Below are 115343 nucleotides of genomic sequence, written 5' to 3' on the forward strand. Positions count from 1 at the left end.
CGCCTGCTCGTAACACACCAATAAACCAAGGCCCGGAAACAAAGGGCCTTGGTTACACGGTCAAATATCTGACCCTACCGTCAGGAAGCACGCAAAAGGCGGACGGGTATCCGTTTGTTTTCGCAAGTGTCCGTTCGATTTCATCCACACTCAGGTAACAAAACGCTGTGGACAGTGCATCGGCGGTAGTTGCATTCGAAGCTTCAACGCTGACCGTCGACCACACCGGCGCTCCGTGATTTCTGGGATCAAGAATATGGGTGTGCTCTGCGCTCAACCTCATCGCTTGCGGGCTGGATGTTGCGATCGCTCTGTCCTTCAGTTGGACAGTCTGAACGATGCCATGACGAGGGTCGGAAATACCCAAAGTCCATACCTTACCACCGGCGTGAAACTCTCCGACATTGACCAGAACTTTGGTCCAGCCTGACTGTTTGAGGACACCGGCAACCATATCTGTCGCATAGCCCTGCGCGATGCCGTTCAGTGTCAATTTCTGACCACGGCCAAGAATAATTCTGTCTGGAGAAATCTTCACACGGTCCCAGCCAATTAAGCCTTTTGCCGCGTCAAGATCTCTGCCCTTGGCCAATGCTTCCCACAACGGTTGAACCGTTGGATCAAATTGGCCACCTGTCAAAATGTACGCCTCTTGGCAGGCCAGAAGTAGCTGAAGAAATTGCGGTGATGGGTTGCGCAGGCTGCCTTGGCTGTTCAACTGCGACAAGGCTGAACTGGGGCGATACAGGCTGAATTGGTCCTCACAATCTTGCAGCAACGCGGTCACTTTTTCTATGGCTGCGGCGGCAGTGGTGGGGTCTCCCTCAAAGGTCAGGCTGACTTCGGCACCCAAAGCGTATCCGCGCCAGGTCGTTGTCTGAGCGCCAGCGGGGGCGGCAATTGCAGCGGCAGAGATTGCTAGAAAACGGCGGCGTTTCATCACTTGGCAGCAACCTTTCGTTCCTGACGGCGGGCGGCAATGATCAATGGGACGCAACGCTGACGGTCGTCGTGAATTGCGACGCAGTCCAAACAATGGAAGCATTCATTGTACTGGATTTCCCCAGTCTTTTTGATTGCACCATATTTACACTTTACCCGGCAAAGTTGGCATGGCGAACCACATTCAGCCTTGCGGTCGATCCAATCGCGTCCGCGTATAAGCCCTCCGATTGCCAAAAACGCGCCCAACGGGCAGACATAGCGGCAAAACCCTTTGAACATGACCATGCCCAGGAAAAGCCAGAAGGCGGCATAAACGGCATAGTACCATTCGCGCACGAAGAAAGTGGTGATAGCGGTTTTGAAAGGTTCCACCTCGGCGGCTTTGTCGATCTGATCGGGGATCGTAAAAACGACAACGACAAGACCCGCGAGCACCACGTATTTCAACCATTTCAAACGCTGGTCCCATTTGTCGGACGGTTCTATTTGCGGAATCCGCAAAGCCCTTCCTACATGGTGCGCAAATTCCTGCAGCGCGCCAAATGGGCAGAGCCAGCCGCAAAACAGCCCCCTGCCCCACGCGACAAGACCAACAATCGAAACCGCCCAAATCAGGAGCGAAAAGGGATCATAGAGAAGAAACGCAAAGCTGCCTCCCTCGAGTGCGGCACGAAGGGTGCCGAGAACCGTCACGATTGACAATTGCCCCTGACCCCACCACCCGACAAATCCAACGACAACAGCCAGAATGCCAAGGCGGTACGGAGTGAACATTGGCTGGGCGGCAAGTGAATTCATTCGGAATTCAAGCACGGACACCAGCCCAACCAAAAATACCGACAGGATAATCATGTCGGATTGGCGGCTTCTCAGAGCTTCCAACCACGGCGGTGCAGGTTTGATCTGAACGGGTCGGGAAAAGAAACGATCAGGGGTTGAGTGTGAGATTTCGAGTGTTACCGACCCGGTTTCCGGCTGGAACATGCCATGTTCCCGCACGGCCAATACCTTTAGAATCCAGTCCCGCGAAGGATCAAAACCCAATCGCCGGTCTGTCCGCAGGATCATGGCAGTGCCATCTGGCGCGCCATCTGCCAGTTCAACAAGCAGGTCGGCATCGCGCAGGGCCACTGGCAATCCATCCTGTTCGGCTGAAATCCAATCAGGCGCTGTGTTTCGAACGAATTCATCACTAACAAGGCCGTGTCGGGCGGTTTCGATCAGAAGGATCGGCTCATCATTGTCCGAAATCTCCATAAAACCCTGCAGTTCTTCGAAACTGCCGGTCGAAAGCGCAGCACGGGCAATTGATTTAGGCCCCAAGTCCACGATCCACAGGTCGAGATACGGCTCATCCGGGTAATCCCGTGCCTCGGGGTCGTCATCTTCCCACAAAGTGCCAGCAAAAAGTGCGTCCACTTCGGAATTTGACAGCGTTTTGTGGGTTGCGATCCCGGTGGCGATCAAGTCATCCCAAGTCAGGTTTTCGTCATGATCCGGGTTCGGGAAGGCGGGCAGTGACGTCGCCAAGCCCTGCATCTTTTCCCGCGCCACCGCAAGAGCAGCGCCCATGACCGATTCATGCGCGATGCGGACACTGGCAGTGGCCTTGGTAACGCCGTCGAGGTAAACAAGCTGTGATCCCGATGCGGCGTCGCCGTACTGTGTGCCGACTACGATTGAGTCCGAGATCGAATGTCCCCCATACTGCTCAAAGAACTTGTGAAAGGGCGCTTGTCCCAAACCTGAGACAAAGATCGGTTCATTATGCTCAATCAGTTGGACGTCCATGAACCGCCCTTCCAGGTCCAATACAACCAACATGTTGATCGGCGCTCCGGAAAAACCCGGCAAGGGCGCTAAGGGCTCAGTTTCAAAAACAAATCCGGCCTCGATACCGCCCGAATTCAGGAGCGCGTAGACCCCTTTGTCGTTCAGGGCGTCCCCAAGGGAAAACGGCGCACGAATAAAGTCCTCGAGTTTTTCCCGCGGCAGCGGTTCAGCCGCAGCCATCAGGCTGCCGAATAGCAGGATAATCATTGCAACCAGCGTGCGCATGGGCTGAACACTATATTTCCCATCACACGCAGGACATTCGACGAAAGTCCTAAAACGCAGTTTGCCTATCTCGGGCCATTGACGATGCGCGTAATGGATCAGACAATGAGATTACAGTCTTACGACCAAAGCAGCATTTTCCCGATAAGGTGCCGGTTGTAGGTTTTTTGCTGTAGTCACCCAGCTGTGGAGGAATCAATGACCTGGAGCACGCCTAAACTGAAGGAAGTGAATTGCGGCATGGAGATCAATATGTATTCTCCGTCCGAGGACGAAGGCCGCGAGCACGAGCGCGACCTGTTCTAATCACTTAAGCTCAGCGGAGGCCCGAGGTGCGATTTTTGGTTCTTGGGGCTTCTGCTGGTGGCGGACTGCCGCAATGGAATTGCGGCTGCCGGAATTGCCGGGACGCACGTAGCGGGGTTATCCCTCCATCGGGTCAGTCCTCATTGGCTGTGTCACCTGACGGTGAAAACTGGAGCATTCTGAACGCTTCACCAGACATCCGGCAGCAGATGCTGGACAATCCTCAACTGCATCCCCGATCAATTCGCGACACACCTGTTGCGTCGGTTCTGCTGACGAATGGGGACATCGACCACATTGCGGGCCTTCTCAGCCTGCGCGAGCAGACACCGTTTTCGCTGTTTGCCACCGGAGATATTCTTGATGTTCTGGCAGCAAACAAAATTTTTGACGCCGTGAACCGAGAAAAAGTAACACGTTCCCGCATCGCCTTGGACAAAGACTTTGCCCTACAGGATGGTCTGCAGGCACGGTTGTTCGCTGTTCCGGGAAAGGTTCCCTTGTTCATGGAAGGCGAGGCCGTAGACACCAACCTGATGGGCGAACAAACCGTTGGAGTGCGCCTTTCGACTGGTACCAGAGTGGCTTATTACATTCCCGGCTGCGCACGGGTAACGCCAAAGCTGCTGGATCAGCTTCGTGACGCGGATCAGCTCTTCTTTGACGGAACATTGTATGAAGACGACGAGATGATCCGTACGAGCACCGGGGTGAAAACAGGTCGGCGTATGGGTCATATCTCGGTCAACGGGCCTGAGGGGTCGATCGCGCAACTGGCCGGAGTAACGGCTGCCAAGACGTTCATCCATATCAATAATACAAACCCGATGTTGCAACCAAACAGCCCCGAGCGCGCTGCCGTTGAAAAGGCTGGCTGGTCAATCGCGTTTGATGGGCAGGAGATCGCAATATGAGCCGAGAGACCTTGGAAGCCCGTCTGCGGCAGATCGGACAAGAACGGTATCACGACAAACACCCCTTTCATCACCGTCTTCACAGCGGGCAGTGTTCACCGGATCAAGTGCGCGCCTGGGTGATCAATCGCTGGGCATATCAAGCCGCAATCCCTTTGAAAGACGCAGCTTTCATGTCGCGTTGCGCGGACCCGGACATTCGCCGTGAATGGCGCTCGCGCATCGAAGATCATGACGGCGGCGTTGAAGAAGGTGGCGGCATCCGACGTTGGTTGAAACTGGCCGAAGCCGTGGGGCTGGACCCCGACTACGTTGCAGCGGGCCGTGGAGTGCTGCCCGCAACTCAGTTCGCTGTCGATGCCTATGTCCATTATGTTCGTGAACGCCCGATGCTTCAGGCCGTCGCGTCATCTCTGACCGAGTTGTTTGCGCCCAAAATCCACGAGCAACGGATCGAAGGACTGTTAGCTCATTATGATTTCGCAAACGCGGATAGCCTGTCTTATTTCCGTAAGCGCCTGACTCAGGCACCCAAAGACGTGGCCTTTGGCCTCAACTGGGTGTTGGATCATGCGGATACAGCCGAAAAAGAGGATATGGCCTGCGACGCGCTGATATTCAAAACCAACGTGCTTTGGGCCCAGTTAGACGCGTTGTGGTCAGCTTATGTCACGCCGGGCGCGGTCCCTCCCGGCGCATGGAAGCCCGGAGAAGGCATGGCATGACCCTGGCGCTGCGCAAAACCGACCGTCCTTACCTGCCCCGCGGGGTCCGCGTACAACGCGACGAGAAACGCAACCGAACCGTTTTGATGGCGCCCGAAAAAGTCATCGAGCTGGACGATATCGGAGTTGCGATCCTGTCACGGATCGACGGCATGACCAGACTTGAAGACTTGGTTCAGGATTTGGCCACCACCTACAACGCGCCAGCCGAACAGGTAGAACCTGATGTCCAGCGATTTCTGCAAGCCTTGCGCGGCCGGCTTTACGTAATGGTGAAGGAATGACCCCATCTGCGCCAATAGCCCTGCTTGCAGAGCTGACACATCGCTGTCCGCTTAGTTGTCCCTATTGCAGCAACCCGGTCGAGTTGGAGCGTAAAGAGACCGAACTGGACACGGAAACGTGGAAAGAGGTCCTGGGACAAGCGCGCGACCTTGGTGTTTTGCAAGTGCATCTGTCCGGCGGAGAGCCTGCTTCGCGCCGCGACCTCGAAGAACTTACGGAACACTCGGCTGGGCTTGGACTTTATACTAACCTGATCACATCAGGCATTGGATTGACACCCAAGCGTCTGGACAATCTGGAAGCCGCAGGACTGGATCACATCCAATTGTCGCTTCAGGGCACAAACGCCAACCTTGCAGATTTTATCGGCGGGTATCGCGGTGGGTTCGATCGCAAAATGAGCGTTGCCAAAGACATCCGGGAAAGGGGCATTCCGCTCACGCTGAACGCGGTAATGCACCGGAAGAATCTGGATGATCTGGACCGAACCATTGAAATGGCCGTCGAACTTGGCGCGCGACGGCTCGAAGTTGCCTGTGTCCAGTTTCACGGCTGGGCGCTGCAGAACCGCGCCGCCCTGCTGCCGACTCGGGAACAGACCCAGGCTGTGAAGGAAACAGTGGCCCAGGCCGCCCGTCGGTTACAGGGGGTTCTGGCCTTTGATTTCGTCCCGCCAGATTACTATTCCGATTTTCCCAAGGCGTGCATGGGTGGGTGGGGATCAACCGGTTTGAACATTACGCCCAACGGTACGGTACTGCCCTGCCACGCAGCCCAGACACTGACCCATCTCAGGTTTGAAAACGTCCGCGACACCGGGCTTGAAGATATCTGGTACAAAAGCCAAGCCTTCAACGCCTATCGCGGAACAGATTGGATGCCCGAACCTTGTCAGAGCTGCGACCGAAAAGATCTGGATTTTGGCGGCTGTCGGTGTCAAGCCCTTGCATTGGCTGGCGACGCCGGAGCAACGGATCCCATATGCAGGAAATCGCCACTTCACGCGAAAGTCACTGAGATTTTGCATCAGGAACCAAACGCGCAGGAAAGCGACCTAGTTTACCGAAGACTTTGACCCTTGATAATTGGCGGGCCTTTATTGCGACGCCGCTGTTTCTTGCGACGGTCCAGTCCACCCTAATGCGACCAGCCTATCAATGACCGCCGCTGCATGTGCGTCATTCCTGTAGATACTTTTCAACATCGCATCGACCGGCACTTCCGGCCAGGCAAGCTCCAGCTCTGCCAGTTTCGCGCGCGCCTCTGGCTTGCGTCCCAAAGCCGCTAACGAAGCGGTCACATAAGCCAATGACGGCGCGCTGAGAGGGTCGCCCAGCTCCTTCGCCTCTTCAAACCTTGCAATCGTCGTTTCAAATTCACCTAGATGAAAATGTGCCGCTCCAGAGATGTTGCGATTGGCAAACCGTTGATTGCTGGACTCCAGCAAAGACAGACGATCCGCAATTTCGACAGCTTCTTCGAAGTCACCAGAAAACAGGGCAACAGCACCCAGAAAATCCAGAATGGCGCCGTCTGCCGGGTCAAGCTGGGATGCACGCCGCCCAAGCGTCAAAGCCGTCTCATAATCCCCATTGGCAAAATAAGCCCAGCTTTTTGCCGACTGGCTCCACCCATGCTCGGGCGCCAGTTGCATCGCTTCGTTTGCGAAATCCATAGCAGCCGTCGCGTAGTCAGATTTCTCCTGCAACTCAGGGGTCAGGATGGACAGCGTCGCCAGAGTCTGTGCCGCTCCTGCGTACCCTCCGAAATAGGTTGCATCCATTTCGATGACCCGTTCAAACACCGAAAGGACCAGTATCTGTCTTTGCAAATCAAAAATCGGGAAAGTCATCACGCGCGCCTGTTGCGCAAGGTTGTAGGCCTGCAAAGCAGACGGAGACTTTTCATAAATCGCGGCGTTACGCAGCAAGTCGGGCTTTCCCACCGCAACATTATCAGGCTTTGAACCGGAACCCCGCTCCGACGTTACAGGCAAAAAGCTGACCGCCAAGACCGCGCCCAAAAACACACCTGCGGAGAACGTCGTAAGTGGCAACCAAAATATTTTTTCTGACTTACGGGGTTCGGGCTGAATACTCTTCGTCGCAGGCTCAAATCGTGGGCGATACCCTCCTGTGTCGATGTGCAATCGAACGGGGTCAAACTTACCAACGCCCTCGTAATACAGTTCCAAAAGCTGCCGAAGTCGCCGTGCGTCCACGCGGACGACGTTTTCCGGGTCTATGCCTTCTGACGTGTCGCGGTCATAGACATCCTGCGCGACCGTCTTTCCGCGAATATCGGCCCCCCGACCTGCGATCTCTTCCTCAACCACATAGTTTAGAAAAGAACGCAGCCTATCCGCGCCATCGAAATGCGTATCGTCTAACACATTGGCAAGCGCACGGCGCTTGTCTTGTTCTGAGATTCCATCTGAAGCGGCCATCACATTCAGATACTTGCAATTAATTCGACGTGAGTCACCCGGATTTTCACCGTGAGTCACTTACGCGAAGTGCCATCACGGTGCAGAATTAAAAGGGTACACCCCGCAGGTAAGCCTAACTGGTCTGCAATCCGAATTGCTCCGAATTGCATTGTCATTTGATCACAAAGGGGAAATCCATGTCACGGCGCACACGTCTTTCACATCTCGGCAAACACTTTTCGATCGGGCTGGTCTTTGGCGCGTGGGCTATAGCGCCCCAGACCTTCACCAACACCATAGAGGCTTTGTTCGTACCAAATGCCGCCTATGCACAAGAAACCCAGGAGGTTTCGCCAACAATGGTGCGCGACCGCCCCCGTGACGTTTATTACCCGAACACCGAAGATCTGGCTGAAGACGAGATGCGGGTCATCGCCTGCGGCACCGGGATGCCAACCACGCGTGCAGCACAGGCTGCGGCGTGTTTCCTTGTTGAATTGGGAAACGGCGACAAGTTCCTGTTCGACATCGGATCAGGTTCAGCGGAACGAATTTCATCATTGCAAATCCCCTACAACTATTTGGACAAGGTCTTTATCGGGCACCTCCACACTGACCATTTCGGGGCCTTGCATGACCTCTTTATCGGCGGTGCATTGATGGGGCGAAACGTGCCATTGCGCGTGTGGGGGCCAAGCGGCCCAGTGGAGGAACTCGGCACGGCATATGCGTTGGAGAACATGCGCAGGATGCTGACATGGGACCTTGCAGCAAGGGCGGGAAACACAGATTTCCGGGGCTATAACCTCGAGATAAACGAGTTTGACTACACCGGTGAGAACCAGATTGTTTATGAAAGCAACGGTGTTACCATCCGTTCCTTTCCGGCAATTCACGCCATTGATGGGTCAGTTAGCTATGCATTGGAATGGAACGGTCTGAAATTTGTTTTTAGCTCTGACACGTATCCTAACAAATGGTTCAAGGAACACGCGCAAAATGCCGATCTAGCGATCCATGAGTGTTTTATTGCGGTGCCGGAATTGGTCACTAAAATGAAATTTACACCCGAATCCGCCCTTCTGGTGGGAACACAGGTTCACACGGCCCCAGAAGCCTTTGGAAAAGTCATGAGCGACATAAAACCCCGCATGGCCGTCGCCTATCACTTTTTCAATGACTTCGACACGGCCAACGGTGTCTATGAAAGAATACGCTCCACTTATGACGGACCACTGACCCTTGCAGACGATTTCATGGTCTGGAACGTCACCAAGGATGACATCTCAGTCCGCATGGCGGTCACAGAAGAACACACATGGGCGCCGCCACTGGCCGCACCCGCACAGGCGCCCGATATGCAAGACCGTATCGATTTCTCGGAAAAAGCAGGCGTACCACAAGAGGTCATGACGTTTTCACAGTTCACTCTGGACGGGATCGACGATGTGGATGATGTGCTCCGCCCAATCTACGAAGAAGCGTCAGAAGTGTTGGGGCAAACGTTCCCCTACCCCGGAGATGAGCAGTAATTCGACATCGCCGGAACCGGGTCGGGTAGGACATTCGGCTGAACCGATGGTTGCCATTCGCCGCGTGTCAGACATAAATGAAAGGTGGAACTTCGCGGCCCGAGGTGAACTGATCAGTTTCGGCCTGAACGGGGATGATCAGCGATACCTCGTTCTGGCCGGGTTTGACTGGAAAAGTTGGGAGAACACATCACTGCGCTTTGGGTATCAGTTCTATGTCATCGACTTTTCGACAGATCAGCCTGACGGAGAGTTTGATTATGACGTCAGTAAAAACGGTCTTTATGCGGCTATCACTTTTCGTTTCTAAGACGCTCGCACGGTCGGTGAACTGGTGTTTTTGGGCATTGTTTTTGGCCTGCGTGTTGATCAGGCCCAAGGATAGTGCCGCAGACCTCGTATCCCCTTATGGCGGCGAGACCGCTCCCAATTTTGCAGAGCTGTTGGTCGAAGACGGCCGCGTTCGCGTCGCGCTGGAAATAGACCTTGGCGACTATCCGTTTTTTGTTGCGCCCGATGATGGAACAGGGCGCGCGTTGGCGGCCCGGACGGGGCGAACCTTTGGTGTGGCGGCAGATGGCAAAACTCTGACCCCAGTGGTCCGGTTGATAGATGTTCGCCGCAGAACACCCAGACTGACCGCCGCTAGCAAAGTGATAGCTCCGCGGCCCCGAAGCGAAGACGTTGTATTTGTTGAAATGGAATTCCAATTCCAAGGCCAGCCGACACAGATCACGTTTACGCCGCCACTAAATGAAAACGGCATTCCTTTAGCCTCAATTGGTATGGTCGCCGAACATCTCGGGGTGCCCGTAACCGATTACCGATACCTGTCCCGCCCGGAAACAATGCTGCCCAACTGGGAAGACCCCTGGTTTACCACGTTTGAAAACCCGAATCTGACGCGCCATCACAAGTCCCCTCTCATGTCGTTCCTGTCGATGGAGCCCCGGGAAGTTCGCCATGAAATAATCTTTCGGCTGAAGGACTTTGAAGCATGGGCAGACCTGAATTTGGGTCCGGCGGAACGCCTTTCACCGGATCAGGTGGCGCGGGTGAAGTCGGAAGCTGCATCCTTTTTTGAACAGCACAACCCCCTGTCAATCAACGGTACAAACGTATCGCCCCGCGACGTTCAGGTCTCGCGGATCGCGGTCGGTGCGGACGGGTTGCGCGTATTACCCGACGAGGCCGAGGCGCAACGGACAACCATGTTGATGGGCGCTGTATTGTCCTATCCAAACGCTACGCTGGCCGATCGCGTAGATATGACATGGCAACTTTTCCCCGACGGGACCGATATTATTCCGGTCACCCTAAGCGACCCTGCTGGGGCCGTCCCCTCGCAAATCTACAAATCGGACCCGACCGTGGTTTGGAACAATCATCTGACGTCTTGGGAAAACCCCATAACGCAACCCGTTGTCGTAAAGTCCGCCGGTTTGGTCTCCCTCCCGATGCTTTCGATCGGGTTTGGCTTGGCGGCCCTCATTTGCGCGGGACTCGCACTGCGCACGAACACCAGTCGAAGAACCGTTTTTGCCGTGATGCTTGGAGCCTTCACGACAGCGGCGCTGCTGACCATTCCAATCCGCAATGCCCTGCCAATGATGACCGCCGCTGCACCGGATGAAGTAACCACTCACCAAGTTGTTCAGGGACTGCTTGGCAACCTGAGCGTCGCGATGCTGGAACCCGATATAAAAGGTGTGGAAGCGGCGTTAGAGCCGTTTGTCACACCCGACAATCGCGATCAAATTCGCGATGAGCTGCGTCGAGGCCTATCCGTAAGCCTACCCTCGGGGGCTTTGGCGAAGACCGACAAGATCGTCGATCTGCGGATTGAGGGGCTGTCGTCCGGCGAAGACAGAAACTCGCACCAGATTATCGCGAATTGGACAGCACGGGTCAGCGGCGGCCATTGGGGACATCTGCATCAGCAATCCGTGCTGTTTCGCGGTTTGATGAACGTGTCGCGACATGGCGACCAATGGCATCTGGATGGCTTGACCGTCCTGAACGCGCAGAAGCAAGGATGACATAATGCGATTTGCAATACGTTTTGCGGTACTGGTTTTATCATATCTGTCTGTCGCAGGTGGGGCCTGGGCGCATTTCAACCTGAACCAGAATGTTCGCATATTTCATATCGTCCGTGACGACAGCGGACTAAATGTGATGCTGCGCACGCCGATGGCTTATGTTCTGGCGGATAAAGTTGGGCCTGCCGGGACCGACGGCCTGCCCCGCCCTGCACCTTTCACAACCAATGAATTGCAAGACGGTGTTGTCATGCACTTGGTCGATGTTGAGGCGCTCAGGCGCGCGCCATTTGCCCTTGCGGATATTGTCCTCAACGAGCTTGTAATCGAGCAGGCCGATGGCAGGCTCCAAGGTCATATCGTCAATCTGAAAGTCTATCCCATCGGTCAAGAGCCGGGCTTTGCGACTAAAGCCGAGGCAACAGAAGCCTTGGCAGCGACTGCCATCAACATAGGCAGCGATCAGCAAGTTTACGTGGGTGATACCGTCGTTGATATATGGCTGACGTTCGGTGATGCGTCAGATGCCGCCTATGCGCTGTCGATGTTGTCCAACCCCGGTCTGGCGGGCCAGGACGAAACTGCCAACCTTATTCTGAATTATCACAACGGCGAAACGCAAACCTACCGCGCCAAGGGGTTGCTGGCCGAACCTATCGAAATCACTGGAACTGCATCCTCTGCCGCTGCGACTTTTGTCGTTGAAGGCGTCCGGCACATAATTGAGGGCATTGATCATGTTCTGTTTGTCCTGTGCATGGTGATCGGATCGCTGAACTTAAAGGCCCTGCTTGCGCGGGTGACAGGTTTCACGCTGGGCCACAGCGTGACTTTGATCATGGGGTTTTTCGGTCTGGCACCTTCAGCGCCTTGGTTCATTCCGGCCGTTGAAACGGCAATCGCCATGACCATCATACTCGCGGCCGCCGACGCCGTGTTTCAAAGATCGGGGGGCAAACACTCTTACCTTGTTGCGGCTGGCGTAACGGCTGGTGTCGGGCTTTTGCACGGGTTTGGGTTCTCGTTCATGCTGCGCGAAATTCTGAAGGTTGACGCGGACAATGTCTGGCAAAGCCTTCTGGCCTTTAATGTCGGCGTCGAGATCGGACAGTTGATGATCGTTCTGGTGACATGGCCGTTGGTCCTTATCCTCAGGCGAATGCCGACATCCGTTTGGATCGGGGCGCGGGCTTTCATTGCCGCCTCGATTTCGGTTGTTGCATTGATCTGGGTCGTCGAGCGCTTTTCCCTGCTGATCACATAAAATCAGTCACCTGCTGAGCGTGTTTTTCCACCTTCGCTCAGGGATTTTGCCAACGCGCTCAGATCGCTGTAAATGCGCCCAGCCACAGGATGCCAGTCACCGACATCCCGGCCTTGTGTTTCAACCACAAAATTATCGCCCCTTGCCGCCGGACCTGTCAAAGCGGCCTTGGGTCCTTGCGCGCAAACATTATCGCACGTCCCGCGAAGCAGCGTTTCGTTCAACTGTTGGGCGACGTCATCCGGAACACCGGCTGCATCCCATGCTTCACGTGCAATAGCTTGCAAAACGACCGTGAAGTTGTTCGAAATGACCGCCGCTGCGTGGTACAGGCTTTTGCCTTCTGACTTAATTGGAAAGCACTTGGCACCAAGCGCTTCGAACATAGTTGTGGCCACTTCCGTCGCTTCTGGATCACCTTCAACACCGCAAAGCACCCCATTGAACTGACGCGCGGCGGTCAGAGGATCGGCAAAAGACAGAACCGGGTGAACACTGGCCAGCCGCCAGTTCAAGGATCGCAGTGGTGCCATCTGATCGGCAGGAAAGAATCCGCTACAATGCAAGGCCACCGAAGGCGTCGGGCTGGCTGAATAAGCCTCGGCAATCTGCTCGGCAACGCGATGAATCTGAGTATCCGGTACGGTCAGCATCCAAACATCCGCCGGACGCAACTCAGCAAAATTATCAACGGCCCTGCCCTGACCGATCAGCTCAACAAAATCCTGCGCAGATTGCATACGCGCATTCAAAACATCCTGAAGAATATAGCCGTCTTTGCCCTGCAGAAGCCGAGCAATCGTTTGACCCACCCGCCCGGCACCAATGATATTCACCGTTGAACTGTGCATGCCGGTCACCTCCTGTTCTGGTCGGATACTTTATTGATTAGGCGTGGAAATATCTCAAGCAAACCCGCGGAGAATTTAATGTTACAAAAACATTGTAACTTTAGTATTTCCGTAACATAATAGAGTCAACAAGACCCAATTCTGATCCAAAAACAGGATCAGACGCGGCCTCCGCATATGCGGGTTTTTGCGTTTGAGGAGGACGCAAGCATGTATGCACAGATGGTCAAGTCCACCGGAAAGGGTGTTCAATCACGGGACGACATGAGCCCCGAGGACAAAGCCTTTCAGGATCGTATCGACCGGGGGGAAAAGATTGAGCCAAAGGACTATATGCCCGAGGCCTATCGCAAGACGCTGATCCGGCAGATCGGTCAGCACGCCCATTCCGAAATCGTCGGCCAACTGCCCGAGGGCAATTGGATCACCCGCGCACCCACGCTTGAACGTAAGGCCAATCTGCTGGCCAAAGTACAGGATGAGGCGGGACACGGGCTTTACCTGTATTGTGCGGCTGAAACGCTTGGCGTCAGCCGGGATGAGCTGGTGGAAATGCTTCATTCCGAGCGGATGAAGTATTCGTCCATCTTCAACTACCCCACCCTTACTTGGGCGGATATGGGTGCGGTCGGTTGGCTGGTCGATGGGGCTGCAATCATGAATCAGGTGCCGCTGCAGCGTACGTCCTATGGGCCATATGCGCGCGCAATGGTTCGCATCTGCAAGGAAGAGAGCTTTCACCAGCGTCAAGGCTATCACATCATGATAAAAATGGCGAAAGAAGGCACCGCTGATCAAAAACGCATGGCACAGGATGCGTTGAACCGGTTCTGGTATCCTGCGTTGATGATGTTCGGTCCGTCGGACAAGGACAGCGTGCATTCCGCGCAATCGATGGCTTGGAAAATCAAGATCAACACCAACGACGAGTTACGCCAGAAATTCGTCGATGAAACCGTTCCGCAGGCCGATTTTCTGGGCCTGACGATCCCCGATGAAAACCTGCGCTGGATAGACGAGACCGGCCATTACGAGTTCAGCGAACCAGACTGGTCGGAATTCTTCGAAGTGATATCCGGCAATGGCCCCTGCAACGCCGAGCGTCTGAACACACGTCGCAAGGCGTGGGATGATGGCGCGTGGGTGCGCGAGGCAATGCTTGCCCATGCGCGCAAATCCCAGAAACGCTCTCAAGCTGCGGAGTAACCCGATGACACATGAAAACGAATGGCCCCTGTGGGAGGTCTTTATCCGCGGACAGCACGGCATGAGCCACCGCCATGTCGGATCGTTGCACGCCGCAGATGCCGAGCATGCAATTCGCAACGCGCGCGACGTTTACACGCGCCGCAACGAAGGCGTCAGCATCTGGGTTATCGAAGCCGAAAAGATCACAGCCTCCAACCCCTCGGACAAAGGACCGTTATTCGATCCGGCCCGTGACAAGGTCTATCGGCACCCGACATTCTACGACATCCCGGAAGAAGTTGGGAAAATGTGATGACAGTCTCTGCTGCTGAAAGCCCTCTGTTCGAGTTCCTTCTCAGGCAGGGGGACAATGCCCTGGTGCTGGGTCATCGTACTTCGGAATGGTGCGGGGTCGCTCCGGTATTAGAAGAAGATATCGCGCTGGCGAACATGGCTCTGGATTTGATCGGCCAGACCCAGTTGTGGCTGGGATATGCCGGTGAGGTCGAAGGTGCCGGGCTAACCGCCGATGATCTGGCCTTTCTGCGCGAAGTTTACGATTATCGAAACCTTCTGATGCTGGAGGTGCCGAATGGCGACTTTGGGAGGACGCAAATGCGCCAGTTCCTGTTTGATGCCTTTCAGGTACCGTGGCTGACACGCTTACAGGACTCGAAAAACACGCGCGTGGCCGAGATCGCAGCCAAGTGCTTGAAAGAGGCGCTATATCACCTCGACCGATCCTCTCACACGGTGATTGCTTTGGGGGATGGGACAGAAGAAAGCAACCGCCGCATGACGGACGCGCTGACGTTCCTTTGGCCTTATAGCGGAGAGGTTTTCAAGGACGATGCCACCGATAACGCCATGGCCGAAGCGGGGGTCGCGCCGTTGCCCTCGGATCTACACTCCGTCTGGCTGGAAACGGTTGAACGCGTGTTGACTGAAGCTTGCCTGACATTGCCCGAGGGAGCATTTGCCCAATCAGGTGGGCGCACCGGGTTTCGGCACACCGAGCATCTGGGACACATGCTGGCGGTTATGCAAACCCTCCAACGCTCTTACCCCGGAGCGACTTGGTAGCCGCAATGCCTGTGACCGAAGCACAGATTTGGGACTGGCTCGAAGGCGTCCCCGACCCCGAAATCCCGGTGATCTCGGTGGTCGATCTTGGGGTGATCCGGGATGTTTCCGTGTCCGGCGACGCAGTGACGGTGACCGTTACACCCACTTATTCCGGCTGCCCTGCGATGGCGGTGATATCAATGGACATAGAAACGGCTCTGGCCACAAACGGGATTGAAAACCTGCAGATCCAAACCCGTATTGCGCCACCCTGGACGACCGACTGGCTATCGGAAAAAGCCCGCACCCGGTTAGAGGAGTTCGGCATTGCTCCGCCGCAACCCGCGGGCGGTCCAACGCGGTGCCCGCACTGCAAATCCGACAGGCTTGAAAAGATCAGCCAATTCGGTTCGACCCCCTGCAAAGCGCAATGGCGCTGCCAGGACTGTCTGGAACCCTTCGACTATTTCAAATGTATCTGAGGTCTTGAGTTATGGCGACGTTTCACCCCCTGACCGTGACGGACATCCAAAAAACGATCCGCGACGCAGTTATTGTGACCCTGAAACCCGAAAGCCCGGACAGATTTACCTTTGCACCGGGCCAATACCTGACGTTCAAACGAGACTTTGACGGTGAGGAATTGCGGCGCTCCTACTCTATCTGCGCGGCACCACATGAAGGTGTTTTGCAGGTTGGGATCAAAAGCGTTGATGGCGGCGCGTTTTCCAACTGGGCCAACACAGAACTGCAAGTGGGCGATGTTATGACCGCCATGCCGCCCATGGGTAATTTTCACGCGGCGGTGGATACCGATGCCCCGCACTATCTGGGATTTGCGGGGGGATCGGGCATCACACCGGTATTGTCGATCCTGAAAACCGCCCTGTCCGAAGACCCCTCTGCCCGGTTTACACTTGTCTACGCGAACCGAACCCCAAACACGATCATGTTCCGGGAAGAGCTAGAGGACCTGAAAAACCGGTACCTGCACCGATTGAACATCGTTCACATACTTGAAGATGACAGTCAGGAGATTGACCTGTTCCGGGGGAGGGTCGACGGTGAAAAATGCGCGGCTCTGTTTCGGCATTGGATCGACATAGGCTCTGTCTCGATGGCGTATATCTGCGGGCCGGAGCCTATGATGCTGGCGATTTCGCAATCGCTCAAGGATCACGGTTTGACAAAGGATCAGATCCGGTTCGAGTTGTTCGCCTCTTCCCAACCGGGCCGAGCCAAAACCCGCCCAACCTCAAAAGCCATTGACGATGCAGGCATCAAGGGGCGGGTTACACTGGGCGGCGTGAGCCGCAGCCTGACCATTCCAAAGGATACCAGCCTGTTGGAAGCCGCGCTTGCTGAGAACCTTGACGCGCCTCACGCCTGCAAAGCAGGGGTGTGTTCCACGTGCAAAGCACGGGTTGTAGAAGGCGAAGTCGAAATGGTGGCAAACCACGCACTGGAAGATTACGAAGTGGAAGCTGGTTTTGTTCTGACCTGTCAGTGTTTCCCAGTCTCAGACAAAGTGATGTGGGATTACGATGAGGCAGGCCACTAACTGTCGGCCTGAACCCCGGGCAGACCTGCAACAGTAAATTGCGTGATAGTTCTTGCATAACCTTCGCGATCTGATCGCGTCGCCTTTGGGTGCCACATGTAATACCAATTCAACATGCCAAAAACCGACATCGTCAATTCGCGCAACAACCTGGGCTGCGAACTCAACTTGCCGCCGCTCACCGCATCCAGAATACCACTCATCTGAGTGACCATATCCTTTTGATAGGCTTTCAGCACCGTCTGCATGGCGTCGGGCAGCAGTGAGACCCCTTCGCTCTGAATGTTGTGTTCATAATCCATCCCTTCATAAGCCAGAAGGTATTCTCGCAAGACCAGATGCAACTGTTCTTCGGGCGGTTTGCCTTCCAATTCGACCGAAGAGACCCGGTCGTTCAACTCGGAAAGATAGGAATCCAGTATATCGAACAGCAACGCCTCTTTACTGTCATAGTAGTGATAGATGTTGGCTTTCGATATGCCCGCGCTTTTCGCCACCTGGTTCATCGAGGCACGTGCAATCCCTTCGCGGGCAAAAACACTGGCCGCAACCGAAAGGATGCTCTGCCGTTTTTTATCGTGGTCTTTTGCGATCGTGCGTGCCACGGGCTCACTCCTTTGGTCTGTTGTCGATAACACGTCGGGCCTTGCCCTGACTGCGTTCGACAGTGCCGGGCACACCGACACTTACTGTGGTTCCGATCCCTATCGTATCTTTGATCTTCTTAGACAAGGCCCCGGCCGCGGCATCCCGTGCTGCATCAGCTGCCGCATCAGGCGCGGCTTCGACATGTACGGTCATCGCGTCCATCCGGCCCGAGCGAGTCAGTTCAATCTGGAAATACGGCGCGAGTTCGGGGGTCGCCAGAACTAGTTCTTCGATTTGGGTCGGAAAGACATTCACGCCGCGCATGATGATCATGTCATCAGAACGTCCGGTAATCTTCTCCATCCGCCGCATCGACCGCGCCGTTCCGGGCAACAGACGTGTCAGGTCGCGCGTGCGGTATCGTACCATCGGCAGCCCTTCTTTGGTTAGCGTTGTAAAGACCAACTCTCCGATCTCACCGTCTGGCAAGACCTCGCCGGTCTCGGGGTCGATGACCTCGGGGTAGAAATGATCCTCCCAGATGTGTAGGCCGTCCTTGGTCTCGACGCATTCATTGGCCACACCGGGACCCATGATTTCCGACAGGCCATAGATATCAACCGCATGCATGTCGAACGCGGCCTCGACCTCGGCTCGCATCGCGTTGGTCCAGGGTTCGGCACCAAAAATACCAACTTCCAGCGAACTGTCCCGCGGGTCTATTCCGGCGGCATGAAACTGTTCAAGGATGTTGAGCATATAGGACGGGGTCACCATGATCGTACTGGGTTTAAAGTCCTGTATCAGCATCACCTGCCGTTCTGTCATTCCGCCCGAAACAGGTACGACCGTGCAATTCAATTCCTCAGCCCCGTAATGAGCGCCAAGCCCGCCGGTGAACAGGCCATAGCCATAAGCAATATGGACGATGTCACCGGGCTTGGTTCCGCTGGCCCTCATCGACCGTGCGACCAGCTTTGCCCAGTTGTCGATATCCCCGCGCGTATACCCGACAACTGTCGGTTTGCCCGTTGTCCCTGATGATGCGTGCACACGCACGATCTGTTCACGCGGGACAGCAAAAAGGCCAAAGGGGTAGTTAGCCCGCAGGTCATCCTTGTAGGTGAATGGGAACTTCGACAGGTCCGCCAGCGATTTCAAATCATCCGGGTGCACCCCTGCGGCATCAAACCTTTGCCGATAAAAGGGGACGTTTTCATATGCGTGCTTTAACGACCATTGCAGCCGTTGCAGTTGCAAGGCGCGAATTTCGTCTGTGGATGCTATTTCGATCGGGTCGAGCCTGTCTCGGGCTGGCGTCAGGTCTTTCATGCTCCTCCTCCCCTATTCCTCGAAAAGCTGGCCCGGAATGGCGCGGGAGCAGCCTCGAAATTCTGCGATCACTGTGTTTTTCTGGTTGGTGACGGTGACGTCATAAATGCCGTTTCGCCCGGTCAAGCTGACTTCGCGCGCTTCGGCGAAAAGCCGGTCACCCAATCGGCCCGGCGCAATGTATGAGATAGTGTTGTGTTGCGCGACGGTGGACTGATTTCTGCTGTTGCAAGCAAACGCAAAGGCGCTGTCGGCCAGCATGAAGATCACACCGCCATGGCAGATACCATGTCCGTTGATATGGTGTTTCTCGATCATCATGGACAGTGTCGCCCTGCCCTCATCCACGTCGTCAATGCGCATGCCAACCCAAGGGCTAGCGTTGTCCTCGCGCCACATGGCTTGCGCCGCACGTTCCGCGCGCTCTTTAGGCGTCATGCTTGCGGCCTTTGGAATTTAACAAACAAACGACCAATTTGCCCTTTACCCGGCCCGTGCTTCCCACCGTCATGGACACCACATTCTCCTTGATCTTCCTCCGCCCTGTACTTAAACATTTCATAAACCGACCGGTAGGTCAATTAATGAGTTGAGTCACACCGAACCCAGACGCAAGGACCGCCTCATGACTGTACAAAATGTTGAAAGCTACATCGCCGGACAGTGGATCGGATGCGACAGTTCAGCCCGCGAAATCCACTCGGCCGTAACCGGTGAGTTGATTGGAAGGGCCGGGAACACTGCGCTGGACATTGGGGCCATGTTGGACTTCGCGCGCTCAAAGGGCGGGCCTGCCCTGCGCGGGATGACGTTCCATGATCGTGCGCGCATGCTCAAGGCGTTGGCGGCGCACTTGGGACAGCACAAACAAGCCCTTTATGACATTTCATTCGCGACGGGCGCGACGCAGAAAGATCACCTGATCGACATTGACGGCGGTATCGGCACATTGATGGTCTATGCCAGCAAAGGTCGCCGTGAAATGCCGGACGACACCATCTATTTGGATGGTGAGGTCGAACGGCTGTCCCGGCACGGCACCTTTCTGGGGCAGCATATCTGTACCTCGCTGACCGGAGCGGCCGTTCACATCAATGCCTTCAATTTTCCTGTTTGGGGTATGCTGGAAAAGCTGGCCCCAACGCTTTTGGCTGGGGTTCCCGCAATCATAAAACCGGCGACGGCGACCTGCTATGTTGCCGAACGCTGCGTGAGGATCATGCTGGCTAGCGGCCTGCTGCCAGAAGGCGCCATTCAGTTGATTTCCGGCGGGCTCGGAGACCTGTTGGATCATTTGGGCGGGCAAGACGCCGTCAGCTTCACCGGTTCGGCTGCAACCGCAAAAACGCTTCGCGGCGCATCATGTTTTCAAGGAAATGCAACGCGGTTCATTGCCGAACAAGACAGCCTCAACGCGTCGATCCTCGGCCCGGATGCCGTGGCAGGCACGCCCGAATTTGATCTGTTCATCAAAGAAGCCACCCGCGAAATGACCACCAAGGCAGGCCAGAAATGCACCGCCATTCGCCGCATCATGGCTCCGTCTTCTCAGGTTGTGGCAGTTATTGACGCCCTAAGCAGACGGCTTGGATCGGTCGTCATTGGGGACCCTGCGGCTGAAGAAACACAAATGGGTGCCCTCGTGTCCCAGGCCCAAAGACAGGATGTTCTGGAAAAAGCCGCCCTAATCGGGCAAGAGGCGGACCGCGTTTTCGGAAACCCCGATGGCTTCGTGGTGCATGGAGCGGATCGAGACAAAGGTGCATTTGTCCCGCCGATGCTGTTTCATTGCGCGTCGCCGGACACAGCCAACCTGCTGCATTCGGTCGAGGCGTTCGGCCCCGTTTCAACCGTCATGCCCTATCGCGATCTGGAACACGCGGTCCAGACAGCCAATCGCGGTGGAGGAAGCCTCGTGGCATCGGTTATCACGAACGATCTCGATGTCGCCAGAACTGTCGCCTTGGGTGCTGGGCCGTTCCACGGGCGACTTTATTTCAACAACCGGACCTCGATGAAAGAAAGCACAGGCCATGGGTCACCCCTGCCGCATATGGTGCATGGCGGGCCCGGTCGCGCGGGCGGCGGCGAAGAGATGGGCGGTACTCGCGGCGTGATGCACTACATGCAACGCACCGCCATTCAGGGCAGCCCCGACATCCTGACGGCCATTGGGCGTAAATGGGTGCCGGGTGCAAACGAAATAACCAGTCACGACCATCCGTTCACCCGCACATTCGACGCACTTGAAATCGGGGAAACCCTGCACACCGCGGAACGTGAAATTACGCTGGACGACATCGAGAACTTTGCCCATTTCACCGGCGACACGTTTTATGCCCACATGGATGATGCAGCGGCCAAGCGGAACCCATTCTTTCCGGGCCGTGTTGCGCACGGTTATCTGCTGCTGAGCTTCGCCGCCGGTCTGTTCGTTCAACCGGACGAGGGACCAGTTTTGGCCAATACAGGGCTGGATAACTTGCGGTTCCTCAAGCCAATTCAGGCGGGAGACAGCATTCGCGTTCGTCTGACCGTGATGCAAAAGTCGCCGCGAAATCAGGACTATGGTGAGGTCCGGTGGAAAGTCACCCTTCTTAACCGCGACGGTGATCTTGCGGCCGAATACGAGTTGCTGACCATGAACGCCTATCATCGCGATGAACCTTAGGGTTTTCTCATAGCCACATGGCGCGATGGCGTGATAACTAAGGGGTCAACTTCCATTTAAGCGCTTTGGGAAGACCCGATTTTGACTGCCGCCGACTCCCTGATTGATGACCTGTGCAACCTTGAGCCGATCAAGACATGGTCGTTGATTGTCACGCTGTTTGGCGACCTCAGCGACCACCACATCACGGGCAAGGAGCTAGGCCTGCTGATGGGACATGTCGGCGTAAGAACCGAGGCCATAAGGGTCGCGCTGCACCGGCTCAGGAAAGACGGTTGGATTGTGTCGACAAAATCAGGGCGCGAAGTGACCTATAGCCTTTCGGATGTTGGTCTGGCCGAGACACGCGCCGCCTACGAAGATGTTTACAGGCAGGACGTAAAATACCCGCAAGGATGGCAGTTGCTTTTGACCAAAAGTGATTATGCCGCCCCAGACCCGGCAATTCGCATTGAAAGATCATTGCTGCTGGTGCCTGTCGAAGCTGTTCTAAGCGACGGTGCGGCGCTTGGACTGCAGGCAGATACGGACCATATACCAGACTGGTTTTCAGATCGGATTGTTCCCTCTCAAACTTTGGTTCTGGCGCAAAAGCTTTGTGAAATTGCCGAGCGTCCAGGCATCAGCGATCTGCCACCCCTTTCCTTGGCTGCAGTCCGGCTGCTGCTGCTGCATTACTGGCGCAAAATAGCTTTGCGCAATTCCAGTTGGGCTCATATTTCGATGATCCCGCAAGGACCACTTGCACGGTGCCATCATCGCGTGACCCAGGTGATGGCTGATCTGCCCAGACTGGATCCCGCTGCATTCGCCAATTGACACGACGGCGATTGTTTTTCGGAAAATCCGCGCGCCAGTATAGTTGACCGACCGGTTGGTTTATGAAACTGTAGTCCAAAGCTGCACGCAGCTTTTGTTATGGGAGGATAACATGAAACAGACGCTTGCTGCCTTTGGGCTGGGGATTTCCGCATTGCTGGCAGGAACTGCTGCCTGGGCAGAAAAAACAATGGTGGTTTCCTCGTGGTTGCCACCCAGTCACATCGTGAACGAGATCATCTGGCCAGAGTTCATTTCACGCATCGAAGAAGCAACCGATGGTCGTGTAACCGGTGCCATCGAGTATAATCTGGCCTCACCCCCGGCGCAGGCCGACCTGATCGAAGACGGTGGCGCGGATGCGGCCTGGATTTTCCACGGGTATAACCCCGGCCGCTTTGTCACCACCAAACTGATCGAAATTCCGGGTCTTGAAGGTGACTCTGCCGCTGCGTCCGCGGCCCATTGGCGTGCGCACGAGCAATATCTGGCCGCGGCAAATGAACATGACGGCGTTGTTCCGGTTGCCATGATGGTCCATGCCCCGGGTATGTTGCATCTGTCCAAGGAAGTCAGCTCGCTTGACGATGTCGCGGGCCTCAAGATCCGTTCGGGCGGTGGCGTCATGGGGGATGTCCTCAAAGGTCTGAATATGGCGGGCGTTCAGGTTGCCGCGCCTAAGGTATATGAAACGGTTTCAAACGGTGTTGCAGACGGAACATTCTTTCCGGGTGACACGATTGCCATTCTACGCCTGACCGAAGTTCTACCCTACACCTATCGCGTACCGGGTGGATTCTATCGCGGCTCCTTCTCGATCATCATGAGTGAAGAGTTCCTTGAGTCTGTCGGCGAAGAGGATGCCGCAGCTATCCGCGCGGCATTGGGCGAGGATTTCTCGGCCTTCGCGGGCAAGGCCTGGGACGTCGGCAACCAAAGGGGTCTGGATGCGCAGGCTGCTTCAGGGCAGATCATTGACCTTGAAGGTGATGCAGCCGCCCCATTTGAGACACTAGTGCCGCAGATACAGGCATCAGTGCTTGAGGAAGTCTCAGGCAAAGGCGTCGACTCAGAAGCCGCGATGCAACTGATCCGGGACACCATGTCCGAATACAGCGCGAAATGAGCGCACAATCGAATCTAAAACGGGCAAGCCACTGGTTTGCCCGCTTATGTCTATTGGGCAGCGGCCTTTGCCTTATGCTCGTTATGGGCCTGACAGTTGTCGAGGTTATTGGTCGCTATGTCTTCAACGCACCGATTTTCGGGCGTCAGGATCTGGCGCAAATCCTACTGGCATTGTCTATCTTCTTCGCGTTTCCCGTGGTCACCCTTCGACGTGAACAGATTGACGTCGACCTGCTTGACCACCTCTTCACACGACGCGCTGCATTTTGGCGAAACCGTTGTATCGACGCGCTTACATCGCTTTGCTTGCTGACAATGGCAGTGTGGCTGTTCGCGCGCGCGGACAAGGCGCTTGAGCGCGGCGTAACCAGCGAGTTGCTGTTCATCCCAAAATACCCGCTCATTTATTTCATCGCACTCGTCGTGAGCTTGACCGGTGTGTTGTTGGCGGTCAGTGCCATTCTCAAAATCATACAGCCGACCGATCCTGAAGGACTCTGACCAAGATGGAAGTCTCACTGATTGCTTTTGCGCTGGTCATCTTCCTTGTGTTGCTGCGCGTTCCGATCGGCATCGCAATGGGATTTATCGGGGCTGTCGGGTTCGTTTATCTGAGGGACGGGCGCTGGTCCGCAGGGTTGGGCCCGGCAGCAGATTCGATACTGGACGTAACGCAGAACGACGCGCTGTCGGTGATACCGTTGTTTATCTTCATGGGAATGATCGTCGCACAAAGCGGCATGGCGCTGGATTTATACCGCGCCGCCTACACGTTGGTCGGGCGGTTACCGGGCGGTTTGGCGATGTCGACGATTTTGGCCTGCGGTGGCTTTTCTGCTGTATCAGGCTCGTCGCTGGCCACAGCCGCAACCATGTCCAAGGTGGCCCTGCCACCGATGCGAAAGTTTGGCTATCACGATAGTCTGTCCACCGCGTCCGTCGCCGCGGGCGGTACATTGGGCATACTTATCCCACCCAGCATCATCCTGATCATCTACGGGTTTTTGACCGGTCAATCCATCGGGAAACTGTTTTTGGCAGGCATTTTGCCGGGCCTTCTGGGCATACTGCTGTATCTGGGCGCCGTCGCCTTCGTCGTCTGGCGCAAGCCCGAGTACGGTCCCGCCGGAGAAAAAAGCTCGTGGACCGAAACACGGCAGGCTTTGCTGCGCGTGCTTCCGATCCTTGCGCTTTTCACGCTGATCATTGGCGGACTATACGGCCGCGTCTTCACCGCAGACGAGGCGGCGGGCGTCGGTGCATTTGGCGCGATCGTCATTTCGGTCCTAATCGGCCGGTTCACGTTCAAGGGGTTGATCGAAGCACTGGTTCAGACGGTAAAAACATCTGTTGGATTGTTCGTCCTTCTGATCGGCGCGGATATCTTCAACCGTTTGATTACACGCGCAAGATTACCGGATGACCTGCTGGCGCTGGTTCAGGGGGCCGGGCTGGAGCCATTCACAATTCTGCTGATCATAATTTTGATCTACATCGTTCTGGGCGCCGTGTTTGAAAGCTTGTCCATGATCACACTGACCGTGCCGGTCTTCGCTCCTTTGATCGCATCCTTGGGGTTTTTCGAAGGCGATGTCACCGGAGAAACCGCCCTGATCTGGTTCGGGATCATCGTCGTGGTGGTGACGGAAATCTCGCTTATCACACCACCCATCGGCCTGAACGTGTTTGTCCTGAGGTCCGTGGTACAAGACGTATCAACCGCAACAATCTTCCGAGGTGTGACGCCATTCTGGGCTGCCGATATCGTAAGGTTGGCCCTTCTGGTGGCCCTTCCTGCCTTGTCGCTGTTCCTGCCCTTAGGCGTTTTCGGGTTCGGACCATAGCTTGTTTGCCCGAACCCTCAACCCCGGCACTGCGCTGTTACGTTCCCGACAGTGCTACGTTGTTCAAGCCGCCGCATTCGGCTGCGGGGAACGGGCAAGGTGATCCCAGGCGTCGAATTGCGACAGGAAAACCTGCCCATTCAGACCCTCAAGAAAACGGGATCGCCTCAGCCGGTCCATCACAGGCCCTTTGACCTCTGACAAATGCAGGCCAACATCCATATCGGCAAGGCGGAGGTTGATGGATTCCAGACTTTCCAACGCTGAATAGTCAACCTCGTTTACAGCCGAGCACATCAGTATAACATGTCGTACTGTACACCCGTCGGGTACTCTGCTTTGAATGTAGTCCTCCAGAAACCTCGCGTTCACGAAATACAGGCTTTCATCAACCCGCAGGTTGACGACCCTGGGGTCGGTCAGAACCGCATGACGCTTGATATTTCTAAAATGCTGGGTGCCAGGAACCAGGCCCACTTCGGCCACATGGGGTTGGGAAGTCTTGTAAAGGTGCAACAGAACAGAAAGCACGACCCCCGACGCCACGCCAACCTCGACCCCAAGAAGAAGGGTCAACAAAATAGTGGCCGCCACAGCCACAAAGTCCGCGCACGAATAGGACCACGTCTTTTTCAGGATCGACAGGTCCACCAGCCCGAGGACTGCAACAATGATCGTGGCCGCCAGCGTCGCCGTCGGCAGAAAGTAGACCAACGGTGTCAACGCCAACGCTGCAACCGCCAAACCGATTGCTGTAAACGCACCGGCGGCGGGTGTCTCAGCACCGGCATCAAAATTAACAACCGAACGAGCAAAACCACCCGTCACCGGAAACCCCCCGGTAAATGCAGCACCCAGATTGGCGGCGCCCAGCCCGATCAGCTCCTGATCCGGGTCAATCCTTTGTCTTCTTTTCGCAGCCAGTGTTTGCGCAACAGAAACGCTTTCGACAAAACCGATTATCGAGATCAGGATTGCCGGAAGAAGCAGCGCTTCGATCAGATCGAAGGACAGGCTGGGCACCGTAAAAGGCGGCAAGCTCTGCGGGACCGCACCGACAATAAGCACCCCTTGATCTGCCAGATCAAATGCCCAAACACTGACCGTTGTCGCGACGACCGCAAAAACCGGACCCGCTTTCGTCAGGATATCAGCCAACAGCGGCGGCGTTCGCAATTTGGTCAATGTCGGTCTCAGGAAGCTGCGCACCCAAAAAAGGAACAGGGTTGCGCTCGTCCCAATCGCCACCGTTACCCAGTTTGTCTGGCTCAGGTGCGACAGGATTGAGCCGAGCATCTCGGGCAGTGTATGGCCATGTGCCTCAATGCCAAGAATGTGCTTTAGCTGGCTGGTCGCAATCAAAATGCCCGAGGCCGTGATGAACCCGGCAATCACCGGGTGGCTCAGGAAATTGGCCAGCAACCCCAGCCGCAGCACACCCATGAGCACCAGAAACCCTCCGGACAGCATAGCCAATGTCAGGGCGGCGGCAGCGTATCCGGCGGTGCCCTGCTCCGCGACCTGCCCGATAACTGAGGCCGTCAAAAGGGACACAACAGCCACAGGCCCAACCGCCAGCGAACGGCTGGTTCCGAAAACCGCATAGAGCATAATCGGAGCGATCGAAGCATAAAGTCCCGCCTCGGGCGGCAGACCGGCCAGCATCGCATAGGCTAGCGATTGCGGGATCAGCATGATCGTCACGATCACCGCCGCGAAAAGGTCGTTTGACAGGGCCGAACGCGAATATGTTCGACCCCAGTCCAATACCGGAAAGTAGCGCCCAATGCCGCGGCCCGAGGTAATTTTGCTAGGCATCAGTTTCCGGTTAACTTGATCTTTTCGGGCTTCGCCAGCCATTCTTTCCCCCGCAGCATCGCCTTCCAGTAGATCGGGGGCAGCAGCCTTTCCTTCAGCAACCAAGCCGCGCGTGACGGTTGAGTTCCATCAATCAGGAACGGGGGAAAACTGGGCTTGAGTGCGCCGCCATATCCAAATTCAGCCAGCACAATTTTACCCCGCTCAACCGTCAACGGACACGACCCATAACCATCGTACTGCGCTACTGCCGAACGACCGGCGATATCTGCCACGATATTGTCTGCAACAACCGGAGCCTGCTTGCGCGCTGCAGCCGCTGTTTTGGCATTTGGCGCGTTCATCACATCGCCCAGCGACCAGATGTTGTCGTATGTTTCGTGACGCAGGGTGGCCTGATCCACGTCAACCCAACCAGCCGCGTCGGCCAATGGCGAAACCCGGATGAAATCGGGCGCTGTCTGAGGTGGGCAGACGTGGATCATGTCAAATCCGACCTCAATGGTTTCCACGTCTTCACCGGGCCGAGCTATTTCAAAGCGGGCCATTTTTCCCGGCCCGTCCAAAGCGATCAGATTATGAAAGAAGTTCAACGACGCATCGTATTTCTCAATATATCGTTCAAGCGCGGGCACATAATCCTTCACGCCAAATATTACGCCACCTGCGTTCATGAACTGGATGTCGATATCTTTCAGCACACCCCGGCGGAACCACGCGTCACCCGACAAGTACATCGCCTTTTGCGGCGCACCCGCGCATTTGATTGGCACTGGCGGCTGGGTAAACAACGCCCTGCCCTTCTGCATCTGCTGCACCAGTTTCCACGTATAAGGCGCAAGATCATAACGGTAGTTTGAAGTGACACCATTGCGGCCCAGCGTTTCTTCCAAACCCTCCACTTTGCCCCAGTCAAGCTTGAGGCCCGGGCAAACAACCAACCGGCCGTATTTGACCACGCGGCAACCGTCCAGGATCACGGCATCATTGTCGGGTTCAAAGGCTGCCACGGCTGACTTCAACCAGTGCACACCTTTCGGAATGAGGCTGCCCATGGTTCGCGCCGTGCTCTGAGAGTCAAAAATTCCACCACCGACCATGGTCCAACCGGGTTGATAATAGTGAATATCAGCGGGGTCGATCACGGCAATATCCAGATCGGAATCTCGTGACTTCAAACTTGCCGCGACAGCGATACCACCGGCACCGCCGCCCACTATGACAACATCAAAGAACGCGTCACCCTTGTCCGTTGGCGTTTTGCCGCCGTTGGCGATGCGGCGCGCTACACCGTTCATGTCATAACCCGCCGCCCCAGTTGCCGCGAGGATTTCTGCCATTGGTCGGAGGTTGGATTCATGAAAAGACCACAGCGTAGCCGACCTTGTCCCGGTTCGACAATAGGCCAATACCGGCTTTGGCGCGTCCTGATAGACCCGGCCAAATTCGGCCACGTCCAGATCCCGAACCATACCGCTGGTGATCGGGACATAACGCGCCTCGATCCCCAGTTTCTGTGCCGCGGCTTCGATTTCCTCGAACACTGGCTGGTCAGCGGCTTCTCCATCGGGCCTGTTACACAGGATGCTGCGAAAACCCTTGGCAGCAATCGTCGCGACATCCTCGACCGTGATCTGCGGGCTGACCGAGAGCTGATCCGTGATGTATCTGATATCCATCTGTCTCCTCCCTTTTTCCGTCACAGAGTGTTCACGGGCACTTTGAGCATGGGGTTGCCGTCGGGATCCCGAGGCACTTCGCCCGCTCGCATGTTGACCTGCAACGACGGGATGATGAGCTTGGGCATATCCAGAACCGCGTCACGCTCGGTGCGGAATTTGACGAACTCCTCCTTCGTTTTCCCCCCGCCAACATGGATGTTCAGGGTCTTTTCTTCGCCCACGGTGGTTTCCCACGCAATGTCGCGCCCGTTCGGCCCATAATCGTGGCACATGAAAAGGCGTGTTTCGTCCGGCAGGGACAGCACTTTTTGGATCGAGTCGTACAGAACCCCGGCGTCCCCGCCCGGAAAATCCGCGCGCGCCGACCCCCCATCAGGCATAAACAGCGTATCCCCAACAAAGGCCGCATCCCCCATGACATGAACCATGCAAGCCGGGGTATGGCCCGGTGTATACATCGCGAAGGCCTGCATGTTGCCGATCATGTAAGTATCGCCTTCTTCGAACAGGGCATCGAACTGCGAGCCATCGCGTTGGAACTCTGTGCCTTCGTTGAACACTTTTCCAAACGTGTCCTGTACCACCATGATCTTTGAGCCGATGCCGATCTTTCCACCCAGCTTGCCTTGGATATATGGCGCAGCTGACAGGTGATCCGCGTGAACATGCGTTTCGATGATCCACTCCAATCGCAACCCCTGCGACTGTATCTGGTGGATCAAAGCGTCGGCGTGGTCATAGGTGATCCGGCCTGCGGCATAGTCGATGTCCATAACGCTGTCCACGATGGCGCAGGCCGCTGAAGACGGGTCCTTGACGATGTAGCTGATGGTGTTTGTCGCCACGTCAAAAAAGGCCTGAACATCGGGCTTGGTGTTCAAGTTGATCGGGTAATGAGTCATTGTGTTTACTCCTCCTTTGTCGTGTCAGGCCGTGGTCTGTGCCCGGCGCGCGGTGGTGGATTGAATGGATTTCGCCAACAGGATGCCGACAACCAAGGCAGCGACAAAAGCAAAGACCTGCCATTGCCCCGTCCCCAGCGCGGGCAAGGCGCCGCCCGGGCAAAAACCGGATAAGCCCCATCCAATGCCGAATACTGCCGAACCACCCACAAGCGGCACGTCAATTTCGCGTTTTGTTGGCAGGCTGAACCCGCCCGTGAAGATCGGTGTCTTGCGCCCAAAGACCAGTCGATAGCCAATGAAGGTTGTGACCAGCGCGCCTCCCATCACAAAGATCAACGATGGGTCCCAGCGTCCCGCGACATCAAAAAAGTTGATCACCTTTGCAGGGTTGGCCATGCCCGAAATTGATATTCCAAGACCAAAGACGAGACCGATGAAATATGTGGCGATGAGTTTCATGGATCAGCCTCCAATCACGTGGCGCACGACAAAAACCGTGACGAAGGTGAAAGCCATAAACGTCAACGTCGCCACGATTGATCGCGGGCTAAGTCGCGCCATACCGCAGACACCATGGCCGGATGTGCAACCCGCGCCATAGGTGACTCCAAGCCCGACGATCACCCCAACTACCAGTAGCGCGGGGGTCGATACGGGAACATCAACGGCAGGCATCTGGCCCGAAAACATCCAAAACAGGGCGGGCCCCGTGATCATCCCGGCGACAAGTACCAGTCGCCACGCAAAGTCCTGACGATTGGAAGGCTGGACCAGCCCGGTCAAAATACCTGTCGCCCCCATAACCCGGCCCATGACAAGCATCAGCAGGGTCGACGCGACGCCGATCAGAATGCCTCCGGTCAGAGAGGCAACTGGCGTGAACGCGGTCTCCATCATCCGCAGTCCTTGCAGGTTTTGAGGCCAACAATGCTGTAGATCGGGCAGTTCCCGACAAGGGCGGTTACCCCGAACACCGCAGCGACGATCACTGCCAGCCAAAACAGTAGGCCAGACCCAGCCATGCCGGTGCCAAAGGCCACAAACAAAAGGATAACGGCAACAGCAATGCGCAGGCCGCGATCAAGCTTTCCCATATTGGTGATCATTTCTCACTCCATCGAGACTCAATGGAGCGACACTTGCATAGCCCGGACCCAAGCCTCGGTGACTTGGTCACCAAACTATTCACTTTTTATGTTCGGCGTTATCAGCCTTACATTGCCGAACTGCGCGCCAACTGTTCCAATCCGGCCCTGTTCACCAGATGAACCTCGCCTCGGGACTGTTCGATCCATCCACGGCGGTGAAACTCTGACAACAGTCGCGAGATGACCTCACGCGCCGTTCCCAGTTCAGTCCCCAACACCGCATGGGTGGCGCGAACGACATCGCTATGGTCAGCAAGTTCCAAAAGACGGGCGGCCAGACGGACATCCATCCGTTGAAACACGATGTCATCAATCAGCGTGAACAGGTCTGTTATCCGGCGGGAATAAGCCGCAAAGACGAAATTGCGGAACACATCGGACTTTGCCACCAGCTCGTCAAAAGTTTGTCTCGGTATTGCGACCGCGCTGACATCAGTCTCGGCGATGCCATCTGCAGAATAGTCTTCAAAGGCAAGCATGCATGCGGTTGTCAAAACACAGCTTTCGCCCGCGTGGACGCGATACAAAAAGACCTCGCGCCCTGTTTCGGATTTTTGCTGAACCCGTATCGTACCTTCTAACAACAGCAGAAGATTGTCAGCAGTTTGTCCCGGTGAGAACACCTGCGTACCTGCCGGAACGCTGACAATTTGGCTTCCCTCCTCCAGTCGCGCGCGAATGTCGGCTGGCAATTGGCTCAGCCCTTTGAACCTGTCGATCCACGAAACGTCCATAATCCTGTTCCAGCCTATCTGCTTGACCGCTTTTCGAATGACACGATACATCTTATTTATCGAATATAACAGAGATTCGAAACTGACAGCGCAATACCCAGATCAAATCTTGACTGAAAACAGCGCTAGAATACCTCTAAGTAAATTCACAGGCGCGCGCCTATCTAATGACTGAAGGCAAAACATGTCCAAGCGGCTAGCCATTATATCCAGCGGCTTGAACAGCCCCCTAAGCAGCGCCGTGGAATTTGCACAACAGGCCAGGGACACCGGGTTCAAGATCACTTTTCTTGCTCCGGTATCCTCAGCGTCGATTCTTGCACATGCGGGCTTGGAACATTTCATAATTCCGGGCCCTAAATTTGATGCGTTCACGCCGTTGGTTCCCTCCGAAACCGCGCAGTCAATGACCAGGCAAGAGCGCCTGAAATCGGCCGTAGCTGCGTTTGAAGTTGATGAACTGCAGCGGGACTTGGCCCGTATCTCTGCCGATGCGATATTCGTCGATTGCGAATTACATGCGCATATCGTCGTTGCGATGACGTTGGGTGTTCCGGTCGTCCAATTCAGCAACATGTTTTTGTCACCCCCCAGTCCACAAGCCCCCCCGCTGAACAGGCGCGGCATACCAGGACAAGGGCTTCGCGGTAGCAAGCTTGGCATCTGTTTGCTGTGGGCACAGTTTCTTGCATGGAAAAACCTCAAAATTCTCAGGAACCGGATTTCCAGCAAAAGTACGGACTATCCAACGGCCGTTCAGGAACTGGCCCGACTGCACAATGTGCCGATCTCCAAACTTAGGCGGCGCGTGTGTTGGCAGATGCCGTGGACCTACAAAATCCAGACAGCATTGTTTTTGCCCCAAGCATTGGACCTGCCGACCAAACCCTACGATTACATGACGTACCTTGGCCCGATGATCATGGAAAACCGGCCACAGAAATATTACGATGCAAATACAGTTGCCCGGTTTTGCGATCCCGCTTTGCGACGCAGGCGGATTTTCGTCGGGTTTGGCACCATGATGAAAACAAAAGGCGATTTGGTCTCCAAACTTTTGACCGTAGCCGAGCGTCATCCAAAATGGCACTTCCTGTTCACCGCTGGCAAAGACTGGGACCACGCCTCTGAATTGCCTGCACCGGACAATGTCGACGTTGTTCCATGGGTCCCGCAACACCGTGTTTTGGAACACGCTGACATGGCCATTATGCATGGAGGCACCGGCAGTTTGGTCGAGGCCGTTGAGACCGCGACCCCGCTTTTGTTATATCCTCATGTCAACGACCAGAAAGGCAGCGCCGCGCGGGTCGTATTTCACCGCATTGGGCGCGCAGGAACGCCCAAAGACCCCATCGACAAGATTGAAGCAGACATCCATGCCGTGCTGGAAGACCGAGACATGGCGCGGAGGTGCCGAGATATGCAGGCCGAGTGCCGAGCAGAACAGTCCGGCGACACACTAGAGCGGTATTTGCGAACGCTCGTGGGCTGAGGCAATCACCCGCAATGCTAAAGCACAGCACTTTTTTTGATCCTATCGGGACTTGGGCACGTAAAGGTTTCAGAAGCAGTCGATGAACCCTCAAAGTGCACTACAAATCTCAGATCAACGACTTAGGCTCTGACGCCAAAAGCTTTGCGGTCACGCTTCCGGACGTTACCGCCGAAAACCTGCGCGGGGTCTGGAAGACGATTGCCGAGTTCGGAAGTTTCAACTTTGCGGTCCCGTCCGAGTTCGGCGGCTCCGGTAGAACAGCCCAAGAATTTTGCAGCCATTTTTTGGGGTTCGGCGAAGGATGCCGTGACAACGGACTTGCAATGGCCGTGATCTCGCAGATCTGGACCCTGCAAAAACCGCTGATCCGCTTTGGTAGTTCTCAGGTAAAGGCCGCGTATTTGCCTAAATTGCTGGCAGGTGAAACCCTCGGCGCTTTTGCTTTGACCGAATTGGAGGCAGGGTCCGATGCGCTTGCGCTCAGGACACGGGCCGATCGTGTGGACGGCGGCTATGTCTTGAATGGCAGCAAAGCTTTTGTCGGTATGGGGCCAAACTGTGACATCGCAATCGTCTTCGCTCAGACAGACCCGGAAAAAGGCCGCTGGGGGCTATCCGCCTTTGTCGTCCACGCCGAAGACCAAGGATTTATCCGGCATCCGGCTCAGGGCAAACTGGGCTTGAACAGCGTTCCTCTGGGTGAACTGGAGTTCCGGGATTGCCGAATTTCTGAGGACCGGCGACTGGGACCCGAAGGCGCAGGGGCCGCTATCATTCAAACCACCCTGGACTGGGAGCGTTGTTTCATCCTGACATCGCAGGTGGGCGCGATGCGCAGGCAATTGGCTGAGTGTACCGACTTTGCAGCGGCCCGTAACCTGTTTGGACAATCCATTTCCGAGTTCCAGTCCGTCGCTAACCGCATCGCGGATATGCGGGTGCGTTTAGAAACTTGCGAGTTGATGCTGGAGCGCGCTGCAGACCTTTACGACGCTGAAAAACCCCTCACCCAATTCGCGGCCATGGCGAATCTTCACATTTCCGAAGCCTTCCTCTGTTCCAGCCTGGAAGCGCTCAGAACCCATGGCGGGCGCGGATATCTGGCGGGGGCATCAACTGAACAAGACGCAAGGGACGCGCTGGGTGGCGTGATCTACTCGGGCACCTCGGACATTCAGCGTCAGATCATTGCCAAAATGGAAATTGGACAGCGGTCCAAACCAAACAAACTGGGAGACTCAACCAATGGCTAACGGCCTTGTTTCAAGCCATAACCACTCATCGCCACGCCAACCCGTATCGTGTGGGTTACATCAACAGGTGTTGGCGTTTGCGGGTCTTTTCCTGATGATGCTGACATCTGTGGCCCATGCCCACAGCTTTAACGAAAGTTATGTGTACTTTGACGTCACCGATGACAGTCTGAGCGGGCGCATCGAAGTAACTCTGACGGACCTGACCCGCGTGCAGCAGGGAACCGCAGAAATCGAGACCCCTCTGACAGAGGAGGAAGTCACCGCCGCGCAGCAGGCTTTCTTCGATTACTTCGAAGAGCGCATGAACCTGTCTTACGAAGGCCGCCCATACGAAGTTGAATTTGATGATATTTCGTTCTTTGGCACGTCCGTAGACACGTTTGCCCAGCTTCACTTTGCCGTTCGCGACATCACTGAGACACCTACAACGATCCAGATGTCGTATGACGGGTTGTTTTCAGATGTCGACCCGACGCATCGGGGATACGCCCTGATCGGAAGCAATTCGCGCAACGGGATGGACGAAAACGAGGCGTATATTTCACTGATCTTTGCGCCCGGTGAGGGTCAGAAAGACCTGTATCTGAATGATGAACCCACCAAGGATATTGCCCTTACCTTTTTCGAACATGGCGTTTGGCATATCTGGCTGGGGTTTGACCATGTCCTGTTCCTGATCACGCTGTTGCTGGGTGCGGTCATGCGGATCGAAAACCAGCGCTGGGTTCCCTCCGAGAGCATTCGGGACAGCCTGCGTGAAACCGTCAAAATCGTCACGGTTTTCACGGTCGCACACACAATCACCCTCTGCCTCGCGACCTTCGAGGTCGTCACTCTGCCGGTCACGCTGGTCGAGGCGGTTATCGCATTCTCGATCGCGGCCGTGGCGATTGGTAACCTGATCCCGAGGTTTCACGCTGGATCGTGGAAAGTCGTGTTCCTGTTCGGTATCTTCCACGGCTTTGGCTTTGCAAACGTGCTGGAACCGCTTGGGCTTGATCCCACCCGCAAAGCGCTTGGCTTGGCGACTTTCAACATCGGGGTCGAGGTCGGGCAGCTTGCGATCGTCCTTGTCCTGTTCCCGATCTTCTTTGCCCTACGTCGTCTGACCGCCTATCGTGTGATCGGCCTGCAATTCGGCTCGGTCGCGTTAATCGCAATCGCGGCATTCTGGTTCTACGAACGAACCGTCGGCTGGTTCCCCGTGTTCGGTGAAACAGTGGCACAGGTTGCCTTCTGATGATCAATCCGGCCCTCCTCGACCACGCTGTCAGGTATCACGCTCGACACACTCCGGATGCTCCGGCTCTGAGTGTGTTGGGCACGGTGACAACCTATGAAACCTTGAACAGCGAAATCGACAGGATAGCGGCCTGTTTGCTGGACCGCGGCGTTCAGATCGGGGACAGAATTGTTTTGTGCACAGCCAAGGGTTTAAAGGCGATTGCGGCCTTGCATGCGATTCTTCGTGTTGGCGGCGTATATGCTCCACTTGACCCGACAGCCCCGGCAAAACGTATTGCAGGGCAAGTTTCGGTAGTTTCTCCCAAATTTGTCCTCGCAGATACGCCCCGGCTCACCCTTTTCGCAGGGGTATTTGCCACGCCTCAGCTCATTGATATTTCTCAGGATTTCCCTGAGGCAAATATGAATGACAAGATGGCAGATCGTCAGCCCCGAAGATCGGAATATGACGCAGCCTATATCCTGATGACCTCGGGCACGACCGGCACACCGAAGGGAATTGTTCACACCCATAAAAGCGGCCTCGCCATCACACGAATGGCTGCCGCACGGTGCCGGCTGACATCAAGCGATCGGATAAGTCACCACACTCCGCTGCATTTCGACATGTCGATTTTCGACGTTTTCTGCACGTTCTTGTCCGGGGCCTGCTGTGTGGTGATCCCGGAAGCCTATACCAAGCTGCCCGCTTCGCTGTCCCAGCTCACGGAACACGAACGTATTTCGGTTTGGTATTCCGTGCCTCACGCCATAATTCAAATGGTCGAGCGAGGCGCTTTGGCAGACCGCAATCTACAAGCCCTGCGCATCGTGATGTTTGCAGGAGAGGCCATGCCGCCTTCTTCCCTCAGTTCATTTTCAAAACATGCGCCAAACGCAACTTTTCTTAACGCTTACGGGCCAACCGAGACAAACCACTGCACCACTGCTGAGTTCACACATGCCGACCTGGACGGCACCACCCCTTTGCCAATCGGCTTTCCGGAACAAGGGGTCATCGTCCGCATCGGGGCAGAGGCAGACGAAGCAAGCACAGGCGAGCTTCTAATAGCCTCCGATCAAGTAATGTCAGGATACTTGAATGCGCCAGACCTGAACCGGGCAGCCTTTTGTACCTTGCCGGACGAATCCGGGCAGCCAAGGCAATTTTACCGAACCGGCGATATCGTCCGCCGCGCGCAGGACGGTCAACTAATTCTGGTCGGGCGCAAAGACCGTCAGGTCAAGCTGAGGGGCTATCGCATCGAATTGGACGAGGTAGAGCTTGCCCTGGTCAACTGCGCCCAAATCACCGAAGCCGCCGTGATCCTTTTCGAAGGCAAAATCCAAGCCTTTGCAACGGGGCAGACAGGCGTTGATCTGAACGAAATCCGGTCCAATCTGGAGACTGTGTTGCCGCACTATGCTGTCCCAAGCCGGATAGACCTGCTTAGTTCAATGCCACGCACCTCGACCGGAAAGATTAACCGTCAAAAGCTGATAGGAATTGCGAATGCGCAGCGAGCAGCCTGAAACGCATGATCATGCATTGCGCCACTTCGTTCAAACCACCCTTTTGGGTGGTCGGTCGGTGACAGATGACGAGGAATTGTTGCTAAGCGGCATGATCGATTCATTGGGGGTGATGTCGCTGGTTTCGTTCATTGAGCAAACCTATCAGATCGAAGTGCCGTTTGAGGATGTCACCCTTGAGAATATGGGCACGATCAAAACGATCATGGATTTTGCGGAAACGCGGCTAAAAACGCGTGCGGACTGAAAGAATGTCGTATCCTCTGACCGAAAGCCAAACGCTATTTTGGAAGGGCCACCAGCTTCAGCCGGACGTACCCTTGTACAACATGGCCTGGAGGTTCGATCTGCATTTCGCCGTTCAGCCCGAGGTATTCAAGGCCGCATTCCTTGAAACGCTTGAGCTTAACCAAGCACTCAGAACCGCAATACGTGATACACCCGAAGGTCCTGTCCAATTTGCCGTCGAGATGGACGAAGATCTTCTCGAGATCAAAGACCTCAGCGATAATGAAAATCAGCAGGAAACGCTGACTTCGGAATCGGCGGACTGGGTCCAAACCCCTTTTGAACTGACTGAGGGAACGATGCGCAGTCGGTTGGTGAAGTTGGCGAACTCACACTGGGTTTGGCTTGTGTGTCAGCACCACATTGCCTGCGACGCGCAATCAGGCGCACTTATGTTCGAGCAGGTCTCGCAACGCTACGAACGTCTCCAAGGGGGGCATACCGAAAAAGTCGAGAGCCTGCCCAACTTTTTTGAACGTCAGAATTTGCGATCTTCCTCGATGGTCGCGGCACACGTCGCCGCGCCAACGGCCAAAACACCTCCGTACGGCAGCGATCCACAACGAACATTCTCTTCGAAGCGTCTTCGCATACCAGTTGATCCGGCACTTTTCGGTGCTTTGGAGAATGCAATTGCCAGGCCGGAATTCAGACTTTTCACGCCCGAGCTGTCGCGGTTGGCCATCTACCTCACGGCTTTTTTCGCCCATCTTCACAGGATAACGGGCGACGAAGAAATTACGATTGGTCTGCCATCGCACAATCGACTAACGCCGGATGATCGAAGAACGATCGGACTGTTTGTCGAAGTCTTGCCTCTCTCAATCCAATTCGATGCGTCGGACACCCTGCTTGACCTTCACGGCAAGGTAAAAAAGGGGCTGGGCGTTTTCTTGAAACAGGCCAAGCCAGGTGCGGTTTCAAAGATAGACACATCAGGTGTCAGTGCGGTCTGCAACTATATTCAGGCACGCTTTGATGCGTTTGCCGGACACCGCGCCTCGGTCGAATGGCTGCATAGCGGCGCACATGATGCAATCCATTCTCTCAGGCTTCACGTCATCGACTTTGAAGGAAGTGGTGTTCCAAGTCTAAGTCTGGACGTTCAGAACAAAATTCTTGAATCGGTTTCAGAGACCAGTCTTTGCGCACATTTCGTCAAGTTTCTGACGGCCGTGGTTTCAACCCCGGAAAGCCGCGTAACGGCCGTTGCATTCTCGGCCGGACCCGAAGATCTGTCACTTGTTCAAGGCCCGGCGGAACCTCAATCCACACAAGTTTCCGTACTGGAAAGGTTCAGATCACACGTAAGAAACACGCCTGACCTGATTGCCCTATCCCAAGCAGAACACGAGCTAAGTTACGGGCAGCTAGACGAACTCAGCGACCGCATTGCAACCCATTTGAAAGAACTTGGTGTTTCCCGCGGTTCCTGCGTCGCGGTCCATCTACCTCGGTCCATGGATTTTGTGATTGCGGTCATGGGCGTTCTGAAGGTCGGGTGCGCGTTCGTACCAATTGCGACCAACATACCCCCGGCACGCGTGGACGAAATTCTGCTCGGGAGTCGTGCATCCGCTGTATTTGTTACCCCAGAAGACCAGCGTAAGTACCCTTGTAAAAGCATTACGGTCGAGGCCGCCCGCCACGACGACACTGTTGTCAGAGGGGCAATCGAACCCGACGACACCGCATACATTCTGTTTACATCAGGGTCGACAGGTGTACCCAAGGGCGTCGAAGTAAGCCACGAAAACCTAGCGCGATATATTGACTGGGCGGCTCGGTCTTTTGCTAACGACCGTCCTGCTCATTTTGCGTTCTTTTCGTCCGTGTCGTTTGATTTGACCCTGACGTCGCTGTTTGTCCCTTTGATCACTGGCGGGTCGACCAGGGTTTATCCCGAACGCTCTGACCCGGACATGGCCATCCTTGACGTCTTTGCCGAGGATAAAGTCGACATCGTGAAACTGACCCCGTCGCATCTGGCTTTGGCTTGCACGCAAACGCAATCCGTCCGACGCATCGAAACGCTGATACTTGGCGGTGAAAACCTGACATCCGCGCTTTGCCGTCGTGCGCTCAACACCCTGTCACCGTCATTGAAAATTATCAACGAATACGGCCCGACGGAAGCCGTCGTTGGGGCCATGCACCATAGGTTTGACCCCGACGCGGATACGCAGTCGTCAGTTCAGATTGGCCAACCTGCAGTGGGGGTCACGCTGTCTGTTCGGGACGCGGCACTAAATATCTGCCCTTTAGGAGTGACCGGAGAAATCTTGATCAGCGGTCGGCTGGCTGACGGGTATCTGAACAGCCCGTCCCTGACTGCTGAAAAGTTCGTCGACGATCCTTTGAACCTACAGGATAAGCTATATCGGACCGGCGATCTTGGTCGCATCACGAATGATGGGCGTTTTGAATACCTTGGACGCGCGGATCAACAGATCAAGAAAAACGGCGTTCGCTTCGAGACTGCGGAATACGAACAGATTCTGCGCCATTTGCCTGATGTCGACGCGGTGCATGTCACCTTTTCTTCAACCGATCACACCATCGTATCAACGCAGCAGTGCAAGAATTGCGGCCTGACAGACGCTGTTCCCGGGGTGCATTTTGACACGCAAGATATGTGTACGATCTGTGCCGAATTTTACACCTATAAAGACCGCGCCGGGGCTTATTTTCGCGCCGAACCCGAACTTGATGACAAGATCGCCCAAGCCGTTCGCGCCAGCACTGGCAAATACGATGTCCTCATGATGCTGAGCGGCGGTAAAGACAGTACCTATGCAGCCTATCGACTGGCCGCCTATGGGCCTCGAGTGCTCGCTGTAACTTTGGACAATGGGTATATCTCGGACGAAGCCAAAGAGAACATTCAAAGGGTCGTTGACGACCTGAACTGGGACCACAGGTACCTGTCCACGGACAAAATGAACCAAATCTTCGTAGACAGCCTGAAAACGCATTCCAATGTCTGCCAAGGTTGTTTCAAGGCCCTTTACACACTGGCCTTCCGAACGGCCCTGTCCGAGGGGGCGGCAATGGTCGTCACTGGCCTGTCGCGCGGCCAGTTTTTCGAGACGCGGCTGACGCCTGACCTGTTCCGTAACTCAGCCCCGACTTGCGCGCAACTGGATGAAATGGTTACGCAAGCCCGCAAGACCTATCACGCAGAAGACGACGCAGTATCCCGGCTTTTGCAGACCGACGACCTAAAGGATGGCCGTTTTCTCAGTCAAATCGACGTGCTGGATATCTATCGCTATGTCGATGTGCCTGTTTCGGACATTTATGAGTTCCTCGACACTCAAACCGCATGGAAACGCCCAAGGGACACGGGACGATCGACCAATTGCCTGATCAACGATGCCGGAATCCACGTTCACAAAACGCGGGAAGGGTTTCACAACTATGCTCTGCCCTATTCGTGGGACGTACGAATGGGTCACAAGACACGCGATCAGGCACTGGACGAGCTGAACGATGAAATCGACACGCAAAGAATAGAAGCGATCCTGGAAGAAATCGGATTTGACGAACCTGTTACGCGGGCACCTGCTCTGACGGTTTATGTGGCAGGTCATGATCTGAATGGGTCGCAGGTCTGGGATATCCTTCGCGAACACCTGCAACGCGAGATGTTGCCGGATCAGGTTGTAATCCTGGATGAAATGCCCCTTAATGCCAACGGCAAGGTGGATACTTCTAAGTTGCCCAAGGCCGCGTCAAAAAACCCGCCCCCGGGCAATTACGTCGCACCAGAAACCGAAACGCAACGCCGATTGGCAGCTATCCTTTCCGGTGTTCTAGGCGAAGTAGAGATCAGCGCGACGCGAGATTTCTTTGACTTGGGCGTAGACAGCATCGCCGCAATCGAAGTTGCAATGAAAGCCAATGAGCAAGGCATCAACCTGCCTGCGACTGCGTTATTCGAGTATCGGTCACTCAGGGCATTGGCCTCTTATGCGGACACGTTGCCAGATGACCATGGCAGCGGCGACGATGACGCTCATCTGATCGACTTGGACGACGATGATCTGTCGCGCATAACTGAGGCTTTGGACTGACATGGGGCTTCCCAAAGGCGTTGCAGATATCCTGCCGCTGACCCCGGCCCAGCAGGGAATGCTGTTTCATACTGTGGGTGAGGCAGCCCTGGGGGGACAGTATGTTGCAGTCATCAGTTGCGCCTTGAACGGCCCGCTGGATCCGAACCGCCTTAAACGTGCCTTCAAAGCGATGCTGGCAGGGCGTGATGCGCTTCATGCCGGTTTCGTATGGGAAGGCGTAAAACAACCCGTGCAGGCCGTACGCGAAGAGATCAACCTGCCTTGGACCGAACTTGATTGGAGCGGCGTCAGGAATGTCGATCAGCGGTGGGACGATCTGCTGCGGCTGGAACAAATTCGTCGCTTCGACCTCAAAAAACCACCTTTGATGGCAGTAACCCTGATCAAGTTGTCTGACTCAGCGTGGCGACTGGTCTGGACGGCTCACCATTTGATCAGCGACGGATGGTCAACAAGGGTCGCGCTTCAAGATGTGTGTGCATCCTACAGGAATCCAAACGCTGTGCGCGACCAGGCGCCCAGCTTCAAAAGCTACCTCATTTGGCAACGAAAACAAAAAAACCTGACAAATCGAGCGTTTTGGACCGACCAGTTTTCAGGCCTCACAGAACCCAGCACCTTGCAAACCACGGCAACAAGCTCGGAAGCGGCGCTTCAGGAAAGGCGGGTGGAAGAACTGGGTCATGAGCTGATGACTTCGGTCGAGAATCTGGCACGTCAGCTTAAAGTGACTTCAAACGTTATTCTGTCGGCCGCATGGGGTTTGACGCTGCGGCGACTGCTGCAACAAGACGATGTGGTCTTTGGTACGACAACTGCGGGCCGACCACCCGAGATCCCCGGAATTGCAAAGGCCATAGGCGCATTCGTCAATACTCTGCCCGTGCGGTGCAAATTCGACCCTGCGCAGCCGGTTGAGAACTTCCTGCTTGATCACGCGCGCTCAGACCTTGCGCGTCGCAAGCATGAATATGCGTCGCTTGCCGAGGTACAATCCTGTGCGCCGTTTACAAGTGGCACGCCTTTGTTCGATACGCTGTTCGTCAACGAAGGGCTTGCACAATTGGACATGGATTTAGGCGACGTCGACATGACCCGCCTGAAGACAACACAATTCAGCAACTACCCACTTACCCTGTTGGTGACGCCACAAGACAGACTGACTGTCGAACTATACCACGATCCTTCGAGTCTCAGCTCAGAAGACGTGGAGTCCGTGATCACCGATTACAAAGATATCTTGTCAGCAATCACAAATGACCCAAAAGTCGCGGTCAAGAATTTGTTGCGGCAAGCGCAAGACGCCATGAAACCTTCGCCGGAACCGGACAGCGAAGATGTCATTGAACGATTTCTAAGTTGCGCCCGAAACTCGCCCCAAGCAGTAGCGATATCTGATGGCGAGGCTACGCTTACTTATGCGGAACTTTCGCTCGGCGCGCGGAAGATTGCAAAGGCTTTGGTGGATGCCGGGGTCAAAACAACAGACATTGTGCCGGTGGCGTTGCCGCGTGGACCCGCGGCGATCTCGGCCTTCTTAGGCGTTATGATGTCCGGCGCGGCCTATGTCCCTTTGGACTTGGACTACCCGTCGGAGCGTATCTCGCAAGTCCTGAACGCAATCGAAGCCCGTCACATCGTCACCGACCAGATCGGACGCACCAAGCTGCCTGAAACCGGCGCTCACCACGTTTTGCTAAGCTCTTTAGGCAATCCAATGGACAGTGTGGACGTCAGGCGCGGTGAAAGAGCTTACGTCATGTTCACGTCCGGGTCTCAGAGCTTACCCAAAGGGGTCGAGATTACACGTCGGGGATTGGCACTATCAACCGCCGCAAGAGACACGTACTACAAGGAACGGCCAAGCGTCTTTCTGCTTTTGTCTTCGCTGGCATTCGACAGCTCTGTGGCCGGCATTTATTGGACCTTGTGCTCAGGTGGGCAACTCGTGATCGCGCCAAGGCGTGCCGAACAGGAACCGTTAAAGCTTGGCAAGTTGATTTCCCATCACCGGGTAACGCACACTCTTTGCCTTCCAGGATTGGCGCAGGCGCTTCTTTCGGCGGTTCCAAGTCGCGATCTTGAAAACCTGAGAACCGTGATCACGGCCGGGGAGCCCTTGCACCCAACCATCGTAAGGCAATTTCGAACGGTTCTTCCGGGTCGCCGATTGGTGAACGAATATGGCCCAACCGAAGCAACCGTCTGGTGCACAGCCTATGATGCGACCAGCCATGTTGAAGATGCGGACATCCCGATCGGCTCTGCAATCCCCGGTACTTGGGTCGGAGTTGTCGACGCGGACGATTGCCCTGTCAGCGCCGGTAAGATTGGCGAAATCGTTGTGGCCGGTCGAACAGTTGCGCGCGGCTATCTGAACAATGCCATTCAAACTCAGGAACGCTTTTTCCATACTGGCTTGAAGGACATACAAGCCTACAGGACTGGAGACTTGGGAATAGCAGATGCGTCAGGGCACATCACATTTCTGGGGCGCAAGGACTCACAGGTCAAAATTCGCGGCCACCGCGTTGAGCTTTCCGAAATAGAAACCGCAGCCAGCACCGTTACACCCAATCAACCCGTCGCGGCTGTCGTGCTTGATCAAGCAGCTTCCAAAAGTATCGCGATCGCAATCGAAGGTCCGGCAGACGAGGCGTTATGTCAGACTGTCAGTGGGCACATCCAGGCAACTTTACCAAGTCCTTTTCATCCAAACCTGGTCGTGAACATCGAAAGGTTCCCGCAACTTCCAAACGGCAAAACAGACCTGCAGACACTGGCCCGAATGGTCTCAGACGTCAGGCAGGTACAGGTCGGCGACCCGCCCGAGGGGGAATTGGAAGGGCTGCTTGCAGAGCTTTTTTCCGACGTGTTACGCACAGCTTGCACCACGCGGGACGCAAATTTCTTTGATATAGGAGGTGACAGCCTGACGACCATCGCCGCCTATGCGAAGGGTCAGGAAATGGGATTGGAGTTTGAACCGACCGACCTGTTCAGTTGTCCCACGGTCGCCGAACTGGCAAAGCGCATCACGGACCGGATGACGAACGTCACATTTTCTGAAAACGACAGTACAATTCAGGTGTCAAACCCCGGACCCGGTAAGACGACCGTTGTCATCGCGCATTGTTCGGTCCAATTCAGCCGCTATATGGCGCGCAGCCTTGGCCCGGATTATTCCGTTGTCCTCATCCGAAGCCACCGGACACAGGGGATGGACATTCCAGTTGGCAAAACCTTCGATGATCTGGCGTCAGACGCTAAGTCCTACTTGGATCAATCGGAAAACACGGGGCCGATCGTTTTATGCGGATATTCAGCCGGTTGTCCGTTGGTCATGGAACTGGCCCGACAGTTGGGGCAGGACAGGATTAAAGGCTTGGTGCTGCTTGATCCTCCGATAAAAATGGTGGGCGAAGAACCAAAACTGCAGCCGATATTTTTTCGAACATATAAACGCTGGCGATACCTGTTTCGGAATTTCAAACGAAAAGCCAAGGCAAAACACACCCTGCCTGCGACCATGGCCGCGCTGCATGAGCAACCGGATTCAAAAGATCTCCATATTGAAGCTGTAGAAATCTCTCATGGGTTGGCGATCAGTGACTTCCGCGTGCCTAGACTTGACCAACCGGCCCATGTGTTCCTGACGCCCGGCAATCCATCGCTTGCAACTGGCGATGTTCTGGACACGCATTTGCGCCGCAAAACCTGTCACATGCTTGAAATGAAGCACGAAGAGCTCATGCAGCGGCCAGATGCATTTCTGAACATTGCAACCGCGCTGAAGGATCTTCTGGATCAAGGCCCGCCCGGGTCGGGCTAAGAACGTCTGCGCCCCTTGTGCCGATCAATCCTCAAGACCAAGTTCGCGCAACACCTCATACCTGCGTTCAGGTATCGACTGTTCGATATAGGCCAGATCAAAAGGGTGGATACTGGCGATAGAAATCCCTGGCTTTAGCCTTCTTGCCTCAGAAATAAATGCCTGTGCTCTTTCAGTATCGCCGCTCTTCCACGCGGCGACGGCAGGCCAGGTCAGAAATTCAGCCCGGTAAGTTTCGGGTAATACTTCCAAGAAAGCGTCGGTCAAAGCGTTGGCGCGCTCAAATTCGCCAGCGTCAATCAGCGCACCGTATTCGTCCACGATCAGCCACCACAGGGAAACCGGGGTCATGCGCTTTGCTCTGGTAAAATAGGGAAGAGACTCTTCGGCCGCACCTGCATATTTTAATACCCAAGCAGCACTTCGAATGACCCTGGCGTCACCCATCCCCCCCTCCAACGCGAGATGGGCGTATTCCTGCGCCTCTTCCCCTCGGTTCTGTACGACGCGTAATACAGCCAGGTTGGACAGAGTGGCCGGACGCCCGGGGTCGATGTCGAGCGCCATTGCAAGATGATCTTCGGCAAGGGCAAGCGACTCTTTCGGGTCCCTGGAAAATCCAAGCCTAACATCCATGATATGTGTAAATGCCATACCAACCAGCGCATCAACATATCTTGCGTCACGTTCAAGCGCCGCCTGATAATGCTTACGCGCGGTCTTGTTGTCTTCGGCGGTGAAGCGAACCCGATGCGCGCGCCCCTTTGCGTTTTCCGCAAATGCCACCAGGTCATTTGTTTCGCGCAGCGTCACCCTGCCGCCGTCTACCGTCCCGCGGTAAACCTGCTCTAGCACGGACAGAGTAATTTCGTCCTGAATATCAAAGAAATCACCCGATTTTCGGTTAAATGTCTCAGACCAAAGATATTTTCCCGACGTGGCATCAAGTAGCTTGGCCGATATCCTAAGGTCTTCGCCAGATTTCTGGACGCTGCCCTCAAGCACGTAACGAACCCCATAACGCGCCGCGATGTCACGACTGCTAAGGCCCTCACCGCTGTCTTTCGAACTTGTATCCTGACCGATGACCAGCAAGTCCGGCAACTTGGCAAGGTTCGTCGTGATATTCTCGCTTATTCCGTCAGCCAGATACCCATGTTCAGCCTCTCCGGGGCCGATATAGTCAAACGCCAAGACCGCCAGAGAAGAGTCGTCAGGCATGTTCTGCACATACCCGTCCACATCCTGTTGCGCCAAGTTCCCCCGCTGGAACCACCACCACGCGCTAGCGGTAATGAGCAGAGCGATGCCCGCGACAAGCAAGATTGCCGGGCTGATCTGTTCGGATTTGGGCGGCGATGCTGCTTCGGCTCCATTTTCAATCTGGAATGCCCTAATGGATCGAGACAGGTTCTTGACCCGAACTTCACCCAAATCCTTCAGGTTGACATTCAGCTTGTCCCTCACCTGATCCCGTACCGCACGGCTCAGCAATACGCCGCCCGCCGGTGCCAATTGCTCAAGCCGCGCCGCGACGTTAACCCCGTCGCCAAGCAGGTCATCGCCTTCAGGTACGACATCGCCGATGTTTATTCCGATCCGGTAAGCAATACGCCGGTCCGGTGGGATTCTTTCGTTTCGCCGCGCCATCCCGGTTTGCGTATCAATCGCAAACCGAACCGCCTGCACCGCTGAGGGAAACTCGATCAGCAAGCTGTCGCCGGCGGTATTCGCAACGCGACCCGAGTATTTTTCGATCAGGGGATCAAGCAACGCGTCACGGTGAGAACGCTGTGCCGAAAGCGTTCCCTCTTCGTCTGCGGCGACCAATCGCGAGAAGCCAGCGATGTCCGCAGCAACTATCGTTGTAAGCCGACGTTCCATATGGGTTTCTCACCCCAAAGGCTAAGCGAGAACCCACAATCGGTCTATACCGTGCCCCGGGCGTCGGCTGAAACATGACAAAACGCTACTGCAACCGCTTGCCAGCGCTTTGTTTTAATATTTATTTTCAATTCATTCCCTCACCCACATCTAGGCAAGAGATCAAAAATCTGGCTAACCCCCTCAAGCCAATTCGATAGATAATAGGGTTCCGGGTAATGAAATTGGCCGCAACAGTGAATTGTTTTTCGTCGCATATGGATCCAATTCGACCCGACTTGACGACCTCATTCACCTGCCGGAGGCAGAGCCTTTTGATAAAGATGCCAGGTCGTGTGACCAAGGATGGGCAGGGTGAAGATCAGCCCCAGAAACGCTGGAACCAACGACAACAGCATAGTGACCGAAATGATCGCCGCCCAACTGAGCATGACCAGCGGACTTTCCGTCACCACCCGGATTGACGTCAGCATCGCTGTGACGAAATCGGTTTCCCGGTCAAGCAACATGGGCATGGCCACGACCGTCACCGAAAACAGGACGGTTGACAAAAACGCGCCTGCGCAGGTCCCGATTACAAGAAAGGTCCACCCTTGCGGCGTAAAGAATATGGTGTTCAGGAACCCGTCAAAATTCGAAAAAGAGGCATCTTTCAGAATAATCGCCAGCCATAGCCGTATCTGATAGATCCACACCCAGAAAATGAACAGGGTAACAAAGGCCATCCAACCCATTTCACGTTTCCGCTGATTGGCCATGACAGTAAGGATTTCAGACCAGCCAAAGCTCTGACCCTTCTGCAACCGCCGCGACATTTCATATAATCCTGCCGCCGCGAAAGGTGCGACCAAAGGAAAGCCGACGGCGGCGGGAATAATCATCCAAATCTTGCCCAGCCAGACCAGACACCACACGAACAGTATTCCGAAAACCGCGTAGAACAGACCAAAAAAACCGCTCATCACAGGGCGCGCAAGAAAGTCTGAAAACCCGGCTTTCAATGACGCTGAAACGTCCTGCGCAGTCACCTTCCTGACCGCTTGTATAGACGGTTGGGACTGGGCCGGGCTGTCCGGCGGTGTGGAACCTGCGGTTTTGGGCGCCATATCACACTCCTTCCACGCCATGATACTGCGCTCAAGCTTTTGCTTCCAGCCTGTGCGCTGAAATAGACGTCTGTCTTGGAAGCCGGGTGCCCAAGCCCATACGACTGTTGCCCTAGACAAATCCGCCTGCCCGTAAGAACCTGTGCGCAATCAAAAAATAGGGAGTCGTTTAGATGAAACTGATTGCTTGCACGGCTTTGACCGCAATTGTCTCTGCAACCGCAGCGTTTGCTGCAGGCGACGGGACCTGCGCGGCAGGGAAAACACTGACCGAAGGCACGCTGACGATCGCGACCGGAAACCCGGCCTATTATCCTTGGGTTATGAACGACGCGCCAGAAAGCGGCGAAGGGTTTGAAGCCGCTGTCGCCTACGCCATCGCCGAAAAAATGGGTTTCGGGAAAGACAAAGTAACGTGGGTCCGCACAAGTTTTGACGAGGCGATCCAGCCCGGAGCCAAGAACTTTGACTTCAACATGCAGCAATACTCGATCACGCCTGAACGCGAGGAAATGGTCGATTTCAGCTTGCCTTACTACACATCTGCCATGGCGGTTCTGACCACCCAGAATGTTGTCGATTCAGGTGCCCAAGCAACGTTGGACAGCCTCAAGGGGCTAAAATGGGGTGCGGTGGCCACCACCACAGCGATTCCCATGCTGAACGAAGTTATCCAGCCCACGGATGAGCCGCTGCTTTACAACGACAACGCCGATGTGAACGCCGCTATCATGGCGGGCCAGATTGATGCCGCACTCTATGACTTGCCGACCGCGCTGTACCTGTCGGCCGTTGTCGTGGAAGGTGGCGCCTTGCTGGGACAGTTCCCTCCGGATCAATCGGAAAGCCCCGACCAGTTCGGCCTTTTGATGGAAGACGGCAGCGCGCTGAGGGAATGTGTCGATGCGGCCATCACGGAACTGACCGAAAGCGGTGAGCTTGCGGCCATAGAAGCGCAATGGTTGTCCGAGGCGACGGGTGTGCCGGTCATCAAATAAATGGACGAAACATCGTTGCAAAAAGGCGTAGCCGAGCGTTCGACCACAACGCCAACGCGTCGCGAAATCTATGAGGCCGGGATACGGCGGCGGTCCAATCGGATCGCCTTGATTTCGACGGTCAGCGTTATCCTAGCGCTCGTCGTTCTAGTTCCGCTCGCCCCCGGTTGGGATGCGGTTCAACGCGCCTTTTTCAACGGCAGGGTGTTCACAGCAACCTTTCCCGGCTTACTAGAAGCCTTTCTTGTGAACGTGATGATCTTTGCGTGGTCCGCGCCGCTGATCGCGATCACTGGCCTTGCCATCGCGCTGTGTCGGGACACCCGCGCGCCCGCGTTTTTTCCACTGCGACTATTCGGGATCGCATATACCGACATCTTCCGCGGCCTGCCTGTCGTACTTGTCATCTACATTATCGGCTTTGGCATACCCGGTCTGGGCCTGCCAAGGCCATGGAACAGCCCGTATATCTGGGGCACCTTGGCACTGGTTCTAGTCTACTCCGCTTACGTGGCCGAGGTAATCCGTTCGGGAATCGACTCGATCCACCATTCACAGCGCGCGGCAGCGGCTTCACTGGGCCTCAGCGATCGGGACACCATGCGCTATGTTGTGCTGCCTCAGGCCATTCGAAATGTGGTTCCCGCCAATATGAACCTCTTCATCGCCCTGCAGAAAGACGTTGCGCTGTTGTCTTTTATCGGCCCCGTCGAGATTTTCCGTCAGGCGGGTGTCTATAAATCACTCTACGCCAATTTCACGCCCTATGTCGGCGCTGCGCTGATCTTTCTGGCACTGACCATACCTGCGACGCGATACGCGGATTACCTGATGAACAAACAAAACAAGGCGCGCACATGACGGCGAAGTTATCCTTGCGCGGGGTACGGAAGCGATTCGACGACCACGAAGTCTGCAAAGACATTGATCTTGATATCGCTGAAGGTGAGATGGTGTGCCTGATCGGCGCGTCTGGCTCAGGCAAGTCTACGCTTCTGCGCTGTATGAACCTGTTGGAACCGATTGACGATGGTTCGATCTGGCTGGACGGGACAGATATTTCCGAGCCGGGCCTGGACCCTCAGCCTGTACGCCAGAAGATCGGCATAGTCTTTCAAAGCTATAACCTGTTCCCGCATATGACAGCGGCGGAGAACGTGATGCTTGCCCCGCGTCGCGTGCGTGGACTAAGCAGAGAAGACCTACGCACGCGGGTCACGCAACTTTTTACCCGTTTCGGTCTGGGTGAACGGATGGATCACTATCCGGATCAGCTATCAGGGGGACAACAGCAGCGTGTGGCAATCATCCGGGCGCTTGCGATGGAGCCGCAGATCATGCTGTTTGACGAGATTACAAGTGCGCTGGACCCTGAACTGGTCGGCGAAGTTCTAGACGTGCTTCGCGACCTGCGAAAACAGGGGATGACAATGGTTCTTGCTACGCACGAGATGGGCTTTGCACGTGAACTAGCCGACAAGGTGTGTTTCCTTGATGCGGGCCGAATCCTGGAACAAGGCCCGCCAGAAACGCTTTTCTCCAACCCCAGCGAGCCCAGAACCAAGGCCTTTCTTGCCCGCGTACTTTGACGCGGCAATGTGCGGTCTTTCATACTGAGCATTGAAGTTTACCGGACCACGCGTCCTCGCAAACACAGCTATTGTCGTTTGATTTCAAATTGGTGCGGGTGGAGGGACTTGAACCCCCACGCCTTGCGGCGCCAGAACCTAAATCTGGTGCGTCTACCAATTTCGCCACACCCGCACGATGACCGGGTCAATAGCAAAGCTTGAAACCAAGTGCGAGGGGGAAAGTGCACCCGTTCTCAATATTCTTTGTGACCTGGCGGCACCCGTTCTTGGCTTCGCACAAATTGATGCACCAAGAACCGTCTTTCGGTGCGAAAGCAGTCAATAAAACCAGTGTGAAATCATGCAATGCCTTTCTAAGTGAAAGCGCGGCACAGCCACCGCATCACAATTGCGCCACAATTCAAACGCCAAAAAATCTTATTCGCGTCAAACAAATTCCGCCTTGGGGGTCATTGATGTGCATGTGGACTTACTGAGTCTTTTTGCCTTCGGGCGCTGTACGAGTTCTATCTGCTCAACTCAAAAACAAGGGCTTAACCGTGACCAATATGATGACTTCCGCTGCTGCCGAGCAAGACGCTGTTGGTCTTGCACGCGAGAGCTTTCTCGGTGAACTCAAGACCCTGAGCCGCGACCACCCCGACACGGGTTTTGGTGTCGCGCTCCGAACACATTCGGGTGGCCACTATTTGCTTGCTAACTCGCGTATGCCGCTGCCAGAAACCAAATCCGCCGGGTTCCCGACCGGACGCAGCGTAGCTTGTCTGGAGAACAGCGAGCAATTCAGCTCCATCGAAGTCTTGGCTGATGAGACCGCCTTCGACAAGATTTCCCCCAGCGCCGAGGCCGCAATTTTGGGCAACGCCCTGAATTTGATTGCCCGCATTGATCTGCTGACCAGCACCCAAGCCGATCAGGTACAGCATCACATGGCGGCAACAGGAACCGGAGGCTAATCATGGCGCGCAATGACCATCTTCTGTCCGTCGGAAACGAGGCGCTAACGCCCATGACATCGGCGATGGCAGCCCTGACCACGCAGATCGACCAACTGACAGAGGTGGCGGACGCGCGCTCATCCGCCCGTCTTGCCACGCTCAAGACTCGTATGGAAAGCTTCACCGCCAGCGTGACACTGGTTGGGCAAGTCAAGGCCGGCAAGTCCTCGATCGTGAACATTCTGGCCGGGCGCCCTGCCCTTTTGCCGTCTGACGTGAACCCATGGACGTCGGTTGTCACGACGCTGAACATCAATACTCGTACCGAAGGCGACACCAAATCTAAGTTCACATTCTTTGAGCAGGAAGAATGGGATAACCTGATGGTGGGCGGCGGGCGTCTTGGCGAATTGGCCAACCGGGCCGGCGCAGACGACGAAATGGACGACATTCGCCGCCAAATCGGAGAGATGAAGGAGAAGTCCGAAGAACGCCTTGGCAAACACTTCGACCTGATCCTTGGCCAGAGCCATCAGTATGACTATTTCGACGAAGAACTGATCCAGCGTTACGTGTGCCTGGGCGATCAGGATGATCCTGACATCAACCCCAAAACAGGGCGGTTTGCAGATGTTACAAAATCTGCGGAACTGTACATGGATATCCCGCAATACCCGATATCTCTGAAACTCTGCGACACGCCGGGTGTCAACGATACCTTCATGGTGCGCGAGCAGATAACCCTGCGCAGCCTGCGCGGATCCGAGGTGTGCGTCGTTGTTTTGGCCGCAAGTCAGGCCCTGACGACCATGGACATGGCGCTGATGCGGATCATTGCGCAGTTCGAGAACCGTCAGATCATTCTGTTCGTAAACCGGATCGACGAACTGGCCGATCCGGTTAATCAGGTCCCTGAAATTCGCGACCGGATCCAGGACACGTTGAAACAAAACAATATCGACGCAAACACTAGCGTCGTGTTCGGCAGCGCGCTTTGGGCCGAAGCCGCGCTTACGGGCAATCCTGACATTTTGAACGAAGATTCCCGTCAGGCGTTGAACACCTTCTATCTGGCGGCCGGGTTTGGGGATCAGGCCCCGTCTTTGGACAAGATTTGGGCGCTGTCCGGGTTGCCGGATCTGTTGCTGGCCATGAATGAACGCATAGCCGAAGGCGCGGGGCACCGGCTGCTGGAAAGGGTGCGCCACAAGGCGCGCAATATCGCAAGCCAGATCCGCGCAACGGCGGTTGCCAAAACACTGTCAGGCGGCGAAGGCGTTGTCCGCGATCTGGATGGCGTTTCGACCGAAGAGGCCATCGAAAAGGTCACTGAACAATACGAAAAGAAAGCGGCTGATCTGACCTCGTCCCTGCGCGATAAGGTCTTGGAAAGGCTAAAATCTGCCGAGACAAATTTTGTCAAACGCGCGACGGACTCGCTGATTGCGCATCTTGAACAAAACGGTGAGGAAGGGACGTGGCAATACGATCCTGCTGGTTTGAGAACCCTGCAAAAGGCTGCGTATTTCAGCTTTGCGCGCTCCATGCGCAAGGATGCCGGGGCGCTGTTTGCATCAGCGGCTTCAGACACTGAAGCACTGTATCAAAAGTTGTTGGGCAACCATTTGGGCGAATTCACGATCGAAGCCCCGATCGTGCCCCGGGTGCCACCGCCATTGGGTATCGGGCGCACCATTGCTCTGGACCTTCAAAGCACATGGTGGCGACGGTGGTGGCAACGCCGAAAAGGGTTCGAGGCATATGCCGCAGATTACACCCGTCTGATTGCATCCGAAGCGAACTCGATAACCAAGGATATCGAAGAAAACCAGATTGCAGCGGTTTTGGAAAACGTCCGTGCCAGCCTGTCTGACTTTATGCGCGAGCAAAAAGAGACATTGCTGAGCATTTCGGCAGCCGCCGAGAATGACCCCAACCGGAACGCAGCGATGATGGCTGGAATGGTGCCGCAAAAATCCCGCGACGACATTCTGGGCGACATTCTCAAAGATCTAAGCAACGAGGCAGCATGAGTATCACCATGGCAAAAGATTCACAAACCCGCTTCGTTTCTACCAAGGCCTGGAATCGTATCGAGCACTGGTCACGGCGCAAACCCATTTTTGCGCTTATGGGAGAGTTCAGCGCCGGTAAATCGACCTTGATGAACTTTCTGCTGCGCTCGCACGCTTTGCCGACGCAGGTGACGGCGACGCAGTTGCCCCCGGTTTGGTTTAGCTGGGGTAAGCAGTCGGCCTATGTGCAACGTCATGACGGCACCCGTCAGGCTATCGGACTGGATCAGTTGGAAACGGTTGGCGTCAACGACGTCCAGTTCATCCGTATTTTCCTTGAATCCGATATTCTGGAAGCTGTTGACCTGATCGACACGCCCGGAATTTCCGACCCGAAGATTTCGGACGACGTCTGGCGCCGCGCCGTCGGGCAAGCAAATGGGGTTCTTTGGTGCACCCATGCGACGCAAGCCTGGCGTGAAACCGAACGTGCGACTTGGGTTTCCCTGCCCGAGCGGCTGCAAAACAACTCGTTGCTATTGGTAACGCGGGCCGATGTGCTGGCTTCGAAGGACCGCCAGAAAGTTCTGCGTCGGGTCAATCGTGAAGCAGGTCACCTGTTCAACCGCTCAATCCTGTTTTCAGCACGCGACGCCATTACCGCACGCGACAAAAGCGGTGACGCCGATCTTTGGGCGCGCAGCGGCGGCGGGAAAATGGTCGACAGCTTCCTGGAGATCACCGAACAGATCATGGACAACCGCGCCGAATTGCTGGCGCGTTACCAGGTCGACAGCAGCCTCGCGATCGCGGAGCCTGTGCAACCGCTGCGGCCAAGAAAGGCAGCAGAAAATGCCGAACAATCAAGGCCGTTGAAACTGGTCGATCCGGTTATCGCCGACAGCGAAGCTGACAACGAAGTCGTCACCAACTTCCCTGTGCGCCCGGCCCGTGTAGAAACCAGAACAGAAGAGACCGCCCGAGCGTCCAGAATTAACTCGGATGAAGCGGATCGCCTGAGGGCTGAAATGGAAACCTCGTCCGAGGTGGCCCCCATCGCTGAAACGCAAGAGCAAGAGGATGACTTGCGCGCCTTTTTCAGGGAAACGCCAAGCCAGAATCTGAACCTGTCTGAAATCCCTTCCGAGTCTTTCGAAGAGGACAGCCTTGAGCTGACTTCAGAGCCTGAACTGGATCAACCGGAAGAAAGTGCGATTGAACCCGACGGGTTCATGGTGTCTCTGGAAGACAGATTGGCGGATACCCCCGAGCAGGCGGAAGACACTGAGGACGCAAGCGGCGAACTGAGTACAGATGCCTCGGTGTCGTCCATTACAGCCCTCATGGCAGAGCAGACGACCGACGGGGAAGATGAATTCGAGCCAGAGCCTGAAAGCAACGGCTTGATAGACATGCAGGTTGTTCCGCTGACCAGTGGTAGTGCAACTGATGCACCCGCTCAGAACGAAAGGCTGGAAGATCCACTAAGTGTCCCGGCGGGATCACCCCTAAGTGCTGCTGCCATGTGGCGCGAGGTTACGGAAGATGAAGACCTGCCAGACGATGCGGAAGGCCTGAAATCAATGTTCCGGTCCTTCCTGCAGGAGTTCGACCAGATTGCGGCAGAACACAGCGCCCGCAAGTCCAAAGATTCGGTGTCCTCCATCCCGAAGCCAAATGACAATAACGGTGCAGAGTGGCATGTGTTGTAGAAAAAATAGGGCAGAAAAACAGGGCACAAGATGTCTATCGAAGCAGCTTTAAATACCGCAATTCATACCATACCCGACTGTATTGCAGCCGGGTATGTCGATATGGAGACCGGGATGTTGCTGGGAACAAGTTTCGCCAGCCCGGAAGACGCAACCGCGCTGGACAGCTTGGCCATAGCGGTGGCCAACCTGTTTCAGGGCCGCGGTGTGCGCGGCTTTGAAGAGCTGCTGCGCGCAAACGGAACCGAGGAAGCCGGGCAGTCGGGATTTGGCGAGATCGCCGTGTTTTCAAAAGATCGTCTGAATATCTTCCTGCGGACCCAAGCCTACCCGGACCACGTGGTCTGTTACACCTGCCGCAACAGCGCCAATGTTGGGTTGGCGCTGACCAAATCGCATCTCAGCCTTGGGCCGGTTGCGGCTGCAGTTTAAGCGCGGATAAAGAGGTCTCGATACTATGGATACAGCGATACTCGATCTGCTCGAAGATATTGGACGCACTTCGGTCGCGCGCCTGAATCCTGCCGTAACGCTTACGGCAGAGACTGCGACCGCCCGTCGTGAGCAGGTCCTTCGCACAATTCGTGGCACGGTTCTGCCCCGCCGCTTGGAATTCACCGCCGCAAATGGCGATTGCCTTGCTATCGAAGTCAACAGCTCTCGGGTCACGGACGTGTTTCGTGTGCGTTCGGGCCTTGTTCCTGACTTTGAAACGGAAGCACGCGAAAATCTTGCGGAAAAGCTTGCCCAACTTGTATCCGATATCGCCGCCGCACCGGGGCCAATGGAGCTGATCTCTCTGCAACCCGATATCGCGTTGGAGGCTGATGATGTCGGGATCACCTTCCGCGAAATCTCGGACGCATGCCATTCGACCGAGCTTCCTGCAGAGCCCGTCGTCTCGATCGTGCCGGATCATGAAGAAGACGATTTAACCGACACCTCGGACGGGTTGGCCAGCCAATTCTATGCCGGTACCGAGCGTTTCGCGCAGGGACGTGTTCAGATAAACAAGTCTGATGGAGAAGCCATACAAGCGGACGGAACCTGTACCCCCGAACAGCCCATGTATGCCGACAGTGACCTGCTTAAACAATTCGCTGCTGATCTGGCCGGTTGGGACAAGGATACGTCGGCGGAACTGGAACTTCCCCAACTGATCGTCCTGAGACCCTCGGGCGGGAAGGGAACCGCACTGGCGGTCCTGCATGATGGCAGCCAGATCTCGGCAGCCGTGCACGAGGCGCGAAAATTGGGCGCAGTTGTCAGTCTTTGGAAAACTCTCACCGAGGCCGACGCATGAACCGGCCCCTAACATTCAAATTTTCAACGAATTCAATCCTTGATTAGGATTAGCCAGGGTAAGTGTTATGAGTGAAAATCAACGACGTGAGTTGATACGCATCGCCGAAGAGATGAACGAGGTCAGCAATGAAGAGACCCAGCAGTTCATCTCGCGGATCGTCAGCGATCTTTCGAACCTGAAGCCGTCTATCGCGTTTGTCGGGCAAATCAAGGCGGGTAAATCCCGGCTGATCAATGGATTTACCGCGCAGGCCGGGTATTTGCCCTCGGACGTAAACCCGTGGACGACTGTAATCACCGACATGCATTTCGGTCACCCGTCCGGGCGAACCGACGGAGCAGAATTCCATTTCTTTGACAATCGCCAGTGGCAGGCCCTTATCGCGGAAGGCGAAGAGCTGCGCAACATGTTCCCCGATGATGAGGACAGCTATAAGCGCGAGATGATCGAAGAGCAGGTCGACGCGATGAAAACCCGCGCCAAGCTGCGCTTGGGTGAAAGTTACAAACATCTGCTGGGCCAGCATCACGATCTGGAAAAACTCACATCCGAAGACTTGGCGCGTTATGTCTGCGCGGGCGATGATCCGTCCGAGGATGGCGTGTATGATCCCGGTTCGGATCGTGGGCTGTACAGTGACATCACGCGCAAGGCCGAGGTGTTTTTCGACATCGGTCATTTCCCGTTTCCGGTGACGGTCACGGACACGCCGGGCGTTAACGATCCCCTTCTGATCCGCGAAGAAATTTCGCGTCAGTATCTTAGGGAATCCGATTTCTTTGTTGTGGTTCTGTCAGCGCATCAGGCACTGTCACGAGCAGACCTGAAACTGTTCCGCCTGATGCAGGCGCTTGAATTGGGTCAGATTGTTGTCTTCATCAACCGCGTCGATGAACTTGGTGGGGGCGCAGATGACGCCACCAAAGTACGTTCCGATGTGATGGACGGGTTGGACAAAGCACTGGGCAACTCTGACATTGATGTTCTGATGGGCAGCGCGCAATGGGCGCATTATGCACTGACCGGCGATGAAACCGGTATTAACCACGACGATGTCCTCGCCTGGTTGCGGGCCCATCCCGAACAGATGAAACAATATCTGGACGGTGTGGAAGAGATCAAACAAGGCCCCGGTCCAATCAGTCGCGAGGGCGTGCTGCGCTTTGCGGCGATGATTGCTTCTGGCCTTCCTGACTTGCGTCGGCATGTGACCAGTGCCCTGAATGACGGGCCCCGGAACGAACATCTTCGCATGGCATGGCAGCACCTTAACAGCTTTGCCCAAGGTGAAGTTGAGCGATCCAAGGCACATCTGCGTGCCATTGACGATGAAACCGCAAACAGCCCAAACACAGGGTCTGAAAACGATAAGACTTTGGCAAACCTTCGGGAATTGGTCAGCAATAAGACCGCTGGAATCGTCAATGATATGGACGAAGTGCTGGCAAATCTGCGTGGCGTCATGGACGACACCGTGGCCGAGGCTGTCTCGGGCGTTGTCAGAGGGCCCGGTGGGGCGTCTCCGTTGCTGGCCAAGGGCGGTGAAACGGAGCTGAACTTTGGACCGCTGCGCGATCGCATGCGCGAACTGGTGCAAGGGGCAACTCAGGTTGTGCGGCAAAGAATGCTTAGCGAATTGTACGCTGTCGACATGCAAAGCAATGCGGCCCTGCGCTCGCTTCCTGGCTGGCAGGACACGACGGACAATCGAATGAATACCAGCGCGGTCAGGTGGTTCCGTCCGGACACCACGGCCCTAACACGGGGCATCACGGTGGAATTACGCGTCACTTGGTTATCGCGTCTGATTTCCAGAAAAAGTGTCGTTTCGCGGGCTGAACAGATGATCGTTCAGGAATTCGAGATGATTGGCGACGATCTGGTGGACACCGCGCGCGCAGACCTGATGGAACGGCTGAATACCGTGCTGGATCACTATCTGGCGTTGTTGGCGGGTCACCTTGAACACCGCTCTGGTACTGGCGACACAAACGCCAGAACCGAGGCTCAGCACGCGTTTGACAGCGCCCAGCGTGTTGCGGATGAACTGGAAGCCGTCTTTGGCCCCGACTCCTCTAACAAGATACTACCCGAGGCTGCGGAATGATCGAATTTCCCCGAACCGAGCAGGAAGTGCGCAAACTCGAGCACTTTCTGACCGTCACAGAAAAACTGCCGTCGGACCCGGTGCTGAACGACCTGCGCGAACGGGCGCTGGCCCACGCCGAGCGGATTTCAAACGCGGTGAATATCGGTTTTGCGGGCGAATTCGGGGCTGGTAAGTCCAGCCTGGCCAATATGCTGGCCGGGGCGGATATTTTGCCGACCGGGCCGCAGCATCTGAAACTGCCGCTGGTGATCGTGGCCTATGCCGAGGCACCAGAAACCACCGTCGGGTGGTGGGGCAAAGAGCCCAAAGTTTACTCGGGCATCGCGTTGGAAAAGGCAGCGGCGGACAATCCTGATTTTATTTCCGTCGGCTTGAACACCCCCGCCCTGCAAGAGATTTCTCTGTTTGACCTTCCCGGCGCAGGCGCATTGGACGAGTCCTACAAACCAACGCTTGATCTGTTGAAATTCGTCGACTGTGCAATCTGGTGCACCAACGGCACCAGCGCGTGGCGGGAAACCGAGCGTCATCTTTGGTCACAGGTCCCGCAGGAACTACGGGCCAATAGCCTCTTGGCAGTTACTCATGCCGATCTTCCACCCGTCAAAGACGCAATGGATCGGATACTGGCGCGCCTGAACAAGGAAAAGGGCGACATGTTCCGGTCTGTGGTTCCGATTGGAACCCCTGTTGCTGTTCGTGCCATGTCGCAGGAACCTGAACCTGATTTTGCCCTGTGGGAGACCTGCGGGGGCCAAAACCTGGCGGAGCATATACTGGAAATTGCCTCGAACCGGCGCCTGTCGGACATCGAAGCCGCGCGCAGTGATCTTGAGCAGGATCTGATGCCCTATCTAGACTCGCTTGAACCGCCCGAGGCAGAAACGAGCCTACCCGAAATTTCGCCAATTCAAATGACGCTGGAAGCCGCAATGCCGGCGCTGGAAAACCCGATCCTCGAAGACTGGTTAGCCGCGATTGCAAGCATCTACGAAGATCTGAGGGAAAGCTCGGACATCGAACCATCTGCCTTCCTGCATAGTTGTCAGGAAATCGTCGAAGACTTTGCCGAGCGTCTTGAGCAAGGTGGGGAAATCAGCTCTGAGGCCGATTGGATTCCGGGCGAGTTTGAAAAGGCCACTGATCTGTTGCTGTTGCTACAGTTTGAATCCGGTGACGCCCCGCTCAGGGATGCGATCAGCATTCTGGCTCAGCTCAGCGACAACCTTGCATGGGCCGGCAGCCGAGCAGACTCTGTGCAGTCCAAGACCGGCACCTGACTGTTTCGCGCTATAATTGAGCAGTAAGTCAGCGATTCGAAGACCACAGAATCGGGGCGCTATTGTTTCGAAATCAGCCACCAATCATTGCAAAATCGCGATTCAGTCCGCATTTATTGCGCTCCAGATATCAATATTTAGATTTTATGCACAAGTATCCTACTATATTTAGTTTTTCCACAATTTCCGTTCTCAGTGAAGCCATGAGGCGGCCCCAATAAAGTCAAATTTGAAACGTCTAACAGTCTCAAGTGTCCTGCGGTTGTGTTTGGTTGTGAGTTGTTGGGCTGTTTGCCCCGTTAAATGAACCGCAAAATGATTAGAACGGGCGGGAAGAAATGAGCCACAACCAGGCTGTCGATGCGACGCACGACGAACCGAAAATTGAGGGACTTCAACCGGGCGCCAAGCTTTTGCGTGGGCAGTATGAGATCCTGCGCTTTCTCAGCAATGGCGGCTTCGGTATCACCTATCTGGCACGCAACAGCCTTGAGCGGGAAGTCGTCATCAAGGAATGCTATCCGGGGGCGTTGTGCCGCCGAAACGGCGATCTTGTAGAGCCTGTCGAACCTGGATTTGAAAGCGATCTACGCTCGATCATTGATCTGTTCATTCAGGAAGCCCGAAATCACGCGCGCCTTGTCCACCCCAACATCGTCGACGTTCATCAGGTGTTCGAGGACAACAATACCGCCTACATCGCCATGGATTTCATCCAGGGATCCGATCTTCTGGATTATGTCGAAAACCCAGACAACGACGCAGGCCCTGATTTTATCGTTCAGGTGACCGAGAAAATGCTGTCTGCGGTGTCCTTCATTCACCAAAGCGGCATGTTGCACCGGGATATCTCACCCGACAACATTCTGATCGACGAGAATGGTGAGCCCGAGTTGATCGACTTTGGCGCGGCACGGGAACAGGCCGCCAACCAATCCGCCGCCCTTCTGACGCTGCGTGTGATCAAGGATGGCTATTCGCCACACGAATTCTACGTCCGCGGGGCCGAGCAAGGGCCCAGCAGTGATCTGTATGTTCTGGCAGCGACGCTGTATCACGCAATCAGCGGTGAACGCCCGATTGACGGCCAAACGCGTCTGAACGCCTTCAACAACAGTCAGGATGACCCTTACGAGCCTTTGAGCGGTCGATTTAACGGGTATCCGGAGGGTTTCCTGGAAGCGATCGACAAGGCGATGGAAGTCCACGCAACGGATCGTATGCAAAGCGCGCTGGATTGGCTGCGTATGTTCCGTGGTCCGGGCGTGATGTTTGACTCGTTCGATTACCGGCCCGTTTCGGTGATCGTCGCAATGGACCGCAAGGATGAGGCCGAAGAAAAAGCCCGCATCAAGGCCGAAAGCGAAAACGCTGAGGCCGTTGTAACGGCATTGTTGGCCGGAAATTCGGACATTGTTCTGGGCAACGAGGACAAGAAAGAAGATGAACTAGCCCAGTTCACGCCAAAAGAAGAACCACCGGTGGCAGTGGACACTGTCGTTAAAAGCGGATCGGGCGGCAGCGGCAAACTGATTGCAGGCGTCGCGGTCGTCTCTGCAGCGTTGGCCGCCGGTGGGTTTTTCCTGATGTCCGACACGGACAATGCGCCCGCACAAGACGCAACCCAAGACGCAGAAGTATCGCTGGCCCCCAGCATAGAAAATCCCGAGCCCATAGTTGAAGTGTTGTCAGAAGACACTCAGGACGCACCTGAGGTCGCGACAGAACAAGCACCCAAGCAGGTAGAACCCGAGCCAGAACCTATTGAGCAGACCCTGGTTCAACCGGCTGCCACACAAGAGGCAGACGCCCCGGCAGCCGGAACCCCAACCGAAGAAGCCCCCGCCCCGGTGGAAACCGGCACACCTGCGGAAACTCAGGTTGCGTTTTCCCACTGGGACGTTGAAATTCCGTTTCAGACCTCCAAGCGCCGGGCTTCAACGGGCAACGTGATCGCAGTCACGGGCGTAGATGCAACCCGCGACATGTCGATAATCGGTGAATGGGTTCAGCGTGGCGCGGCCATTTACACTTTGAACGGCAAACCGGTTCAGGCTGACGCCACCTTTGCTGCGCAAGTTCTGAACGACCTGAACGTCGATCCTGACGGCTTTATCCGTATCACCGCACGTTATCGGGCGCTAGGGAAGACACGCGCCCAGAACGGACTACTGGCTTTGCCTGCAATTCGCATGGTTGGCCTTGAAAACGGATACGGGTTCGAAATCCGCAATTCGGACGGCGCTTCGTGGACGACAGTCACCGAAACCGTTCCGGCCGATGCGGCAGGCGGTTTGCGGGAAGGCGACGTTTTGGTCTCTGAGGCGCAAACCGGAACTGCAATCGATGGACCGGAAAGCTTGGATACCATCCTGAGCAGCCTTGTTTCTGAAGACAAATCTCAGGCCCGTTTGACGGTGTTAAGAAACGGCGCCGAGGCAGAAGTTGTCATGCAATTGGTGCAGGAGTGATCAGACCGGTTCAATTGTAGTCCGCCAGTGTGTGTTTGCTGAGGGTCGCGCAAAAGTCAGCGCTACCCCGACGGGGACCGGCCCGCCGCGGAAAGTATGAGTGACAAGAGTTTTCAATCATCAGTACCGCTGCGCGATCCTGCGCAGAGGTGAGTAGCAGCCCCACAGGTCAGAAAGCCTGTGCCCAGTAACAAAAGGTGTCGTCACCATGTTCAAATACAAAAGCCCTCTCAGCCGGCTTCTCGAAGGTGCCGGCAAACCTAAAGAAGCAGAAACCGAGGAAGCCACCGCCCCCGAGGCGGAAAAGCCCGAGCCGATTGCAGATTTCAACGCTCTGCGCGAGGCGCTGGCCGGGGGCAATATGTCGTCGTCTGAAACCTACGAAGACAGTGACGAGTTGCTGCCCGAAGACGAGATGCCAGAGTTTACGGAAGAGGCAGACGCCAACGCCGCCGACGATACGGTCGAGGACATGGATGAAATCGTGATGACCGAGGTCATCGCCGAGATTCAGGAAACGCCTGAAAACGAGATGGTATCGGAAGAACCCGAACCAGAGCAGGTTGTGACACTGCATGTCGCGACCGAGGAAACCGTGGTCGCGGAAGAAATCGTCGTCGTCGATGCAACTCCGGAAGACACGGTTGTCGAAGTCGTTGTGGAAGAGCCCGAGGCAGCAATTGAAGAACCTAAGGTGGACGAAATCAAAACCGTCGCTCCAACGCCTGCGCCCGAGCCTGCCTCGGATCGTCGCGGCCGCGTCAAGACAACTTTCCTTGGGTTCGAACGTGCCGATACGCATGTTCAGGACCTGATTGAAACCGCAGAACCGGTCGCCAAAACCGAAGCTGCTGAGCAGACATTTCCCGTTGGATGGCTTGTGGTGACAAGCGGTCCGGGCCGCGGAACAAGCGTCACATTGTCCGAAGGTCTGATGCAGATCGGTCGAAACGATGATCAGGCCATCCAGCTTGATTTTGGTGACACCGGCATCTCTCGCAGCAATCACGCTGTGATCGCCTACGACCCGGAAGATCGCAAATGCTATCTGGGACATGGCGGCAAGGCCAACCTTGTCCGCCTGAACGGTAAACCGGTTCTCAGCACCGTCGCCCTGAACAGCGGAGATCTTATTCGCATCAGCGAAACCACGGTCCGTTTTGCCGCCTTCTGCGACGACGGCTTTGATTGGCGGGATGCCTGATTTATGCTGGCGAACCCGGCATATGACGTTGCGCTGATCCTGGATCAGGGTCAGCGCGAGAATCAGGAAGACGCTGTCGCATCGCGTATGTTCGACGCGTCGGATGCTGCCTATGTTGTCGTTGCAGACGGTATGGGCGGGCACGATGCCGGGGAAGTCGCGGCAGAGTTCGTAATCAATGCCTGGCGCGAAGCACTGGACCCCGAACTTGAAACAAAATCCCCGTCAGAATCCAATCTTATAGACGCTTTGCCGCTTGCGGCAATGCTCGCCAACGCCGCGGTCTCCAATCACTGCGAGGAACAAGGCCAGGGTCTCCAGATGGGCTCGACGCTTTTGGGCGTTTTGATCCTGGGTCGACGGGTATTCTGGATCTCAATCGGTGACAGCCCTCTTTACCTGTACCGGGATGGGACCCTGAGCCAGATCAACGAAGATCATTCCATGGCGCCACTCATTGATGCTCAGGTCACTGAGGGCACACTGACCGAGGATGAGGCCCGAACCCATCCCGATCGCAATCAACTGACATCGGTGATCATAGGCCGGGCCATCCCAAAGGTAGACTGCCCTGAAGACCCCGTGGCCTTAGAAGGCACTGACGTTCTGATCGCAGGCAGCGACGGTCTTCAATACATCACTGATGCGGAAATTCTGGCAGTTCTTCAGGCCAACTCTAATGCGCTGGCGCAGGACATTGCCGACGCCTTGTTACAGGCGGTTAAGGCCAAGAACGACCCTGATCAGGACAATGTATCGATCGGCGTCGTGAAACTCACAAAAAACGAATGAAGGCAAAGCGACAGGAAAAATGAGACCTAATCTTATCATATCCAGCCTGGCACTTGCTGCCGCCGCTGGTGCTGCCTCGGCGCAAGAGGCGTGCTCCACCTATGAAATTCAACGCGGCGACAGTCTTCGCAAGCTGACCATCGAGGTCTATTCCACCGAGGACTTTCGCATAATTTTTGACGCCAACCGCGATGTGATCGGAAACAATCCGAACATCATTCGTGTGGGCGATGTCCTGACCCTGCCTTGTCTCGAAGACATTGGCCGCGCACCAGCCAAACCTCAGACTGAGGCCGAGGCGATGGCTGCGGAAATGGCATCTGAATTGGTCAAGGCCGCCGAAGACCGTGCAGCCAAAGCCATCGCCGAAGCGAAAAAGGCCAGCGATGACGCCGTCATTGCAGCCCGCGCCGAAGCGAAAAAGGAAATCGAAGCCGCGCGCAGCGAAGCAGCTGCTTTGATCCGTAACGCGGATGCTGCCGAACAGCCGGAAATTCGTGACCGTCAATTGTTGCTAATCACCGGTGGCAACTATGCCCCTTTCACGGACGAGGCCCTGCCTCATCGCGGCCTTTATACAAACCTGGTCGAAACGGCGATGCTGCGCGCAGCGCCCGAGCAGGCCTATAAAATTCAGTTCGTGAATGACTGGTCTTCGCATCTGGATCTGCTGATGCCGACACTGGCCTTTGACGCAACCTTCCCTTGGTCGCGCCCCGTTTGCGAAGAACCCGCTGCCTTGTCGGAAAAAGACCGCAACCGCTGCGAAACCTACAATTTCTCGAACCCTTTCTACGAGGTCGTCGATACATTCTTCGCACGTGAGGGGTCGGGTTATGAGCAAACTCTGACTTATGCCGACTTCGCTGGAACCACGATTTGCCGCCCTGAAGGCTGGTCACTGTCGCACATGGACTCAGTCGGTCTTTATGAGCCAGCGATTTCCCTGATGCGCCCGGTATCCCCGGACGACTGCTTTCACGCCTTGATGGACGGCACTACCGACATCGTGGCGATCGAAGCTCATCTGGCCGTCGAAGCGATTGGCCGTCTAGGGTACGAACACCGCATTATCGAAAACCCCAACCTGGCGGCGATCAAGTCGCTTAACGTTATGACCCACAAAGATAATCCAGATGGGGAAGCGATCCTTGAGACGCTCAACCAGGGTCTGGCGATCATGCAGCAATCAGGAGAGTGGCGTGACATTGTCTCAACCGCTCTGCGTCATCAAATGGAAAATGGCTAAGGCCCCAATCGGCCTGACAACACATTAGTCTGGAGGAAGTGGACATGTTTAGTTTCAACCTGAAGAAAGTCGCGCTGTCGGCAACGGCCGTCACCGCCCTGAGCGCCGGGGCCGCCGCCGCGCAGGAAGCCTGTACAAATTACACCGTCGAGGATGGCGACACGATGGCAACAATCGCCATCGCTGCCTACGGCACGTCGAACTATCAGCCGATCTTTAACGCGAACCGTAACGCGATCACGAATCCGAACGCGCTTGAGCCGGGTTTGGTTCTGGCGCTGCCTTGTGAAGACGGCAGCCTGCCCAACGGTCAGAGCGCGCAGGAAATTATCGCAGCCGAAGAACAACGTGCGGCAAGCATCAAGCGTTCGAATGTTTACGCACCGCCGATCAAACTGGTCGCGGGCAATGGCTGGGAACCCTTCACCAGCGAAGGCCTGAGCGGGGGTGGAATTATGACACGCCTGGCGACAACCAGCCTGCAACGCGCTGGCAACAGCCGTGACTATTCGGTGAGCTTTGTGGACGACTGGGGTTCGCATCTGGACACCCTCCTGCCGCTTGGTGCTTTTGACATTTCAATCGCCTGGACCATCCCTGACTGCACCAACCGCACGTATGAGTGGTCCGCTGAAACTGAGGCGCGATGCACACAGTTTGTCGCCTCAGTTCCGGTGTATGATGTTGTTGGCGGTTTCTACACTCTGCCGGAAAACGAATACACAAACGCAACGACCTTCAGCGATCTGGAAGGTGCCACAGTTTGCCGTATGGCCGGATGGAGCATGGTCGTACTTGAAGAAATCGGCCTGAACCGGACCAATACGACTGTCGTTCAGCCTAACACTGCACGTGAATGTCTGGATGCGGTCCTGACCGGGACTGCCGATGTTGCCGCGTTCGAAGTTGAATTGTTCGCAGCAACCATGAAGGACATGGGCCTGACGTCGGCAGATATTGTCGAGAACCCTTACGTGTCCACGCTGTCGTCGATGAGCTTCCTTGCGCATCGCACCAATCCCTTTGCTCGTGAATACATCGCGATGATGAACAAGGGTTTGAACGAAATGCGCGAAAGCGGCGAGTGGTACGCGATCATCTCGGATACGCTGCGAGAACAGAATGAAAAACTGAACGCAGCATCGAATTAAGAAACTGTAACGGGGCTGGCTTATCGTCAGCCCCGTTTCACAAACCCATTCGCTTGCCGGAGAGGCTATGCGCGCCCCGGCCACAAAAAAAGGGACCGACTTTCAAGGCCGGTCCCTTTTTTGTTATTTTCCCCTCACGCACTTGAATGAGGGATTTCAGATATCAGTCGATCAAAGCGTTCAGTGTCGCGCTTGGGCGCATGACCTTGGCCGCTTTGGCGGGATCGGTGTGATAGTAACCGCCCAGATCCGCGGCCCCGCCCTGAGCAGACGCCAGTTCGGACAGGATCTTCTCTTCTCCATCCGCCAGAGCTTTGGCCAAAGGCGCGAACTCGGCCGCGAGCTCTGCATCATCAGATTGCGCCGCCAAGGCTTCGGCCCAATAGCGGGCAAACCAATAGTGGCTGTCGCGGTTGTCCGGCTGACCAACCTTGCGGCTGGGTGAACGGTTGTTGTCCAGAATACCCTGCGTGGCGGCTTCGGCTGCGGCGCCCAGAACGCCTGCTTTGGCGTTGCCTTTGCTGTCGGCCAGGAAGTTCAGCGATTCACCCAATGCGCAGAATTCACCCATCGAGTCCCAGCGCAGGTGGCTTTCCTCGACCAGTTGCTGCACATGCTTCGGGGCCGAGCCGCCCGCACCTGTTTCAAACAGACCGCCACCATTCATGAGCTTGACGATGGACAGCATCTTGGCCGAGGTGCCCAGCTCAAGGATAGGGAACAGGTCAGTCAGATAGTCCCGCAGCACATTGCCGGTGATCGCAATCGAGTCATTGCCCGCCGTGATCGTTTCTAGCGACTGGCGGGTGGCTTCGCGCGGTGCCATGATCAGGAACTTGTCGGCTACACCTGCGGCTTCAAGCGCCGGTTTGACGTATTTGATCAGTTCGGCATCATGGGCACGGTTTGCGTCCAGCCAGAAGATTGCCTCGGACCCGGTCAGGCGCTGACGGTCCATGGCCAGTTGAATCCAGTTCTCGATCGGCGCTTTCTTGACGGTGCACGAGCGCCAGATGTCACCCTTTTCGACATCGTGCGAATGCAGCACGTCACCATTGGCCAGTACGATGCGAATGGTGCCATCAGCAGGTGCCTGGAACGTCGTCGGGTGCGAACCGTATTCTTCGGCCTTCTGCGCCATCAGACCGACGTTTGCGACCGCACCGGCAGTCGCTGGGTTCAATGCACCGTTGGCTTTGAAGAAGTTGATCGTCTCGTCATAGACCGGCGCATAGCAGCGATCGGGGATCACGCAGTTTGTGTCGCCCTTGGCCCCGGCCTCATCCCAGCCCTTGCCGCCTGCGCGGATCACGGCGGGCATTGAGGCGTCGATGATCACGTCCGACGGAACGTGCAGGTTGGTGATGCCCTTGTCGCTGTCGACCATGTACATGGACGGACGGTCCGCCTTGATGGCGTCGATTGCAGCCATGATTTCGGCGTTGCCCTTCACGCGGTCCAGCAGGTCGCCCAGACCAGAGTTCGGGTTCACACCCAGCGCGTCCAGTTCAGCGCCGAATTTCTCGAACACGGGGGCCAGCCACGCCTTGACGGCATAGCCAAAGATGATCGGGTCGCTGACCTTCATCATTGTGGCTTTCATGTGCAGAGAGAACATGGTGCCGTCGTTCTTGGTGTCTTCAATGGCATCCGCCAGGAAGGAAGACAGTGCCTTGACCGACATGAACGTCGCATCGGCCACGGTTCCTTCGGCCAGCGGCCATCCGTCTTTGAGAACGGTAACGCTGCCGTCTTTGCCGACGAATTCGATCTTGGCATCCCCGGCCTGAGCCGCGGTGATGGTGGCCGACTTCTCGTTAGCATAGAAGTCATTGCCCGACATGGACGAGACTTTTGTTTTGCTGTCCGAGGCCCACTCACCCATCGAATGCGGGTTCTTCTGAGCATAGTTCTTCACAGCACGTGCGGCGCGGCGGTCGCTGTTGCCTTCGCGCAGAACCGGGTTCACGGCCGAGCCTTTGATCGCATCATAACGGGCGCGGATCGCTTTTTCTTCGTCGGTCGAGGGTTCCTCAGGGTAGTTCGGAATATCATAACCCTGCGCCTGCAGTTCTTCGACGGCCGCAACCAACTGCGGGACCGAGGCTGAGATATTCGGCAGTTTGATCACGTTGGCTTCCGGCGTCTTCACCAATTCACCCAGAGCGGCCAGATCATCGGTAATACGCTGTTCGTCGGTCAGGTTTTCCGGGAAGGTCGCAAGGATGCGGCCAGCCAATGAAATATCCTTGGTGCCAACGCTGACGCCCGCGGCCGAGGCGAACTTGCGGATGATGGGCAGGAACGAGGCGCTGGCCAGCTCGGGCGCTTCGTCTACAATGGTATACAATATGTCGAAGTTCGATTTATCTGCCATATTCTTTTACCTTTTTTAAGCCTTTCGGGGCGTGCGATCCAAGAGTTTGCCACGTTCGCGTGGCGTGGGTGGGGCGCGTTTATCCTACCGCCCCAACGGAGACTCTGATTTGACAGGGCCTCCCTTAAATCACGAATGGCTTGGGATCAATCGCAACAAGCTGCGCATTTTGACACGTTTCGCTGAAAATCGTGAAGCAGACGCATGTCAGACACCCCAGGTATCGCTAAGCCTGTACCCGCCGGGCCATGGATCGTCAGGGTCCAGCATGTGTTGATGAACACCGGTTATCCAACCGCGACCGCCGATTTCAGGAATGATTGCAGCCCGGTCACCAACCCGTGTTTCATCGACAATCTTGCCCGAAAACCGGGACCCGATAATTGAGATCGCCTCGAATGTCTGTCCTACGACCATTTGCCCTTTTGCCATCATCAATGCCATCCGCGCCGACACCGCGGTTCCGGTTGGAGAGCGGTCTACCTTTCCCGGTTGAATGGCCACAGCAGATTTACTGCGCAACCCGGTTTCGGTGGTTTCAAGCGAGCCGCAGAATGCGCAAAATGAGATGTGGTTCCAGTCTTTGTTCGTGGGATGGCTGAAACCAATCTGATCGTTCGCCGCATTCGTTATTGCCACACCCAAACACGCAATGTCGCGGGCGGCATCTTCCTGGATATCTATCCCAAGCGCAGCCGCATCAACCACAACGAAACTGTCTCCCCCAAATGCGGTATCCACCGTCAAAGTACCGACTCCTGCCACCTCAAGAGGCGCTGCAATCTTGTCGGCATAGCTGGGAAGGTTGCGCACGAAAATCCGCTCGGCTTTGCCGTTCCTGCAATCGGCGCGAACCTGCACCAATCCTCCGGGGGCTTCGAGAACAAGCTGAGTAACCGGTTCCTGCATCGGAATAATCCCGCTATCCAGCAGCACCGTAGCCACACAGATTGAGTTCGACCCTGACATCGGCGGCGTATCTTCGGGCTCCATAATGATAAAGGCGGCGTCGGCATCCGGGTGCTTGGGCGGCACAAGCAGGTTCACATGGCGAAAGACACCGCCGCGCGGTTCGTTGAGAACAAAGTTCCGCAATGTCTGATCTTGCGCGATGAACGACCGCTGATCCCACAGCGTATCGCCAGGAGGCGGCTGAACCCCACCGACGATAACGTCGCCGACCTCACCTTCTGCATGGGCGGATATGACGTGGATCGTTTTTACACTTCGCATGTCTCTTCCTCAGAACCGTGCCGGAGAGTACGGAGCCAACGAAATCGGCACGTCCCGGTCATCAATGAGTGCCGCGACAAGTTCAGCGGTGCCCGCCGATTGCGTCAGTCCTAGATGCCCGTGGCCAAAGGCATAAATTACGTCAGCCGCGTTTGGAGACCGCCCAATCACGGGCATGCTGTCGGGCAAAGACGGACGAAACCCCATCCACTGAGTGCCACCTTCGGTGTTCAAACCGGGAAGAAACTGCGTCGCCTTCTTCAGCAATGTGTCCGCCCGTTTGAAATTTGGTGGCAAGCTCAGTCCCGCCAACTCGACCGCCCCGCCCACGCGGACGCCGCCGTTGATCCGGCTGGCCACAAAACCGTGACGAGAAAAGGTCAAGTGCATCCGAAGATCAAAGGCCCCATCTGGCAAGGTGGTGTTGTAACCCCGCTCGGTCTCAAGCGGTATGTGATCCCCAAGCGTCCGTGCAAGGTGATGCGACCATGCACCTGCTGCCAGCACGAGTTTTGCGGTGTCAATCGTACCCCCTTGCGTAGTGATACGCACACCGTTTTCCAACGGTGTCAGCGCCCGAATGTCCTGCTGTTCGATCCTGCCTTGTCGGCCACGAAAGGCTTGCGCCAGATGCTCGACCCACTTCTTTGGGTCAATTGTGTTCAGCCAATCCGGCGTAAACCCGGCATGCGTGAAACGTGAACTGAGACCGGGCTGCTTTTCCGCGATCGCTGCCGGACTTTCCAAAAGCTCGAACTTGATGCTATGGGCGCGGCGAACTTCCCATGCTTGCAGGCTGGCGCGGAATTCGGCTTCGGATTCATAAAGCTGCATCTGCCCGTCGCGCTGCATCAGCGGTTCGCCATTGACGGCAGGAAGCAGCCGCTCCAACGCCGCCGCCGACAATCGCATCAGGTTGGCCTGCGCCTCTACCAATCTGGCGTATTGTCCCGGTTGGCTCGCGCGCCAGAACCGGTACATCCAAGGTGCGATTTTGAGCGCATAGGCCGGGGGAATGGACAACGGGCCAAGAGGGTCCAGTAGCCATTTCGGGGCTTTTCGCATGATGCCGGGTGTCGCCAGCGGCTCGACCTCGGGGAACGCAAAAGCACCTGCATTTCCGGCCGAGGTTTCAGCCGCAACACCACCCTTGTCCAACACCAGCACCGAATGCCCGCGGCGCTGCAATTCCAGCGCGGTTGTGATACCGATGACACCAGCTCCAATGACAACGACCTGTTCGGTCACAACGCGATCCCAGTCTTGAATGGATCAGCCTTGTCAAAGATCAACGTCGCTTCGGCCATGATGAAAGCCTGCCCAGTAATCGAAGGGATCACACCACCATTCAGGCCGGGTTGGTAAGACAGCCGATACTTACTTCCAATCACACTCTGCTGAACGATTTCCTCTCCCGGAGCCAGAACGCCATCTGCGGCAAGACACGCCAGCCGCGCTGAGCTGCCAGTTCCGCAGGGCGAACGATCATAATTATTGTCAGGGCAAAGAACAAAATTGCGACTGTGAACACTATTATCGGGTGAGGCGTCTTGAAAGATCACGTGATCTATGGGCTCGCCCTGCTCCCCTCCGATACTTTGTGAAACTGAGGCGTCACGGATCGCGATCGTAAGATCTGTCAGCCTGCGGATGTTGCCGGGCTCGACCGGAATCGGGCTTGGGTCAACGATGAAAAACCAGTTGCCACCGTAAGCGACATCGCCGGTTACGGTTCCGTATTCGGGTACTTCGATGGAGATATCGCCGTGGACCCTCCGACTTTCGATATTCGTCACGGTGACCGTATGCGCATCGTGCAGTTCGACCGTGACGATACCGGCAGGCGTTTCGATCCGATGAGATCCAATACCTATGCGCCCCAGATGCCCAAGGGTCACGGTAAGGCCAATTGTTCCATGTCCGCACATGCCAAGAACAGCATCAACATCAAAGAAAATCACACCGGCAACACAGGTCTGATCCACTGGCTCGACCAATAGCGCCCCGACCATGGCCGATTGGCCGCGTGGTTCAAGCATAACCGACCGATAAAACCCCTCGTGATCTTCTGCCAACCTTCGGGCGCGCTCTGACAAGGCGCCCGTGCCCAGATCAGGCGCACCTTCTAGGATAACCCGTGTTGGCTCTCCTCCGGTGTGGCTGTCGATCACGTGCATTCAGCGATCACTCCGCCCTGCTTTGACCAGTTGGCAAACCACGCCTGAAAAAGAGCATATTGCTGCTCGCAGTAATTACGCTGCGCATCCGTCAACTCATCCGTTTCGTTAAAATGCAAACGGTACTCCTGTTCGCCGTTCAGCACCAGTAAGTGCTTGTAATAAAGCACCAGATCAGGCCCTTCGTCAAAGCTGGACAGGACGTGAATCGCCTCGGTCAATTCCTGTGCGCGCACCCGCGCCTCGGCATCCCCTTGCGCCGCTTTCTTGGACAGCGCCGCCAAAAGCAAGGCTTCGCGTGGCAGGGCCGTTCCGATGCCGGTGATCGACCCGGTAGCACCACAATTTACAAATCCGTGGTACACTTCGGTGTCGACTCCGACCATTAACGTCACGTGATCCTCCTGGCTGGTGATGTTTTCAGCGGCATAGCGCAGGTCGTCCTTACCCCCGAATTCCTTGAAGCCGATCAAGTTTGGATGCTCTGCGCGCAGAGCAAAAAACAGGTCAGCCCGGGTCGCGAACCCATAATATGGGCTGTTGTAAATGATCGCCGGGACGTCCGGCGCTGCGTTTAGGATCGCCTTGAAGTGGTTCTTCTGCGCAGTTGGAGAGCTGCCGCGCGATAGAACGCGCGGTATGACCATAAGGCCAACGGCCCCAACTTTCTGCGCATGGGCCGCATGGGCAACGGCTGACTTCGTGTTTATGGCCCCCGTGCCGACAACCACGGGCAAGCCTGCCGCGATGAGGCGCTCAACACCTTCCATCCGCTGCTCGTCCGTCAACAAGGGCCAATCACCCATCGACCCACAATAGACGACTGCCGACATACCAGCGCTGATCATCTGCTGCCCTTTGTGAACCAACGCGTCGAAATCAGGTGTGCGGTCAGCGTTACAGGGGGTCATCAGTGCAGGCATTGTTCCCGTGAACACATTGGTCGACATCCGTGTCATCCTTCCAATCAAACAGTATTCGGGCGCTGGTTTCAGGCCCATTCAACTCGCTCTATCGGATATTGGATACAAAATCCAGCTCTATTACATATGAAAAAACGCGCCATTCTGGTGCCCCGGCGCGTTTCTTCGTTGGACCCGACAATATGTATATTACCGGAGTCTTCCCCCCGCTTCGGGTTCAAACAACATGGCACGTTCCGGGCGAACTTTTATGCCGATCCGTTCGCCCTGTTTGCTGCGCTGATCTTCGCGTTCTTCGACGATCAGTTTGTCGCCATTCGGGGTCAACAGATATGAATAGCTCACACCGCCCAATGCTTCTGTCAGGTCGACCGTGCAGGTATCACCCGACCGATCAACTTCGATATGCTCGGGCCGAATGCCCAGAGTGACCTTGGTCATACCTTGAGGCACAGCCACACTCATCTCTAGTGGCTCAGCCAACGCGGGATGCAGAATCTTGCCGTCCTTGAAATCACATTCCAGAAAGTTCATGGCCGGGGAGCCGATGAATCCGGCGACAAAGCGGTTATCCGGATCGCGGTACAAGTCCATTGGCGCGCCGACCTGCTCGATCCGTCCGTCGCGCAGGACCACAATCTTGTCAGCCATGGTCATGGCCTCGACCTGGTCATGGGTCACGTAGATCATCGTCGCGCCAATCTCGTTGTGAAGGCGCGCAATTTCAACACGCATCTCAACGCGCAGTTCTGCGTCCAGATTGGACAAAGGTTCATCAAACAAAAAGACCTCGGGCCCACGGACAATCGCTCGGCCAATGGCGACCCGCTGACGCTGACCGCCCGAAAGGGCCTTGGGCTTACGCTTGAGATACTGATCCAGTTTCAGGATGCCCGAGGCCTCTTTCACTTTCTGATCGATCTCGGATTTCGCGACGCCATTCATGCGCAGCCCGAACCCCATATTCTCGGCAACTGTCATGTGGGGGTACAAGGCATAGGTCTGAAAGACCATTGCAACGCCCCGCTTGGCCGGGTCCATATGCGTCACGTCCCGCGAACCAATGTGAATTTGCCCTTCGGACGTTTCCTCAAGCCCCGCAATCATCCGAAGCAGCGTGGACTTGCCGCATCCCGAAGGCCCGACAAATACACAAAACTCACCATCTTCGATTTGCAGATCAATACCGTGAATAACCTGCGTTTCGCCGTAGCGTTTAATCGCCTGGTTCAGAGTTACACCCGTCATGTCGCTTGCTTCCTGTCGCTATCGGTGTTTGGGCCGGCTTCTGGGAACCGCCACGCTTGTACTTCGGCACCTATTTGTTCGGCCACGCGGCGAACTCGGGGTACCCATGTTTCCAGTTGGTTGAAATTCATGCGCTCGGTGCTTCCCGTCACCGAGATTGCCCCCAACATCCGTCCGCTTGCCGTCAGAATTGGGCAAGCGACGCAAATGATTCCGGGCTCGTGTTCTTCGTCGTCAATCGCATACCCGCGCTCGCGTATTAGATCGAGGTCGGCCCGCAATGCATCTTCGGATGCCAAGGTTTTTTCCGTGAACCTATGATAGCTTTGCTGTGAGACCGCATCATCCAATGCATCGCTTGCAAGATACGCCATCATCGCCTTGCCGACACCTGTGCAATAAGCGGGGCCGACCTTTCCAGCTTGTGAATACATCTCGATCGGCTGCGTTGCATTTCGTTTATCAACATACAGCACCTGACCGGCATCCATCTGGGCCAGATGCACGGTTTCACCCGTCTCGCGGCTTAGAGCATCCAAAAAGGGTCGCGCGATTGGCGCAAGCGAGCTTTGTGTCCATGCCGAATGGGCCAACCGGACCAGACGCAATCCCGGCATATAGGTTTGCCGGTCCGGGTCGTATGACAACATACCCTGATTGGTCAGGGATTGCAGGAACCGATATAAGGTTGCCTTGGGAAATTCACTGCTATCCAGCAGCTCTGCAAATCTAACAGGGCGCTGAAACGCAGCGACCTGATCCAGCACGTCACATGCTTTGCCTATTGTTCCGTCACCTGCCACGAGCGTTCTTTCTCCTCCCATTGATCCATCGGCATCCGCACGAGGGTCTTGACAAGGCTAACCGATTCGATGTGTAGTTTTCAATATATAAAACTCGGTTTCAATATTTGGAACCAAATGGAAGCTAAGGGAGGAAACTATGCATTCCATTTACAAGCGCACGACGGCTGCGCTGGCCATGAGCGTTGCACTCGCTGTTCCAGCCTATGCCGAACTGACTGGTGAGCTGCGAATCTTTCTTGATACGTCCAACCCTGCGCCGCGCGCGACGATGGAAGCGATGATCGACCGTTTCGCGGAACAACATCCCGGTTTGGAAATCGAGACCACGGTTATCGACCGCGAGGCATACAAGACCCAAATTCGGAACTTTCTAACCGCCGACACGCCAGATGTCGCGACGTGGTACGCTGCCAACCGTATGAAACCCTATGTCGAAGCCGGCCTGTTCGAAGATGTGTCCGACCTGTGGGCCGAGCCTGAGATCGCTGAAAACCTCGCATCGACCAAGGGTGCAATGACCATCGACGGCAAGCAGTGGGGCGTGCCCTATACCTACTATCAGTGGGGTGTTTACTACCGCAAAGACATCTTTGATGAGCTGGGCCTGTCCGAGCCGACCACTTGGGAAGAAGAACTGGCAAACTGCCAGAAAATCGTCGATTCAGGCCGCGCCTGCTATACGATCGGCACCAAGTTCCTTTGGACCGCTGGCGGCTGGTTCGACTATCTGAACATGCGCACCAACGGCTTCGACTTCCACCAGCAACTGGCCAATGGCGAGGTGAGCTGGGAAGACGACCGCGTCAAACAGACCTTCGCGAACTGGAAGCAACTGATTGATATGGGCGCCTTCATCGACAACCACCAGACCTATAGCTGGCAGGAAGCCCTGCCCTTCATGGTCAATGGTGAAGCGGCCGCCTACTTGATGGGTAACTTTGCCGTCGCGCCGCTGCGCGAGGCGGGCCTCAGCGACGATCAACTCGACTTCTACCAGTTCGTTGCCATCAACCCCGATGTTGAACTGGCAGAAGACGCACCAACCGATACGTTCCACATCCCGTCGAACGCATCGAACAAAGAAGCCGCGCGCGAGTTCCTGCGGTTCGTTGTTTCGGCTGATGAGCAGACGGAAATCAACAACGGCTCGAACCTTGGTCAACTTCCGGTCAATGCCAAGTCTTCGGTCGATAACGACAAATTCCTGAACCAAGGCTTCGAGATGCTTTCGTCGAACAGCCCCGGCGGTGTCGCCCAGTTCTGGGACCGCGACGCTCCGGCGGAAATGGCCAAGGTGTCGATGGAAGGTTTCCAGGAATTTATGGTCAAACCTGACAACGCGGACAAGATACTCGCCAAGCTCGAGCGCGCACGTGAGCGTATCTACGACAACTGATCCGGCATAGGCCGGGCGAAAGCCCGGCCTGCGTCACCCTCAATTGTAGGGCGGGCTTCAGCCCGCCTTCACCCCACCAGACCCGAGATACCTCATGTCCGCTGTCGACACCCCGGAACAAGAAAGCTGGTTCCACCGAAATCAACAACGCATTGCGCCCTGGCTGTTTCTGGCCCCCGGCCTGTTGTTTTTCATGGTCTACGTGATCATACCGGTCTTTCAGTCCTTCAATTTGTCACTTTATGAATGGGACGGGCTTGGCTCGGCCGAATATGTCGGGTTTCGCAACTACGAAGACTTGTATTGGGAATGGGTCGACCGGGATGCCTTCTTTGTATCACTAAAGAACAACCTGATCTGGCTGATCCTTTATCTGGCAGCTATCCCGGCGGGTTTGTTCATCGCTCTTTTCCTGAACCAGACGGTTTGGGGCATCCGACTGTACAAGTCTCTGTTTTTCTTTCCCTTCGTGATTTCTCAGGTCGTTGTCGGGCTGGTTTTCACATGGTTCTATGACCCGACATTCGGTCTGCTGAATGAATTTCTAGGCGTCTTCGGTATCGAACCCCTGAATGTTCTGGGCGATGAGCGCTTCGTCACCTACGGTATCATCTTCGCGGGCCTCTGGCCGCAGACGGCGTATTGCATGATCCTTTATCTGACGGGCCTGAACGCAGTGGACCCCGAACAGATCGAGGCCGGACGTCTGGACGGCGCCAAAGGTGTGCGCATGTTATGGCACATCATCCTGCCGCAACTGCGCCCTGCCACATTCATTGCCTTTGTCGTGACAATCATCGGCGCGCTGCGGTCCTTCGACCTGATCTCGATCATGACCCAAGGGGGGCCGTTCGGATCATCCCGCGTGTTGGCCTATTACATGTTCGAGGTTGCGTTGTCCGAATATGGTTTCCGCATGGGATACGGCGCGGCCATCGCGGTGATCCTGTTCCTGATCATGCTCTGCTTCATCGCCTATTTCCTATGGTCGATGTACCGCGAAGAGAGAGGGCACTAAGATGTTTCCCAAACCTATCGAAAAGCAATCTCGCGCGGCGCAGATTTCGTATCAGGCCATGTTGCCGCTTGCCCTTCTGTTGTGGCTGGGGCCGTTGTTGGCTGTTGCTCTGTTCTCGGTCAAACCGGCTGCGGACTTTACCAATGCGAACTACTGGGGCCTGCCGTCCAGCTTCGAGGGCGCCTTCAACTATGGGCAAGTCTTCTTCAACTCGGACATGCCGCGGTATCTGCTGAACTCGTTCCTGATCACAATCCCAACGGTGATCGGGGCTGTCGCTCTTAGTTGCATGACCGGGTTTGCGCTGGGGATCTACAAGTTCAGATCGAACCTATGGATTTTCTTCATGTTCGTGGCGGGTAATTTCGTACCGTTCCAAATTCTGATGGTTCCGGTGCGCGACCTGACACTGCAACTGGGTCTGTACAACACCAAAACCGGACTTGTCCTGTTTCACATCGCGTTCCAAACGGGCTTTTGCACACTGTTCATGCGTAACTTTATCCGCGCTCTTCCGTTCGAGTTGATCGAAGCGGCCCGGGTCGAAGGTATCAGCGAATGGCGCATCTTCTGGTACGTCGTCCTGCCGCTGATGAAACCGGCGATTGCCGCACTCAGCGTGCTTATCTTTACCTTCATCTGGAACGATTACTTCTGGGCCGTCGTCCTGACCCAAGGCGCTGAAAGCCAGCCGGTCACTGCAGGTATCACCAGTTTCAACGCGCAATTCCGGGCCGCCTATCAGCTCATGAGTGCGGGCTCGATCGTGGCAGCGCTGCCGCCGGTCGCCATGTTCTTTCTCATGCAGAAGCATTTCATCGCGGGGCTGACCCTCGGTGCCGTAAAATAACGCCAAACCAAAGGTTTGCAAAATGACCAAGATTGCTTTCGTTGGAGCAGGCTCCACGATTTTCATGCAGAACATCGTGGGTGATGCGCTGCTTACCCCGTCCCTGTCGGGCAGCCACTTTGCGCTGATGGACATAGACCCAGAAAGGTTGGCTGAAAGCGAAGCCGTAGCCAAAGCCATGATCCGGTCGGTCGGGACAGGCGCAACGGTCACCACGCACACAGACCGACGGGCGGCGCTTGACGGCGCCGATTTTGTGATCACCGCGTTTCAGGTGGGCGGTTACAACCCCTGTACGGTTACTGATTTCGAAATCCCAAAACAATACGGCCTGCGCCAAACCATCGCCGACACACTGGGCGTTGGCGGCATAATGCGTGGTCTGCGGACCGTTCCTGTTCTCTGGGGCGTCGCGCAAGACATGATGCAGCTTTGCCCCAACGCAACGTTGCTGCAATACGTCAACCCCATGGCCATCAACACCTGGGCGCTGGCCGAGCAATTCCCAGCATTAAAGCACGTGGGTCTGTGCCATTCGGTCCAGAACACAATCGAGGAACTGGCGCATGATCTGGACCTGCCCAAACAGGAAATCCGGTACAAGGTCGCGGGTGTAAATCACGTCGCGTTCTTCCTGCGGCTTGAACACGAAGGGCGCGACCTCTACCCGGCGCTTCGTCAGGGCTATGCCGGCGGGCAGATTCCCAAAGCTCCGTTGTTGATGCCTCGGTGTCCGAACAAGGTGCGATACGAAGTGATGGATCACTTGGGCTATTTCTGCACCGAAAGCTCGGAGCATCTGGCCGAGTATGTCCCTTGGTTCATTAAAGAGGGGCGGCATGACCTGATTGACCAGTTCGGGATTCCATTGGACGAGTATCCGACACGTTGCGAGGAACAAGTCGCCAATTGGAAGGAACAGGCCAAAACGCTTACCGATGGCCGCAACATCGAAGTAAAGCGTAGCCATGAGTTTGCCGCCGATCTGATGAACGCGATTGTCACGGACGCACCCTATGTGGCTTATGGCAACCTGCCCAACACTGGACAGATTCCGCAATTGCCGTTTGGCGCGGCCGTTGAAACACCCTGTCTTGTAGACAGCAATGGTGTTCAGCCTTCCGTTGTGACGGATATACCGCCGCAACTGATTGCCCTGATGCGCACTCAGATAAACGTACAGGAACTGACCGTACGGGCTTTGGTCGAACAAAATCCAGAGTTCATTTACCACGCTGCAATGATGGATCCGCACACAGCTGCCGAATTGGATTTGCGCCAGATCCGCAATCTGGTCAGCGATCTTCTGACAGCACATGCCGATTGGCTGCCCGATTGGTGCCAACCCGCCAAAGCCGCTTGAAAGGGCAAAGTTCATGACCAAGAAACGCCGCTCGGAACATTGGTACGGAAAGCTGGACAAGGACGGCTTCATTCACCGCTCGTGGATGAAGAACCAAGGTTTCCCTGATCACGCATTTGATGGCCGCCCGGTCATTGGCATTTGTAACACATGGTCCGAATTGACCCCATGCAACTCGGGCCTGCGTGATCTGGCCGAGGGCGTCAAACGTGGCGTGTGGGAGGCCGGAGGCTTTCCCGTCGAATTCCCGGTCATGTCGCTGGGCGAGACACAGATGAAGCCGACCGCGATGCTGTTTCGCAACCTTCTAGCCATGGATGTCGAGGAATCCATTCGGGCCTATGGTATCGACGGTGTCGTCCTGCTGGGCGGCTGCGACAAGACAACGCCGGGGCAGTTGATGGGTGCGGCCTCGGTCGATCTGCCGTCCATCGTGGTCAGCTCTGGCCCGATGCTGAACGGCAAGTATCGGGGGCAGGATATCGGTTCGGGCACGGATGTCTGGAAGTTCTCAGAAGCCGTGCGCGCCGGAGAGATGACCCTGCAGGATTTCATGAACGCTGAATCCGGCATGTCGCGCAGCGCGGGTGTCTGCATGACGATGGGCACGGCCTCAACCATGGCTTCATTGGTCGAGGCGATGGGTATGAGCCTGCCTACCAACGCCGCCCTTCCCGCCGTTGACGCTCGGCGCATGGCGCTGGCGCATCTGACCGGCAAACGGATTGTCGAGATGGTGGACGAAGACCTGAAACCATCTGACATCCTGACAAAGGAAGCATTTGAAAATGCCATCCTGACCAACGCGGCGGTCGGCGGATCGACCAATGCGGTCGTGCACCTACTGGCCCTGGCCGGTCGGGTCGGAGTGGACCTGACGCTGAAGGATTTTGAGATCGGGTCAGACATTCCCCTGTTGGTGAACTGCATGCCCTCGGGCCAATACTTGATGGAAGACTTCTGCTATGCAGGCGGTGTTCCGGTAGTTTTGAACGAATTGAAACCCTTCCTACGACCCGCGAAAACCGTGCTGAACAAGGATATCTCGGCCCATTACGAAGGGGCTGAATGTTTTAACCGCGATGTGATCCGCGGCTTTGATGATCCCGTGAAACCTGCAGCGGGTCTGCGCGTACTGCGTGGCAATCTGGCGCCCAACGGGGCGATCGTGAAACCCTCGGCCGCAACAGATGAATTGCTTGAGACCGAGGCTGAAGCCTATGTATTTGAAAGCATCGAAGATCTGAAAGCCAATATTGACCGCGAAGACCTGCCCGTCACACCCGACACCATTCTGGTCCTCAAGGGGTGCGGACCCAAGGGGTATCCGGGGATGCCCGAGGTGGGCAACATGCCGATCCCGGCCAAACTGGTGAAAGACGGCGTGCGCGACGTGATCCGTATCTCGGACGCGCGCATGTCCGGAACGGCTTTCGGCACCGTCATTCTGCATGTAAGCCCCGAAGCACAGGCGGGTGGCACGCTGGCGCTGGTCAAAACTGGCGACCGCATCCGTGTATCCGCCAGCAAGGGCGAGCTGGAACTTTTGGTTGACCAAACCGAGCTGGACGCACGCCGCGCAGCATGGCAACCGGACGAACCGCACTACTCCCGTGGATACGCGAAACTTTACATTGATCACGTCTTGCAGGCCGATCAGGGCGCGGACCTTGATTTCCTAGTCGGCAAAGACACCCGCCTAGTTACCAGAGAGAGCCATTGATGGATCAACCAGCCACATTTCACGACCTGAACGAGGCCACAGTCTACATCACCGGTGGCGGATCGGGTGTTGGCGCGTCGCTGACCGACGGGTTTATGGCGCAGGGCGCAAACGTTGCCTTTATCGGCCGGTCTGACGCCAGCGAATTTGTCGAACAGATGCGCAACAAACATGGCCGAGCCCCCTTGTTCATGCAGGGCGACATGACGGATACCGAGTTGCTGCACGCGACGATGAACAAGGCGGCCGAGGAATACGGCCCAATCAACGTGTTGGTGAACAACGCCGCGAACGACAAGCGCCACTCTCTCGAAGAAACCACACCCGAATTCTGGGACTGGATGATCGAGGTGAACCTGAAAGCATATTACTTTGCCTGTCAGGAAGCCGCTCGGCAGATGCAGGGCACCGGCGGGTCGATCATCAATTTCAGTTCGATCAGCTACATGATGGGCAACGCCGGTTATCCAATTTACACAACCTCAAACGCCGGGATTACCGGGATGACCCGGTCGCTGGCGCGTGAGCTTGGGCCGCAGAATATCCGGGTAAACGCCCTGGCGCCCGGCTGGGTGCTGACGCAAAAGCAGTTGGATATGTGGGCAACGCCCGAGGATCTGGCCGCGCATTTAGACCGGCAATGCCTCAAGGAGCACCTGACGCCAGAAGACATGATCGAACCAACCTTGTTTCTGGCCTCGCGAGCCAGCCGGGCGATGACGGGACAATGCATGGTTGTCGACGGTGGCGTGGTGGTGACGGGGTAATGCAATGAGCGCTGAATGGATCGCGGCAGACTGGGGAACCTCTCATCTACGAGTTTGGGCAATGCAGGGTGAAAAGATTCTGGATCAAGCCAAATCCGACAAAGGTATGGGTCGTCTGAGTAAAACCGAATTTCAGCCGGCACTGTTGGACCTGATCGAAGACTGGCTGGGCGGCACGACAACCGACGTTGTCGCGTGCGGTATGGTCGGGGCAAGGCAAGGCTGGGTCGAGGCCCCCTATTCCACTGTTCCTGTTGCCCCTCTTCCGTCGGCCCCAATCCGCGTGCCCAACACGGATCCACGCATTCGGACGTTTGTTGTGCCGGGGTTGAAACAAAACGCTCCGCCAGATGTCATGCGCGGCGAAGAAACCCAGATCGCCGGATTTTTAGCTGGCCGCCAAAACTGGGACGGCGTCCTATGCCTGCCGGGGACGCATACCAAGTGGGTGCAGATCAGTGCCGATGAGGTCGTCAGTTTCCGGACGTTCATGACCGGTGAATTGTTTGAGCTTTTGCGCGGACAATCGGTTCTAAGACATTCGGTCAGCGAAGGCTGGGACGACGTCGCCTTTGCCGAAGCGGTCGCGGACACCTTGTCGAAACCGGAACAGCTTGCAGCACGGTTGTTTGGTTTGCGGGCCGCTGATTTATTGCGCGGTGAAGATCCTGGTGTCGCGCGGGCACATCTTTCCGGGTTTCTGATTGGCGCGGAACTTGCGGCGACACGCCCTTACTGGTTGGGTCAGCAAATCGCAATCATTGGCGCCGAAGGTATCGCAAATGTCTATGCAAGCGCCCTCAAGCAACAAGGCGCTCTTGTTGAGACTGTTAACGCAACCCAATCCACATTGGCGGGTCTGTTTCAAGCTCGCATGCTGACGAGGCAAACTGTATGAGCCGCCCTATCATTGCCATCCTTCGTGGACTGCAACCCACCGAAGCAGCCGAAATCGGACATGCCCTGATCGAAGCAGGCATTGACCGGATCGAAGTTCCGCTGAATTCACCCGACCCGTTAGACAGTATCTCAATTCTGGTTGAGAAGTTTGGCGATCAGGCATTGATCGGAGCGGGAACCGTTCTGACACCCCAGCAAGTAAACGATGCGGCCCGCGTTGGCGGAAAGCTTGTCGTATCGCCAAACTGCGACCCCGAAGTCATCCATCGCACGGTTGAACTGGGCATGCAGAGCTGGCCCGGAGTTTATTCTCCAACCGAAGCCTTCACCGCGCTCAAGGCGGGGGCGACGGGGTTGAAACTGTTTCCCGGTGTAATGGCGGGGCCCTCTGGCCTGGCGGCATTGCGTCCGGTCCTGCCTGCGGGATCGCTGATCTTTGCTGTGGGCGGTGCCGGCCCTGAGAACTTTGCCGAATGGATAAAGGCCGGTTCTGACGGTTTCGGCATAGGCTCTGCGCTGTTCAAGCCGGGTCTGTCGGTGCAAGAGGTCGCCGACCGAGCGCAGCGGATCGTATCAGCTTATGACACGGCCGCCGGATGAGCCCGGTCTTTGACAATCGCCCCTGCGAATTGGGCGAAGGACCGTTATGGCACCCCGAAAGGCATCAGCTTTTCTGGTTCGACATCATCAACAAACGCATGATGTCGCAAGTAGACGGCGAACAACTTAGCTGGGAATTTCCGGAACATGTTTCGGCCGCGGGATGGGTGGATGAGAACACCTTACTGATTGCGTCCGAAACCGGGCTGTGGCGTTTCGATCTGTCAAGTAACACGAAAGACCTTGTCATGCCGTTGGAGGCTGACAACCCTGTCACGCGATCAAACGATGGCCGCGCCGACCCTTGGGGCGGGTTCTGGATTGGCACGATGGGTAAAAGCGCCGAGCACGGTGCAGGCGCGATCTATCGCTATTGGCAAGGTGAATTGCGACAGCTTGTTCCCAATATCACGATCTCGAATGCCATTTGTTTCGCACCGGACCGGTCCTGCGCGTACTACACCGACACAGTGACCAAACAAGTTATGCGTTGGGCACTAAACACCGAAACCGGATGGCCCGAGGGCAAAAGCAAGGTTTTCCTCGATCTGCGGGTGGACGGTTTGAACCCCGATGGCGCAGTTGTGGATACGGAAGGGAATATCTGGATCGCGCAATGGGGCGCACACCGGGTGGCGGCGTATGACGCTGATGGGCAGTTCCTCAAAGCGGTGACCTTTCCCGCTGCACATGTCTCATGCCCGGCATTTGGCGGCGCAGAGCTGACTACACTCTATTGCACAACCGCGCGGGAGGGTTTGGATCAAACCACCCTCTCACAACACCCCTCGAACGGAATGACCTTTGCCGCTTTTGATGCCGGCAAAGGGCAACCAGAACACAGAGTCATCCTATGAAGCCAGAACTTGGCGTTTGTTACTATCCCGAGCATTGGCCCGAGGAAATGTGGGCAGACGACGCCCGACAGATGATCGAAACCGGACTGAGCTGGGTTCGGATCGGTGAGTTTGCCTGGAGCCGACTGGAACCGACCGCAGGTGACCTGCAATTTGACTGGTTGGACCGGGCTGTTGAAACACTCGGGTCGGCCGGGCTTAAGATCGTGATGGGAACACCAACTGCGACGCCACCAAGATGGATGCAGGAAAAACACCCCAACATGCTGGCGATTGACGCGCAAGGGCAGCCGAGAAAATTCGGATCGCGCCGACATTATTGTTTCAGTCACAAAGGCTATGTCGCGGAATGCGCACGTATTGCCCAGATCATGGGCGAGCGTTACGGGGCTAATCCCCATGTCGCCGCTTGGCAGATCGACAATGAATACGGCTGCCACGACACGACACTCAGCTACAGCGACCCTGCCCTGCGCGCCTTTCAAAGCTGGCTTGAGGACCAATACGGCACCATTGATGCGTTGAACTCTGCCTGGGGTAATGTGTTCTGGTCGATGGAATACGATGGGTTCGATCAGATCGACCTGCCAAATCAGACCGTGACAGAACCAAACCCAGCGCATGTTCTGGCCTTTCGTCGGTTCAGTTCTGATCAGGTGGTAGAATTTAACAAGGCGCAAGTCGACGCTCTGCGCCCTCTGACAAACGCGCCCCTATTGCACAACTACATGGGGCGCACACTGGAGTTTGATCACTTCAAAGTCGGGGCAGATCTAGATATCGCCACATGGGACAGCTATCCCATCGGGTTCCTGTCAGACAGGCTTGAGGCTGATGAGGCGCACAAAACCGCCTTTCTGCAGCAGGGTGATCCCGACATGCAGGCGTTTCATCACGACCTTTATCGCGCGGTCGGGCGCGAGCGCTGGTGGGTCATGGAACAGCAACCGGGGCCGGTGAACTGGGCTCCGTACAATCCGGCACCCCTGCCGGGGATGGTGCGGCTTTGGTCGCTTGAAGCGGTGGCTCATGGCGCCGAAGTGGTCGGTTATTTTCGGTGGCGGCAGGCTCCGTTTGCCCAAGAACAGATGCACGCAGGGTTGTTGACGTCGAACAACAAACCTGCACCGGGCTTGTCCGAAGCGCGGCAAACTTGGGGTGTGTTGTCCCAACTAGGCGACGTCCAACACAGCAAGGCCGATGTTGCTATCCTTTTCGACTATGCGTCTGACTGGGCGTGGGCAACCCAACCACAAGGCGCTGGATTCGATTACTTCCGCCTGGTGTTTTCGGCCTACCGCGCCCTGCGGCGGGCCGGGCTTTCCGTCGATTTCCTATCCGCGGACAACGTCCCCGAGAACACTTACAAAGTGATCCTTGCGCCGGGTCTGGCCAGTGTGGACAACGACCTTGAGATGCGCCTGAGCAAGGGATGTGCTCTGGCTGTCCTCGGCCCGCGCACGGGGGCAATCACGCCGGATTTCCAAATCCCCAGTACGGGGCGCCCTGGCTTGTCGGGTTTGGCCTGTGAGGTTGATCTGGTTGAGACCCTGCCCCCATCAGTAACACGCAAAGTCGAGGGTGTTGGTGCCGCCCAGCACTGGGTTGACCGCTTGTCTGGATCAGCGCCCGATCTGCTGACCTTTGAGGACGGCACTTCTGCCCTGAAAGGCGAAAACGGGTTTTGGTATCTGGCGGGCTTCCCCGATGAGGCGCTGTGGGATCGCGTGATCAAAATGGCCTCGCAACAGGTGGGATTGGCGCTGCACCCAATGCCCGGCGGCCTTCGTCGGCGAGACACCAAGGGCCATACATTCCTGATCAACTACAACGCAGTACCGGTGGAATGGAACGGTACAAAGATCAACGCGTGCGACGTGGCCATATTGGCAAAACATACGCCCGAAGAGGGGTAATCTCTTCGGGCGCAGGCGGCCTTTGTCAGGCTTTTCAGTTATTCAGATTTCAGGCTGTTTGGGTCGAATACGCCCCCGAAACCACCGTTGTTTGCCGGTGGCGTTTGGGTATCCTGGCTTTCTTCTTCGCCGCTGCCCAACGTGTTCGGTGCGAACACATTGCCAAAGCCGCTGTTGTTTGAAGGTTTCGGCGCAGATTGCCCCGCATCGCCTTGTTCGGCCTCTTCAGCTTCGCGCTTCTTGCGCTGTTCCTCGCGCTGCTTGCGCAGCTCTTGGATACGCTGTTCGGCTTCCAAACGTTTTTCCTCTTTGACATTGGCAATGCACTGGGCCGGGTTGTACGCGGTTGCGGTGCCGACCACGGTAATCGTGGCGACGGCAAACACGACCAGAAGCACGGCGGCCATGTTGCCTGCAAAGAAGCTGGGCAGTTTGATTTTCCCCGCCAGTTCCTCGACCGTGGCATTCTTGCGCGCGGCTGCAACCAGTTCCTGACGCTTCAACTTGGCCTCGTTCAAAAGGGCAAAGAACACGGTCAGCGCCACGATGATAAAGGCCAGGGCCGAGATCGACGGCGTGATGCCATAGCGTACCTTCTGCGCCAGTTCGATCGTCAGTGTCGGGTATTCGCCAAAGGTAAAGGTGGTCGTATTGTAGTTCTCGAACGATGCAAGGAATGCCAGCACAGCCGCCGATGCGATCGCGGGCCGCATGAACGGCAGCAGGATCTTGCGAAACGCCTGTGCATGGGTCGCACCAAGGTCCAGAGCGGCCTCAGTTAACGCCATGTCATAGCGTTGTAATCGCGCCACCAGAACCAGCATGCAGTAGCTTGCGATAAAGGTGGACTGACCGATCACTGTCAGGAAAACCCCGTTTGACAAAACGCTATCTGCGCCCAGCCCCAGCATCCGATTGATCCGGTCCCAGAATACAAGCGTCGAGATACCCAGAACCACGCCCGGTATCAGGATCGGGGCAATGATGATCGTGTAGTAGGTCGCACGCAGCTTGGGCCATATCTGAGTCAGCATCAGCGCACCCGCCAGCCCCATCGCCACCGACAGAACGACCGTTCCTGCACCGATGATCAGCGAGTTCTTGATCCCGTTCAGGATACGCTGGTCCTGAAACAGATCCCCGAACCACTGAAAGGTCAGACACTCCCACGGAGTCATCCGCGGGAAAGCCGAGGAATTGAACGCGGTAACCGACATGATCACAAGCGGACCAAGCAGGTAGAGGAAGAAAAGGGCCAGGTAGACCCAGATGCTTACACGAAGGAAAGAGAGGTTCATTTCCCGATATCCCCCATGTTCACCTTGAACAGACGCATGACCGCCAGAACGAACAAGATACAGGTCACAAGCAGAACGATCGCGTAGGCGGCACCTTGCGGCCAGTCATTGTTGTCATTGAACTGCTGATAGATCAGTTGCGTGAACCACAGGCTGGACGGGCCGCCCAGAATCTGCGGCGCTGCAAGGGCACCGGCGGATAGCATGAAGACCATCGTGCAGCCCGAACTGATACCCGGCTTGGCGTAGGGAATAACCACGCGCCAGTGAATCCTCCACCAAGGCGCGCCCAGATCGCGCGCCGCCTCGATCTGGTTGTGATCAAGGCTTTCGATCACGTTGTAGATCGGGAAGATCATCAACAGGATGTAGGCATATCCGAGACCCGCATAGAGCGCGATGTCATTGCGGATAAAATCAAAGGGAGTATCCCAGATCCCCAGCCCCATGAACAAGGTGTTCAGAACTCCGGTCTCACCAAAGATGATCCGCAATGCGAAGGCGCGCAGGATTTCGTTGATCCAGTAAGGGATGATCAGCATAATCGCGAAAATACGGATGTGGCTGCCTTTGGATTGCCCCAGATAGTATGCGATCGGATAGCAGATAATCAGGTTGAATATAGTCACGCAAACCGCCGCGAGCAGCGTTCTGAAGAACACCCTGAGATCGACCGAGTTGTAGTCCTGAGAACCCCCTTCGGGGCCGTAAATCAGGTATTTATAGTTTTCGAGCGTATAGACGTCCTTTGGTCCGCCAATTTCCGGCGGTGGCAGGTTCGGGCGGAACGAAAAGTCGAGCATCGACAATTGAGGCAGGATAATCAGGCCGATGGTCCAGAACAGGACCAGCCCCAATATCGCCAGCCCCATCCCGGTGCCGTTGCGATTGAAAAACTCCTTGAGGAACTTGGGCATGTGTCCGACCCTCTATTCCGCAGCCAGTTCACCCGCCGGGACAAGAACCGCGTTGTGGGTCTCGTATTCCAGCGTGATGTTCTGTCCGGTGTGGTCTTGGAAGGACTGTCCGTGGTTCGGGATCGACACTTTGATCTCTTTGCCGCCTTCACCTTCAGTGAAGATGTTGAACACGTTGCCCTCGAACTCTTCGTGATTGACCCGCGCCGTCACGAAATGGTTGCCAGATGCACCTTCGGCCGCAATGGCAAAAGCCTCGGGGCGAATGAACATCATCGCCTCATCGCCTTCTTTCATCTTGCCTTGATTGGCGGAGGATATCCGCGCCACCAGATCTCCAGAACGGTTAGTGGCGATCAGGGCCTCGGCCCCCATGATCTGTTTGATCTTTCCTCGGAACACATTGTTTTCACCGACAAACGAAGCTGCAAATGCCGTGTTAGGATCGTTGTAAATCGTCTTACCGTCAGCGATCTGGTCAATCACTCCAGCCCGCATGACAGCAATGTTGTCCGACATGGTCAGAGCTTCGCCCTGATCGTGAGTAATATAGATAAACGTGATACCGACCCGTTGCTGAATCTCTCGCAGTTCCGTCCGCATGTGTTGACGCAGTTTGAGATCAAGCGCCGAAAGGGGTTCGTCCAACAACAAAACATCAGGTTCGGCGCACAACGCGCGCGCAATCGCCACACGCTGACGTTGTCCACCTGACAATTCGCTGGGTAGCTTGTCGCCCTGACCGGGCAGAGCGATCATGTCTAGCAACTCGTCCGCACGCTTGCGGCGTTGAGCAGCGCTAGCGCCTTTTATCTCCATCGAAAATGTTATGTTCTCCCAGACCTTCATCAAGGGAAACAGCGCAAGGTTCTGAAAGATCAGTGCGGTTGGGCGTTTGTTCGGCCCGATGCCCTGCATGTCGTTGCCACCGATCAGGACCTTGCCTTCGCTTGGGTCCAGAAAGCCCGACACGGCGCGCAAAATCGTCGTTTTGCCACAACCAGACGGCCCGAGGAACGAAAAGAAATCGCCACCGTTGATATTCACATTGGCATCCCTAACGGCGACGAAGTCACCGAAGCGGATCCAAAGGTTCTCAAGATCTACACCGACCCCAGCACTCATTTTTGGTATCTCCGTCTGGTGCGTTTGCTATGCGCACCCAATTAGCGTCCGCTGCACCTTGACTGTGCGCGGTTTGATTACCCTTCGCCAGGTGGCGAAGGGTATGGGTTCATCGCGATCAGGCGCTTTTGAACTTGTTGACGAACTCGGTCCGGGTTTCCGCGTACCATGGGGCCTCGGCCGGCCATGGGTTCAGATTGGCCAAGGAGTCGCCCGGATATGCTTCCGCAAAGTTCTTCTTGTAGGTGTCGCCGGAATACTGATCGGCACCCAGAACAGGCGAGTTATAGCCATGGCTGTCAATCGCGACACCGGCCGGTTTTGCCTGGTACGCAAAGTCGATAAAGGCGTAAACCTGTTCGATATTGGTCGCACCGGTCGGCATTGCCATCCCGTCAACCCAAGCCATCGCACCTTCGACCGGAGCCTGATAGTGCACCGGCTCACCCGCCGATTTCAGCGCCAGCGGTGGACCATCCCAAGTTTGACCAACCACAACGCCTTCGTTCAGCAGACCATTTTTCTGGGTATCCGCGTCATTCCAGATCAATTTGATCCGGTTCTTACGCTCAACACACCAGTCGGTGATCTGACCCCAGACTTTACGCATGGTGTCTTCGTCACCATAGGCCGCCCAGACAGAGCCCGGCTCCATCTCGCCAGCGCGCTCCATATACAGACCCGCACCCAACATCATGGAGTGTGCGCGGCCCATGGTCTTGCCGGCGTTTTCTTCGGACCAGACGTCGCCATAGGACGGCGCGTCCCCTTCGGGCAGCCACAGATCGGTGCGATATGCGATCCCTTCGGTGCCCCAGATATGCGGCAACCAATGAACGCCGCTGTCCGCAAAGTTCCAGGCATCCGTGCCTATCGCAGCCATCGCCGGGTTTACCAGATCAATCGGCACCTTGTTCATGTCAAAGGGCTGCAACAGCTCCAGTGGCTCCCACTGCAGGGACCGGTTGTTGGTGGGCGAGACAATGTCAAAGCCCTGACCTTTGGTCGCCTTCATCTTGTTGATGATTTCTTCGTTCGACCCGATACCGGTATAGTTCACCTTGATCCCGGTCAGAGTTTCAAACTCTTCCAGGAAACTGGGCGGCAGGTAGTCAGACCACATCAGAATGTTGATCTCACCCGATGAGGCAAGCGCGCTTTTGCTGTAAAGAGGTGCCGCCAGCGCCGCCGCGCCCGCACCTTTCAGTACCGTCCGACGGGACAGGTTTTGGTGTTTAGTCATCGTCATATCTCCCGTTGTAGATCCGTTTTTTTTGTTTTTGTGGATACAGGCTAGACCTTTGCGATCCGGCTGTCAGTCCAAAAGTGACAGTTCCCAGTTTTCATAAGTCCAGTTTGAAAACGATGTGCCTCTCACATGTGGTGTATCGCAATGAAACAAAGGGGCTGATGCAGATTAACTAAAATAGCGTGATGCGCCCCCAAAATGGGCGCACCGCGTGTTTGCCACTTATTTTGGCGACGACGGTTCTGGTGACTGCTTGAACGGGATTGAACCGCGCTCCGTTCGCAGGTGCGATTCTATAACAGGTAAAGATATCAGGGCTTTTTCCGCATGGTTGTACCATTGTGGAAAAGATGCACCTTGTCAGGATCGGCTGAAAGGGCGACGATCTGCCCCCGCATGTTGCGCTGAATGCCTTGCAATTTTGCAATTACGGACTCGGCCCCTGTACGGTTTTCGAAATACAGCAAAGTGACCTCTCCCAAGGCTTCGGTGAAATCCACCACCCCCTGAAAGGCGGCATCCGTGTCGCTTGGAACAAAATCCTCGGGCCGGATACCAACATTCACATGTTTGCCCTGATCCCCGGCTTCGGTCGCAATACTGCTGGTGATGGTTCCCCCAGCCTCCAACTCGACAACAGTTGTTTCGCCCGTTTGTGCAATAACCCCCGGCAGCAGGTTCATCGAGGGCGAACCAATAAACTGTGCGACAAATTCGTTGTCCGGGGTCTCATACAGTTCCAACGGAGTGCCGACCTGAGCAATACCCTTGTTGGCCAAAACCACGATCCGGCTGGCAAGCGTCATCGCTTCGACCTGATCATGCGTCACATAGATCATCGTACTGTCGGGCATCGCCTCTTTCAGACGCGCAATTTCGATCCGCGTCGCCACGCGTAAGGCCGCATCAAGGTTGGAAAGCGGTTCGTCAAACAAATAAACCTTGGGGTCACGCACAATGGCCCGGCCGATGGCGACCCGCTGACGCTGCCCACCCGACAGCGCCTTGGGCAAACGATCCAAAAACGGTTCAAGCTGAAGAATTCGCGCGGCGCGCTCGACGGCGGCATTGACTTCGTCGGCTGGCAGTTTCGCGATCTTGAGGGCAAAGGCCATATTCTCGCGCACGGTCATATGGGGATAGAGGGCATAGCTTTGGAACACCATCGCAATACCACGTTGTGCCGGCGGCACATCGTTCATGACCTGACCTTCGATCTCGAGCGTTCCGCCCGAGATTTTCTCCAGCCCCGCAATCATGCGCAACAAGGTGGACTTGCCGCATCCAGACGGTCCTACGAAAACAATCAACTCGCCGCGCTCGATGTCGAGATTAATATCCTTCAGGACATCAACAGTGCCATAGGTCTTTGCGACATCCGTGAGATTGAGTTCTGACATGACCTACCCCTTTTCCCGAGCCATCAGACAGAATTGAGCAGCGCCGAGAGTCAGATTTCCCGACCCGCCGACGCCGCCCAACTCCTCACCGATAACGCGCCATTGGCCTTCGGGCGTGACGACCTTTGCGGAGTCTGCGCCCAGATTGAAGGCACAGAACACCTGTTCCGCTTGGTCTTCACGCACGAAAGTAAGAACCGAGCCGGACTGGACCATCTGAACTTGCGCCCCCGACATCAAAGCCGAATGCGCGTGGCGCAGCGCAATCGCCATACGGTAGTGGTGCAACATTGACTTGGGGTCCTGCTCCAACCGGTCCACGGCGCGCTCGGCTTGCGACGAGCTGACCGGAAGCCAGGGGCGCCCTTTGCTGAACCCAGAGTGTTCGTCCTGCGCAGCCCAGACCATCGGCGTACGGCACCCGTCGCGGCCTTTGAATTCGGGCCAGAATTCGATGCCATAGGGATCTTGCAGATCATCAAATGCCACATCCGCCTCGGGCAGGCCCAGTTCCTCACCCTGATACAGGCAGGCCGAGCCCCGCAGGCACATCATGAGAACCGCGTGTTGCCGGATGGCCGCGTCGCTTAGCCCCCAGCGCGAGGCGTGCCGCTGCACGTCGTGATTCGAAAAGGCCCAACAGGGCCATGCATCGCCGGCCTTGTCCTGTAACTGGTCAAAGACCTGTTTGGCGTATGACGCGGTCAGGGCGCGCTTTTCCAGAAACTCGAAGGCATAGCACATGTGCATCCGCTTATCGCCGGTGGTGTATTCGCCCATGATCTCAAGCCCGCGCTGCGCGTCACCAACCTCGCCCAGACAGGCGCGGCCTTCATATTCATCAGTCAGCGCGCGTAGCCGTTCGAGGAAGGTGATATTCTCGGGCTGGCTCTTGGAGAAAAGGTGATCCTGATGGTTATACGGATTAACCATCGGCGCGATCGAGGCGTTGCGCTGATCCATCGGCAGACCGGGATTGTCGCGCAACTGCTGGTCGTGAAAGTAGAAATTGATCGTGTCCAGCCGGAACCCATCGACCCCCAAATCCAGCCAGAACCGGGCCACGTCCAGCAAGGCGTCCTGTACGTCCGGGCAATGGAAGTTCAAATCCGGCTGTGAGGTCAGGAAGTTATGCAGGTAGTACTGCAACCGTCGCGAATCCCATTGCCAAGCCGAGCCACCAAAGATCGACAGCCAGTTATTTGGGGGCGTTCCGTCCGGCTTCGGGTCAGCCCAAACATACCAGTCGGACTTAGCGTTCTCGCGGCTTGCGCGGCTTTCGCTAAACCATGGATGCTGATCCGAGGTATGTGACAACACAAGGTCGATCATCACTTTCAAACCTTGACCATGCGCGTGATCCAACAGGTCTTTGAAATCCTCCATCGTGCCGAACATTGGATCGACATCGCGGTAATCACTGACATCGTACCCGAAGTCCTTCATCGGAGATTTGAAGAACGGTGAAATCCAGATTGCGTCGACGCCAAGCGAGGCGATGTACCCCAGCCGTTGCGTGATCCCCTTGAGGTCGCCAATACCGTCGCCATTGCTGTCCTGAAAGCTGCGGGGATAGATTTGGTAAATCACGCCGCCGCGCCACCAGTCGGCCGGTGTTTGGGTTGCTTTTGTTGTATCTACAGTGTTCTGCACGTTCATCAGTCGCCTCTATTTGACGGATCCGGCCAGCAGGCCCCGGACCAGATATTTTTGCATTGCAAAGAAAACGATCAGCGGCACGGCAATCGACACAAACGCCGCCGTGGCCAGAATTTCCCAGTTGCCACCCCGCGTGCCCAACAACTCGACGATCTGGTTGGTCATGACGGTGGTCTGACCCGACGCGTCGATCAAAAAGACCTTGGCGACCAGCAGGTCGTTCCATGTCCACAGGAATTGGAAGATCGCGAAAGAGGCCAGCGCCGGGAAACTGAGCGGCAGGATCAGTTTGGTGAAGATCTGGAACTCGGTCGCGCCATCGACCCGCGCGTTCTCGATCAGATCACGTGGAAGACCAGCCATGTAGTTCCGTAGCAGATAAATCGCCAAGGGCATCCCGAACCCGGTATGGGCCATCCAGACGCCCAGATATCCTTTGCCGATGCCAATATTCAGATGGAACTTAAGCAGCGGGATCAGTGCCAGTTGCAGCGGAACAACCAACAAACCAACGACCGCTGCGATCAGCAGGGCGCGGCCCGGGAAGTCCATCCACGCCAGCGCATAGGCCGCAAAGGCCGCCACCAAAATGGGAATGATCGTCGCCGGGATGGTCACAGTCAATGTGTTGAAAAAGGCCCGCCCCATGCTGTCAGAGGAATCTTCAGCCAACAAAACCTTGTGATAATTGGCCAGCGTGAACTCGGGCGGCAATTCTGCGGTCACGAATACACGGGCGCCCCGGGTGCCGGTAAATTCTTCCGAATTCTCCATCCTGTAGTTACCTTGCGCATCCACAGTGATCGTACCGCCCCGACGTAGTTCCGCCGTATCGCCCGGAACAAACGCATCCACGGCCCGGGAGCTGACCCCCCATTGAGAGATCGTAGCCGACGTCCCCGCGTCGAACAGGTTGCCTTCGATCACGTAAATCCCGTTTTCCAGAACTTGTGTGTCCGGCGCGGCGGACCGCAGAGTCAGGTTCTGTTCGGACGGGAAAAGGGATTTCCACCAGCCGCTGGTCGCAATCTGGTCTGCCGTTCGAAAGGATGAAATCAACAGTCCCAGTGTCGGGACCACCCATAGCACCACCAGAAACAGGACCGAGGCATGCACGACCCAGCGTAGCGCCGGTTTGGTTCCTGCAATATCGCTCATCGCCTCACTCCATCTCTTTGCGCGCGTTGCGCACGTTCCAGATCAGGATCGGTGTTACCAGCAGCATAATCACCATCGCCGAGGCTGACCCTACGCCCCAGTCGTTGGCGCGGAACAGTTTGTCATACATGTAGTTGGCCAGAACCTGTGTCTCCCACTGGCCGTTGGTCATGGCAAAGACGATGTCAAAGACCTTTAGCACCGTGATAGTGATCGTGGTCCAGACCACCAGAATGGTGGTTTTAATCTGCGGCACCTTGATCTTGAAAAAAATCTGGAACGGGTTGGCTCCGTCCAGAATGGCGGCCTCGATCGTTTCTTCAGGAATGCCTCGAAGGGCAGCGGACAGGATCACCATGGCAAAGCCGGTCTGAATCCAGATCAGCACCACCATCAGAAAGAAACTGTTCCAGAGCGGAATAGTCAGCCAGGTCTGCGGCTCGGTCCCACCAAAGAAGATGTAAAGCGCATTCAGCATCCCGATCTGGTCCTGCTCGGCCGGACGGGTGTCGTAGACCAATTTCCAGATCACCGAGGCCCCGACGAAAGAGATCGCCATCGGCATGAAAATCAGAGATTTGGCGACGTTACCCCAACGGATGCGGTCCGTCAGTTGCGCCACCAGCAGTCCAAACGCGGTCGACATGGCGGGCACGATGATCAGCCAGAACATGTTGTTGCGCATGGCTTCCCAGAATTTGGGTTCGTTGGCCATCTGGATGTAGTTTTCCAACCCAACCCATTCATACCCGCCGCCGGGGACACGATCGGTCAGCGAAAGACGCAGGGTTTCCACCACCGGATAGGCCAGATACAGGCCCAACGCCGCCAACGCCGGAAACAAGAACAGCCAAGGCCGGATCATGTTCGCGCGATTGATATTGCGCCCTGCATTCGGACCGCGTGCCGGGAACAGCACTTTGTCCAGAAACTGGTTCGAAAGGTAGAAATAGCCCACACACCCTGACACGCCGATGGCGATGGTCAGCAGGCCCTGTAATGCCGGATGCATGCCGCGTCTCCCTTGCGACGGTGGCAGGCAACCCGAACTGGCGGGTTGCCCGATCAGGAACGCTTAGTCCAGCGCGTCCCAGGAGGACTGGATTTCGTTGGCAACCTCTTCCGCCGAGGCCCCACCAGCATAGTCGACCATGCCGGTCCAGAACGTCCCTGCGCCAACACCGCCCGGCATCAGGTCAGAGCCGTCAAACCGGAAGGTAGTCGCACCAAGAAGAATGTCGTTCATCTTCTTCAGCGTCGGGTCCGAGAACAGCGAGGTATCAACGCCCTTATGCGGTGTCAGGAACCCGGTCAGTTGCATCCAGGTCTCATGAGCCTCGGGGGTTTGCAGATACTCGATCAACGCATGCGCGCCGGGGCTGTCATTGGTGATCGCCCACAGGGTACCCGCGCCCAGAACCGGGCTGCCGAGGTCCTTGCCTTCATAAGCCGGGAAATAGAAGAAATCTGCGTCTTCACCTACAACAGTTCCTTCCGGAAAAAACGCTGGAATGAACGAGGCCTGACGGTGCATGTAGCATTGCGGAGGTGAGCTGAACATTCCCTTGGGACTATCGCGGAAGTCCGTCGTAGCCACAGCCCCTGAGCCGCCGGCAACATAGTCGTCATTGCGGGCAAACGCGCCGAACTCCTCGATCGCAGCGATGACCTTGGGATCGTTGAACTTCATCTCATTGGCGACCCAGGCGTCATAATCAGCCGGCGATTGTGTGCGCAGCATCATATCCTCAACCCAGTCGGTTGCGGGCCACCCGGTTGCACCACCAGAACCCAGACCGATACACCAAGGTGTCTCACCATCAGCCACGATCTGATCCGTCAGCGCCTTGAGTTCTTCCATCGTGGTCGGTACTTCGTAACCCGCATCTTCGAAATTCTCAGGCACGTACCAAACCAGGGACTTTACATCGACCTTGTAGAAAAAGCCGTACAGATTGTCCGCGCCGTCCGGTCCGCCATATGTGCCCAAGTCAACCCAAGACTGCCCCGCGGCATAGTTGTCGCGAATCCAATCTCCCGTTCCATCGGCAAGCGGCGTCAGAAAGCCGGACTTAGCCATATCTGCCGCCAGGCCCGGCTGCGGGAATACGGCGACATTCGGTGCTGAACCCGCCTCGGCATCAATTCGGATTTGTTGTTCAAAACTGTCTGACCCGACATAGGCGTATTCATGCCCGGTTGCTGCAGCAAAGCCGTCCAGAACCTTTTCGACATTTTCCTGATCCGGCCCCAACCACGGACCGAACACGGTAACCTTGTCCGCCTGTGCAGCGCCTGACATCAGGGCGAACGTGGCCGCACCTGCGTAAAGCGAGTGTTTCATGAAATCTCCTCCCGTATCATCTCTCGCCTTGGAATCGTATTTTCAAAGCGCTTTGGATGACGAACCTTATCCGCTAACACTCAAGCTCTGTCAATGTTTGGTTTGCCGTTTACCCAAGTTATTAATATTTGTAGGCATATGTTTGAATCTTATTGACGCAAAGGTTAATTCCCCACAATACAGATAGCAGTCCCAATTTGAAGGCGCTTTGAATCGAATATGAACCTAAAGCAGCTCTCAGAAATTCTTGGCTTGTCCCAAACAACTGTCAGCCGTGCGCTGAACGGCTATCCCGAGGTGAACGAGGATACGCGCCTACGTGTGCAGGCCGCTGCCACGAAACATGGTTACCGGCCAAACAGCCGCGCAAAAGGGTTGGCCACAGGTCGGTCCATGGTCATTGGGCACGTGATTCCCAGTTCCTCGCAGCATGAAATGGTCAACCCTATTTTCGGCGATTTCGTTGCAGGTGCTGCGCGAAAATATGCGGAGCATGGCTATGACATGATGTTCACGAATGCAGACGATACGTCGATCGAACGGGCGTATCGCGACCTGTTTCAACGCGGCGCCGTTGATGGAGTTGTCCTGCAGGGTCCGAAGGTTAACGAACCTCGGATCGGCGTACTTTCCCGCATGGGGGTTCCTTTCATCGTTCATGGTCGTGCGACCGGAGTTGATGGGCCCTACGATTGGATCGACGTGAACAACAAAAGTTCATTCCAAAGGGCCACCAAATTTCTGATCGACCTAGGGCACCGGCGCATCGCACTGATCAACGGGTTGGAAGATATGGACTTTGCCCAGCGTCGCCGCGCCGGATATCTGGAGGCTTTGCATGAGGCTGGGATAACTCCTGACCCGTCCTTGATGCGCAGCGCCGAGATGACCGAGGTCTACGGCCACCACGAAGCGCGCGCCATGATACAGATGGATAATCCGCCCACAGCCATTCTGATCTCATCCATGATTTCGGCGATTGGCGTAAGGCGCGCGCTGAACGCGGCTGGGCTGAAGATGGGACGCGATGTATCCGTCATCGCCCATGACGACGATCTATCTTACCTGAAAAACGGGCAGGACGTGCCGATCTTTACCGCAACTCGCTCATCTGTCCGGCAAGCTGGCGAAATAGCAGCCGAAATGTTGATCGAGCGGATAAAGTCGCCAGAGGGCCCGGTTCAAACTAGATTGCTGGAGGCCGAACTGGTAGTTGGCGGCTCGACCGGCCCCGCTCCTGACAGGTTCTGAACATGAAATATGCCCGCACTGATTTCCCCAAAGATTTCCTCTTTGGCGTTGCAACCTCTGCCTATCAGATCGAAGGTCACGGACAAGGCGGCGCTGGCCAAACACATTGGGACACGTTCGCCGCGACACCCGGTAACGTGGTGCGCAATGAAAACGGTGACCGCGCCTGTGATCATTTGAACCGCTTTGACGAAGACTTTGAGCTTGTGCGCGACGCAGGATTTGACTGCTATCGGTTCTCAACAAGCTGGGCGCGCGTTCTGCCCGAAGGGCGCGGACCTATTAACCAGGAAGGGCTGGACTACTACGACCGCCTTGCCGATGCGTTATTGGAGCGTGGAATACGCCCCTGCGCGACGCTTTATCACTGGGAGCTTCCCTCGCCGTTGGCCGATCTGGGTGGCTGGCGCAATCGGGACATAGCCAACTGGTTTGCCGATTTTACCGAGATTATCATGGGCCGCATCGGTGACCGCATGTTCAGTGTCGCGCCGATCAACGAACCTTGGTGCGTAAGCTGGCTCAGCCACTTTGACGGCCACCACGCCCCCGGTCTGCGCGACATCCGTGCCACGGCGCGCGCGATGCATCACGTCCTACTTGCACATGGACGGGCTATCGAGGCGATGCGCGGTCTGGGCATGTCCAACTTGGGTGCAGTGTTCAATCTGGAGTGGGCAGAACCTGCGGATGACAGCCCCGAGGCACGCCGCGCCGCTGACCTGTACGACGGTATCTACAACCGCTTCTTCCTGAGTGGCGTATTCAACAAAACATACCCCCAGGTCGTTCTGGACGGACTGGAACCTCATCTGCCAAGCGATTGGCAAAACGACTTCGACACGATTGGCACCCCGGTCGACTGGTGTGGCTTAAATTACTACACCCGCAAGCTGATCGCGCCCGCAGATATTGCTTGGCCCAGCCTAAAAGAAGTCCCCGGCCCCTTACCAAAAACCCAGATGGGTTGGGAAATCGAACCCAGCGCCTTGACACGTTTCCTGACCCGTACAATGCGCGACCATACCGGTGATCTTCCTATCTATGTAACGGAAAACGGCATGGCCAGCCCGGAACGACAGCAGGATGATGACCGGATCGACTATTTGAACCAACACCTTGCGGCCGTGCATGACGCGGTGGACCAAGGCGTGCCGGTCAAAGGGTATTTTATCTGGTCCTTGCTGGATAATTACGAATGGGCCTTGGGGTATGAAAAACGCTTTGGTCTTGTGGACGTCGATTTCGAGACGATGGAGCGTCGGCCCAAAGCGTCTTACAATGCAGTGAAAACTGCACTGTCCAGCAGAACAGTTTCGCTGCCTTTGGCGCAACCTGCGGGATGTATGCACGACCACTGGAACTTGGTTGCCGATATCGGCGGCACCAATACGCGATTGGGTGTGGTCTCAAACGGTAAACTCACCGACCTGCGTAAATACCCCACGGGGTCACTTCCGCAATTGCTCGAAGCGTTTCACAGTTTGCGGGATGAAATCGGAACCGATCCGCGCGCCGTCGTCGCGGCCGGTGCGGGACCAGTGCAGAACGGTATGATCCGGCTTACAAACGCGCAGCTAGATCTGTCCGAGGCTGACATCGCGCGCGCGACGGGCGCGCAGCACACATTTGTCATCAACGACTTCACCGCCGCCGCATGGTCGGTTGCCGAAATCACCGGCGATAACGTCGAAGTTCTGCAAGGCGCCGAAACGCCACCGATGGGAACACGGTTGGTTGTCGGACCGGGAACCGGGCTGGGCGTCGGCTCTCTGCTCTATTCCGACGGTCGGTTTCACACCGCGTCTGGTGAAGGCGGCCACGTTGGATTGTCGCCCCGTCACGAGGACGAGGTCGAAATTTTCCGCGCCGCGCGCCAAGTTGCTCCGGACTGTTTTTTTGACGACACCCTGACGCTTGAAGCCGAAATGTTCCTAAGCGGCACGGGACTGCCGATCCTGTATCAGGCAATTCAATTGGCGACAGGACAGGCGACTGCCGAAACGCGCAGCGCCAAGGACATTCTGGATGACGCCCGCGGTGCCTCGGACCCGCTCGCGGTCAGGGCAGCGCAGATGTTCACCTCGCATCTAGGTGCCGTAATGGGCGACTTGGCCGTGGTCATGATGCCTACGGGCGGTGTTTTCCTCGTCGGCGGGGTGGCAGAAAAGAACCGCTGGCTTTTCGCCGACGCTTTCAAGGATGCCTTCAACGCTGGTGGGCGTTTCAGCGAATTGCGGCGGTCAATGAACCTGTACGTTTCAGAACAGGACGAATTTGGCATTGTTGGCGCTAACAACTTCTGTAAAAGTGCGCTTGCGCGATAAACTGACCGCCTGACCCAATGATACAGAAAGGACCCGGCATGATCCTGTGCTGCGGTGAAGCCCTGATCGACATGATCGCCTCGCCCACCGTTACGGGCGAACAGGGATTTGTGCCCCATTCCGGAGGCGCGATTTTCAACACGGCGATTGCGCTTGGTCGACTTGGCGTTCCATCCGGAATGCTGACGGGCCTTTCCTCAGACATGTTTGGGCAGCAACTCGGCAGGTCTTTAAAGGCCAGCCATGTGGACACCAGCCATGTCATTGAAACCGACCGCCCGACAACTTTGGCGTTTGTGCAGCTAAAGGACGGGCACGCTACCTACAGTTTTCTGGACGAAAACTCGGCAGGTCGCATGTTGACGCCCGAGGACATGCCCAACCAGTTGCCAGCGGTATCGGCTTTGTATTTCGGCGGTATCAGCCTTGCCTGCGAACCCTGTGCCGACGCCTATGCATCCTTGTTGGATCAACACGGCTCGGAAAAGGCCGTTATGCTGGATCCAAACATCCGTCCCGGTTTTATCAATGATCAAACCCGTTATCGCACCCGGCTCAACGCGATGATCGCTCAGGCCGATATCGTAAAGGTTTCCGATGAAGATCTGGATTGGATCATTCCCGGGCCAGAAAGCCTGACTGACAAAGTTTCGCTGTTGCTGAAAGAAGGCCCCGCCATTGTCATCGTCACCAAAGGCAGCGAGGGGGCATCCGGATATCTGCCGGATGGCAAGTCAACCTCGGTGCCTGTCAAAAGGGTCGTAGTTGTGGACACCGTCGGCGCCGGAGACACGTTCAACGCTGGCGTATTGGCCGAGTTGGAACGTGCAGGCCACCTGAACAAACAAGGGCTTCGTTCCCTCAACCCAGACCAACTGAAAGATGCTCTTGCCAAGGGTGCACAAGTCGCTGCCGTGACGGTTTCTCGCGCAGGGGCAAACCCACCTTGGGCAAACGAACTCTGACCCCGAAAGGGACACCGATGAAACGATCAGATATCAACGCAATCAAAACCGAAGCCGAAGCTTTCATTCGGTCTTTCGGAGCGGTTTTGCCCCCTTTTGCCAACTGGACGCCAGATCAGATGAGAAGCGATCAGGCAACAGTTATTCGCGAACGTGGATTGGGGTGGGATATCACCGACTACGGACAGGGACGGTTCGATGAACTAGGGCTGTTCCTGTTCACGTTGCGCAATGGCGATGTCGCCGATCTGAACCAAGGGCGCGGCATGCTGTACGCAGAGAAAGTGCTTGTCTCGCGGGACAAACAGCTTTCGCCAATGCATCGTCATATCATAAAGGCCGAAGACATTATCAACCGAGGCGGTGGCGATCTGGTGATGGAAATCTACGCTTCGGATTCCGTGGGCGGGATCGACCGGGAAAACGCTGTGACAGTGCCCAGCGACGGGTGCCCGGTGTCGATCCAACCCGGCGAGCTTTTGCGGCTCGGACCGGGTCAAAGCGTAACCTTAATGCCGGGCATCTGGCACGCTTTCTGGGCCGAAAAGGGCGATTGCCTGATTGGTGAAGTGTCAACTGTAAACGATGATCGTACCGACAACGTATTCGAGGACCCAATTCCGCGTTTCGCCACAATCGAAGAAGACGCGGCACAGGAATTCCTTTTGGTTGCGGATTATTGAACCAATAATCCGCTCGCAATCTGGACGCATCAAGCAAATGAAATAGTGCCGTGCGTTCCCAACGATCTGCTGGATTGCCATGCAGACAAGTCGCGTTCGCTTATTGATTGGCGCCGACGTCCCGACCTTCGTTGAAACAACGGCTTAGCGTTGGTTTTCGGCCGCGATGCGCGTGCAACTGACACTTTGAAGTCGGCATTCCCTTTGGGGAAATATGTCAAAATTGCTTTAAAAAACATTCACCTGACTGTCATACGACCCACGTACCTAACGCTGACTACGCATACCGTGTACAGCGTTCGGGGCCTTCCCTGATAGCGCTGCCATTCTATTACCCCAAGGGGCAAATGCCTCTGAATTTGGCGAGCCTTTTTGTCAAAGGCCGCTGCTGAACCGGAGTTAATACATGACCAATCTGAAGCTCTGCGCAACCGCTGCTGCCATAGCCTTTAGCGCGACTGCGACTTTTGCAGAAACCGAGATCACCTGGTGGCACGCCATGGGTGGTCAGCTTGGTGAAACAGTCAACAAGATCGCCGAAGATTTCAATGCCTCGCAAAACAGCTACAAGATCACTCCGGTCTATAAAGGCAGCTACGAAGAAACCCTGACCGCAGGTATTGCCGCCTTCCGCGCGGGCGAACAGCCCAACGTCATGCAGGTGTTCGACGCAGGCGCCGCCACCGTGATCGGGGCCAAGGGCGCGACCATTCCGGTTCAGGATCTGCTGGCAGACAATGGCGTTGAATTCGACATTAACGATTACATCGCCGGTGTGCGGTACTTCTATGCCGACAGCGACGGCAAAATGATCGGGATGCCCTTCAACTCGTCCACGCCGATCCTGTATTACAACATGGACGCGTTGGAGGCCGCAGGCGTCACCCCGCCGAAAACCTGGGAAGAGTTCCAGTCGACCACCGCACCCGCACTGAAAGACGCAGGCTATATCGCGCTCAGTCAGTCGCACCTGCCCTGGATCTTCACCGAAAACTTCATGTCGCGCCACAACCTGCCTTTTGCCACCAACAACAACGGCTATGACGGCACTGACACGCAGATTCTGGTGAACAACGACGCGATCAAAGCGCATTTCACCGCCGTGACCGCATGGAAAGACGACGGACTGTTCGAATGGTACGGTACCGGCTGGGGCGACAATGCCAAACCGTTCGAAGAAGGCAAAGTTGCCATGTGGCTGGGTTCGTCCGGCTCGTTCGGCGGCCTGCTGCAAAAAGACCTGCCGTTCGAATTCAGCGCGACCGAGCTGCCCTATTGGGAAGCCGTCACCACTGAGCCCACCCAAACCTTTATCGGTGGTGCCGCCCTGTTCGCCATGTCGGGTAAATCCGACGCGGAAAACAAGGCCACGGCTGAATTCTTCCGCTTTCTGACCGCGCCCGAGACCCAGTATTTCTGGCATCAGGAAACCGGCTATGTGCCAATCACCGAAGCCGCTTATGACGTCGCCAAGAAAGACGGCCACTATGACCGTTTTCCGGCTGCCGAAGTTGGTGTGAACCAGTTGCAGGCCAAAGCGGGCGACAACACCAAGGGCTACCGCATGGGCTTTTACGTCCAGATCCGCGACATCATGAACCGCGAATATGGCCGTGTCCTGACCGGTGAAACCGACGTCGAAACCGCGTTCAAGACTATCGAAGCCGAAGCCAACGCGCTGCTGGCCCGCTTCGCCAAGACCCAAGGTTAACGCCCTGGATCACCCCCAAGGATGGCCGCGCTGTCATGGCGCGGCCATCCCCTGTTCAAGACGGAATCCTTCTATGAAACGCGCGGGCTTTGACACGATCTGGCTTCCTGTGGCGCTGCTGTTGCCGCAGTTGATGATCATCGCCATCTTTTTCTACTGGCCTGCGGGCTGGGCGCTGCAATCCTCATTCTTTTTGCAAGACCCGTTTGGGTTCGGTTCGACCTTCGTGGGGGCTGAGAACTATACGTCGCTGCTGGGCAATGATCAGTACAAACGCGTTGCCGGGTTCACGATCCTTTACTCGGTGCTGGTGACTATTTTCTCGCTGGCTATCGCGCTGCTGCTGGCGGTCAAGGCCGACAAGGTGATCAAGGGGGCCAAGACCTATCGCACGCTGCTGATGTGGGTCTATGCCATTGCGCCGCCCGTGGCCGGGTTTCTGGGCATTCTGTTCTTTGACCAAAGCACCGGACCGCTGACCAAGTTCTTCCAGGTGTTCGGCTGGGATTTCAAACTGGGTGTGGATTACAACGCGACCGCAACAGCCATGGTTATCGTGGCCGTGTGGAAGCAGGTCCCCGTCAATTTCATCTTTTTCCTGTCCGGCCTGCAATCCATCCCAAGGTCCGTGCGCGAGGCAGCGATGATCGACAACCGATCTGCCACCGGACGGTTCTGGCAGGTCACCTTCCCGCTGCTGGCCCCAACCGCGTTTTTCCTGCTGATCATCAACGTCACCTATGCGCTGTTCGACACGTTCGGCATCATTGACGCACTGATGAAGGGCGAGCCGGGCAACAATCCGATGACGTTGGTCTACAAGGTCTACCTGGACGGCTTTCGAGGCAACGACTTAGGCGGATCATCGGCGCAATCAGTCATCCTTATGGCGCTGGTCCTGTTGCTGACCGTGTTTCAGTTCCGGCTGGTGGAACGCCGGATTCACTAAACTTGAGGGCTTTGGACATGGCTGAGACAACACTCGACACCCCCGCTGAGACCCATCGCCCCCGTCGCATCAAATGGGAAGCGATTGGAGACCACATCATTCTGATCCTGGGCGCGCTGCTGATGATGCTGCCGCCGCTGCTGGCGTTGACTACGGCCAGCCATGACGCAGTGACAATCCACCGCGAAGGGCTGCAACTGACACTGGGCGACGATCTGGGTAAGAACTTTCGCGCCGCCATGTTCGAAAGGGGCGGCTTTACCCAAACGGTCGACGGGATGCTGATGCTGATGAACTCGTTCACCCTTGGCATCGGCTTTGCCGTGGGTAAGATCGTGATTTCGATGATGGCGGCCTACGCCATCGTCTATTTCCGCCTGCGCTTTGCCACGCTGGCCTTCTGGGTAATCTTCACCACCCTGCTGCTGCCGCTTGAGGTGCGCATCCTGCCCTCTTACGAAGCAATCCAGAAACTGGGCCTGACCAACACCTATACCGGTCTGATCGTGCCGCTGATCGCCTCGGCCACAGGCACGTTCTTTTTCCGGCAGTTCTTCATGTCCGTGCCCGAGGAATTGGCCGAAGCCGCCCGGATCGACGGCGCAGGTCCGTGGAAATTCTTCGTCGATATCCTCATCCCACTGAGCAAAACGATGATCGCGGCGATCTTCATTATCATGTTTGTCTTTGGCTGGAACCAGTACCTGTGGCCCACTCTGATCACCACGGATGAAGGCTTTTTCACGCTGGTCCGCGGCATCAAGCAGATCGTGTTGTCGTACACCGACAGTCAAATCCCCGAACACGGGCAGGCATTGGCGCTGGCCATCGTGGCGATGATCCCTCCGGTGTTGGTGGTGGTCTTTTTCCAGAACTGGTTCGTCAAGGGCCTCACAGAATCCGATAAATAAGGAATACGCGCATGGCTCAGGTTACATTAGAGGGCATCCGCAAAGTCTATCCCAATGGCTTCCAGGCCGTTCAGACCACCAGTTTCACCATTCAGGACGGCGAATTTGTTGTGCTGGTCGGCCCGTCGGGTTGCGGCAAGTCCACACTGCTGCGGATGATCGCGGGGTTGGAAGACATCACCGAAGGGGTGCTGAAAATCGGCGACCGCGTGGTCAATGACGTGGACCCAGCGGATCGGGACATCGCGATGGTGTTCCAGAACTATGCCCTATATCCGCATATGACGGTGCGCAAGAATATCGGCTATGGCCTCAAGAACAGAGGCACCCCCGCCGCCGATATCGCAACCAAAGTGGAAGACGCGGCAAAGATGCTGAACCTGTCCGAGTATCTGGACCGCAAGCCAGCGCAGCTTTCGGGTGGTCAGCGCCAGCGCGTTGCCATGGGCCGCGCTGTGGTGCGCGATCCGGCGCTGTTTCTGTTTGATGAGCCGCTGTCGAACTTGGATGCCAAGCTGCGCAACCAGATGCGGATCGAAATCAAAGCTTTGCAACGCCGCCTTAGAACCACCGCCGTCTACGTGACCCATGATCAGGTCGAGGCGATGACGATGGCCGATCGTATCATCGTCCTGAACGAAGGTCGGATCGAGCAGATTGGCACCCCGTCAGAAATTTATCACAACCCGGCCTCGACCTTTGTGGCCTCGTTCATGGGGGCACCGCCAATGAACCTGATCGAAGCTGAAGTTGATCAGCAAAGTGTTCGGATCAATGGCTTCGGCAACCAGATACAAGCACCCCAGTCCTTTGACGGACCTGTGACACTGGGCATTCGCCCTGAAGACGTTGAAATGGATGAACAGGGTCAGGTCGTATTCCATGTCGATATCCTTGAAGAACTGGGCGCGCATCGGCTGCTACATGGGCGGCTCGCAAATCAGCCCTTCTCGGTCATGCTAGGCAAGGATGACGCGGCGCAGGTTGGTGAAACCAAGATCAACCTAAAGCCCGAGGCCCTGCGCCTGTTCGACAGGGAAACGGGGCTGAGGCTGTGATCACTCAAACGCTAGTGACCCTTCCGGCTGTATCCGAAACCCAGCGGAGCGCAATCCTGTCGGCCCCACGCACTGCCGACGCGCATCGCAGGATATTGGCCAATATAGAAGCGATGAATGCCGTTCAGGTCGGAGGAAAGGCTCAATCCGCTCACCTGCCCAGTGAATTCACCGTGGCCGCCTGGAATGTAGAACGATGTCTTTTCCCTGAAGAGACGGCTGCGCATCTCGGGAAAGTCGCCCCGGATATTGTTCTGCTGTCCGAAGTTGATCACGGAATGGCCCGTACTGCACAGCGACACACAACCGAAGCGATGGCCGACGCCCTTGGAATGGCTTACGCTTTTGGCGTTGAGTTTCATGAACTTGATTTGGGCGGCCCGACCGAGCGCAAGTTCTGCACGGATGACTTCAACTCTTTGGGCTGGCACGGGAATGCGATCCTGTCGTCGGTTCCGTTTGAACGCACCGTCCTGGTTCGGCTGGACGATCACGGCCATTGGTTTGCGGCAGATGCCGGGGCGAGCGATCCTGACCAGCCACGCATCGGGGGCCGCAACGCCATAGCCGCTATTGTACCGGGGGCCAGCGGACCGGTCTGCGTCGTCTCCACTCATCTGGAAAGCAACGCAAACGCCATTCACCGACATCAACAATTCGAACGGCTGCTACAGGTGATTGACGATTTCGCGCCGAATCTACCGGTCATAGTTGGCGGGGACCTGAACACCGGCAATCACCTACCCCCGGACTTTGACTGGCGGCGAGAAACCTTATTCGAACTGGCCGAGGCCCACGGTTATTCTTGGTCTTTCACGGCGCAAGGCAATACGACCCGCCCCAGCCTGATCACGCCCCACCCCGACCGGGTTATGAAGCTGGACTGGTTGGCGGGCCGGGGTCTCGAATGCTATGGCACTGGTATTCTGCCTTCGATTGCTGACGACGGAACGCCCCTGTCCGACCACGACTGCGTTTGGTGCCGGGCTGGCTGATCCCGCTTTTCCTGCAGCGATCTGTCTTACCGTCCGATAAGCCCCTTTTGCCAAAACGGAAAAACCGACTAACATGCGGTACAACGCGGTAGAGGGACCTGAACGATGGTAACAAAAGCAGAGCTGGAAGCCGAAGTTGCCGAACTTCGCCGCCAACTTGCCCAACAAACCAAGGCCGAGAAGGCCGATCCAAAGGAAGACCATTCCGACAATCTGATCGACACGATCGAAAACTGGTCAGACCAGATGGACGACGTTCTGACCGAACTTGGGGAGTTGCCGCACAAAAAGCCGATCCTGTTTGCGCTAGGCGTTTTCGCGCTTGGCTATCTGGTCGGCCGTTCCCGGTAGGAGCCCGCACATGAGCCGCATATCCCGCAATCTTTCAATCATCCTGCGTGCCGAAAGGCTGATTGCTCAAAGACAAGTCGCAGTAGCGGCCAAACGCACCGGTTTTTATGGCGCTGCGGGGCTGGCTATTGGCCTAGCGGTCGTAATGCTGAACGTCGCAGGCTTTTTCTGGCTGTCTGAGTCTGTGTCAAACGCGGTCGCGGCACTGATCATGGCCGGCGTCGATCTGGTGGTGGCTCTGTTATTGGCACTGTTCGCCAACTCCATGTCATCACAAACCGACATCTCTGCTGTGGTTGAGCTTCGGGACCTGGCGCTGCAAGACATTGAGACCGAGATCAAGGACAACTTGGCCGAGGCACGCGACGCCGTTACAGGTTTTCGGCGCGACCCACTTGGGGCCGTGACCCCCGAGATTGTCAGCGCCCTGTTGGGCGCTTTGATCAAACTCTCCAAATCTCGAAAAAAGTCTGGCGATTAACCTTATTGCATCAGTTTGACCGCGGCGCGCGCAATTACCATTTCTTCGTTGGTTGGTATCGACAGGATGCGGACGCGGCTAAAATCCGTCGACAAGACTGTGCCGCCATCCGCGTTTCGCGCGTGGTCCAATTCGATTCCGATCCAGCGCATTCCGTCGCACACCATCTGCCGAATCGGGGCCGAATTCTCGCCAACGCCACCCGTAAAGATCAGCGCGTCAATACCTTCCAACGCGGCGGACAGCGCTCCCAGTTCCCGGCGGATGCGGAACACGTAATAGTCGATGGCCTTGCGGGCATCCGGCGTATCAGCAGCCAAAAGCGTACGCATATCAGACGAAACACCAGACAGGCCGAGAAGACCGGACTTGCGATAAAGAACTTCGGCGATTTCATCTGCCGACATTCCATCCTGCTGCATCATGTACAACACCACACCAGGATCGAGTTGGCCGCTGCGCGTCCCCATCGGCAGACCGTCCAACGCCGAGAATCCCATCGTCGAGGCAACCGCGCGCCCACCCGAGACCGCACACATGGATGCACCATTCCCCAGATGCGCAATCACCACGCGGCCATCGTACAGACCCGGTGCGATCTCTTTCAGTTTCCCAGAGATATAGTCGTAGCTCAGCCCGTGGAATCCGTACCGACGGACCCCTTTTTCATAGTAACTTTGCGGTAAGGCAAAAGTATCGTTGACCCAAGGGTGCGTTCGGTGAAAGGCCGTATCAAAACACGCCACCTGAATGGTATCCGGGAATGCAGCGCTGGCGGCCCGGATCCCAGCCAGAGAATAAGGTTGATGCAAAGGGGCGAAAGGAACAAACCCCGTCAATGTATCTATAACCGTTTCATCAATAAGAACCGGTTCAGAATAGACGGTGCCACCGTGGACAACACGATGGCCGATTGCTTTCACATGGATATCCGGAAGATATTCCCGCGCCATTTCCAGAAAAGCGTGGATAGCTTCATCGTGGCTCTGGGTATTCGACAGCGGGCGGTTGATCGACCGACCTCCGGCAGACTGAGCCAGCAATCTAGGGGCATCCCCCAAACGCTCGATCTGACCTCGCCATCGCATGCTGGGGCGGTTTTCCTCGATGACTTCGTACAACGCGAATTTCAGTGACGAAGACCCGGCGTTCAGCGCCAATACATGATCAGCCATAGAGCTTACCTTTGCTTGCATAAGCACGCAGCGCCGCAACCGCACAGGACGCCAAGCGCGAGGCATCATCATCAGACCGCGAAGTCAAGATGATCGGGGCGCCCGCCCCCACCACGATGCCCGCAGCCTCGGCATGAGAAATAAAGGTTAGCTGTTTCGCAACCATATTGCCCGCCTCGATATTCGGGGCGACCAGAATATCTGCTGATCCGGCAACCTCGGACGTGATGCCCTTGGTGCGGGCAGCCTTCAGATCAACCGCGTTGTCCATCGCAAGTGGGCCATCGACCAACCCGCCGGTAATCTGTCCGCGTTCAGCCATTTTAGACAGCAGCGCCGCATCCACAGATGAGGGCATATGCGGGTTTACGGTTTCAACGGCTGACAAAACACCGACCTTCGGCGTTTCGATCCCAATGGATTGTGCCAGATGAATTGCGTTCTGAACGATGTCGGCTTTGGTTTCGAGGTCCGGCGCGATATTCACCGCCGCGTCCGTCACCATGATAGGTCTTGGCATCCCCGGGACGTCCATCACAAAGACATGAGACAAACGCCGACCAGTTCGCAATCCGTTTTCCCGGCGCAAGACGGCATGCAACAGCTCATCCGTATGCAGATACCCCTTCATCAGGGTCTGTGCTTTCCCTTCAACCACCAAATCTACCGCGCGATGTGCGGCAAGCCCGTGACCCCGAGCCTCGACGATCTCGAAACCGGAGATATCCGCACCTATCTCTGCTGCTGCGGCCTTGATCTTGTCAGGATCCCCAACAAGGATCGGCGTGATGATGCTGTTGGCATGACCCAGCAGCGCACCACTCAGCGAATTGCCATCCTCGGGCGCAACCACTGCCGTTGGCATAGGGTCTAAAGGTCTTGCCTTTTCAAGCAACGCGTCGAAATGACGATGGCGCTGGACGACAAGGCCCGGAACTTCGATCGAGTCGAACTCCATGTGCTGGGCCGGGGGCGTGACCTGAACTGTACCGCTCAGGACCAAGGCGTTATCTCCGACGCGGCGCACTTCGGCGCTGCAGATCAGATCGCCATCATCGCGCTTTTCGGCAACCGAAACAAACGCCGTTAATTCGTCACCGGCAAGAACGGGAATGTGGAAGGACAGGTCCGCCCGACGGGTTTGAGTCCCCGCCCCCGGCAATACGTTACCCAGCACAGCGGCAACCAGACCAGCGGGCCACAAAGCCGGTGCCACCGCCTCGGGCTGCCCATCGCCGTCACCGTCATAGGCCGCCAAGTGCAGGGGATTGTGGTCCCCCGATGCGGAGGCAAACGCATAGAGGTCATCAACCGTGCAAAGACGCGTCAGTTTGGCTTCGTCACCTACATTCAATTGGGCAAATGTTCGGTTCTCATAGATTTTCATTTTGAGCGGGCTTTTCTATCAGCAGGGGATCACGCAGGCAGCGTCTCAGAGTTGTTCGCAGGCGCCGGTGCCGCTTCATCCTGAGGCTTTGGCAGGTCAAGAATGTCACACAATTCATCAACCATCTCGAACAGTTCAGGAGTGGGCTTTTGCACTTTTCCGGCGATCCGCCGGAGAAGGTTAACCGCCTGCATACGGTCTTTCTTTAGGGGAAGCAAATCAGGCAACGTGTTTATCGCTTCTTGCTTATCAAAGGTCACTATAAGCGACTGTTCATGCAGCAGGCGATGACGTTGATCAACCGTAAGCCCTTTGAATGGTTCATCATGTTTGAAGACTTGGGCCCACCGGTCTAGAATTTCAGCCCGAAAGCTTTGATTGCTGTCGACCAGAAGGATCAGCATCCGAACAACAGCTTCAGCCAGTGACCCCTGTTTTATGTGCGCAAGTGCCGCTTCGACCTCGGGCAATGACTTCAGACTTTCAGGATTCACCAATGTTCTGTGCGCGGCGTTCTTCCGACCGAACCACGCTGCCAAAGGCCCGCTCCAAAGAGAAAAGAATGTCAGCTCGTACCACGCATCGCGAAAGTCGCGGCCATAATCCATCACCTGCTCTATCCAGTCCGCCGTAATCTTCTCGAGTTCCAAAAATGGATTTTCCGGCGCGGCGGGTTTGCGGTGTTCCCGCGCCATGTCCGCCCAGAGTTTTATTCCCAATGTGGCAGGTTGGGCCGAAGACAATGCAGCGCGTTGCACGCGCAGGGGGTGTAAGTCACGAAGGGCGTTTGCCGAAGCGGGCGTCGACAAGGATCGTACGATCGGACGGCCAAATGTCTCGTATAAATTGGCCTGAGTTTCTGACATATGGGCAACGGCGGCAAAGCTCATTTCATCCTGCTGGCCATCATCCAGAACGGCGAGATCTGCCAATGTACGCTCGTGAAAACGAACTTCGAATTCCTTGTCGGTGCCTTCACCCTCGATGTTTTCGATCTGCATTTCGTACAGGCCGGGTGCCATTGACTCGACGGTTTCCAGCGTAGAGGTAAGCTCTCGATGTTCTTTCCGTGCCACTTTTGACGAAACAAAGATGCCCAGATGACCCACCTCGTCGTGCAGCATATAGACGATGCGCTGCCCACGGACGCGGATTTCCTCTTCGTCGGAATAAGTCTCAGAAATCCAGTTCAGGGCTTGCTGCGGTGGTGTGATGTTGTCACCCTGACTAGCAAACACAAAGATCGGCCCTTTGATGACCTTGATATCGACCGGGACACCGGGTTCGAGCTGAGCCGTGTTCTTGACCAAACGGTTACCGACGAAAAGCTGTTCGACGATCCAATGGATTTCGGCCTCATTCAGGATGAAATATCCGCCCCACCAGCGTTCGAAATCTATAAAGCGCTGTCGACCCCCGTCAGGATCCCTGTAGAGATCGAAGTATTTGCCAAAGTAGTTTCGGCTGGGATTTAGCTGCTCAAAGTTCATAACCAGATTGGCGCCGTCAAATTGACCTGCCCCCAAGTCCGACCAGAACATCGGCTGCCACGTCCCACCCAGAACCCCGGCATTATAGCGCATCGGGTTTTCCCCAACCGCCCCAGCCCAAGGCGCAACAGGCGCGCCGTTCAGAACCAACGGACCGTTTAAATCGGGATTGCACGCAGCCATTAGCAACGTCGCCCACCCGCCCTGACAATTTCCGGTGACAACAGGGTGCGGGCTGTTTGGATTGCGTGCACGCACGGTTCGGACAAACCCTGCCTCGGCATGCATGACATCCGCCAGAGTCTGACCGGGAACAGGATCGCGCCCAAAGCTGACGAAATAGACCGGGTGGCCCTTGGCCAGAGCAACACCAACCTGACTGTCATGCTTGAAGCCGCCGATGCCGCCGCCATGACCCGCGCGTGGGTCGATGATGATATATGGGCGCTTGTTATCTTCAACGGTCACACCCTCGGGCGGAAGGATGCGCAACAACTGATAGTTGCAGGGCCGTTTCAGGTGCCTACCGTCGGTGATTACCTCGTAATCATAGATAAGAACGGGCGGGCAGCCTGCAGCTTCGTGCTCGAGGAAGACATCTCCGCGTTCGCGCAAGGCATCCATGGTCAGGGCAACCCGTTGGCCTGCGTCTTTCAGGTATTCCCCCCAGTCTTTGACAATTGATCGGGATGCCACAAGCCGTTCGGAACATTCTGCCATGTTCTGAACCAACTGACGGGTCCGGTCCGTGTGGTCCTGCACGATCCTGCCGGACTGCAGCGCCATTGATTTTGACAGCAAGTTCCACTGAACTCCGGACTGTTCCAACGCGTTAGCTACGGCCCCGACAGTCCGTTCATTCACGGCAACCGCGTCCCTGGCCATATCAGAGCCAAACTGCAGGGATTTCGAATGAGCATTCGTAATCATGTGAATATCCTCTTTCAGACGGTG

98 protein-coding genes, 1 tRNA gene and 1 pseudogene (1 of these 100 running past the window's edge) are annotated in these 115343 nt (G+C 56.0%); 63 read left to right on the plus strand and 37 right to left on the minus strand.

Annotation, left to right across the window (positions count from 1 at the left end; translation table 11 throughout):
• Positions 1–52: 52 nt before the first annotated feature.
• Both GOX75_RS16720 and GOX75_RS16725 read right to left on the minus strand, forming a co-directional pair.
• Positions 53–940: an FAD:protein FMN transferase gene (locus tag GOX75_RS16720; protein WP_171124977.1), complete on the minus strand. Its 888-nt coding sequence runs from the start codon at positions 938–940 to the stop codon at positions 53–55.
• Positions 940–3003 (minus strand): 4Fe-4S binding protein, encoded by a 2064-nt coding sequence (locus GOX75_RS16725; RefSeq protein ID WP_171124979.1) that lies wholly within the window; start codon positions 3001–3003, stop codon positions 940–942. Before GOX75_RS16725 ends, GOX75_RS16720 begins: the two co-directional genes overlap by 1 nt.
• A 198-nt stretch (positions 3004–3201) precedes the next feature.
• On the opposite strand from GOX75_RS16725, the gene pqqA reads away from it, so the two are divergent.
• From pqqA to pqqE, 5 genes are read left to right on the plus strand one after another with little or no spacing between them, the layout of a single operon-like run.
• Positions 3202–3309: a pyrroloquinoline quinone precursor peptide PqqA gene (gene pqqA, locus GOX75_RS16730; protein WP_170537497.1), complete on the plus strand. Its 108-nt coding sequence runs from the start codon at positions 3202–3204 to the stop codon at positions 3307–3309.
• Between the two features lie 26 nt (positions 3310–3335).
• Positions 3336–4223 carry a pyrroloquinoline quinone biosynthesis protein PqqB gene (gene pqqB / locus GOX75_RS16735; RefSeq protein WP_171124980.1) on the plus strand — a complete coding sequence of 296 codons (888 nt, stop codon included), beginning with the start codon at positions 3336–3338 and terminating at the stop codon, positions 4221–4223.
• The gene (pqqC, locus tag GOX75_RS16740; RefSeq protein WP_171124982.1) at positions 4220–4948 is read left to right on the plus strand and encodes a pyrroloquinoline-quinone synthase PqqC; all 729 of its coding nucleotides are present in this window, start codon (positions 4220–4222) and stop codon (positions 4946–4948) included. Before pqqB ends, pqqC begins: the two co-directional genes overlap by 4 nt.
• On the plus strand, positions 4945–5232 hold the full coding sequence (gene pqqD, locus GOX75_RS16745; RefSeq protein ID WP_171123177.1) for a pyrroloquinoline quinone biosynthesis peptide chaperone PqqD: 288 nt from the start codon (positions 4945–4947) through the stop codon (positions 5230–5232). Before pqqC ends, pqqD begins: the two co-directional genes overlap by 4 nt.
• Positions 5229–6308 carry a pyrroloquinoline quinone biosynthesis protein PqqE gene (pqqE, locus tag GOX75_RS16750; protein ID WP_171123179.1) on the plus strand — a complete coding sequence of 360 codons (1080 nt, stop codon included), beginning with the start codon at positions 5229–5231 and terminating at the stop codon, positions 6306–6308. Before pqqD ends, pqqE begins: the two co-directional genes overlap by 4 nt.
• A 21-nt stretch (positions 6309–6329) precedes the next feature.
• On the opposite strand, the gene GOX75_RS16755 is transcribed toward pqqE, so the two are convergent.
• Complete coding sequence (locus GOX75_RS16755; RefSeq protein ID WP_171124984.1) at positions 6330–7679, minus strand: tetratricopeptide repeat protein; 1350 nt, start codon at positions 7677–7679, stop codon at positions 6330–6332.
• A gap of 179 nt (positions 7680–7858) precedes the next feature.
• On the opposite strand from GOX75_RS16755, the gene gntH reads away from it, so the two are divergent.
• The 4 genes from gntH to GOX75_RS16775 are packed head-to-tail and all read left to right on the plus strand — an operon-like array spanning position 7859 to position 12499.
• The gene (gene gntH / locus GOX75_RS16760) at positions 7859–9193 is read left to right on the plus strand and encodes a guanitoxin biosynthesis MBL fold metallo-hydrolase GntH (RefSeq protein WP_171124986.1); all 1335 of its coding nucleotides are present in this window, start codon (positions 7859–7861) and stop codon (positions 9191–9193) included.
• 46 nt (positions 9194–9239) lie between these two features.
• The gene (locus GOX75_RS16765; RefSeq protein WP_171124988.1) at positions 9240–9503 is read left to right on the plus strand and encodes a hypothetical protein; all 264 of its coding nucleotides are present in this window, start codon (positions 9240–9242) and stop codon (positions 9501–9503) included.
• Positions 9454–11232, plus strand: a complete 1779-nt coding sequence (locus GOX75_RS16770; protein WP_171124990.1) for a hypothetical protein — start codon at positions 9454–9456, stop codon at positions 11230–11232. Before GOX75_RS16765 ends, GOX75_RS16770 begins: the two co-directional genes overlap by 50 nt.
• Before the next feature lie 4 nt (positions 11233–11236).
• Positions 11237–12499 carry a HupE/UreJ family protein gene (locus GOX75_RS16775; RefSeq protein ID WP_171124992.1) on the plus strand — a complete coding sequence of 421 codons (1263 nt, stop codon included), beginning with the start codon at positions 11237–11239 and terminating at the stop codon, positions 12497–12499.
• 2 nt (positions 12500–12501) lie between these two features.
• On the opposite strand, the gene GOX75_RS16780 is transcribed toward GOX75_RS16775, so the two are convergent.
• Entirely contained in the window at positions 12502–13350 is an 849-nt protein-coding gene (locus tag GOX75_RS16780) for a Rossmann-like and DUF2520 domain-containing protein (protein ID WP_171124994.1), read from the minus strand.
• Positions 13351–13560: 210 nt separating this feature from the next.
• Here GOX75_RS16780 and paaA point away from each other — a divergent pair, with 210 nt between their 5' ends.
• The 5 genes from paaA to GOX75_RS16805 are packed head-to-tail and all read left to right on the plus strand — an operon-like array spanning position 13561 to position 17164.
• Positions 13561–14556: a 1,2-phenylacetyl-CoA epoxidase subunit PaaA gene (gene paaA, locus GOX75_RS16785; protein WP_171124996.1), complete on the plus strand. Its 996-nt coding sequence runs from the start codon at positions 13561–13563 to the stop codon at positions 14554–14556.
• A gap of 4 nt (positions 14557–14560) precedes the next feature.
• Positions 14561–14851 carry a 1,2-phenylacetyl-CoA epoxidase subunit PaaB gene (gene paaB, locus GOX75_RS16790; protein ID WP_171124998.1) on the plus strand — a complete coding sequence of 97 codons (291 nt, stop codon included), beginning with the start codon at positions 14561–14563 and terminating at the stop codon, positions 14849–14851.
• A complete protein-coding gene (gene paaC / locus GOX75_RS16795) occupies positions 14851–15621 on the plus strand; it encodes a 1,2-phenylacetyl-CoA epoxidase subunit PaaC (protein WP_171125000.1) in 771 nt (256 codons plus the stop codon). Before paaB ends, paaC begins: the two co-directional genes overlap by 1 nt.
• A gap of 5 nt (positions 15622–15626) precedes the next feature.
• Positions 15627–16085: a 1,2-phenylacetyl-CoA epoxidase subunit PaaD gene (paaD, locus tag GOX75_RS16800; protein WP_171125002.1), complete on the plus strand. Its 459-nt coding sequence runs from the start codon at positions 15627–15629 to the stop codon at positions 16083–16085.
• An 11-nt stretch (positions 16086–16096) separates the two neighbouring features.
• Complete coding sequence (locus tag GOX75_RS16805; protein WP_171125004.1) at positions 16097–17164, plus strand: ferredoxin--NADP reductase; 1068 nt, start codon at positions 16097–16099, stop codon at positions 17162–17164.
• Here GOX75_RS16805 and GOX75_RS16810 read toward each other — a convergent pair.
• The 3 genes from GOX75_RS16810 to paaI are packed head-to-tail and all read right to left on the minus strand — an operon-like array spanning position 17161 to position 19522.
• On the minus strand, positions 17161–17769 hold the full coding sequence (locus GOX75_RS16810; RefSeq protein WP_171125006.1) for a TetR/AcrR family transcriptional regulator: 609 nt from the start codon (positions 17767–17769) through the stop codon (positions 17161–17163). The two genes, GOX75_RS16805 and GOX75_RS16810, sit on opposite strands and share 4 nt — an antisense overlap.
• A 4-nt stretch (positions 17770–17773) precedes the next feature.
• Positions 17774–19084, minus strand: coding sequence for a phenylacetate--CoA ligase PaaK (gene paaK / locus GOX75_RS16815; protein WP_171125008.1), 1311 nt, complete (start codon positions 19082–19084; stop codon positions 17774–17776).
• A gap of 12 nt (positions 19085–19096) precedes the next feature.
• The gene (gene paaI / locus GOX75_RS16820) at positions 19097–19522 is read right to left on the minus strand and encodes a hydroxyphenylacetyl-CoA thioesterase PaaI (RefSeq protein ID WP_171125010.1); all 426 of its coding nucleotides are present in this window, start codon (positions 19520–19522) and stop codon (positions 19097–19099) included.
• A 187-nt stretch (positions 19523–19709) separates the two neighbouring features.
• Here paaI and paaZ point away from each other — a divergent pair, with 187 nt between their 5' ends.
• The 5 genes from paaZ (at position 19710) to GOX75_RS16845 (ending at position 25546) form a co-directional block, all read left to right on the plus strand.
• Positions 19710–21755, plus strand: a complete 2046-nt coding sequence (gene paaZ / locus GOX75_RS16825) for a phenylacetic acid degradation bifunctional protein PaaZ (RefSeq protein ID WP_171125012.1) — start codon at positions 19710–19712, stop codon at positions 21753–21755.
• Between the two features lie 81 nt (positions 21756–21836).
• Positions 21837–22574, plus strand: coding sequence for a hypothetical protein (locus GOX75_RS16830; protein ID WP_171125014.1), 738 nt, complete (start codon positions 21837–21839; stop codon positions 22572–22574).
• Between the two features lie 112 nt (positions 22575–22686).
• A complete protein-coding gene (locus GOX75_RS16835) occupies positions 22687–23700 on the plus strand; it encodes a TRAP transporter substrate-binding protein (protein ID WP_171125016.1) in 1014 nt (337 codons plus the stop codon).
• Positions 23697–24203 (plus strand): TRAP transporter small permease, encoded by a 507-nt coding sequence (locus tag GOX75_RS16840; protein ID WP_171125018.1) that lies wholly within the window; start codon positions 23697–23699, stop codon positions 24201–24203. The genes GOX75_RS16835 and GOX75_RS16840 overlap by 4 nt, the downstream gene beginning before the upstream one ends.
• A 5-nt stretch (positions 24204–24208) precedes the next feature.
• Entirely contained in the window at positions 24209–25546 is a 1338-nt protein-coding gene (locus GOX75_RS16845; protein ID WP_171125020.1) for a TRAP transporter large permease, read from the plus strand.
• A 63-nt stretch (positions 25547–25609) separates the two neighbouring features.
• Here GOX75_RS16845 and GOX75_RS16850 read toward each other — a convergent pair whose 3' ends face one another.
• The 7 genes from GOX75_RS16850 to GOX75_RS16880 all read right to left on the minus strand — a co-directional run bounded on the left by GOX75_RS16850 (position 25610) and on the right by GOX75_RS16880 (position 31833).
• Positions 25610–27364, minus strand: a complete 1755-nt coding sequence (locus GOX75_RS16850) for a SulP family inorganic anion transporter (RefSeq protein WP_217354447.1) — start codon at positions 27362–27364, stop codon at positions 25610–25612.
• Positions 27364–29043 carry a bifunctional protein tyrosine phosphatase family protein/NAD(P)/FAD-dependent oxidoreductase gene (locus GOX75_RS16855; protein ID WP_171125024.1) on the minus strand — a complete coding sequence of 560 codons (1680 nt, stop codon included), beginning with the start codon at positions 29041–29043 and terminating at the stop codon, positions 27364–27366. The genes GOX75_RS16850 and GOX75_RS16855 overlap by 1 nt, the downstream gene beginning before the upstream one ends.
• Positions 29044–29063: 20 nt before the next feature.
• A complete protein-coding gene (locus GOX75_RS16860; RefSeq protein WP_171125026.1) occupies positions 29064–29948 on the minus strand; it encodes an MBL fold metallo-hydrolase in 885 nt (294 codons plus the stop codon).
• Between the two features lie 24 nt (positions 29949–29972).
• Positions 29973–30410, minus strand: a complete 438-nt coding sequence (locus tag GOX75_RS16865; RefSeq protein ID WP_171125028.1) for a DUF6691 family protein — start codon at positions 30408–30410, stop codon at positions 29973–29975.
• 3 nt (positions 30411–30413) lie between these two features.
• Entirely contained in the window at positions 30414–30848 is a 435-nt protein-coding gene (locus tag GOX75_RS16870; RefSeq protein ID WP_254428834.1) for a YeeE/YedE family protein, read from the minus strand.
• Entirely contained in the window at positions 30845–31057 is a 213-nt protein-coding gene (locus tag GOX75_RS16875; protein WP_171125030.1) for a DUF2892 domain-containing protein, read from the minus strand. The genes GOX75_RS16870 and GOX75_RS16875 overlap by 4 nt, the downstream gene beginning before the upstream one ends.
• A 107-nt stretch (positions 31058–31164) precedes the next feature.
• Positions 31165–31833 (minus strand): Crp/Fnr family transcriptional regulator, encoded by a 669-nt coding sequence (locus GOX75_RS16880; protein WP_171125032.1) that lies wholly within the window; start codon positions 31831–31833, stop codon positions 31165–31167.
• Positions 31834–32017: 184 nt separating this feature from the next.
• Between GOX75_RS16880 and GOX75_RS16885 the strand changes: the two genes are divergently transcribed.
• From GOX75_RS16885 to GOX75_RS16915, 7 genes are all read left to right on the plus strand, one after another.
• Complete coding sequence (locus GOX75_RS16885; RefSeq protein ID WP_171125034.1) at positions 32018–33328, plus strand: glycosyltransferase; 1311 nt, start codon at positions 32018–32020, stop codon at positions 33326–33328.
• A gap of 95 nt (positions 33329–33423) precedes the next feature.
• Positions 33424–34584: an acyl-CoA dehydrogenase family protein gene (locus GOX75_RS16890; RefSeq protein ID WP_171125036.1), complete on the plus strand. Its 1161-nt coding sequence runs from the start codon at positions 33424–33426 to the stop codon at positions 34582–34584.
• 94 nt (positions 34585–34678) lie between these two features.
• Positions 34679–35827 carry a HupE/UreJ family protein gene (locus GOX75_RS16895; protein WP_171125038.1) on the plus strand — a complete coding sequence of 383 codons (1149 nt, stop codon included), beginning with the start codon at positions 34679–34681 and terminating at the stop codon, positions 35825–35827.
• Positions 35827–37344 carry an amino acid adenylation domain-containing protein gene (locus GOX75_RS16900; protein WP_171125040.1) on the plus strand — a complete coding sequence of 506 codons (1518 nt, stop codon included), beginning with the start codon at positions 35827–35829 and terminating at the stop codon, positions 37342–37344. The genes GOX75_RS16895 and GOX75_RS16900 overlap by 1 nt, the downstream gene beginning before the upstream one ends.
• Complete coding sequence (locus GOX75_RS16905; protein WP_171125042.1) at positions 37325–37591, plus strand: acyl carrier protein; 267 nt, start codon at positions 37325–37327, stop codon at positions 37589–37591. The genes GOX75_RS16900 and GOX75_RS16905 overlap by 20 nt, the downstream gene beginning before the upstream one ends.
• Positions 37592–37595: 4 nt before the next feature.
• Positions 37596–41708, plus strand: a complete 4113-nt coding sequence (locus tag GOX75_RS16910; RefSeq protein WP_171125044.1) for a non-ribosomal peptide synthetase — start codon at positions 37596–37598, stop codon at positions 41706–41708.
• Position 41709: 1 nt separating this feature from the next.
• Entirely contained in the window at positions 41710–45543 is a 3834-nt protein-coding gene (locus GOX75_RS16915; protein WP_171125046.1) for a non-ribosomal peptide synthetase, read from the plus strand.
• Between the two features lie 24 nt (positions 45544–45567).
• Here GOX75_RS16915 and GOX75_RS16920 read toward each other — a convergent pair whose 3' ends face one another.
• Both GOX75_RS16920 and GOX75_RS16925 read right to left on the minus strand, forming a co-directional pair.
• Positions 45568–47427: an adenylate/guanylate cyclase domain-containing protein gene (locus GOX75_RS16920; protein WP_171125048.1), complete on the minus strand. Its 1860-nt coding sequence runs from the start codon at positions 47425–47427 to the stop codon at positions 45568–45570.
• Positions 47428–47714: 287 nt separating this feature from the next.
• Positions 47715–48533, minus strand: coding sequence for a DUF2189 domain-containing protein (locus GOX75_RS16925; RefSeq protein ID WP_171125050.1), 819 nt, complete (start codon positions 48531–48533; stop codon positions 47715–47717).
• Between the two features lie 173 nt (positions 48534–48706).
• On the opposite strand from GOX75_RS16925, the gene GOX75_RS16930 reads away from it, so the two are divergent.
• The 3 genes from GOX75_RS16930 to GOX75_RS16940 are packed head-to-tail and all read left to right on the plus strand — an operon-like array spanning position 48707 to position 51120.
• Entirely contained in the window at positions 48707–49531 is an 825-nt protein-coding gene (locus GOX75_RS16930; RefSeq protein ID WP_171125052.1) for an ABC transporter substrate-binding protein, read from the plus strand.
• Positions 49532–50392 carry an amino acid ABC transporter permease gene (locus tag GOX75_RS16935; protein WP_171125054.1) on the plus strand — a complete coding sequence of 287 codons (861 nt, stop codon included), beginning with the start codon at positions 49532–49534 and terminating at the stop codon, positions 50390–50392.
• On the plus strand, positions 50389–51120 hold the full coding sequence (locus GOX75_RS16940) for an amino acid ABC transporter ATP-binding protein (RefSeq protein WP_171125056.1): 732 nt from the start codon (positions 50389–50391) through the stop codon (positions 51118–51120). The genes GOX75_RS16935 and GOX75_RS16940 overlap by 4 nt, the downstream gene beginning before the upstream one ends.
• Positions 51121–51210: 90 nt before the next feature.
• Here the strand turns inward: GOX75_RS16940 and GOX75_RS16945 are convergent.
• Positions 51211–51295 (minus strand) — tRNA-Leu (locus GOX75_RS16945).
• 376 nt (positions 51296–51671) lie between these two features.
• Here GOX75_RS16945 and GOX75_RS16950 point away from each other — a divergent pair.
• From GOX75_RS16950 to GOX75_RS17005, 12 genes are all read left to right on the plus strand, one after another.
• Positions 51672–52079 (plus strand): hypothetical protein, encoded by a 408-nt coding sequence (locus tag GOX75_RS16950; protein WP_174825885.1) that lies wholly within the window; start codon positions 51672–51674, stop codon positions 52077–52079.
• 2 nt (positions 52080–52081) lie between these two features.
• A complete protein-coding gene (locus tag GOX75_RS16955) occupies positions 52082–54094 on the plus strand; it encodes a dynamin family protein (protein WP_171125060.1) in 2013 nt (670 codons plus the stop codon).
• A gap of 8 nt (positions 54095–54102) precedes the next feature.
• Positions 54103–55788 carry a dynamin family protein gene (locus GOX75_RS16960; protein WP_171125062.1) on the plus strand — a complete coding sequence of 562 codons (1686 nt, stop codon included), beginning with the start codon at positions 54103–54105 and terminating at the stop codon, positions 55786–55788.
• A 30-nt stretch (positions 55789–55818) separates the two neighbouring features.
• Complete coding sequence (locus GOX75_RS16965) at positions 55819–56220, plus strand: hypothetical protein (protein WP_171123262.1); 402 nt, start codon at positions 55819–55821, stop codon at positions 56218–56220.
• A gap of 25 nt (positions 56221–56245) precedes the next feature.
• Positions 56246–57091: a hypothetical protein gene (locus tag GOX75_RS16970; RefSeq protein WP_171125064.1), complete on the plus strand. Its 846-nt coding sequence runs from the start codon at positions 56246–56248 to the stop codon at positions 57089–57091.
• Positions 57092–57158: 67 nt separating this feature from the next.
• Entirely contained in the window at positions 57159–59201 is a 2043-nt protein-coding gene (locus GOX75_RS16975; RefSeq protein ID WP_171125066.1) for a dynamin family protein, read from the plus strand.
• Positions 59198–60484 carry a dynamin family protein gene (locus tag GOX75_RS16980; RefSeq protein ID WP_171125068.1) on the plus strand — a complete coding sequence of 429 codons (1287 nt, stop codon included), beginning with the start codon at positions 59198–59200 and terminating at the stop codon, positions 60482–60484. Before GOX75_RS16975 ends, GOX75_RS16980 begins: the two co-directional genes overlap by 4 nt.
• 338 nt (positions 60485–60822) lie before the next feature.
• Entirely contained in the window at positions 60823–62955 is a 2133-nt protein-coding gene (locus GOX75_RS16985) for a protein kinase (protein WP_171125070.1), read from the plus strand.
• Between the two features lie 208 nt (positions 62956–63163).
• Positions 63164–64159 carry an FHA domain-containing protein gene (locus GOX75_RS16990; protein ID WP_171125072.1) on the plus strand — a complete coding sequence of 332 codons (996 nt, stop codon included), beginning with the start codon at positions 63164–63166 and terminating at the stop codon, positions 64157–64159.
• A 3-nt stretch (positions 64160–64162) separates the two neighbouring features.
• On the plus strand, positions 64163–64951 hold the full coding sequence (locus GOX75_RS16995) for a PP2C family serine/threonine-protein phosphatase (protein ID WP_171125074.1): 789 nt from the start codon (positions 64163–64165) through the stop codon (positions 64949–64951).
• Positions 64952–64970: 19 nt separating this feature from the next.
• Entirely contained in the window at positions 64971–66200 is a 1230-nt protein-coding gene (locus tag GOX75_RS17000) for a transporter substrate-binding domain-containing protein (RefSeq protein ID WP_171125075.1), read from the plus strand.
• Between the two features lie 44 nt (positions 66201–66244).
• Entirely contained in the window at positions 66245–67351 is a 1107-nt protein-coding gene (locus GOX75_RS17005; protein ID WP_171125077.1) for a transporter substrate-binding domain-containing protein, read from the plus strand.
• Positions 67352–67514: 163 nt separating this feature from the next.
• Here GOX75_RS17005 and GOX75_RS17010 read toward each other — a convergent pair whose 3' ends face one another.
• From GOX75_RS17010 to GOX75_RS17040, 7 genes are all read right to left on the minus strand, one after another.
• Complete coding sequence (locus GOX75_RS17010; RefSeq protein WP_171125080.1) at positions 67515–69728, minus strand: NADP-dependent isocitrate dehydrogenase; 2214 nt, start codon at positions 69726–69728, stop codon at positions 67515–67517.
• 207 nt (positions 69729–69935) lie between these two features.
• Positions 69936–70961: a proline racemase family protein gene (locus tag GOX75_RS17015; RefSeq protein WP_171125082.1), complete on the minus strand. Its 1026-nt coding sequence runs from the start codon at positions 70959–70961 to the stop codon at positions 69936–69938.
• Positions 70962–70970: 9 nt separating this feature from the next.
• Positions 70971–72209 carry an FAD-dependent oxidoreductase gene (locus GOX75_RS17020; RefSeq protein WP_171125083.1) on the minus strand — a complete coding sequence of 413 codons (1239 nt, stop codon included), beginning with the start codon at positions 72207–72209 and terminating at the stop codon, positions 70971–70973.
• On the minus strand, positions 72206–73138 hold the full coding sequence (locus GOX75_RS17025) for a proline racemase family protein (protein ID WP_171125085.1): 933 nt from the start codon (positions 73136–73138) through the stop codon (positions 72206–72208). The genes GOX75_RS17020 and GOX75_RS17025 overlap by 4 nt, the downstream gene beginning before the upstream one ends.
• Positions 73129–74088 carry a dihydrodipicolinate synthase family protein gene (locus GOX75_RS17030; protein ID WP_171125087.1) on the minus strand — a complete coding sequence of 320 codons (960 nt, stop codon included), beginning with the start codon at positions 74086–74088 and terminating at the stop codon, positions 73129–73131. Before GOX75_RS17030 ends, GOX75_RS17025 begins: the two co-directional genes overlap by 10 nt.
• A 162-nt stretch (positions 74089–74250) precedes the next feature.
• Positions 74251–75309, minus strand: a complete 1059-nt coding sequence (locus tag GOX75_RS17035; protein ID WP_171125089.1) for an ABC transporter ATP-binding protein — start codon at positions 75307–75309, stop codon at positions 74251–74253.
• The gene (locus tag GOX75_RS17040; RefSeq protein WP_171125208.1) at positions 75306–76112 is read right to left on the minus strand and encodes an IclR family transcriptional regulator; all 807 of its coding nucleotides are present in this window, start codon (positions 76110–76112) and stop codon (positions 75306–75308) included. The genes GOX75_RS17035 and GOX75_RS17040 overlap by 4 nt, the downstream gene beginning before the upstream one ends.
• Positions 76113–76251: 139 nt before the next feature.
• On the opposite strand from GOX75_RS17040, the gene GOX75_RS17045 reads away from it, so the two are divergent.
• The 10 genes from GOX75_RS17045 to GOX75_RS17090 all read left to right on the plus strand — a co-directional run bounded on the left by GOX75_RS17045 (position 76252) and on the right by GOX75_RS17090 (position 87505).
• Positions 76252–77511, plus strand: a complete 1260-nt coding sequence (locus GOX75_RS17045) for an ABC transporter substrate-binding protein (protein ID WP_171125091.1) — start codon at positions 76252–76254, stop codon at positions 77509–77511.
• 94 nt (positions 77512–77605) lie between these two features.
• A complete protein-coding gene (locus tag GOX75_RS17050; RefSeq protein WP_171125093.1) occupies positions 77606–78529 on the plus strand; it encodes a carbohydrate ABC transporter permease in 924 nt (307 codons plus the stop codon).
• Position 78530: 1 nt separating this feature from the next.
• Positions 78531–79379 (plus strand): carbohydrate ABC transporter permease, encoded by an 849-nt coding sequence (locus GOX75_RS17055; protein WP_171123295.1) that lies wholly within the window; start codon positions 78531–78533, stop codon positions 79377–79379.
• A gap of 22 nt (positions 79380–79401) precedes the next feature.
• Positions 79402–80742, plus strand: coding sequence for an alpha-glucosidase/alpha-galactosidase (locus tag GOX75_RS17060; protein WP_171125095.1), 1341 nt, complete (start codon positions 79402–79404; stop codon positions 80740–80742).
• A 13-nt stretch (positions 80743–80755) separates the two neighbouring features.
• Positions 80756–82465, plus strand: a complete 1710-nt coding sequence (locus GOX75_RS17065; RefSeq protein WP_171125097.1) for an IlvD/Edd family dehydratase — start codon at positions 80756–80758, stop codon at positions 82463–82465.
• Positions 82465–83232 carry an SDR family NAD(P)-dependent oxidoreductase gene (locus tag GOX75_RS17070; RefSeq protein WP_171125099.1) on the plus strand — a complete coding sequence of 256 codons (768 nt, stop codon included), beginning with the start codon at positions 82465–82467 and terminating at the stop codon, positions 83230–83232. The genes GOX75_RS17065 and GOX75_RS17070 overlap by 1 nt, the downstream gene beginning before the upstream one ends.
• A 4-nt stretch (positions 83233–83236) precedes the next feature.
• Entirely contained in the window at positions 83237–84130 is an 894-nt protein-coding gene (locus GOX75_RS17075; protein WP_171125101.1) for a 2-dehydro-3-deoxygalactonokinase, read from the plus strand.
• A complete protein-coding gene (locus GOX75_RS17080; protein WP_171125103.1) occupies positions 84127–84732 on the plus strand; it encodes a 2-dehydro-3-deoxy-6-phosphogalactonate aldolase in 606 nt (201 codons plus the stop codon). The genes GOX75_RS17075 and GOX75_RS17080 overlap by 4 nt, the downstream gene beginning before the upstream one ends.
• Entirely contained in the window at positions 84729–85589 is an 861-nt protein-coding gene (locus GOX75_RS17085; RefSeq protein ID WP_171125105.1) for an SMP-30/gluconolactonase/LRE family protein, read from the plus strand. Before GOX75_RS17080 ends, GOX75_RS17085 begins: the two co-directional genes overlap by 4 nt.
• Entirely contained in the window at positions 85586–87505 is a 1920-nt protein-coding gene (locus GOX75_RS17090) for a beta-galactosidase (protein ID WP_171125107.1), read from the plus strand. Before GOX75_RS17085 ends, GOX75_RS17090 begins: the two co-directional genes overlap by 4 nt.
• Positions 87506–87543: 38 nt before the next feature.
• On the opposite strand, the gene GOX75_RS17095 is transcribed toward GOX75_RS17090, so the two are convergent.
• The 9 genes from GOX75_RS17095 to GOX75_RS17135 form a co-directional block, all read right to left on the minus strand.
• Entirely contained in the window at positions 87544–88803 is a 1260-nt protein-coding gene (locus GOX75_RS17095) for an ABC transporter permease (protein WP_171125109.1), read from the minus strand.
• On the minus strand, positions 88800–89720 hold the full coding sequence (locus GOX75_RS17100) for an ABC transporter permease (protein ID WP_171125111.1): 921 nt from the start codon (positions 89718–89720) through the stop codon (positions 88800–88802). The genes GOX75_RS17095 and GOX75_RS17100 overlap by 4 nt, the downstream gene beginning before the upstream one ends.
• Positions 89721–89732: 12 nt before the next feature.
• Complete coding sequence (locus GOX75_RS17105) at positions 89733–90845, minus strand: ABC transporter ATP-binding protein (protein ID WP_171125113.1); 1113 nt, start codon at positions 90843–90845, stop codon at positions 89733–89735.
• Between the two features lie 118 nt (positions 90846–90963).
• A complete protein-coding gene (locus tag GOX75_RS17110) occupies positions 90964–92088 on the minus strand; it encodes an extracellular solute-binding protein (protein ID WP_171123318.1) in 1125 nt (374 codons plus the stop codon).
• Between the two features lie 317 nt (positions 92089–92405).
• Positions 92406–93494 (minus strand): ABC transporter ATP-binding protein, encoded by a 1089-nt coding sequence (locus GOX75_RS17115; protein ID WP_171125115.1) that lies wholly within the window; start codon positions 93492–93494, stop codon positions 92406–92408.
• Between the two features lie 3 nt (positions 93495–93497).
• Positions 93498–95153 carry an alpha-amylase family glycosyl hydrolase gene (locus tag GOX75_RS17120; protein WP_171125117.1) on the minus strand — a complete coding sequence of 552 codons (1656 nt, stop codon included), beginning with the start codon at positions 95151–95153 and terminating at the stop codon, positions 93498–93500.
• A gap of 9 nt (positions 95154–95162) precedes the next feature.
• Positions 95163–96311 (minus strand): carbohydrate ABC transporter permease, encoded by a 1149-nt coding sequence (locus GOX75_RS17125; protein ID WP_171125119.1) that lies wholly within the window; start codon positions 96309–96311, stop codon positions 95163–95165.
• A gap of 4 nt (positions 96312–96315) precedes the next feature.
• Complete coding sequence (locus GOX75_RS17130; protein ID WP_171123326.1) at positions 96316–97323, minus strand: carbohydrate ABC transporter permease; 1008 nt, start codon at positions 97321–97323, stop codon at positions 96316–96318.
• Positions 97324–97386: 63 nt separating this feature from the next.
• Positions 97387–98655, minus strand: a complete 1269-nt coding sequence (locus tag GOX75_RS17135) for an ABC transporter substrate-binding protein (protein WP_171125121.1) — start codon at positions 98653–98655, stop codon at positions 97387–97389.
• A 219-nt stretch (positions 98656–98874) separates the two neighbouring features.
• On the opposite strand from GOX75_RS17135, the gene GOX75_RS17140 reads away from it, so the two are divergent.
• From GOX75_RS17140 to GOX75_RS17190, 12 genes and pseudogenes are all read left to right on the plus strand, one after another.
• Positions 98875–99906 (plus strand): LacI family DNA-binding transcriptional regulator, encoded by a 1032-nt coding sequence (locus GOX75_RS17140; RefSeq protein WP_171125123.1) that lies wholly within the window; start codon positions 98875–98877, stop codon positions 99904–99906.
• A 2-nt stretch (positions 99907–99908) separates the two neighbouring features.
• Positions 99909–101210, plus strand: a pseudogene (locus GOX75_RS20395) (GH1 family beta-glucosidase); the annotation flags it as partial.
• Positions 101211–101252: 42 nt separating this feature from the next.
• On the plus strand, positions 101253–102233 hold the full coding sequence (locus GOX75_RS20400) for an ROK family protein (protein WP_254428840.1): 981 nt from the start codon (positions 101253–101255) through the stop codon (positions 102231–102233).
• 38 nt (positions 102234–102271) lie between these two features.
• A complete protein-coding gene (locus GOX75_RS17150; protein WP_171125210.1) occupies positions 102272–103198 on the plus strand; it encodes a carbohydrate kinase in 927 nt (308 codons plus the stop codon).
• 17 nt (positions 103199–103215) lie between these two features.
• Positions 103216–103881 carry a D-lyxose/D-mannose family sugar isomerase gene (locus GOX75_RS17155; protein ID WP_171125127.1) on the plus strand — a complete coding sequence of 222 codons (666 nt, stop codon included), beginning with the start codon at positions 103216–103218 and terminating at the stop codon, positions 103879–103881.
• 406 nt (positions 103882–104287) lie between these two features.
• On the plus strand, positions 104288–105592 hold the full coding sequence (locus tag GOX75_RS17160) for an extracellular solute-binding protein (RefSeq protein WP_171125129.1): 1305 nt from the start codon (positions 104288–104290) through the stop codon (positions 105590–105592).
• 73 nt (positions 105593–105665) lie between these two features.
• Positions 105666–106541 carry an ABC transporter permease subunit gene (locus GOX75_RS17165; RefSeq protein ID WP_171125131.1) on the plus strand — a complete coding sequence of 292 codons (876 nt, stop codon included), beginning with the start codon at positions 105666–105668 and terminating at the stop codon, positions 106539–106541.
• Between the two features lie 17 nt (positions 106542–106558).
• Positions 106559–107452 carry an ABC transporter permease subunit gene (locus tag GOX75_RS17170; protein ID WP_171125133.1) on the plus strand — a complete coding sequence of 298 codons (894 nt, stop codon included), beginning with the start codon at positions 106559–106561 and terminating at the stop codon, positions 107450–107452.
• 11 nt (positions 107453–107463) lie between these two features.
• The gene (ugpC, locus tag GOX75_RS17175) at positions 107464–108510 is read left to right on the plus strand and encodes a sn-glycerol-3-phosphate ABC transporter ATP-binding protein UgpC (RefSeq protein WP_171125135.1); all 1047 of its coding nucleotides are present in this window, start codon (positions 107464–107466) and stop codon (positions 108508–108510) included.
• Positions 108507–109505, plus strand: coding sequence for an endonuclease/exonuclease/phosphatase family protein (locus GOX75_RS17180; RefSeq protein WP_371808188.1), 999 nt, complete (start codon positions 108507–108509; stop codon positions 109503–109505). Before ugpC ends, GOX75_RS17180 begins: the two co-directional genes overlap by 4 nt.
• Before the next feature lie 105 nt (positions 109506–109610).
• Positions 109611–109856, plus strand: coding sequence for a hypothetical protein (locus tag GOX75_RS17185; RefSeq protein ID WP_171123346.1), 246 nt, complete (start codon positions 109611–109613; stop codon positions 109854–109856).
• 10 nt (positions 109857–109866) lie between these two features.
• Positions 109867–110337 carry a hypothetical protein gene (locus GOX75_RS17190; RefSeq protein WP_171123348.1) on the plus strand — a complete coding sequence of 157 codons (471 nt, stop codon included), beginning with the start codon at positions 109867–109869 and terminating at the stop codon, positions 110335–110337.
• A gap of 2 nt (positions 110338–110339) precedes the next feature.
• Here GOX75_RS17190 and GOX75_RS17195 read toward each other — a convergent pair whose 3' ends face one another.
• The 4 genes in view from GOX75_RS17195 to GOX75_RS17210 are tightly spaced (at most 29 nt apart) and all read right to left on the minus strand, a layout consistent with a single transcriptional unit that may run on beyond the window.
• Positions 110340–111512: an acetate/propionate family kinase gene (locus GOX75_RS17195; protein ID WP_171125137.1), complete on the minus strand. Its 1173-nt coding sequence runs from the start codon at positions 111510–111512 to the stop codon at positions 110340–110342.
• Positions 111505–112899, minus strand: a complete 1395-nt coding sequence (locus tag GOX75_RS17200; RefSeq protein WP_171125139.1) for a bifunctional enoyl-CoA hydratase/phosphate acetyltransferase — start codon at positions 112897–112899, stop codon at positions 111505–111507. The genes GOX75_RS17195 and GOX75_RS17200 overlap by 8 nt, the downstream gene beginning before the upstream one ends.
• Before the next feature lie 29 nt (positions 112900–112928).
• Positions 112929–115319, minus strand: a complete 2391-nt coding sequence (locus tag GOX75_RS17205; protein ID WP_171125141.1) for a DUF3141 domain-containing protein — start codon at positions 115317–115319, stop codon at positions 112929–112931.
• Positions 115276–115343: the 3' portion of a hypothetical protein gene (locus GOX75_RS17210; protein WP_171125143.1), read on the minus strand. It continues 259 nt past the right edge of the window; the window shows 68 of its 327 coding nt (coding positions 260–327); its start codon lies off the right edge, out of view; it ends in the stop codon at positions 115276–115278. Before GOX75_RS17210 ends, GOX75_RS17205 begins: the two co-directional genes overlap by 44 nt.

Origin of the sequence: Ruegeria sp. HKCCD7251 (genome assembly GCF_013031165.1) — a bacterium.
Taxonomy (GTDB): Bacteria; Pseudomonadota; Alphaproteobacteria; order Rhodobacterales; family Rhodobacteraceae; genus Ruegeria.

What these genes read in the sequence shown, in the direction of transcription:
- GOX75_RS16720 (WP_171124977.1), bottom strand. Translation starts at nt 940, where the DNA reads ATGAAACGCCGCCGTTTTCTAGCAATCTCTGCCGCTGCAATTGCCGCC.
- GOX75_RS16725 (WP_171124979.1), bottom strand. Translation starts at nt 3,003, where the DNA reads ATGCGCACGCTGGTTGCAATGATTATCCTGCTATTCGGCAGCCTGATG.
- pqqA (WP_170537497.1), top strand. Translation starts at nt 3,202, where the DNA reads ATGACCTGGAGCACGCCTAAACTGAAGGAAGTGAATTGCGGCATGGAG.
- pqqC (WP_171124982.1), top strand. Translation starts at nt 4,220, where the DNA reads ATGAGCCGAGAGACCTTGGAAGCCCGTCTGCGGCAGATCGGACAAGAA.
- pqqD (WP_171123177.1), top strand. Translation starts at nt 4,945, where the DNA reads ATGACCCTGGCGCTGCGCAAAACCGACCGTCCTTACCTGCCCCGCGGG.
- pqqE (WP_171123179.1), top strand. Translation starts at nt 5,229, where the DNA reads ATGACCCCATCTGCGCCAATAGCCCTGCTTGCAGAGCTGACACATCGC.
- GOX75_RS16755 (WP_171124984.1), bottom strand. Translation starts at nt 7,679, where the DNA reads ATGGCCGCTTCAGATGGAATCTCAGAACAAGACAAGCGCCGTGCGCTT.
- gntH (WP_171124986.1), top strand. Translation starts at nt 7,859, where the DNA reads ATGTCACGGCGCACACGTCTTTCACATCTCGGCAAACACTTTTCGATC.
- GOX75_RS16765 (WP_171124988.1), top strand. Translation starts at nt 9,240, where the DNA reads ATGGTTGCCATTCGCCGCGTGTCAGACATAAATGAAAGGTGGAACTTC.
- GOX75_RS16770 (WP_171124990.1), top strand. Translation starts at nt 9,454, where the DNA reads ATGACGTCAGTAAAAACGGTCTTTATGCGGCTATCACTTTTCGTTTCT.
- GOX75_RS16775 (WP_171124992.1), top strand. Translation starts at nt 11,237, where the DNA reads ATGCGATTTGCAATACGTTTTGCGGTACTGGTTTTATCATATCTGTCT.
- GOX75_RS16780 (WP_171124994.1), bottom strand. Translation starts at nt 13,350, where the DNA reads ATGCACAGTTCAACGGTGAATATCATTGGTGCCGGGCGGGTGGGTCAA.
- paaA (WP_171124996.1), top strand. Translation starts at nt 13,561, where the DNA reads ATGTATGCACAGATGGTCAAGTCCACCGGAAAGGGTGTTCAATCACGG.
- paaB (WP_171124998.1), top strand. Translation starts at nt 14,561, where the DNA reads ATGACACATGAAAACGAATGGCCCCTGTGGGAGGTCTTTATCCGCGGA.
- paaC (WP_171125000.1), top strand. Translation starts at nt 14,851, where the DNA reads ATGACAGTCTCTGCTGCTGAAAGCCCTCTGTTCGAGTTCCTTCTCAGG.
- paaD (WP_171125002.1), top strand. Translation starts at nt 15,627, where the DNA reads ATGCCTGTGACCGAAGCACAGATTTGGGACTGGCTCGAAGGCGTCCCC.
- GOX75_RS16805 (WP_171125004.1), top strand. Translation starts at nt 16,097, where the DNA reads ATGGCGACGTTTCACCCCCTGACCGTGACGGACATCCAAAAAACGATC.
- paaK (WP_171125008.1), bottom strand. Translation starts at nt 19,084, where the DNA reads ATGAAAGACCTGACGCCAGCCCGAGACAGGCTCGACCCGATCGAAATA.
- paaI (WP_171125010.1), bottom strand. Translation starts at nt 19,522, where the DNA reads ATGACGCCTAAAGAGCGCGCGGAACGTGCGGCGCAAGCCATGTGGCGC.
- paaZ (WP_171125012.1), top strand. Translation starts at nt 19,710, where the DNA reads ATGACTGTACAAAATGTTGAAAGCTACATCGCCGGACAGTGGATCGGA.
- GOX75_RS16835 (WP_171125016.1), top strand. Translation starts at nt 22,687, where the DNA reads ATGAAACAGACGCTTGCTGCCTTTGGGCTGGGGATTTCCGCATTGCTG.
- GOX75_RS16840 (WP_171125018.1), top strand. Translation starts at nt 23,697, where the DNA reads ATGAGCGCACAATCGAATCTAAAACGGGCAAGCCACTGGTTTGCCCGC.
- GOX75_RS16845 (WP_171125020.1), top strand. Translation starts at nt 24,209, where the DNA reads ATGGAAGTCTCACTGATTGCTTTTGCGCTGGTCATCTTCCTTGTGTTG.
- GOX75_RS16850 (WP_217354447.1), bottom strand. Translation starts at nt 27,364, where the DNA reads ATGCCTAGCAAAATTACCTCGGGCCGCGGCATTGGGCGCTACTTTCCG.
- GOX75_RS16855 (WP_171125024.1), bottom strand. Translation starts at nt 29,043, where the DNA reads ATGGATATCAGATACATCACGGATCAGCTCTCGGTCAGCCCGCAGATC.
- GOX75_RS16860 (WP_171125026.1), bottom strand. Translation starts at nt 29,948, where the DNA reads ATGACTCATTACCCGATCAACTTGAACACCAAGCCCGATGTTCAGGCC.
- GOX75_RS16865 (WP_171125028.1), bottom strand. Translation starts at nt 30,410, where the DNA reads ATGAAACTCATCGCCACATATTTCATCGGTCTCGTCTTTGGTCTTGGA.
- GOX75_RS16870 (WP_254428834.1), bottom strand. Translation starts at nt 30,848, where the DNA reads ATGATGGAGACCGCGTTCACGCCAGTTGCCTCTCTGACCGGAGGCATT.
- GOX75_RS16875 (WP_171125030.1), bottom strand. Translation starts at nt 31,057, where the DNA reads ATGATCACCAATATGGGAAAGCTTGATCGCGGCCTGCGCATTGCTGTT.
- GOX75_RS16880 (WP_171125032.1), bottom strand. Translation starts at nt 31,833, where the DNA reads ATGGACGTTTCGTGGATCGACAGGTTCAAAGGGCTGAGCCAATTGCCA.
- GOX75_RS16885 (WP_171125034.1), top strand. Translation starts at nt 32,018, where the DNA reads ATGTCCAAGCGGCTAGCCATTATATCCAGCGGCTTGAACAGCCCCCTA.
- GOX75_RS16895 (WP_171125038.1), top strand. Translation starts at nt 34,679, where the DNA reads ATGATGCTGACATCTGTGGCCCATGCCCACAGCTTTAACGAAAGTTAT.
- GOX75_RS16900 (WP_171125040.1), top strand. Translation starts at nt 35,827, where the DNA reads ATGATCAATCCGGCCCTCCTCGACCACGCTGTCAGGTATCACGCTCGA.
- GOX75_RS16905 (WP_171125042.1), top strand. Translation starts at nt 37,325, where the DNA reads ATGCGCAGCGAGCAGCCTGAAACGCATGATCATGCATTGCGCCACTTC.
- GOX75_RS16910 (WP_171125044.1), top strand. Translation starts at nt 37,596, where the DNA reads ATGTCGTATCCTCTGACCGAAAGCCAAACGCTATTTTGGAAGGGCCAC.
- GOX75_RS16915 (WP_171125046.1), top strand. Translation starts at nt 41,710, where the DNA reads ATGGGGCTTCCCAAAGGCGTTGCAGATATCCTGCCGCTGACCCCGGCC.
- GOX75_RS16920 (WP_171125048.1), bottom strand. Translation starts at nt 47,427, where the DNA reads ATGGAACGTCGGCTTACAACGATAGTTGCTGCGGACATCGCTGGCTTC.
- GOX75_RS16925 (WP_171125050.1), bottom strand. Translation starts at nt 48,533, where the DNA reads ATGGCGCCCAAAACCGCAGGTTCCACACCGCCGGACAGCCCGGCCCAG.
- GOX75_RS16930 (WP_171125052.1), top strand. Translation starts at nt 48,707, where the DNA reads ATGAAACTGATTGCTTGCACGGCTTTGACCGCAATTGTCTCTGCAACC.
- GOX75_RS16935 (WP_171125054.1), top strand. Translation starts at nt 49,532, where the DNA reads ATGGACGAAACATCGTTGCAAAAAGGCGTAGCCGAGCGTTCGACCACA.
- GOX75_RS16940 (WP_171125056.1), top strand. Translation starts at nt 50,389, where the DNA reads ATGACGGCGAAGTTATCCTTGCGCGGGGTACGGAAGCGATTCGACGAC.
- GOX75_RS16950 (WP_174825885.1), top strand. Translation starts at nt 51,672, where the DNA reads ATGATGACTTCCGCTGCTGCCGAGCAAGACGCTGTTGGTCTTGCACGC.
- GOX75_RS16955 (WP_171125060.1), top strand. Translation starts at nt 52,082, where the DNA reads ATGGCGCGCAATGACCATCTTCTGTCCGTCGGAAACGAGGCGCTAACG.
- GOX75_RS16960 (WP_171125062.1), top strand. Translation starts at nt 54,103, where the DNA reads ATGGCAAAAGATTCACAAACCCGCTTCGTTTCTACCAAGGCCTGGAAT.
- GOX75_RS16965 (WP_171123262.1), top strand. Translation starts at nt 55,819, where the DNA reads ATGTCTATCGAAGCAGCTTTAAATACCGCAATTCATACCATACCCGAC.
- GOX75_RS16970 (WP_171125064.1), top strand. Translation starts at nt 56,246, where the DNA reads ATGGATACAGCGATACTCGATCTGCTCGAAGATATTGGACGCACTTCG.
- GOX75_RS16975 (WP_171125066.1), top strand. Translation starts at nt 57,159, where the DNA reads ATGAGTGAAAATCAACGACGTGAGTTGATACGCATCGCCGAAGAGATG.
- GOX75_RS16980 (WP_171125068.1), top strand. Translation starts at nt 59,198, where the DNA reads ATGATCGAATTTCCCCGAACCGAGCAGGAAGTGCGCAAACTCGAGCAC.
- GOX75_RS16985 (WP_171125070.1), top strand. Translation starts at nt 60,823, where the DNA reads ATGAGCCACAACCAGGCTGTCGATGCGACGCACGACGAACCGAAAATT.
- GOX75_RS16990 (WP_171125072.1), top strand. Translation starts at nt 63,164, where the DNA reads ATGTTCAAATACAAAAGCCCTCTCAGCCGGCTTCTCGAAGGTGCCGGC.
- GOX75_RS16995 (WP_171125074.1), top strand. Translation starts at nt 64,163, where the DNA reads ATGCTGGCGAACCCGGCATATGACGTTGCGCTGATCCTGGATCAGGGT.
- GOX75_RS17000 (WP_171125075.1), top strand. Translation starts at nt 64,971, where the DNA reads ATGAGACCTAATCTTATCATATCCAGCCTGGCACTTGCTGCCGCCGCT.
- GOX75_RS17005 (WP_171125077.1), top strand. Translation starts at nt 66,245, where the DNA reads ATGTTTAGTTTCAACCTGAAGAAAGTCGCGCTGTCGGCAACGGCCGTC.
- GOX75_RS17010 (WP_171125080.1), bottom strand. Translation starts at nt 69,728, where the DNA reads ATGGCAGATAAATCGAACTTCGACATATTGTATACCATTGTAGACGAA.
- GOX75_RS17015 (WP_171125082.1), bottom strand. Translation starts at nt 70,961, where the DNA reads ATGCGAAGTGTAAAAACGATCCACGTCATATCCGCCCATGCAGAAGGT.
- GOX75_RS17025 (WP_171125085.1), bottom strand. Translation starts at nt 73,138, where the DNA reads ATGCACGTGATCGACAGCCACACCGGAGGAGAGCCAACACGGGTTATC.
- GOX75_RS17030 (WP_171125087.1), bottom strand. Translation starts at nt 74,088, where the DNA reads ATGTCGACCAATGTGTTCACGGGAACAATGCCTGCACTGATGACCCCC.
- GOX75_RS17035 (WP_171125089.1), bottom strand. Translation starts at nt 75,309, where the DNA reads ATGACGGGTGTAACTCTGAACCAGGCGATTAAACGCTACGGCGAAACG.
- GOX75_RS17045 (WP_171125091.1), top strand. Translation starts at nt 76,252, where the DNA reads ATGCATTCCATTTACAAGCGCACGACGGCTGCGCTGGCCATGAGCGTT.
- GOX75_RS17050 (WP_171125093.1), top strand. Translation starts at nt 77,606, where the DNA reads ATGTCCGCTGTCGACACCCCGGAACAAGAAAGCTGGTTCCACCGAAAT.
- GOX75_RS17055 (WP_171123295.1), top strand. Translation starts at nt 78,531, where the DNA reads ATGTTTCCCAAACCTATCGAAAAGCAATCTCGCGCGGCGCAGATTTCG.
- GOX75_RS17060 (WP_171125095.1), top strand. Translation starts at nt 79,402, where the DNA reads ATGACCAAGATTGCTTTCGTTGGAGCAGGCTCCACGATTTTCATGCAG.
- GOX75_RS17065 (WP_171125097.1), top strand. Translation starts at nt 80,756, where the DNA reads ATGACCAAGAAACGCCGCTCGGAACATTGGTACGGAAAGCTGGACAAG.
- GOX75_RS17070 (WP_171125099.1), top strand. Translation starts at nt 82,465, where the DNA reads ATGGATCAACCAGCCACATTTCACGACCTGAACGAGGCCACAGTCTAC.
- GOX75_RS17075 (WP_171125101.1), top strand. Translation starts at nt 83,237, where the DNA reads ATGAGCGCTGAATGGATCGCGGCAGACTGGGGAACCTCTCATCTACGA.
- GOX75_RS17080 (WP_171125103.1), top strand. Translation starts at nt 84,127, where the DNA reads ATGAGCCGCCCTATCATTGCCATCCTTCGTGGACTGCAACCCACCGAA.
- GOX75_RS17085 (WP_171125105.1), top strand. Translation starts at nt 84,729, where the DNA reads ATGAGCCCGGTCTTTGACAATCGCCCCTGCGAATTGGGCGAAGGACCG.
- GOX75_RS17090 (WP_171125107.1), top strand. Translation starts at nt 85,586, where the DNA reads ATGAAGCCAGAACTTGGCGTTTGTTACTATCCCGAGCATTGGCCCGAG.
- GOX75_RS17095 (WP_171125109.1), bottom strand. Translation starts at nt 88,803, where the DNA reads ATGAACCTCTCTTTCCTTCGTGTAAGCATCTGGGTCTACCTGGCCCTT.
- GOX75_RS17100 (WP_171125111.1), bottom strand. Translation starts at nt 89,720, where the DNA reads ATGCCCAAGTTCCTCAAGGAGTTTTTCAATCGCAACGGCACCGGGATG.
- GOX75_RS17105 (WP_171125113.1), bottom strand. Translation starts at nt 90,845, where the DNA reads ATGAGTGCTGGGGTCGGTGTAGATCTTGAGAACCTTTGGATCCGCTTC.
- GOX75_RS17110 (WP_171123318.1), bottom strand. Translation starts at nt 92,088, where the DNA reads ATGACTAAACACCAAAACCTGTCCCGTCGGACGGTACTGAAAGGTGCG.
- GOX75_RS17115 (WP_171125115.1), bottom strand. Translation starts at nt 93,494, where the DNA reads ATGTCAGAACTCAATCTCACGGATGTCGCAAAGACCTATGGCACTGTT.
- GOX75_RS17120 (WP_171125117.1), bottom strand. Translation starts at nt 95,153, where the DNA reads ATGAACGTGCAGAACACTGTAGATACAACAAAAGCAACCCAAACACCG.
- GOX75_RS17125 (WP_171125119.1), bottom strand. Translation starts at nt 96,311, where the DNA reads ATGAGCGATATTGCAGGAACCAAACCGGCGCTACGCTGGGTCGTGCAT.
- GOX75_RS17130 (WP_171123326.1), bottom strand. Translation starts at nt 97,323, where the DNA reads ATGCATCCGGCATTACAGGGCCTGCTGACCATCGCCATCGGCGTGTCA.
- GOX75_RS17135 (WP_171125121.1), bottom strand. Translation starts at nt 98,655, where the DNA reads ATGAAACACTCGCTTTACGCAGGTGCGGCCACGTTCGCCCTGATGTCA.
- GOX75_RS17140 (WP_171125123.1), top strand. Translation starts at nt 98,875, where the DNA reads ATGAACCTAAAGCAGCTCTCAGAAATTCTTGGCTTGTCCCAAACAACT.
- GOX75_RS20400 (WP_254428840.1), top strand. Translation starts at nt 101,253, where the DNA reads ATGCACGACCACTGGAACTTGGTTGCCGATATCGGCGGCACCAATACG.
- GOX75_RS17150 (WP_171125210.1), top strand. Translation starts at nt 102,272, where the DNA reads ATGATCCTGTGCTGCGGTGAAGCCCTGATCGACATGATCGCCTCGCCC.
- GOX75_RS17155 (WP_171125127.1), top strand. Translation starts at nt 103,216, where the DNA reads ATGAAACGATCAGATATCAACGCAATCAAAACCGAAGCCGAAGCTTTC.
- GOX75_RS17160 (WP_171125129.1), top strand. Translation starts at nt 104,288, where the DNA reads ATGACCAATCTGAAGCTCTGCGCAACCGCTGCTGCCATAGCCTTTAGC.
- GOX75_RS17165 (WP_171125131.1), top strand. Translation starts at nt 105,666, where the DNA reads ATGAAACGCGCGGGCTTTGACACGATCTGGCTTCCTGTGGCGCTGCTG.
- GOX75_RS17170 (WP_171125133.1), top strand. Translation starts at nt 106,559, where the DNA reads ATGGCTGAGACAACACTCGACACCCCCGCTGAGACCCATCGCCCCCGT.
- ugpC (WP_171125135.1), top strand. Translation starts at nt 107,464, where the DNA reads ATGGCTCAGGTTACATTAGAGGGCATCCGCAAAGTCTATCCCAATGGC.
- GOX75_RS17185 (WP_171123346.1), top strand. Translation starts at nt 109,611, where the DNA reads ATGGTAACAAAAGCAGAGCTGGAAGCCGAAGTTGCCGAACTTCGCCGC.
- GOX75_RS17190 (WP_171123348.1), top strand. Translation starts at nt 109,867, where the DNA reads ATGAGCCGCATATCCCGCAATCTTTCAATCATCCTGCGTGCCGAAAGG.
- GOX75_RS17195 (WP_171125137.1), bottom strand. Translation starts at nt 111,512, where the DNA reads ATGGCTGATCATGTATTGGCGCTGAACGCCGGGTCTTCGTCACTGAAA.
- GOX75_RS17200 (WP_171125139.1), bottom strand. Translation starts at nt 112,899, where the DNA reads ATGAAAATCTATGAGAACCGAACATTTGCCCAATTGAATGTAGGTGAC.
- GOX75_RS17205 (WP_171125141.1), bottom strand. Translation starts at nt 115,319, where the DNA reads ATGATTACGAATGCTCATTCGAAATCCCTGCAGTTTGGCTCTGATATG.